This is a genomic window from Fluviirhizobium alvei (genome assembly GCF_030551875.1).
In the GTDB taxonomy this organism is placed as follows: domain Bacteria; phylum Pseudomonadota; class Alphaproteobacteria; order Rhizobiales; family Rhizobiaceae; genus Rhizobium_E; species Rhizobium_E alvei.
This window is the reverse complement of record NZ_JAUOZU010000006.1, coordinates 282,678-398,020: the sequence shown is the minus strand read 5'-3', so window position 1 is coordinate 398,020 and position 115,343 is coordinate 282,678. Positions and strand designations below refer to the sequence as shown.

The 115,343-nt window shown below is 60.0% G+C and carries 104 protein-coding genes and 2 tRNA genes (2 of these 106 cut by a window edge); 50 read left to right on the top strand and 56 right to left on the bottom strand.

Translation table 11 applies throughout. The features are described from left to right. Both Q4481_RS08280 and dksA read right to left on the bottom strand, forming a co-directional pair. Nucleotides 1-653, bottom strand: the 5' portion of a protein-coding gene (locus Q4481_RS08280; protein WP_304375866.1) for an O-acetylhomoserine aminocarboxypropyltransferase. The gene continues 631 nt to the left of window position 1, outside the view; 653 of the gene's 1,284 nt are visible here — the first part of the coding sequence; it begins with the start codon at nt 651-653; its stop codon lies beyond the left edge, outside the window. Nucleotides 654-913: 260 nt separating this feature from the next. Beyond that, a complete protein-coding gene (gene dksA / locus Q4481_RS08275) occupies nt 914-1,333 on the bottom strand; it encodes an RNA polymerase-binding protein DksA (protein ID WP_304375865.1) in 420 nt (139 codons plus the stop codon). Between the two features lie 345 nt (nt 1,334-1,678). Between dksA and Q4481_RS08270 the strand changes: the two genes are divergently transcribed. The 5 genes from Q4481_RS08270 (at nt 1,679) to Q4481_RS08250 (ending at nt 6,456) form a co-directional block, all read left to right on the top strand. Next, complete coding sequence (locus Q4481_RS08270) at nt 1,679-2,203, top strand: SixA phosphatase family protein (protein WP_304375864.1); 525 nt, start codon at nt 1,679-1,681, stop codon at nt 2,201-2,203. A 51-nt stretch (nt 2,204-2,254) separates the two neighbouring features. Then, nucleotides 2,255-3,724: a YcjX family GTP-binding protein gene (locus Q4481_RS08265; protein WP_304375863.1), complete on the top strand. Its 1,470-nt coding sequence runs from the start codon at nt 2,255-2,257 to the stop codon at nt 3,722-3,724. Beyond that, nucleotides 3,721-4,767, top strand: a complete 1,047-nt coding sequence (locus tag Q4481_RS08260; protein ID WP_304375862.1) for a YcjF family protein — start codon at nt 3,721-3,723, stop codon at nt 4,765-4,767. Before Q4481_RS08265 ends, Q4481_RS08260 begins: the two co-directional genes overlap by 4 nt. Before the next feature lie 163 nt (nt 4,768-4,930). After that, on the top strand, nt 4,931-5,473 hold the full coding sequence (locus tag Q4481_RS08255) for a hypothetical protein (protein WP_304375861.1): 543 nt from the start codon (nt 4,931-4,933) through the stop codon (nt 5,471-5,473). 104 nt (nt 5,474-5,577) lie between these two features. Then, nucleotides 5,578-6,456: a sulfotransferase domain-containing protein gene (locus Q4481_RS08250; protein WP_304375860.1), complete on the top strand. Its 879-nt coding sequence runs from the start codon at nt 5,578-5,580 to the stop codon at nt 6,454-6,456. A 25-nt stretch (nt 6,457-6,481) separates the two neighbouring features. Here Q4481_RS08250 and folK read toward each other — a convergent pair whose 3' ends face one another. From folK to folP, 3 genes are read right to left on the bottom strand one after another with little or no spacing between them, the layout of a single operon-like run. Continuing rightward, nucleotides 6,482-6,997: a 2-amino-4-hydroxy-6-hydroxymethyldihydropteridine diphosphokinase gene (gene folK, locus Q4481_RS08245; protein ID WP_377353527.1), complete on the bottom strand. Its 516-nt coding sequence runs from the start codon at nt 6,995-6,997 to the stop codon at nt 6,482-6,484. Beyond that, entirely contained in the window at nt 6,990-7,358 is a 369-nt protein-coding gene (folB, locus tag Q4481_RS08240) for a dihydroneopterin aldolase (RefSeq protein ID WP_304375859.1), read from the bottom strand. Before folB ends, folK begins: the two co-directional genes overlap by 8 nt. Beyond that, nucleotides 7,355-8,227 (bottom strand): dihydropteroate synthase, encoded by an 873-nt coding sequence (folP, locus tag Q4481_RS08235; RefSeq protein WP_304375858.1) that lies wholly within the window; start codon nt 8,225-8,227, stop codon nt 7,355-7,357. Before folP ends, folB begins: the two co-directional genes overlap by 4 nt. Before the next feature lie 91 nt (nt 8,228-8,318). Between folP and Q4481_RS08230 the strand changes: the two genes are divergently transcribed. After that, nucleotides 8,319-8,945, top strand: coding sequence for a DUF922 domain-containing Zn-dependent protease (locus Q4481_RS08230; RefSeq protein ID WP_304375856.1), 627 nt, complete (start codon nt 8,319-8,321; stop codon nt 8,943-8,945). Between the two features lie 395 nt (nt 8,946-9,340). Here Q4481_RS08230 and Q4481_RS08225 read toward each other — a convergent pair whose 3' ends face one another. Both Q4481_RS08225 and Q4481_RS08220 read right to left on the bottom strand, forming a co-directional pair. Beyond that, entirely contained in the window at nt 9,341-9,661 is a 321-nt protein-coding gene (locus Q4481_RS08225) for a 2Fe-2S iron-sulfur cluster-binding protein (RefSeq protein WP_304375855.1), read from the bottom strand. Between the two features lie 84 nt (nt 9,662-9,745). Beyond that, nucleotides 9,746-10,111 (bottom strand): Hpt domain-containing protein, encoded by a 366-nt coding sequence (locus tag Q4481_RS08220; RefSeq protein WP_304375854.1) that lies wholly within the window; start codon nt 10,109-10,111, stop codon nt 9,746-9,748. Between the two features lie 438 nt (nt 10,112-10,549). On the opposite strand from Q4481_RS08220, the gene Q4481_RS08215 reads away from it, so the two are divergent. After that, entirely contained in the window at nt 10,550-17,641 is a 7,092-nt protein-coding gene (locus tag Q4481_RS08215) for an apolipoprotein A-IV repeat region-like domain-containing protein (RefSeq protein WP_304375853.1), read from the top strand. Between the two features lie 96 nt (nt 17,642-17,737). Here the strand turns inward: Q4481_RS08215 and Q4481_RS08210 are convergent, their stop codons facing one another. The 4 genes from Q4481_RS08210 to Q4481_RS08195 are packed head-to-tail and all read right to left on the bottom strand — an operon-like array spanning nt 17,738 to nt 21,699. Continuing rightward, the gene (locus tag Q4481_RS08210; protein ID WP_304376079.1) at nt 17,738-18,328 is read right to left on the bottom strand and encodes an ABC-type transport auxiliary lipoprotein family protein; all 591 of its coding nucleotides are present in this window, start codon (nt 18,326-18,328) and stop codon (nt 17,738-17,740) included. A gap of 13 nt (nt 18,329-18,341) precedes the next feature. Next, entirely contained in the window at nt 18,342-19,712 is a 1,371-nt protein-coding gene (locus Q4481_RS08205) for an MlaD family protein (RefSeq protein WP_304375852.1), read from the bottom strand. A gap of 13 nt (nt 19,713-19,725) precedes the next feature. Beyond that, nucleotides 19,726-20,547, bottom strand: coding sequence for an ABC transporter ATP-binding protein (locus Q4481_RS08200; RefSeq protein WP_304375851.1), 822 nt, complete (start codon nt 20,545-20,547; stop codon nt 19,726-19,728). 9 nt (nt 20,548-20,556) lie between these two features. Next, entirely contained in the window at nt 20,557-21,699 is a 1,143-nt protein-coding gene (locus Q4481_RS08195; RefSeq protein ID WP_304375850.1) for an ABC transporter permease, read from the bottom strand. 146 nt (nt 21,700-21,845) lie between these two features. On the opposite strand from Q4481_RS08195, the gene dgcA reads away from it, so the two are divergent. Beyond that, nucleotides 21,846-22,829 (top strand): N-acetyl-D-Glu racemase DgcA, encoded by a 984-nt coding sequence (gene dgcA / locus Q4481_RS08190; RefSeq protein WP_304375849.1) that lies wholly within the window; start codon nt 21,846-21,848, stop codon nt 22,827-22,829. Here dgcA and Q4481_RS08185 read toward each other — a convergent pair. Continuing rightward, nucleotides 22,781-24,001, bottom strand: a complete 1,221-nt coding sequence (locus Q4481_RS08185; RefSeq protein ID WP_304375848.1) for an MFS transporter — start codon at nt 23,999-24,001, stop codon at nt 22,781-22,783. The genes dgcA and Q4481_RS08185 overlap by 49 nt on opposite strands. 450 nt (nt 24,002-24,451) lie before the next feature. On the opposite strand from Q4481_RS08185, the gene Q4481_RS08180 reads away from it, so the two are divergent. Further along, nucleotides 24,452-25,714 (top strand): Glu/Leu/Phe/Val family dehydrogenase, encoded by a 1,263-nt coding sequence (locus Q4481_RS08180; RefSeq protein WP_304375846.1) that lies wholly within the window; start codon nt 24,452-24,454, stop codon nt 25,712-25,714. Between the two features lie 42 nt (nt 25,715-25,756). Here the strand turns inward: Q4481_RS08180 and Q4481_RS08175 are convergent, their stop codons facing one another. Next, nucleotides 25,757-26,596, bottom strand: coding sequence for a UDP-2,3-diacylglucosamine diphosphatase (locus Q4481_RS08175; RefSeq protein ID WP_304375845.1), 840 nt, complete (start codon nt 26,594-26,596; stop codon nt 25,757-25,759). Nucleotides 26,597-26,760: 164 nt separating this feature from the next. On the opposite strand from Q4481_RS08175, the gene Q4481_RS08170 reads away from it, so the two are divergent. Together Q4481_RS08170 and Q4481_RS08165 are read left to right on the top strand one after the other, a co-directional pair. Then, on the top strand, nt 26,761-27,840 hold the full coding sequence (locus Q4481_RS08170; protein WP_304375844.1) for a DUF2865 domain-containing protein: 1,080 nt from the start codon (nt 26,761-26,763) through the stop codon (nt 27,838-27,840). Nucleotides 27,841-27,939: 99 nt separating this feature from the next. After that, nucleotides 27,940-29,133 carry a glycosyltransferase family 4 protein gene (locus Q4481_RS08165; protein WP_304375843.1) on the top strand — a complete coding sequence of 398 codons (1,194 nt, stop codon included), beginning with the start codon at nt 27,940-27,942 and terminating at the stop codon, nt 29,131-29,133. On the opposite strand, the gene Q4481_RS08160 is transcribed toward Q4481_RS08165, so the two are convergent. The 4 genes from Q4481_RS08160 to Q4481_RS08145 form a co-directional block, all read right to left on the bottom strand. Next, nucleotides 29,114-30,634 (bottom strand): tetratricopeptide repeat protein, encoded by a 1,521-nt coding sequence (locus tag Q4481_RS08160; protein ID WP_304375842.1) that lies wholly within the window; start codon nt 30,632-30,634, stop codon nt 29,114-29,116. The genes Q4481_RS08165 and Q4481_RS08160 overlap by 20 nt on opposite strands. Further along, a complete protein-coding gene (locus Q4481_RS08155; protein WP_304375841.1) occupies nt 30,631-35,649 on the bottom strand; it encodes a tetratricopeptide repeat protein in 5,019 nt (1,672 codons plus the stop codon). Before Q4481_RS08155 ends, Q4481_RS08160 begins: the two co-directional genes overlap by 4 nt. A gap of 43 nt (nt 35,650-35,692) precedes the next feature. Then, a complete protein-coding gene (locus Q4481_RS08150; RefSeq protein ID WP_304375840.1) occupies nt 35,693-36,082 on the bottom strand; it encodes a DUF6165 family protein in 390 nt (129 codons plus the stop codon). A 120-nt stretch (nt 36,083-36,202) separates the two neighbouring features. After that, nucleotides 36,203-37,852, bottom strand: a complete 1,650-nt coding sequence (locus tag Q4481_RS08145; RefSeq protein ID WP_304375839.1) for a caspase family protein — start codon at nt 37,850-37,852, stop codon at nt 36,203-36,205. 247 nt (nt 37,853-38,099) lie between these two features. Here Q4481_RS08145 and Q4481_RS08140 point away from each other — a divergent pair, with 247 nt between their 5' ends. Next, complete coding sequence (locus Q4481_RS08140; RefSeq protein WP_304375838.1) at nt 38,100-39,524, top strand: M10 family metallopeptidase; 1,425 nt, start codon at nt 38,100-38,102, stop codon at nt 39,522-39,524. A gap of 100 nt (nt 39,525-39,624) precedes the next feature. Here the strand turns inward: Q4481_RS08140 and tig are convergent, their stop codons facing one another. Both tig and Q4481_RS08130 read right to left on the bottom strand, forming a co-directional pair. After that, nucleotides 39,625-41,103 (bottom strand): trigger factor, encoded by a 1,479-nt coding sequence (gene tig, locus Q4481_RS08135; protein WP_304375837.1) that lies wholly within the window; start codon nt 41,101-41,103, stop codon nt 39,625-39,627. 168 nt (nt 41,104-41,271) lie between these two features. Further along, a tRNA-Leu gene (locus Q4481_RS08130) sits at nt 41,272-41,355 on the bottom strand. A 677-nt stretch (nt 41,356-42,032) separates the two neighbouring features. On the opposite strand from Q4481_RS08130, the gene Q4481_RS08125 reads away from it, so the two are divergent. The 3 genes from Q4481_RS08125 (at nt 42,033) to trmFO (ending at nt 44,167) form a co-directional block, all read left to right on the top strand. Continuing rightward, a complete protein-coding gene (locus Q4481_RS08125) occupies nt 42,033-42,176 on the top strand; it encodes a DUF1127 domain-containing protein (RefSeq protein ID WP_304375836.1) in 144 nt (47 codons plus the stop codon). A gap of 300 nt (nt 42,177-42,476) precedes the next feature. After that, nucleotides 42,477-42,620, top strand: coding sequence for a DUF1127 domain-containing protein (locus Q4481_RS24595; protein ID WP_354542184.1), 144 nt, complete (start codon nt 42,477-42,479; stop codon nt 42,618-42,620). A 125-nt stretch (nt 42,621-42,745) separates the two neighbouring features. After that, a complete protein-coding gene (gene trmFO / locus Q4481_RS08115; RefSeq protein ID WP_304375834.1) occupies nt 42,746-44,167 on the top strand; it encodes a methylenetetrahydrofolate--tRNA-(uracil(54)-C(5))-methyltransferase (FADH(2)-oxidizing) TrmFO in 1,422 nt (473 codons plus the stop codon). Between the two features lie 101 nt (nt 44,168-44,268). Here the strand turns inward: trmFO and Q4481_RS08110 are convergent, their stop codons facing one another. Further along, nucleotides 44,269-44,718, bottom strand: coding sequence for a hypothetical protein (locus Q4481_RS08110; RefSeq protein ID WP_304375833.1), 450 nt, complete (start codon nt 44,716-44,718; stop codon nt 44,269-44,271). A gap of 135 nt (nt 44,719-44,853) precedes the next feature. Beyond that, the gene (locus Q4481_RS08105; protein ID WP_304375832.1) at nt 44,854-46,710 is read right to left on the bottom strand and encodes an OmpA family protein; all 1,857 of its coding nucleotides are present in this window, start codon (nt 46,708-46,710) and stop codon (nt 44,854-44,856) included. Nucleotides 46,711-47,067: 357 nt separating this feature from the next. Between Q4481_RS08105 and Q4481_RS08100 the strand changes: the two genes are divergently transcribed. From Q4481_RS08100 to Q4481_RS08065, 8 genes are all read left to right on the top strand, one after another. After that, a complete protein-coding gene (locus Q4481_RS08100) occupies nt 47,068-47,796 on the top strand; it encodes an ABC transporter substrate-binding protein (protein WP_377353597.1) in 729 nt (242 codons plus the stop codon). 106 nt (nt 47,797-47,902) lie between these two features. Next, complete coding sequence (locus Q4481_RS08095; RefSeq protein ID WP_304375829.1) at nt 47,903-48,781, top strand: ABC transporter permease; 879 nt, start codon at nt 47,903-47,905, stop codon at nt 48,779-48,781. After that, nucleotides 48,778-49,608 (top strand): ABC transporter permease, encoded by an 831-nt coding sequence (locus tag Q4481_RS08090; RefSeq protein WP_304375828.1) that lies wholly within the window; start codon nt 48,778-48,780, stop codon nt 49,606-49,608. Before Q4481_RS08095 ends, Q4481_RS08090 begins: the two co-directional genes overlap by 4 nt. Nucleotides 49,609-49,847: 239 nt before the next feature. Then, complete coding sequence (locus Q4481_RS08085; RefSeq protein ID WP_304375827.1) at nt 49,848-50,114, top strand: usg protein; 267 nt, start codon at nt 49,848-49,850, stop codon at nt 50,112-50,114. 65 nt (nt 50,115-50,179) lie between these two features. After that, nucleotides 50,180-50,995 (top strand): class I SAM-dependent methyltransferase, encoded by an 816-nt coding sequence (locus Q4481_RS08080; RefSeq protein ID WP_304375826.1) that lies wholly within the window; start codon nt 50,180-50,182, stop codon nt 50,993-50,995. Nucleotides 50,996-51,098: 103 nt separating this feature from the next. Next, on the top strand, nt 51,099-53,207 hold the full coding sequence (locus Q4481_RS08075; protein WP_304375825.1) for a hypothetical protein: 2,109 nt from the start codon (nt 51,099-51,101) through the stop codon (nt 53,205-53,207). Nucleotides 53,208-53,263: 56 nt separating this feature from the next. After that, nucleotides 53,264-54,154 (top strand): NAD(P)-dependent oxidoreductase, encoded by an 891-nt coding sequence (locus tag Q4481_RS08070; RefSeq protein ID WP_354542190.1) that lies wholly within the window; start codon nt 53,264-53,266, stop codon nt 54,152-54,154. After that, on the top strand, nt 54,151-54,846 hold the full coding sequence (locus Q4481_RS08065; protein WP_304375823.1) for a DNA alkylation repair protein: 696 nt from the start codon (nt 54,151-54,153) through the stop codon (nt 54,844-54,846). The genes Q4481_RS08070 and Q4481_RS08065 overlap by 4 nt, the downstream gene beginning before the upstream one ends. Before the next feature lie 30 nt (nt 54,847-54,876). Here the strand turns inward: Q4481_RS08065 and Q4481_RS08060 are convergent, their stop codons facing one another. The 4 genes from Q4481_RS08060 to Q4481_RS08045 form a co-directional block, all read right to left on the bottom strand. After that, nucleotides 54,877-55,365: an Lrp/AsnC family transcriptional regulator gene (locus Q4481_RS08060; protein ID WP_304375822.1), complete on the bottom strand. Its 489-nt coding sequence runs from the start codon at nt 55,363-55,365 to the stop codon at nt 54,877-54,879. A 66-nt stretch (nt 55,366-55,431) separates the two neighbouring features. Further along, nucleotides 55,432-56,052, bottom strand: coding sequence for a uracil-DNA glycosylase family protein (locus tag Q4481_RS08055; RefSeq protein WP_304375821.1), 621 nt, complete (start codon nt 56,050-56,052; stop codon nt 55,432-55,434). Further along, nucleotides 56,049-56,663, bottom strand: a complete 615-nt coding sequence (locus Q4481_RS08050; protein ID WP_304375820.1) for a glutathione S-transferase family protein — start codon at nt 56,661-56,663, stop codon at nt 56,049-56,051. The genes Q4481_RS08055 and Q4481_RS08050 overlap by 4 nt, the downstream gene beginning before the upstream one ends. A gap of 23 nt (nt 56,664-56,686) precedes the next feature. Next, nucleotides 56,687-57,223 carry a thermonuclease family protein gene (locus Q4481_RS08045; RefSeq protein WP_304375818.1) on the bottom strand — a complete coding sequence of 179 codons (537 nt, stop codon included), beginning with the start codon at nt 57,221-57,223 and terminating at the stop codon, nt 56,687-56,689. 130 nt (nt 57,224-57,353) lie between these two features. Between Q4481_RS08045 and Q4481_RS08040 the strand changes: the two genes are divergently transcribed. Then, on the top strand, nt 57,354-58,886 hold the full coding sequence (locus Q4481_RS08040; RefSeq protein ID WP_304375817.1) for a sensor histidine kinase: 1,533 nt from the start codon (nt 57,354-57,356) through the stop codon (nt 58,884-58,886). Between the two features lie 15 nt (nt 58,887-58,901). Here Q4481_RS08040 and Q4481_RS08035 read toward each other — a convergent pair whose 3' ends face one another. From Q4481_RS08035 to cobT, 3 genes are all read right to left on the bottom strand, one after another. After that, nucleotides 58,902-59,267, bottom strand: a complete 366-nt coding sequence (locus Q4481_RS08035; RefSeq protein WP_304375816.1) for a diacylglycerol kinase — start codon at nt 59,265-59,267, stop codon at nt 58,902-58,904. Nucleotides 59,268-59,280: 13 nt separating this feature from the next. Continuing rightward, on the bottom strand, nt 59,281-60,903 hold the full coding sequence (locus Q4481_RS08030; RefSeq protein WP_304375814.1) for a phosphoethanolamine transferase: 1,623 nt from the start codon (nt 60,901-60,903) through the stop codon (nt 59,281-59,283). A 78-nt stretch (nt 60,904-60,981) separates the two neighbouring features. After that, nucleotides 60,982-61,998, bottom strand: coding sequence for a nicotinate-nucleotide--dimethylbenzimidazole phosphoribosyltransferase (gene cobT, locus Q4481_RS08025; protein ID WP_304375813.1), 1,017 nt, complete (start codon nt 61,996-61,998; stop codon nt 60,982-60,984). Between the two features lie 113 nt (nt 61,999-62,111). On the opposite strand from cobT, the gene Q4481_RS08020 reads away from it, so the two are divergent. Genes Q4481_RS08020 through Q4481_RS08010 form a run of 3 tightly spaced genes read left to right on the top strand, consistent with a single transcriptional unit; the run spans nt 62,112 to nt 63,849 of the window. Continuing rightward, the gene (locus Q4481_RS08020) at nt 62,112-62,906 is read left to right on the top strand and encodes an adenosylcobinamide-GDP ribazoletransferase (RefSeq protein WP_304375812.1); all 795 of its coding nucleotides are present in this window, start codon (nt 62,112-62,114) and stop codon (nt 62,904-62,906) included. 23 nt (nt 62,907-62,929) lie between these two features. Beyond that, nucleotides 62,930-63,151, top strand: a complete 222-nt coding sequence (locus Q4481_RS08015; RefSeq protein ID WP_304375810.1) for a DUF1289 domain-containing protein — start codon at nt 62,930-62,932, stop codon at nt 63,149-63,151. Beyond that, on the top strand, nt 63,148-63,849 hold the full coding sequence (locus tag Q4481_RS08010) for a retropepsin-like aspartic protease family protein (RefSeq protein ID WP_304375808.1): 702 nt from the start codon (nt 63,148-63,150) through the stop codon (nt 63,847-63,849). Before Q4481_RS08015 ends, Q4481_RS08010 begins: the two co-directional genes overlap by 4 nt. A gap of 7 nt (nt 63,850-63,856) precedes the next feature. Here Q4481_RS08010 and Q4481_RS08005 read toward each other — a convergent pair whose 3' ends face one another. The 6 genes from Q4481_RS08005 to yajC all read right to left on the bottom strand — a co-directional run bounded on the left by Q4481_RS08005 (nt 63,857) and on the right by yajC (nt 70,270). Beyond that, nucleotides 63,857-64,675 (bottom strand): sulfite exporter TauE/SafE family protein, encoded by an 819-nt coding sequence (locus Q4481_RS08005; RefSeq protein WP_304375807.1) that lies wholly within the window; start codon nt 64,673-64,675, stop codon nt 63,857-63,859. A 120-nt stretch (nt 64,676-64,795) separates the two neighbouring features. Beyond that, nucleotides 64,796-65,956 (bottom strand): extensin-like domain-containing protein, encoded by a 1,161-nt coding sequence (locus Q4481_RS08000; protein WP_304375806.1) that lies wholly within the window; start codon nt 65,954-65,956, stop codon nt 64,796-64,798. A gap of 93 nt (nt 65,957-66,049) precedes the next feature. Next, the gene (locus tag Q4481_RS07995) at nt 66,050-66,907 is read right to left on the bottom strand and encodes a phytoene/squalene synthase family protein (protein ID WP_304375805.1); all 858 of its coding nucleotides are present in this window, start codon (nt 66,905-66,907) and stop codon (nt 66,050-66,052) included. Between the two features lie 3 nt (nt 66,908-66,910). Further along, nucleotides 66,911-67,300: an Mth938-like domain-containing protein gene (locus Q4481_RS07990; RefSeq protein WP_304375804.1), complete on the bottom strand. Its 390-nt coding sequence runs from the start codon at nt 67,298-67,300 to the stop codon at nt 66,911-66,913. 3 nt (nt 67,301-67,303) lie between these two features. Next, nucleotides 67,304-69,856, bottom strand: a complete 2,553-nt coding sequence (gene secDF, locus Q4481_RS07985) for a protein translocase subunit SecDF (protein ID WP_304375803.1) — start codon at nt 69,854-69,856, stop codon at nt 67,304-67,306. A 60-nt stretch (nt 69,857-69,916) separates the two neighbouring features. Then, the gene (yajC, locus tag Q4481_RS07980; protein ID WP_304375802.1) at nt 69,917-70,270 is read right to left on the bottom strand and encodes a preprotein translocase subunit YajC; all 354 of its coding nucleotides are present in this window, start codon (nt 70,268-70,270) and stop codon (nt 69,917-69,919) included. A 199-nt stretch (nt 70,271-70,469) separates the two neighbouring features. Here yajC and Q4481_RS07975 point away from each other — a divergent pair, with 199 nt between their 5' ends. Beyond that, nucleotides 70,470-71,333: an ATP-binding protein gene (locus tag Q4481_RS07975; RefSeq protein WP_304375800.1), complete on the top strand. Its 864-nt coding sequence runs from the start codon at nt 70,470-70,472 to the stop codon at nt 71,331-71,333. A gap of 50 nt (nt 71,334-71,383) precedes the next feature. On the opposite strand, the gene Q4481_RS07970 is transcribed toward Q4481_RS07975, so the two are convergent. From Q4481_RS07970 to Q4481_RS07905, 14 genes are all read right to left on the bottom strand, one after another. Beyond that, nucleotides 71,384-72,925: a peptidoglycan DD-metalloendopeptidase family protein gene (locus Q4481_RS07970; RefSeq protein WP_304375799.1), complete on the bottom strand. Its 1,542-nt coding sequence runs from the start codon at nt 72,923-72,925 to the stop codon at nt 71,384-71,386. A 234-nt stretch (nt 72,926-73,159) separates the two neighbouring features. Then, a complete protein-coding gene (locus Q4481_RS07965) occupies nt 73,160-73,810 on the bottom strand; it encodes a protein-L-isoaspartate(D-aspartate) O-methyltransferase (protein ID WP_304375798.1) in 651 nt (216 codons plus the stop codon). Between the two features lies 1 nt (nt 73,811). Continuing rightward, a complete protein-coding gene (gene surE / locus Q4481_RS07960; protein ID WP_304375797.1) occupies nt 73,812-74,582 on the bottom strand; it encodes a 5'/3'-nucleotidase SurE in 771 nt (256 codons plus the stop codon). 3 nt (nt 74,583-74,585) lie between these two features. Continuing rightward, nucleotides 74,586-75,869, bottom strand: coding sequence for a serine--tRNA ligase (gene serS / locus Q4481_RS07955; protein WP_304375795.1), 1,284 nt, complete (start codon nt 75,867-75,869; stop codon nt 74,586-74,588). A 115-nt stretch (nt 75,870-75,984) separates the two neighbouring features. Next, a complete protein-coding gene (gene tatC / locus Q4481_RS07950) occupies nt 75,985-76,791 on the bottom strand; it encodes a twin-arginine translocase subunit TatC (RefSeq protein WP_304375794.1) in 807 nt (268 codons plus the stop codon). Next, entirely contained in the window at nt 76,788-77,486 is a 699-nt protein-coding gene (gene tatB / locus Q4481_RS07945) for a Sec-independent protein translocase protein TatB (RefSeq protein ID WP_304375793.1), read from the bottom strand. Before tatB ends, tatC begins: the two co-directional genes overlap by 4 nt. Before the next feature lie 38 nt (nt 77,487-77,524). Further along, nucleotides 77,525-77,716, bottom strand: a complete 192-nt coding sequence (locus Q4481_RS07940; RefSeq protein ID WP_304375792.1) for a twin-arginine translocase TatA/TatE family subunit — start codon at nt 77,714-77,716, stop codon at nt 77,525-77,527. Nucleotides 77,717-77,748: 32 nt separating this feature from the next. After that, entirely contained in the window at nt 77,749-78,807 is a 1,059-nt protein-coding gene (locus tag Q4481_RS07935) for an ABC transporter ATP-binding protein (RefSeq protein ID WP_304375791.1), read from the bottom strand. Between the two features lie 125 nt (nt 78,808-78,932). After that, nucleotides 78,933-79,622, bottom strand: a complete 690-nt coding sequence (scpB, locus tag Q4481_RS07930) for an SMC-Scp complex subunit ScpB (protein ID WP_304375790.1) — start codon at nt 79,620-79,622, stop codon at nt 78,933-78,935. Continuing rightward, nucleotides 79,615-80,466, bottom strand: coding sequence for a segregation and condensation protein A (locus Q4481_RS07925; RefSeq protein ID WP_304375789.1), 852 nt, complete (start codon nt 80,464-80,466; stop codon nt 79,615-79,617). Before Q4481_RS07925 ends, scpB begins: the two co-directional genes overlap by 8 nt. 8 nt (nt 80,467-80,474) lie before the next feature. Continuing rightward, nucleotides 80,475-81,491: a beta-N-acetylhexosaminidase gene (gene nagZ / locus Q4481_RS07920; RefSeq protein ID WP_304375788.1), complete on the bottom strand. Its 1,017-nt coding sequence runs from the start codon at nt 81,489-81,491 to the stop codon at nt 80,475-80,477. A 69-nt stretch (nt 81,492-81,560) separates the two neighbouring features. Continuing rightward, complete coding sequence (locus Q4481_RS07915) at nt 81,561-84,872, bottom strand: SPOR domain-containing protein (protein ID WP_304375787.1); 3,312 nt, start codon at nt 84,870-84,872, stop codon at nt 81,561-81,563. A gap of 66 nt (nt 84,873-84,938) precedes the next feature. Further along, nucleotides 84,939-86,696: an arginine--tRNA ligase gene (argS, locus tag Q4481_RS07910; RefSeq protein ID WP_304375786.1), complete on the bottom strand. Its 1,758-nt coding sequence runs from the start codon at nt 86,694-86,696 to the stop codon at nt 84,939-84,941. A 66-nt stretch (nt 86,697-86,762) separates the two neighbouring features. After that, nucleotides 86,763-87,980 (bottom strand): deoxyguanosinetriphosphate triphosphohydrolase, encoded by a 1,218-nt coding sequence (locus tag Q4481_RS07905; RefSeq protein WP_304375785.1) that lies wholly within the window; start codon nt 87,978-87,980, stop codon nt 86,763-86,765. A gap of 147 nt (nt 87,981-88,127) precedes the next feature. On the opposite strand from Q4481_RS07905, the gene erpA reads away from it, so the two are divergent. Beyond that, the gene (erpA, locus tag Q4481_RS07900; protein WP_304376077.1) at nt 88,128-88,457 is read left to right on the top strand and encodes an iron-sulfur cluster insertion protein ErpA; all 330 of its coding nucleotides are present in this window, start codon (nt 88,128-88,130) and stop codon (nt 88,455-88,457) included. Nucleotides 88,458-88,515: 58 nt separating this feature from the next. Here erpA and Q4481_RS07895 read toward each other — a convergent pair whose 3' ends face one another. Next, nucleotides 88,516-90,000, bottom strand: coding sequence for a nucleobase:cation symporter-2 family protein (locus Q4481_RS07895; RefSeq protein WP_304375784.1), 1,485 nt, complete (start codon nt 89,998-90,000; stop codon nt 88,516-88,518). A 210-nt stretch (nt 90,001-90,210) separates the two neighbouring features. Here Q4481_RS07895 and xth point away from each other — a divergent pair, with 210 nt between their 5' ends. After that, nucleotides 90,211-90,996, top strand: coding sequence for an exodeoxyribonuclease III (xth, locus tag Q4481_RS07890; protein ID WP_304375783.1), 786 nt, complete (start codon nt 90,211-90,213; stop codon nt 90,994-90,996). Between the two features lie 9 nt (nt 90,997-91,005). Here the strand turns inward: xth and Q4481_RS07885 are convergent, their stop codons facing one another. Both Q4481_RS07885 and Q4481_RS07880 read right to left on the bottom strand, forming a co-directional pair. Then, the gene (locus Q4481_RS07885; protein ID WP_304375782.1) at nt 91,006-92,265 is read right to left on the bottom strand and encodes a zinc metalloprotease; all 1,260 of its coding nucleotides are present in this window, start codon (nt 92,263-92,265) and stop codon (nt 91,006-91,008) included. 124 nt (nt 92,266-92,389) lie between these two features. Further along, nucleotides 92,390-93,847 (bottom strand): xylulokinase, encoded by a 1,458-nt coding sequence (locus tag Q4481_RS07880; protein WP_304375781.1) that lies wholly within the window; start codon nt 93,845-93,847, stop codon nt 92,390-92,392. A 190-nt stretch (nt 93,848-94,037) separates the two neighbouring features. Between Q4481_RS07880 and Q4481_RS07875 the strand changes: the two genes are divergently transcribed. The 3 genes from Q4481_RS07875 to Q4481_RS07865 all read left to right on the top strand — a co-directional run bounded on the left by Q4481_RS07875 (nt 94,038) and on the right by Q4481_RS07865 (nt 97,549). After that, nucleotides 94,038-94,976: a substrate-binding domain-containing protein gene (locus tag Q4481_RS07875; RefSeq protein ID WP_304375780.1), complete on the top strand. Its 939-nt coding sequence runs from the start codon at nt 94,038-94,040 to the stop codon at nt 94,974-94,976. Nucleotides 94,977-95,040: 64 nt separating this feature from the next. After that, nucleotides 95,041-96,585: a sugar ABC transporter ATP-binding protein gene (locus tag Q4481_RS07870; RefSeq protein WP_304375779.1), complete on the top strand. Its 1,545-nt coding sequence runs from the start codon at nt 95,041-95,043 to the stop codon at nt 96,583-96,585. 1 nt (nt 96,586) lies between these two features. Then, nucleotides 96,587-97,549, top strand: coding sequence for an ABC transporter permease (locus Q4481_RS07865; protein WP_304375778.1), 963 nt, complete (start codon nt 96,587-96,589; stop codon nt 97,547-97,549). Here Q4481_RS07865 and Q4481_RS07860 read toward each other — a convergent pair. Next, a complete protein-coding gene (locus tag Q4481_RS07860; RefSeq protein WP_304375777.1) occupies nt 97,539-98,189 on the bottom strand; it encodes a hypothetical protein in 651 nt (216 codons plus the stop codon). The genes Q4481_RS07865 and Q4481_RS07860 overlap by 11 nt on opposite strands. Nucleotides 98,190-98,373: 184 nt before the next feature. Here Q4481_RS07860 and Q4481_RS07855 point away from each other — a divergent pair, with 184 nt between their 5' ends. Beyond that, nucleotides 98,374-99,297 (top strand): DMT family transporter, encoded by a 924-nt coding sequence (locus Q4481_RS07855; protein WP_304375776.1) that lies wholly within the window; start codon nt 98,374-98,376, stop codon nt 99,295-99,297. Between the two features lie 36 nt (nt 99,298-99,333). Here the strand turns inward: Q4481_RS07855 and Q4481_RS07850 are convergent, their stop codons facing one another. Then, a complete protein-coding gene (locus tag Q4481_RS07850) occupies nt 99,334-99,555 on the bottom strand; it encodes a hypothetical protein (RefSeq protein WP_304375775.1) in 222 nt (73 codons plus the stop codon). A gap of 392 nt (nt 99,556-99,947) precedes the next feature. Between Q4481_RS07850 and Q4481_RS07845 the strand changes: the two genes are divergently transcribed. From Q4481_RS07845 to Q4481_RS07805, 9 genes are all read left to right on the top strand, one after another. Continuing rightward, nucleotides 99,948-100,032 (top strand) — tRNA-Leu (locus Q4481_RS07845). Between the two features lie 129 nt (nt 100,033-100,161). Further along, entirely contained in the window at nt 100,162-100,881 is a 720-nt protein-coding gene (lipB, locus tag Q4481_RS07840) for a lipoyl(octanoyl) transferase LipB (RefSeq protein ID WP_304375774.1), read from the top strand. Nucleotides 100,882-100,979: 98 nt separating this feature from the next. Then, entirely contained in the window at nt 100,980-101,654 is a 675-nt protein-coding gene (rpe, locus tag Q4481_RS07835) for a ribulose-phosphate 3-epimerase (RefSeq protein WP_304375773.1), read from the top strand. Nucleotides 101,655-101,658: 4 nt separating this feature from the next. Beyond that, nucleotides 101,659-102,444 (top strand): DUF2259 domain-containing protein, encoded by a 786-nt coding sequence (locus Q4481_RS07830; RefSeq protein WP_304375772.1) that lies wholly within the window; start codon nt 101,659-101,661, stop codon nt 102,442-102,444. Then, the gene (locus Q4481_RS07825) at nt 102,441-102,980 is read left to right on the top strand and encodes a hypothetical protein (RefSeq protein WP_304375771.1); all 540 of its coding nucleotides are present in this window, start codon (nt 102,441-102,443) and stop codon (nt 102,978-102,980) included. Before Q4481_RS07830 ends, Q4481_RS07825 begins: the two co-directional genes overlap by 4 nt. Before the next feature lie 59 nt (nt 102,981-103,039). Continuing rightward, complete coding sequence (purB, locus tag Q4481_RS07820) at nt 103,040-104,341, top strand: adenylosuccinate lyase (RefSeq protein WP_304375770.1); 1,302 nt, start codon at nt 103,040-103,042, stop codon at nt 104,339-104,341. Between the two features lie 201 nt (nt 104,342-104,542). Continuing rightward, the gene (locus Q4481_RS07815) at nt 104,543-104,743 is read left to right on the top strand and encodes a YgaP family membrane protein (RefSeq protein ID WP_304375769.1); all 201 of its coding nucleotides are present in this window, start codon (nt 104,543-104,545) and stop codon (nt 104,741-104,743) included. A gap of 11 nt (nt 104,744-104,754) precedes the next feature. Then, nucleotides 104,755-105,717, top strand: a complete 963-nt coding sequence (locus tag Q4481_RS07810) for an efflux RND transporter periplasmic adaptor subunit (RefSeq protein WP_304375768.1) — start codon at nt 104,755-104,757, stop codon at nt 105,715-105,717. 104 nt (nt 105,718-105,821) lie between these two features. Next, nucleotides 105,822-109,019, top strand: a complete 3,198-nt coding sequence (locus tag Q4481_RS07805; protein ID WP_304376076.1) for an efflux RND transporter permease subunit — start codon at nt 105,822-105,824, stop codon at nt 109,017-109,019. Between the two features lie 83 nt (nt 109,020-109,102). Here the strand turns inward: Q4481_RS07805 and Q4481_RS07800 are convergent, their stop codons facing one another. Continuing rightward, entirely contained in the window at nt 109,103-110,731 is a 1,629-nt protein-coding gene (locus Q4481_RS07800; protein ID WP_304375767.1) for a long-chain-fatty-acid--CoA ligase, read from the bottom strand. A gap of 140 nt (nt 110,732-110,871) precedes the next feature. On the opposite strand from Q4481_RS07800, the gene Q4481_RS07795 reads away from it, so the two are divergent. Beyond that, nucleotides 110,872-111,426 (top strand): RBBP9/YdeN family alpha/beta hydrolase, encoded by a 555-nt coding sequence (locus tag Q4481_RS07795; RefSeq protein WP_304375766.1) that lies wholly within the window; start codon nt 110,872-110,874, stop codon nt 111,424-111,426. Between the two features lie 51 nt (nt 111,427-111,477). Here Q4481_RS07795 and Q4481_RS07790 read toward each other — a convergent pair whose 3' ends face one another. After that, nucleotides 111,478-111,792, bottom strand: coding sequence for a DUF1476 domain-containing protein (locus Q4481_RS07790; protein ID WP_304375765.1), 315 nt, complete (start codon nt 111,790-111,792; stop codon nt 111,478-111,480). A 238-nt stretch (nt 111,793-112,030) separates the two neighbouring features. Between Q4481_RS07790 and purC the strand changes: the two genes are divergently transcribed. The 6 genes from purC to arsC all read left to right on the top strand — a co-directional run bounded on the left by purC (nt 112,031) and on the right by arsC (nt 114,903). After that, entirely contained in the window at nt 112,031-112,801 is a 771-nt protein-coding gene (gene purC / locus Q4481_RS07785) for a phosphoribosylaminoimidazolesuccinocarboxamide synthase (RefSeq protein WP_304375764.1), read from the top strand. Between the two features lie 41 nt (nt 112,802-112,842). After that, nucleotides 112,843-113,085: a phosphoribosylformylglycinamidine synthase subunit PurS gene (gene purS, locus Q4481_RS07780; protein ID WP_304375763.1), complete on the top strand. Its 243-nt coding sequence runs from the start codon at nt 112,843-112,845 to the stop codon at nt 113,083-113,085. A gap of 15 nt (nt 113,086-113,100) precedes the next feature. After that, the gene (locus Q4481_RS07775) at nt 113,101-113,361 is read left to right on the top strand and encodes a hypothetical protein (RefSeq protein WP_304375762.1); all 261 of its coding nucleotides are present in this window, start codon (nt 113,101-113,103) and stop codon (nt 113,359-113,361) included. A gap of 96 nt (nt 113,362-113,457) precedes the next feature. Next, nucleotides 113,458-114,129 (top strand): phosphoribosylformylglycinamidine synthase subunit PurQ, encoded by a 672-nt coding sequence (gene purQ, locus Q4481_RS07770; RefSeq protein WP_304375761.1) that lies wholly within the window; start codon nt 113,458-113,460, stop codon nt 114,127-114,129. A 29-nt stretch (nt 114,130-114,158) separates the two neighbouring features. Continuing rightward, nucleotides 114,159-114,551 carry a hypothetical protein gene (locus tag Q4481_RS07765; RefSeq protein WP_304375760.1) on the top strand — a complete coding sequence of 131 codons (393 nt, stop codon included), beginning with the start codon at nt 114,159-114,161 and terminating at the stop codon, nt 114,549-114,551. 7 nt (nt 114,552-114,558) lie between these two features. Next, nucleotides 114,559-114,903: an arsenate reductase (glutaredoxin) gene (gene arsC, locus Q4481_RS07760; protein WP_304375759.1), complete on the top strand. Its 345-nt coding sequence runs from the start codon at nt 114,559-114,561 to the stop codon at nt 114,901-114,903. A 15-nt stretch (nt 114,904-114,918) separates the two neighbouring features. Here arsC and Q4481_RS07755 read toward each other — a convergent pair whose 3' ends face one another. Next, nucleotides 114,919-115,343: the final stretch of a M10 family metallopeptidase C-terminal domain-containing protein gene (locus Q4481_RS07755; RefSeq protein WP_304375758.1), read on the bottom strand. 814 nt of this gene lie beyond the right edge of the window; only the last 425 of its 1,239 coding nucleotides appear in the window; its start codon lies off the right edge, out of view — the gene reads right to left on this strand; its stop codon occupies nt 114,919-114,921.

Below are 115,343 nucleotides of genomic sequence, written 5' to 3'. Positions count from 1 at the left end.
ATCGAATTGCCGTGGCCGCCCATGAATTTCGTCAGCGAATGAACGACGATATCGGCACCGTGATCGAGCGGACGGATGAGATAGGGCGTCGCCATCGTGTTGTCGACGATCAGCGGCAGGCCATGCTTGTGGGCAACTTCGGCGATTGCGGCGATGTCGACAAAGGTGCCGCCCGGATTGGCAAGGCTTTCGATGAACACGGCCTTGGTGCGCTCATCGATCAGCGCTTCCATCGAGGCCGGATCGCTCATGTCGGCCCAGCGGACGTTCCAGTCGAAGCTCTTGAAGGCATTGCCGAACTGGTTGATCGAGCCACCATAGAGGCGCTTGGCGGCAATAAAATTGTCGCCCGCATTCATGATCGTATGGAACACCAAAAGCTGGGCGGCATGGCCCGAGGATGTCGCAAGCGCTGCCGTACCGCCTTCAAGGGCAGCAACCCGCTCTTCCAGAACCGCCTGGGTTGGGTTCATGATGCGGGTATAGATATTGCCGAACTGCTGCAGGCCGAAAAGAGCCGCGGCATGATCGGTATTATCGAACACATAGGCTGTGGTCTGATAGATCGGCGTGATGCGCGCCTTCGTCGTCGGATCCGGCTGGGCGCCGGCGTGAATGGCCAGGGTCGCGAAACCCGGATTGTCCTTGCTCATGAAAGCCTCCCTCGAAATGGGGAGCTGGCTCATGCCGCCCCCTCGTTGCGTTCTAAAATTTCCTGTTTCGGCAGGCAAATCAATCCCGACCGCGACAACACTTTATGCCGGCAGCCGGACCTTGTTCGGGCAACATCATCCAAATCTCTGATCCTGAGAGGAAAATAGTGCCGTTTCGACCCGAATGCCCGGAAAACTCTTCCAAAAAAAATGCGCCACGTTTCGGTAGCGCATCTTCATATCTGCCATATCGTTCGGGCTTACTCGTCGCGATAGACTTTTTCGCGCCGCTCGTGCCGCTCCTGCGCCTCGATCGACAGGGTAGCGATCGGACGGGCATCGAGCCGCTTCAGGCTGATCGGCTCGCCGGTTTCCTCGCAATAGCCGTAGGTTCCGTCATCGATCCGCTGCAGCGCCGCATCGATCTTGGAGATCAGCTTGCGCTGACGGTCACGGGCACGAAGTTCGATCGCCCTGTCTGTTTCTGAGGAGGCCCGGTCAGCGAGATCCGGATGGTTGGCGCTTTCTTCGGCCAGGTGACCGAGCGTTTCGCGCGCCTCCCGAAGGATGTCATTCTTCCATGCGATCAACTTGGATCTGAAATAGGCGCGCTGCCTCGGGTTCATGAACTCTTCGTTTTCGGAGGGAACATAGTTCGTAAGATCGATATTCTCACTCAACGCGATTCTCCTGAAGACCATCCCGCATGGCGGGCTCTATAGACCTGCAAATCCGTGAATTCAAGCGTAATCGGCACTTTTCGATTAAATTAAATCTGTCACAAAAATGCGCTAAGTGGTTATTTTTTTATCATCATTGTTAATTCGGCTGCCGAAGGCGGTTCGGAATACACTCGGCAAGGCATCGCGTAAGCAAAACGACGAATTGACCTTTTCAGCGCTCCCGGATAGGCGATTTGGGGTGGAGGATCTGGTGGGCAGGATGGGGACTTGCTCCGCTTCTCCTTTCGTCGTTTGATTGCAATGCCTGACCTTTGATGAAGCGTACGCCCCTGGACCCATGCCATGACAGCAGACCCCGCCGCCAACGGCCCTTTCTTTCGCCTATCTCTGCTGCGCCATGGACATGCCGCCTGGCCGAAGCCCGGCACGACCGATTTCGATCGCCCGCTCGATCCCGAAGGTGAAGCCGAAGTGATGGATGTGGCCGAGCAGGCGCTGCTTTCGGGGTTGCGCCCGGACCGGATCATCGTTTCGCCCGCGCGGCGTTGCCGGCAGACCGCCGACCAGTTTGCCCGCGCCTTCGGCGGGCTGCCGATCGAGGAAGATCCGGAACTCTACGCCAATGGCGAGGATGCCTATCTCAAGCACATCATCGGGGCAGCAGCCGGTCGGCTGCTGATCGTCGGACACAATCCGATGATCGAAATCATTGCCCAGCAGCTCACAGACACCGGACCGATCACCGACATGCTGTGCGCGGGATATCCGACCGCCGGGCTCCTGACCATCGATTTTGCGATTTCCGAGCAAAGAGCGCCCGCGCTGCGGGGGCATGCGGTTAGTTTCCTGTTGCCGTCTTTTTCCTGAGCGGCATCGACCCTATATTGGCGTGAGAACCGTCACGCCTGGATTGATCGATTGTCCTCTCCCATTTCTTTTGCCGATGAGGCGAAACTTGCGCTTGAAACACTTGCCGAACGCGCCACCGGGCTGGTGAACCCGTCCATCCGTCTTGGCGTCACCGGCCTCTCGCGGGCGGGCAAGACGGTTTTCATCTCGTCGCTGATCCACAATCTTCTCAATGGCGGCCGCCTGCCGCTGCTTGAGGCCTATCGATCCGGACGGGTGAAATCAGCTCGCCTCGAGGAACAGCCCGACGACGCCGTGCCCCGGTTTCAATACGAGGATCATATCCGGGCGCTCGTCGAGGACCGCCAATGGCCGGATTCGACGCGCGCGATCTCGGAAATGCGGCTGACGATCGACTATGAGAGTGCCAGCACCTGGAACCGCCTGATTGGCGTCGGACGGCTGTCGATCGATATCGTCGATTATCCGGGCGAATGGCTGATGGATCTGCCGCTGCTCGATCAGGATTACCGGCAGTTCGGCGCGCATGCTGTGGAGCAGGCCAGCAAGGGCGCGCGTGCTGCGCTTTCGAAAGAATGGCTGAGGCTCGCGGATGCCATCAAGCCGGGCGCACCGGCGGATGAAGCAACGGCACGGTCGCTGGCCCAGTCCTTCACCAACTACCTGCGCGAATGCAAGGAAGACAAGCATTCCTTCTCCTCGCTGGCACCGGGACGTTTCCTGATGCCGGGCGATCTCGAAGGTTCGCCCGCCCTCACCTTCGCGCCGCTCCTCCATTTTCCCGAGGGCCGGTTCGAAAAAGGTTCGTTCCACGCGACGATGGAGCGCCGCTACGAAGCCTACAAGACCCATGTCGTGAAGCCGTTTTTCCGCGATCATTTCGCACGTCTCGACCGGCAGATCGTGCTCTGCGACACGTTGCAGGCGCTCAATCGCGGACCGGAGGCGCTGGCCGACCTCGAAAACGCGCTGTCTGACGTTCTGTCGTCGTTTCGGCCGGGCACGAACTCCTTCCTGTCCTCCTTCTTCACCCGCAAGATCGACCGGGTGCTGGTGGCCGCCACCAAGGCCGACCATCTCCATCACGAAAGCCATGACAGGCTGGAGGCGATTACCCGGCGCCTTGTCGAACGGGCGGTGGAGCGGATCGGCCGCTCCGGCGCCGGCATCGATGTCGTAGCCATGGCCTCCGTGCGGGCGACACGGGAAGCGAGCGTGCGCCGGGATGGCGATGTCCTGCCGGTGATCGTTGGCACACCGATCGCCGGCGAAACGATTGATGGCGAGACATTCGATGGGCTGCGCAAGACGGCAATCTTCCCCGGCGACCTGCCAAAACGCACGGACGGGCTGTTCGCAAAGACGGATGGTGATGACCGGACAGCGTTTCCGGACATCAACTTCGTCCGGTTCCGTCCGCCTGAGCTTGAGGAAACCGGTGGCGGCATCAAACTCTCGCTGCCGCATATCCGCCTCGACCGCGCACTGCAATTCCTGATCGGAGATCGCCTGGCATGACCGAGGACAACGACAAGATCCGCAAACCACGTGCTTTTTCTGTGGAACCACCGGACCGTCCCGCGGCAGCGCCTGAAAAGGCACGCAAGCCAACCGCGATTTCCGACGTCGTCGTGATGACGCCTGATGAAGAGGATCCGTTTATCAGCGAGGGCGTTTCCGACGTCTCGGACGAGACGATCGCACGACCGAAGAAGGGAATACCGCTCTTCGGCATCTTCCTGTCGGCACTCGGTCTGATTTTCGGCATCGCCTTCAGCCTCTGGCTCGACAATCTGATTGCATCGCTGTTCGCCCGAGCCGACTGGCTCGGCTATACGGCAATCGCGATCACGGCGATCGGTGCCCTGGCGCTCGTGGCCATGGTGGCCCGCGAACTGATCGGGCTACGCCGCCTCGCTTCGGTCCAGGCGCTGAAAAGCGAAGCCGAGCTGGCCGCCCAGGACCATCGACCAGCGCATGCGCGCGCTGTCGTTGCAAAACTCTCCCGCCTCTCCGAGAGCATTCCGGGAACCAGCAAGGGGCGCGAGGCGCTTGCTGCTACCGAACATGAGATCATCGATGCCGACGGGCTTTTGAGGCTCGCGGAACTCGAACTTCTCCAACCCGCCGACCGCAAGGCACGGCTGCTCATTCTGTCATCGTCCAAGCGGGTGTCGATCGTAACGGCGGTGTCGCCCCGCGCGCTCGTCGATCTCGGTTTTGTCATCTTCGAATCAGCTCGCCTGATCCGGGCAATCGCCGAGACCTACGGAACCCGCCCGGGGCGGCTGGGCATGCTCGGCCTGTTCCGCGATGTGATCGCCCATCTTGCCGTCACCGGTTCGATTGCGGTTGGCGATGGACTGGCGCAGCAGATCCTCGGGCATGGAATCGCCTCGAAACTATCGGCGCGCTTTGGCGAAGGTGTCATCAACGGACTGATGACGGCCAGAATCGGCATATCGGCGATGGATCTGCTGAGACCCCTGCCCTTTCGCGCGGTTCGCCGGCCCGGCGTCAACGATTTCCTGTCGGATCTGACGAAAGGCACGAATACGTGACGGATCGGCGGGGCCGTGGTATAGTTGCAACACAATCGATCAAGCCTCCAATGTGGAGTTGCCGGAAATCCGCATTCATGGCATGAGGAAACCAACCGTTAACCAATATCGGCGAAGACTGCAGTCTATTGACCTTGCTAGATGCCGGCCGAAAGGAAGCTCCATGTTTTCGCGTCACACCCTGATCGCTGCGGGATTGTCGGCACTTGCCGCAACCACGATCGTTGCTGCCCCGGCTGAAGCCGGCAGCCGCGACAAGGCCTTTTTCAAGGGCGTCGCCGGCGAATGGTCCGGTCCGGGCGAAATCGTTGCCGGCAAGTACAAGGGCACCCGTTTCACCTGCAATCTTTCCGGCATTCCGGCCGAGAAGAATGCCGGCATCACGCTTGACGGATTCTGCCGCGTTGGCGTGTTCAAGCAGCCGATGAAGGCGGTCATCACCGCGACAGGCGGCACTTACAAGGGCACCTTCCTCGACGGCGCAGCCGGCAAGGGTCTCGATATCGTTTCGGGCAACGTCACCAGCCAGAAGATGGTTGTCGGCATCAATCGCCAGAAGCTGAACGGCGCCATGATCGCCCGCCTGCAAGGTAAGAATTCGATGACTGTCACCATTTCCGTGAAGGTCGAGGATCAGATGGTGCCTGTCATCGGCATGTCGCTGAACCGTCAGACCGAGGAAATTGCTGTCGGCTCGATCAAGTAATCGACCGAAACCGTTCCATGTTCAAAGCCGGGCCCAGCCCGGCTTTTTGCATTCTGATGGGCGGGCGAATCTGTCAGACTGCCGGAAATGAGAAATGGACTGGCATGAAGAATATCATCTGGCTGGCAAGCTATCCCAAATCCGGCAACACCTGGCTTCGCGCCTTTACCGGCGCCCTGTTCGGACTTGAGCCGATCAGCGAACAGGGGCGGTTTGCCGCCTTCTCCACCCAGTGCAATGCCAGGGATGCCTTCCAGACTGCTTTTGCCGGCAAGACCGCACCGAAGACCGATGGCACACTCGCATGGCGTCAGCCCTTCCAGAGACAATTGTCGGAAAATGTCGGAAACCGGCGCATCTTCTGCAAGACGCACTGCCGCTACAGTAGCCAGTCCGGGGAGGATCTGTTCGCGGCCGACGTGGCTCTCCACGCCATCCTGATCGTGCGCAATCCGATCGATGTCTGCGCGTCCCTGACCAATCATTTTGGCGTCGGGGTACCGGTTGCCCTCAACATGATCAACAATCCCGATGCCGCGATGGCGCGCAACAGCACGCGCAATTTTGAAGCGCCGCTCGGCGACTGGAGCAGCTTTACCCGCAGCTGGCTCGAACAATCCGACATTCCGCTCTCCGTGATGCGCTACGAGGACATGTTCTTCGAGCCGGAAAAGCGGTTCGGCGCCTTTGCCGCAAAGGTCATGGGAATTCGCGATCCGGAGAAAATCGCGGCGGCGGTCAAGGCATCGGCCTTCGACAACCTGCAGGAGCGCGAAACCCGTTTCGGCTTCGACGAGAAGCCCGGTGGCGCCGAGCGTTTCTTCTGGAAGGGCCGCCCCTATCACGGGCTCGACATGCTCGACAGTGCCGCGCAGAAGGCGGTCTGGCTGAAGCACGGTCAGATGGCGGAAAGAATCGGTTACCGGTTTGAAAACGGCCAGATTTCGCTTGCCGAGCCCGACGCATCGCTGCCAGTGCTCTGACCTATTCCAACCAACCGCCCTGCGATCAGCGCCACCAATCGGAACGGGAGTCCGCGACCTCGATCCCGGCGCGGTCGGCATCCTCGAGCCAGCTCTCCACCGATCTGCCGCCGAAGACGAAACCGGGCGCGACATCCATGAGCGGCATCAACACGAAGGCCCGATCCTGCATGCGCGGATGCGGGACATGAAGCCGGTCGACATTGATCTCGAGCGAGCCATAGGCAAGAATGTCGATATCGAGCGTCCGCGGTCCCCAGCGTTCGAGGCGTTCGCGCTTCATCTGCCGTTCGATCGACAGACAGAGATCGAGAAGATCCTGCGGCGCCAGCGTCGTTCGGATGGCCGCGGCCGAGTTGAAGAACCAGGCCTGGTCGGTCTTGCCCCAGGGCGGCGTTCGGTAGAGCCGGGAAACGGCCTCGACGGAGCAGTCCGCGCGCGCATCCAGCGCCCGCAAGGCTTCCGCCATCGAGGCGACGGGATCGCCGACATTGCCGCCGAGACCGAGATAGGCCGTGACGGCCGGTTCTTGTTCAGACACGATATTCTACACTTACCTGAGCATGGTCGAGCATGCCCGCAATCGGCGCGCTGGGTTTGCGCAAGGTAATCCTGGCGCGGACGATCTGCGGGTACTGCGCGCAGAGAGATTTGGCGACATCAAGCGCGAGCGCCTCGATGAGAAAAAAGCGGCGCCCGGTTACGATCTTCTCGATCAGCTTGAAAGCGGCGCCGTAATCGACGGTCGAATCGATCGCATCCTCTTCCAGCGGCTTGGTCGGACGTACTTCCATTTCGGCATCGACGAAGAAGCGCTGGCCGAGCCGTTCTTCCTCATCCATCACCCCATGGCGGGCAAAGAATGCACAATTGGCAAGCGTGATCACATAGGTCTCGTTCACGGGTTCCCCTCCTCGCCAATAGTGCGATCGGCCTTTACGATAGCATCTGCGACCATAAGTGCGTCCCTGTTGATTGCGACATGGTGGACCCGGAAAACCGCCGCCCCCGCACGACGCAGAAGAGCGGTTGTCGCGGCGGTCGCCACGTCACGCCCGGCTGCATCGCGCCCGGTCAGCGCTCCCAGAAACCGTTTCCGCGAAGTGCCGACCAGCAACGGATAGCCCAGTTCATGCAATTCCGCGAACCGTGCCAGAAGTTCGGTGTTTTCCTCGACCGTCTCCTTGTTGAAGCCGAAACCGGGATCGAACACGATCTGCCCCGCCTGGTTGCCCGCCGTCTGCGCAATCGCAAGCGATTTCTCGAAAAAGATCCGCTGGTCCTCGATCACATCGGCAGCCTTCAAACGACCACGACCGGTATGCATGATACAGAGACCGGCCCGGTGCCTGGCCGCCACATCGGCAATTGCAGGCTCTCGCTGCAGGCCATGCACATCATTGATGATATGGGCGCCCGTCGCAACAGCGAGATCAGCAGTTTCGGCGCGATAGGTATCGATCGAAAGGACCGTCGGCAGGCGTGCTGCAAGTGCCTCGATCACAGGCAGGACGCGGTCCTGCTCTTCCGCAGCGGTAACTTCGGCCGCACCGGGACGCGTCGATTCCCCGCCGATATCGAGAATGTCCGCGCCCGCATCAATCGCGGCCTGGCAGGCGGCCAGCACGTCGTCGAGACCGGCAAAGCGCCCGCCATCCGAAAAGGAATCAGGCGTGACATTGATGATCGCCATCAGCCGCCCGGCTGGACCGAGTTCAAGGCTGCGGCCGTGCGCAAGCTGCCACAGGCGCGATGCAAAGGGTGAATTCATTGTTACTCCGGTCTTGTTTTTTGTGCTGATTGCATATTGTCTGGGACCAAACAATGTCTCAAACCTTGTTTGGCACAGGAGGAGGTCGAAAATGCAGCACGCAAAACGAACCAAGACAGCGGTTGCTCTCTGCCTGTTACTGGCGCTCGTTCCGTATTCGACGCAGGGCGAGACGATCATTAGCAAAACCACCACCTATTTCAGCATCGGCGGCAGCACCGCCGCCGATCTCGATCGCGAAATGAAGAAGCGCGGTCCGATGTCGAGCGTCACAGGCCGTCGGCATCCAGGAGCAACGAAGATCAAGTTCGATGGGGCCGCGACCTTTGTGAGCGGCAAGGGAAATTGTCGGATCGGCGGCGCCAAGGTGTCGCTCAATACGAAACTGCTTCTGCCGCGCTGGACCAACCGCAAGAAGGCCAATGCCAAGATGGCGCTCGTATGGGATACGCTGTCATCCGATATCAAGCGCCATGAAGAGCGGCATGCGGAAATCGCCCGCTCCTATGCGCGCGATCTCGAAAAGGCCATTCTGGCATTGCGACCGGCAAAGTCCTGCGATGTTCTGAAGGCGAAAGTAAGCAAACTGTCGAACGAGCTGCTCGCCTCTCATGACAAGGCCCAGCAGCAATTTGACCGGATCGAAGCTGCAAATTTCGAAAGCCGGATGGCAAGGCTTCTTAAATACCGCCAACAATCGCGCAAAGTCACGAACTGAGATTTGCCACCCGTCCAGATCTGCCGAATCGGGGTTCATTGCGCCACGAGTCGTTACCTTGTGGCCACCGGACCGGGTTGATGCAACTTTTGACGGTCAGATCTCGCCAAAAGAACCTGTATCTTGCGTGGAGCTTAACAAGACACTTGTGAATTACGGGTGAAATCTACGAATTGCGCTTGTCGTCAGTCTGAACTAGCGTTCAACTATCAGTTAGAGGCAGTTGTTACTGTCATTCGGAGTTGGTTATGTGGCGTTTTCGGTTTCCCAAGGCGCATGGAGTTGGCGCCAGGTGTCTCCTCCCTCGCCTGGCATCAGATGCGTCAAACTAGCCTCGCTCACAAAAACTGAGCGAGGCAATTTTTTGCCCGCGATTTTTCAACGACAGAGCACGTTCAGGCCTGCTTCTCGGGAACATGGACCGTCAGTCCATCGAGGTCCTGCGTCATCTTGATCTGACAGGAAAGACGCGAGGTGGGACGGACATCGTAGGCAAAGTCGAGCATGTCCTCTTCCATCGGGTCAGGCTGACCAGCCTTTTCCGCAAAGGCTTCGTCGACATAGACGTGACAGGTGGCACAGGCGCACGCACCGCCGCATTCGGCGACAATTCCCGGAATGGAGTTGCGGACGGCATTTTCCATGACTGTGGAACCGACGGCCACCTCAAGTTCGTGACGGTTGCCGTCGGATTCGATAATGACTAGTTTAGGCATATGTTGAAAGACCCGCTCATCTGTGGAGGTAGCGCGTTTTCCAACAAAAAGCCGAAAGCGTCAACACAGCCTTTTGTCGCGCGATCAGCGCGACAGCTTGAGAATATAGTTTTCGGCTTCGACGACAGCCTGGCCGAGACGCGCCATCGAGGCCGCATCGTCATTGGCCGCTTCGAGCTGTTCGGCCGCATCCGACACCTTGAAGGCACCGACGGCCTGGGCCGCGCCGCGGAGCTTGTGGGCGATCGCCACCACCTGCTCGCGCTGGCCCGAAGAGAGTTCCTGCATGCAGATCCTTGCCTGGCGGGCAAAGGTGTGCAGAACTTCCAGCTCGAGCCGCTGATCGCCGGAGGTCTGGCGTGCAAGATGAACAAGATCGATGGGGCTGTGGTTGAAGGCGTTGCCGCGATAATTGTCCGGGGCTTCGAATGCGATACTCAACGCTGCCATGGTACTTCCCTGTCTGTTTGTTTGTGGGACAAGCCCGTTTTTTGACCGGACCAGTTTCCCAGATCGCACCGGATGAATTCTTAATTACGGCAATTTGGCGGTTGAATTTCTATTCGAATGGTTAATGCGCTCTAAACCGATATTTTCGTTCAGGAATTTTTCCCGGAGGATCGAAGTGACCCTTAACAAACTGTTAACCACTATCGATCCAACCACCCCAAGTGATTGTATCAAAAAGACTTCTGTGCCACTACGTAACGTGGCATCGTGGCGTTCTGTCCGACCGGAGGCAATTTTCTTGTCCTTGGGCGGTTTCAGAAATGCCACACCGACGGATCTGAAAATATGTTAAGATCCCAAGGAATTGCCGGTTAGCAGGCTGGCGGGCCGGAATGATTTCGGCGTCGCAAGCCGCGTAAAAGAGTAAGGCGTAGGCGGATGACGAGCAGGAAGGAAGACGATGCAGCGGCAAACAATGCCTACAAGGCATTGGAAGATGCACTGGCCATTGACTTCCACGATGATCGACCGCGCGGCAAGAGCGACCCTCTGGAGGCCAATTTGTCTGATGTTGCCAATCAGGGCGCCCCGAATGCCGGCGCAAAGAACGATCCGAAATCCCGGAGCCGCTCCGAGGATATCGCGCGTGAACTTGCGCCTGAACCGGGCCCGAAATCGCCAGCCCATCGACCGGCAAACGACCAGCGCATGGCCGCCACGACGGCCTATCTGAGAGACGCCGATCCGGCATCGGGCATGTCGCCAGTGCGGATCGCCGCGATCATTTCGGTTCTCTGGGTGCTGCTTGGTCTTGGGACCGCACATCTGCTCTATTCGCCGGCAATCTGGCAGGTCGGTTCGCTTCAGGAACTGTTTGCCATTCCGGGGGCCGCGGGAATCCTGGTCGGAACCACCTTCCCCATTCTCATCTTCTTCGCCTTTGCGACCATGATCGCCCGGGCCCGCGAACTCAGGCACGCCGCCCGCTCGATGGCGGAAATGGCGCTCCGGTTGAGCGAACCCGACAAGATCGCCGCCGAACGGATCATGACTGTCGGTCAGGCCGTGCGTCGTGAAGTCAACGCGATGAACGAAGGCATCGAGCGGACGATCGCCCGTGCGACCGAGCTCGAATCCCTCGTCCATTCGGAAGTGAATGCGCTTGAGCGCAGCTATACCGACAATGAAATGCGCGTCCGCAGCCTGGTTCAGGAACTCGGTTCCGAGCGCGAAGCCATCGTCAATCACGCCGAACGTGTGCGCTCGTCCATTTCGGGTGCGCATGATCAGCTGAAGGACGAACTTGCCGGCGCCAGCGTTGCCATCTCCCGGCAGATTTCGACGTCAGGGGCGGCCATCGCCCAGATGCTCGACACCCAGGCCGCCATGGTCATGGAAAAGACCGGGCTTGCCGCAGGTTCGGTCGGCTCGCTCCTGGCGGCCAAGGCGGACAGCCTCGTTGCCGCGATCACGAATTCCACAGTCTCGATGGCGGGCGAATTCGATTCCCGCATCGAGTTGCTCGGCTCCACCCTGTCCGAACGTGGCCGTGCACTTCTGTCCGAATTCGAGACACGGGCATCCATGCTCGACGCCAATACCGAGAAGCTCAATGCCGCGCTGCAGGAACGCACCCGCCAGCTCAATGAAACGCTGATTGCCCGTACCCGGCAGATCAACGAGTCGCTCAGTGTCGGCGAACAGGCCATCACAGGCGGCCTCGACGACATTCTTCACAGCCTCAACTCGTCGCTCGATGAAAAGGGCGCCCAGTTCCGCCAGACGCTCAAGTCGACCGTCGACGATACGATCATCGATCTCGATCTGCGCTCCGGTCTGTTCGAGGAAAAGTTCCGCTCCTCGATCGATATGGTCTCAAGCGCGTTCGACGGTCGCATCAACGAGTTCGCCGATGCGTTCGACCGTCGTGCCGGCACGCTCGATAGCAAGCTTTCAGAAAGCCTCACCCGCATCAACAGTTCGGCGGGTGGTGCAGCGGCGGCGATCGAGGAGGTTCTGACCTCGACGATCGAGCGCCTCACGTCAACACTCACGGGCCAGTCGCTCAGCATCGAAACCGCGCTGGGCACCGGTCAGGAACTGATCGAATCCTCGCTCGACAGCCGTGTCAGTGCCATCACGTCGGCAATTTCGCAGGCGCAGACCAATCTCGACGCCAATTTTGGCGCCAAGGCCGATGCGCTCGTGGCCAAGATCGATGATCGCGCCAGCGCCATCACCTCGGCCATCAGCGGTGGACATGAGAAAATGTCCGCCCTGCTCGACGGCAAAGCCGTGGAGATCGAAAATGCCTTTGCCGCCAACAACGCGCGGCTTGAGACAGCGATCAGCCGTGGAACGGAGCTGATTACCGGCAATGTGGATGATGCGCGTTCGCGCCTCTCCCGCACGCTCGGCGAACAGGCCATCACGGTCGCGGCCACTTTCAGCGAACACCAGCAGGCGCTCGAAAACAGCCTGCAGGCACGTTCCGCAGAAGTCGCCTCGGTTCTTGCGGCTGGCACGGAGCGTATGGCCGAGCTCACGGACGCCGCCGCCCGCCAGCTGGACGAAAAACTGCTGGAACGGACCGGCGCTGTCGAACAGGTTCTCGAACAGGGATTGAACCGCCTGGACGCGGCCACCGTCAATGCAGCCGACCGGATTGGCGGCACACTGCAGGAACGGGCAGCCGCGATGGAAAACGCCATCGAACGTGGCGCGAACCAGATCGAAACGGTAACAGCCGCTGCAGCCGAGCGCATCGAAGGCAGCTTGCTGGAACGCAGCTCCGCGTTCGAACTTTCGCTCGACCTCAGCACGGCCCGTATGCAGGAAATTACCGATGGCGCGACCCAGCGCATCGAGGAAACCCTGCAGCAGCACGGAACCACCGTTGCAAATACGATCGTGAGTGGCGCAGACCGGATCGAGGAAACAACACGCAACGCGACCCAGCGGATCGAAGGCAGCCTGCTTGAGCGCTCTTCTGCGTTCGAGCTTTCTCTCGACCTCAGCACTGCCCGCATGCAGGACATTACCGATGGTGCCGCACAGCGGATCGAGGAAAGCCTGCAGCAGCATGGAAACACCGTCGCCAGCTCGCTTGAGAACGGCGCCGGCCGGATCGAGGAAGCGACACGGAACGCCACCCAGCGGATCGAAGGCAGCCTGCAAGAACGTTCTGCCGCGCTCGAATCCGCTCTCGAGCATGGCACCGCTCGCATGCAGGACATTACCGACGGCGCGGCACAGCGGCTGGAGGCAACCCTTCAGGACCGTGGCAATGCCGTCGCCTCCATGCTCGATCAGGGCGCGGGCCGCATCGAGGAAGCCACATCCGGCGCAGCCAGACGGATCGAGGAAGGGCTTGCAAATTCGGCGATGGAAATTGCGCTCTCGCTGGAAATGGGCAGCTCGAATATCGAGGAAAAGCTCAACGATACGCATGAGCGCATTCGCGCAACGCTTGAGGACCGCGCCAACGCGATCACGATCGCGCTGACCGAGGGCCGCCAACAGATCGACGAGACTTTCAACGAGCAGACCACCGCGATCGGGACGACGCTTGCGATGGGTTCCAGCATGCTCGAACTCTCGTTCGAAAACAATGAAGCCAAGCTACGCGAAACGCTGGACCGCAGCGTTTCGTCCATCGGCGAGACGGTCGGTGTCAATGTGGCGACGATTACCGATACGGTCGAGAATGCGACGAACAGTCTCGCATCGCGCGTGAGCGAGCATTCGTCCCGCCTCGCAGAAGCGATGAACCAGGGTGCGAATGCGCTCGATGAAAGTGCATCGCGCTTTGCCGAAGCCATCGACAGCCGGGAAAAGAACCTCCGCCAGGTGCTCGATGTTACGGCCGATGCGGTGGATGAACGCATGCAGGCGAGCGTTATGGCTCTGACCAGCCAATCGAAGAAACTGGAAACGAGCCTCGCCGAGCGGGAAGCGTCTCTCGCCGCCGCCATCGACCAGGCTACCCAGACGCTCGACGAGAGGCTTCTGGACACCGCAATCTCGATCAACCTCAAGCTTTCCGAGAATTACGATTCGCTGCGCGGCCGCCTCGATGAGGGCGTCGACACGCTGAGCCAGCAGGCGGAAAATCTGATCGCACAGATCGCCAGCCATCGCGAAGCGCTTCGCTCGACGATCGAGGCCGGCGGACATGAGCTCGATGAACGGCTGCAATCGGGTGCCGCCAACATGCTGTCCAACATCATGATGCTGGACATGAAGCTCGAAGAGCGCGAAGCCGCACTCAGGGCCGCCATTGCCGAAAGCGCCGACCGTATCGACCTGTCTGTGCAGGAAACCACGAGCGCGATTGCCGGTCAGTTCGGCGAAAAAGCCCACGAAATGGCGCGGATTGCCGAGAATTTCGGCTCACGCATGGAATCGACGCTCGATATGATGACGCAGCGTTTCGACGAGACCGGCGGCAAGATTGCATCGAGCCTTGCCAGCATCGAAGCCGGCCTCAGCAACGATGCCGGCCACTTCGCCCAGCGTATCGATGAAGCCGGCCAGCAGCTTTCCGAGCGCTTTGCCGTTCATGTCGAACTGTTCGACAGCCGTTCGGCGGAAGCTGCCGATCGTATCGCCGAAACGCTTGGCCAGCATGGCGCCACGATCGCGGAATCGCTTGAAAACAGCTCCGCGCGCATTGCCGACACGCTGGAAAGCGGCACCAACCGTCTGCAGGGGACGCTGGAATTCAACGCCAACCGGATTTCCGAGACGCTCGAAGGCAATGCCAATCGGCTCACGGAAACGCTGGAAACCAACCGCGACCGGATCGCCGAAACGCTGGACAGCAAGACGAACCGTATCATCGAAACGCTGGATGGCAGCACGAGCCAGCTTTCCAACGCCCTTGATGACCGCACGGCGCGGATCGCCGAAACGCTGGAAAGCCGTGCAGCCCGTCTGACCGATCATGTCGATGGCAGTGCCTCGACCATCCAGTCTGTGCTCGATACCCGTATCCAGACGATCGAACAGTCGCTCGAAACGCGGACGGCGCAGATTGCCGAGACCTTCGACAGCAAGACCGCGCGTGTCGAAGAACGGCTCTCCACCATGGACAAGGCCCTGTCAGTCGGTCTCGAAGCCGTGTCGCGCACGATCGACGGCAAGGCATCCGGTCTTGCTTCGACGCTGCGTTCGGCTGTCGTCGATGCCGCCCAGTCGATGGACGCGGATGCCGCACGGATCGTCGAATCGATCTCGGCCCGCAGCGTCGAGTTTACCGACGAGATCGCTGCCAAATCCTCCGGCATTACTGAATCGCTCAGCGAGCGTGCCGATGCGTTCGCGCGGTCGCTGTCCGATAGCGCCAGCAAGTTCGCCAGCGATATCGAAACGGCACGCAGCCGCGTCGAACAAGAATCGGCTACGGTTCGCGCCAGCCTCGATCAGGCTGAAAAGGCACTGGCGACCCGCAACGAAACGATCCGCGCCACGCTCGACGACAGAAGCCGCGAGCTGAACTCGATGCTCGCTGCGCGCTCGATGGAGCTCAGCAAGCTTATCGACGAAAAGGCGAGACCCGCAGCCGACTCGCTTGCCGAAATCGGTCGCGACGCTGCCGGTCGAATTGCTGCTGCCGTTCAGGAAGGAGCCGCAGCGCTCAAGACCGAAAATGCAGCGCTCGTCGATGCGATTGCCTCGCGGACGGCTGAAGCCGCACGCGCGGTGGCCGGCACAGAACAGACGCTGCGCGATACGGTTACCAGCCTGATCAGCGCCCTCGACGAAAGCAATGCCGGCCTGCAGAGACTGGTCAACGATGCCAGCACCAACCTGACAACGATCGACCGGACGCTCAACGCGACGGCGGAACGTTTCGAGGGAACCGCCTCGCGCGCCTCGGAATCGGTCAGCGCTTCGGCCCGCCTGCTCGAAGGCAAGGCTGACCGCCTGACGACCGTCTCCGGCGAGACGCTGGGCCAGATCGTCGGCATCGTCGGTCGCTTCGATGATCATTCCAAGGTGCTTGGACAGGCTTCGGAACTTTTGGCCGCCGCCCAGTCCAACCTCGTCTCGACGCTTGGCGAGCGCGAGGAAGCGCTTCAGACGCTGGCCGTGGGTCTCCTGCGCCGCTCCGAAGATATCGAGAACACCATGCGTTCGCTTGCCAACCTGGTCGATGCGGCCTTCGACCGCGCCGAACAGCGTTCGGGCCAGGTTTCGGCCAATCTCAAGGCGGGCGTACAGACATCCTTCTCCGAGATCGGCCAGATCCTCTCCGATACCGAACGGCGCGCCAGCGAGATGGCTTCGACCGTCAAGGCATCGGTCGGCTCGGCGGCGCAAGAAGCGTCGAACTCGATGGAATCCGCCCTCGCCCAGGCCCATCGACGGGCCGAGGAAATTGCCAACCGTCTGCGTGGCAGCATTGCCAGCTCCGCTTCCGAAGTCGAACGCGTGCTTGGCGAAAGCGGCCAGCGCTCGATGGCAACGGCGGAACAGATGCGCAATTCGATCAAGGACGCGGTCGAGGATGCCGTCGGTCGCTTCACCGGCGCCACCGAGGAAATCCGCCGCACCGCCGGCGAGATCCGCAAGGAACTCAACGATACGCGCAGCGAATTGAAGCGCGGTGCTTTCGACCTGCCGGAAGAGGCCAAGGAAAGCGCAGCGCAAATGCGTCGTGCGGTGGCCGAACAGGTTCGTGCGCTGCAGGAACTCTCCTCGATCATCGGCGCTTCCGCATCGCATCTCGACGCACCCCGGATCGAGCCCAAACGTGAACCGGCACCGCGTGCCGAGGTCGCCCAACCGGTCGTCGAACAGCGTCCGGTTCCGCAGCAGCCGGTTGCGGCAGCACAGCCGGCACAGCCGCAGCCCGTCCGCCGCGCGGAAGCGCCCGCCGCATCGCGTCCAGTGGAAAGCCAGCCGGTGACCCAGCGCACCGAGACTGTTCGTCCGGCTGCGCCGGTGCAGGACACGCGACAGCGCGCCCCTGAATTGCGCGGCAGCCTCGGTATCGAGCGCACCATGGTCGAACAGCAGCGCCAGCAGCCGTCCGAGCCCGTCGTCACCCGTCGCGAAGATGGACAGGGCTGGATTTCGGACCTGCTCCGCAACGCCTCGCGGGACGAACCGCTGGTGACGCCGGTCGCACCGACCGAAAACCAGCAGCAGGCGGCGCGGCCGGACAACCGCAACCCGCGCCACATGGTGGAATCGCTCAACTCCCTGTCGGTGGATATCGCACGTGCGATCGACCATGACGCGTTCGTCGATCTCTGGCGCCGCTACCAGCGCGGCGAGAAGGATGTCTTCACCCGGCGGCTTTATACGCTCAAGGGACAGCAGACCTTCGACGACATCAAGCGCAAGTACGAGCGCGAAGTCGAGTTCCGCTCGGCGGTCGATCGTTACATCAACGATTTCGAGAAGCTGCTGGCCGATGTGGCTCGCAACGACCGCGACCGCGCACTGACCCAGAGCTACCTGACCTCGGATACCGGCAAGGTCTATACGATGCTTGCCCATGCTGCTGGTCGCTTCAGCTAAGTAACGGACAACCGAATATGAAAAAGGCCGCTCCATCGGGGCGGCTTTTTGATTTTCAGCGACTTGTTCCGTGTTGAGGAAAGCAGCGGCTCAAGATCAGATCGATTGCAGCGTCCAGCCGACGATCTCACTGCTGACCTTCGAAAAGGCGCGGTCGAGTGCTGCGACATAGGCGCGGTTGCCGGTTCCGGAAACGGGCGCCTCGAAACTGAAGACCCGCTGTGCCTTCACCGAACCATTGCGGTCGTTGAGGATCTTGACCGAAATCGCCACCCGGGCCCGGTCCGATCCGTCCGAGAGAATTTCAAACGCACGGATATCGGAGACGATCTGGTAATCGATCGCCAACCCCTCGCCCGGCTTGCCGACGCCTCCGAGCTTGCCGGTATTCTCGAACGCCTCGACCAGCTTCGACTGAACCATGCGCGGCAGGCGATCGCTCCAGCGGGACTTGTCGAGATATTGCAATTCGGCGCCCGACAGACGGATCACGACCTGCTCGGAATCGAGCGCCTTCAGGGCGGTGGGTTCGGGCACGAGAATCTGGCGGTTCCGCGCAGCCGGCCCCTCGACCGCGCCGACACTCGTCAGGGCAAAAGTGTCATTGCTGGCGCCACCGCCGATACAGCCGCTCAAAAGCGCTGACGCGGACAGGAGAACAACAAGCGAAGCATACGAACGGACCATTGTCTTCACACCATCAACGCCTTGTACGTCCGTCATAACGCTTTACTTCCTCACCGCCGAAAATCAGTCTGCGCGGATCCTGATCCAGCCGGGTAACAGCCGAATCCAACGTCCGCATGGTGCGACGGGTATCCTGCACCAAAGCTTCGATATCCTTCAACCCGGAACCCGAGAAACGGGCGAGATTGTCGGCAATCGGCCCGATTTTCGCATTGAGATTGTCGGCCACCGCCTTGAACGATTTCATCGTCTCGCGCGCGTCGGCAAAAAGCGATGAGGAATCACCCGAGCCCAGGAAACTGTCGACCTTGGCGAGCACGCCATCGACACGGGTCGAGGCCTTGTTGAGCTTGTCCGACATATCGGTGAAGTTGGCGATCAGCCGGTCGATATCCGGGCGACGCTTGGAGATATCTTCCGAAACGCCCTTGAAGGCTGCGATGGCGCTGCGCGCATCGGCGGCGCTCGCCTGGATATCGTCCATCGACTGGCCAAGCTTTGCCGGATCGACGGCTGCGATCAGGCGATCGACATTGTCGAGTGTCTTGGACGCCTTCTCGCCGATATCGCGATAGGTATCCGCGGTCTTGCGGAAGGATTCGATGGTCTTGCTGACCTCGCCCGACGCGTCGGCAAGATCGCCGCTGATCTTGTCTGCATTGGCGAGAATGCTGTCGATCTTCTTGGCATCAACCGCCTTGACGAGCGAATCCACCGAAGCGAGCGTCGAATCGAGCCGGCCGGAGAGTTTGTTGAATGTATCGGAAAGGCCGCTGACGCTGCCGAGAAAGCGGTCGATCCCGTCGGAATTGTCCTTGAGCGCCTTGGAGAAGGTCTCGACATTGCGGATGGTCGCGCTCAGCGGTTCGCGGTTCTGCTCGGTGAATCCCTTGATCACGTCGAGCGTCGCATCCGTCTTCTTCATGATTTCGGAAGCCGTGGCGAGCAGGTTCGTGACACCCGATTGCTCGGCGAGAATGACGGCGACCTTGCCCTCGCGGTGCGCCGTGACCAGCACCGGCTCATCCTTCGGGTTGCCACCCGACATTTCGATATAGGAAGCCCCCGTCAGGCCCTGGATTTCCAGCACGGCGCGGGTGGTGGGATAGACCGGGGAATCGGAGCGGATTTCCGTGAGCGCCAGCGAAAATGCCGGATCCTCGCGATCGAAATCGAGCTGACGGACCGAACCGATCGGAATGCCGTTGAAACGCACGGGCGAGCCGACGCTCAGGCCGTTGGCAGAGCCCGGAATGCGCAGAATCAGCTGTTCCATCTTGCCTTCGCGGCCATAGACGGACATCCAGTAGACGAACACAAATGCGGCCAACACCACCATAAGGGTGAAGAAGCCGACAATTGCGTAATTTGCCTTTGTTTCCATTCGTCCTACCGCCTCACGCCAATTCCGAACCCTTGCCGAACTGCCTGGAGGCAGGCATCTGGCGCGCTCGTTTTCCCCGGAAATAGGATTGCACCCACTCATCCGGGCAGTTCATCATGTCCTGCAACGTGCCGTCTACCAATACACGCTTCTTCCCGAGAACCGCAATCCGATCACAGACCGAAAACAGACTATCGAGGTCATGTGTCACCATATAGACAGTCAGGCCAAGCGTATCACGAAGCCGCGCGATCAATTCATCGAATTCGGCAGCGCCGATCGGATCCAGTCCGGAAGTCGGCTCATCGAGAAAGACGAGCTGTGGATCGAGCGCGAGCGCACGCGCAAGCGCCGCTCGCTTGATCATGCCGCCCGAAAGTTCGGATGGATAACGGTCGGCCGCCTCGGGGGCCAGGCCGACCAGTTCGATCTTCAGCCGCGCCAATTCATCCATCAGCGCCGGCGACAGATCGAGATATTCGCGCATCGGATATTGGATGTTTTCCTTTACGGTCAGTGCCGAGAAAAGCGCCCCATGCTGGAACATGACACCGAGCTTCATATCCAGCATGTAGCGATCGTTGTCCGGCAGCGCCCCGTAATCGGAGCCCAGCAGTTCGATCTTGCCCGCGCGGCGCGGTATCAGCCGGAGGATCGTCCGCATCAGAACCGATTTCCCTGTGCCCGATGCCCCAACGAAACCGAGGATCTCGCCACGATAGACGTCGAGATCGAGATTATCGAGAACCAGATTGTCCCCGAAACCAACGCTGACGCCGCGCACCGAAAGCAGACTTTCCCGAGCCGGATTTGCTGACGAAACCTGATCCTGCACAGCCGCTCCTCAAAAATCGATTGCAGCGTAGAACATCGCGAACAAGCCATCGACAAGGATGACGACGAAGATCGACCGCACCACCGATGCCGTGACATGGCGGCCGAGCGATTCCGCGCTGCCGCCGACTTTCATCCCTTCTACGGATGCAACGATGCCGATGATCAGTGCCATGAACGGTGCCTTGAGCATTCCGGAAATGACAGTCGACAGGTCGATGGCCGTTTGCAGGCGTCCGAGGAACACTTCATAGGTGATGCCGGAATAGACATTGGCAACCACCGCCGCTCCACCAAGGGCGGCAAAGTTGGCGATGATCGTCAGAAGCGGCAGAACGAAAACCAGGGCGAGCAGACGCGGGAAGATCAGGACGCCGACCGGATTGAGCCCCATCACATTCAGGGCATCGATTTCCTCATGCATCTTCATCGAGCCGATTTCGGCCGTGATGGCGCTGCCGGAACGGCCCGCGACCATGATCGCCGTCAAGAGCACGCCGATTTCCCGCAATTGCAGGATGCCGACAAGATCGACCACGAACACTTCGGCCCCGAAATAGCGCAGCTGGAACGCCCCCTGCTGGGCAATGATGGCGCCGATCAGAAACGACATGAGCGCGATGATCGGGACCGCATTGACACCCATCTGCTCGATCTGGGTAAAGACTGCGGCAGGCGATATGGCACTGCCGCGCCCCAGCTTGAGCTGTGCCCCTCTTACCGCCGATCCAAGGATCGAGAGCGACCGCAACACATCGCGCCAGAGCTCATAGGTCAGTTCGCCGATCGGCGCGAAAACCTGCTGGAAGAGCGGCTGACGCTGTTTGCTGAACGACGGTTCCGGAATCCGCTCTGGCAAGGCGAGGATGAGTTCACGGACGCCCGGTCTGGATTCACCCAGATCCACCTGGGCGCCGGTGCTCTTTAGGGCAACCTCAAGGCGACGGATCAGCCAGGCGCCGCCGGTATCGATTTCGCTGACATTCGAGAGATCGATCGCAATCGGCCCGGCAGAGAGCGAAGCGGGCAAGGCGCGCAGTTGTGCGTCAACGACGGCGATCGTGGTATTGATCCAACGGCCGTGAAGAACGATCCGGTGTCCGCCCCCATGGGTCTCGACGTCCAGTCGTACTGTTTGCTCCGTCTCGGGCATCCGGGCTTCCTCAACCGACGATGACGGCGATCATCGCAGCTTTGTGCTACAAACAAACGATTCGATCAGTGTCGTTCTTGTCCATCGTTTCGGACCCCGGTTCAAGTAAACTTGTCCGAGAGCAACCCCACTCTGGAGTATTCGGCGTGCCGCGTCACCTTGAAACCACAACCCAATCCTACAAGATCGCCGGCAGTTTCACGATTTCGCGCGGAGCCAAAACGCAGGCCGACGTGGTGGTCTGCACGATCCGTGACGGCATGTTCGCCGGTCGCGGCGAATGCGTGCCATACAAACGTTACGGCGAAACACTGGAAAGCGTTCGGGCGGAGATAGAGAAAATCGCTGCCGCAGTTGCAAGCGGTGTCGATCGCCATCGGTTAATGGAGATCATGCCGGCCGGCGCGGCACGCAATGCAGTGGATTGTGCGCTCTGGGACCTTGAAGCAAAGGCAAGCGGCGTCGCGGTCGCTCAGACCTTGCGGATTGTAGAACCGCATTCGCTCGTTACCGCCTACACAATTTCTCTCGGTGAACCGGAGATCATGGCCGAGCAGACCCGCAAGAATGCGGACCGCGCGCTTCTCAAGGTCAAGGTCGGCACACCGGATGATGCGTCCCGCATTCGCGCTGTCCGATCAGCGGCACCCGATGCCCGGATCATTCTCGATGCCAATGAAGGTTGGGATGAGACCAATCTCGACTATCATCTGAAAGTGGCTGCGGAATGCGCAGTCGCTCTCATCGAGCAGCCCCTGCCCGCCGGCCGCGACGCCATCCTGGCCAATATCGACCATCCGATGCTGATCTGCGCCGATGAAAGCGTTCACAAGACATCTGATCTCAACGCATTGAGGGATCGCTATGATGCGGTGAACATCAAGCTCGACAAGACCGGCGGCCTGACCGAAGCGCTCGCCATGAAGGCGCTTGCGCAGGAGCTTGATTACAGGATCATGGTCGGCTGCATGGTGGGATCGTCGCTCGCCATGGCGCCAGCGATCCTGCTCGCGCAGGATGTCGATTTCGTCGATCTCGATGGACCGCTTCTGCTCGCAGAAGATTGCGAGCCGCCGCTTCGTTACGAGGGTTCGATGGTCTTCCCGCCGGATCGCGCGCTCTGGGGCTGAAGGAAGAGTGCGATCAGGATCGAGACAATGCCGACGGCGGCGACGATGACCATGAAATGGAAGCCTTCGACGCCGTAACTCTGGAATATGTAGCCGGAAGCGAATGACAATACCGCATTGAAGAGCGCGATGAAGGTCGTGTAGATGCCTTGCGCCGAGGATTCCTGCCGCTCGGCCACCCGTTGCATCAGAAACTTCTGCACGCCGATATGGATGATGCCGAAGGTAAAGGCATGTGTCGCCTGCAGTGCAAAATGGACTGCAATTCCGGTTGATAGGGGAAACAGCACCCAGCGCAGAACCGTGATCAGCGAACCGGTCAGGATCAGGGTCCAGACGCTGAAGCGACCCATCAGGCGGCTCGCGAAAACGAACATCACGATTTCAGCCAAAACACCGGTGGTCCAGAGCGCACCAATTTCGCCACCCCCGAAGCCAAGTCCGGTCCAGTAGATCGAGGCGAAGCCGAACAGCATAGCGTGCGACCCTTGCGTCAGCGCCGCCCCAATGACGACGAGCAGGAAATCCGGACGCCAGAACGGATTGCCGACGGGGCTTTTTGCCGATGCCTCTGGAGACGGCTGCACGGGTCGGCCAAGTTTCGGGGCGGCAAAACTCATGATCACGGTCAGGATGAAGAAGGTCGCCATGGCCGGTGGAACCATGGCGCCTCCGAACCATTGCAAAAGCCAACCACCCGCGAATGTCGCGCCGATGAAGGCAACGGATCCCCAAAGCCGAAGGAAGCCATAGTCGAAGCCCCAGCGCCGGACACCAGTGATCATGATCGCTTCGGCGATCGGCGCGAAGGGGGCGTAGAATATCCCCTGCAGCGAATAGACGAACAGAACCGCCCAGAAGGAATGGGTAAAATGCAGGATAACCGCCGTCACCAGCGAGATCGCGGCAGACCAGATGAGCACGATTGATCGGTCGTTCGCACGATCGGCGATTGCCGCCCCGAGTGGTGTACCGACAATTCGCACCAGATGCGGCATGGCGAGAATGATGCCGATCTCGGCGCCGGTCAGCCCCAGATATTCGAGGAACACCGGGAAATAAGGCAGACCGATTCCATTGACCATCATGGGGGCGCAGAACAGCAATGCCGCCCGTAGCGCGAAATGAGAGGGCACGCCGGAACGCGCGGAGACATTGCGATGATCGTGCATAAGCCTGTCCAGAAACCGGGCCATACCGGCAGACGCCGTTAAGAGGATGGTTGCGGACGGGAATCCGCGCTCGGTCACGATCAGCTAACATGATGTCGCGACACTGCCAAGTGCGAGATCTTGACCGCCCTCCTCGACCAGCAGGCGTCCAGGGATTCCGTGTACCGGAATTTGGCGATCCGACACGCAGCTTAAGCAATATCATGACTTTCTAATTTTATAGATTTTTGACGACTTTCGATAGATTTCGCGCCCATCGACCTCATTTTTGGAGAAAAATCGTCGAAGAGCGCACATTTCTTATGAAATCAGAGCTCAAAATGCAGATTTTCGACATTTTTTGATGAAGGCATGGCAGAGTGAATTTGCCGCTGCCGAGTCCAGATAAATGGCCCCACGCCGGCAGTCGGCAGACCCAGGGAGTGGGGCTTGACGGGATCGAGGGAAGGAATGTCCAACATCTATACGGGGCCGGTTTTCGAAATGGCCCGCAACCAGTTTGTGTCGGTGGCGAACTATCTGGAAATACCGGAAGGCCACAGGGACCGGCTGCTTTATCCGAAGCGTGCAATTACGATTTCATGCCCGATCCATCTCGACAATGGCGAAACGGCCGTCTTCCAGGGCTACCGCGTCCAACATCACCTGACGCTCGGACCGACGAAAGGCGGTACGCGTTTCGCGCCCTCTGTCGATATCGGCGAGGTTTCGGCGCTCGCGATCTGGATGAGCTGGAAATGCGCACTCGCCGGCCTGCCCTATGGCGGCGCCAAGGGTGGCGTCACAGTCGATCCCTACAAGCTGAGCCGACGCGAGTTGGAAGGCCTGTCACGCCGCTACATGCAGGAAATGATCCCGTTCGTCGGACCCCATATCGATGTCATGGCACCGGACATGGGTACCAACGAGCAGGTGATGGCCTGGTTCATGGATACCTATTCGATGTATCAGGGCCGCACCGTCAACGAGATCGTCACCGGCAAGCCGGTCTCCTCGGGCGGCACCGAAGGGCGGCGCGAGGCAACCGGTCTCGGGGTCGCGCATCTGATCGCCCGCGCGCTCGAACGGCTCAATATGCCGGCCGCCGGATCGACGGCGATCATTCAGGGTTTCGGCAATGTCGGCTCTTTCGCGGCCATCGAACTTGCCCGCCAGGGCGTTTCGATCATCGGTGTCTCGGACCATACCGCCTGCTATTTCGACCGCAAGGGTCTGGATGTCGACAAGCTCGTTGCGCATATGGCCGCCCACGGGTCGCTTGCCGGCTTCTCGACGGAAGCGCTGTTCGATGCCAATGAGCTGCTCGTGCAGCCGTGCGACATTCTCGTTCCGGCGGCAATCGAGCGCGTGATCGATGAAAAGGTGGCGCCGCGGCTGCAATGCCGTATTCTGGCCGAGGCCGCCAACGGACCGACAACGCCGGAGGCCGATGCGGTTCTCCTGTCGCGCCGCAAGGAAATCTTCGTCATTCCGGACATTCTGTGCAACTCCGGCGGCGTCATCGTGTCCTACTTCGAATGGGTGCAGGACCTGCAGCAGCTGTTCTGGGGTCGCAACGAGGTCATCACCCGCCTGCGCGGCCTACTCGATGATGCGTTCGAACGCGTGATGGCGCGTGTCGACAAGGACGATGTCCCGCACCGTGTTGCCGCCATGGCGATCGGTGTCGACAAGGTTGCCAAGGCCAAGGCCATGCGCGGCCTGTTCCCCTGAGATGCTGTCCGGCGCGGGCCGGACCGAAAGGTCTGGCCCGGCTCAGGCAGCCTGAAAGCTGCCGCCCTCTTCCGTCACCAGCCGGATCGGAACCAGAGGGCCGAGGATCGGCTTCACATCGGCCGTGTTCTGCCAGCGCACGAGTTCCATATGGCCATCGAAATGCTCGACGATCGCCGTGCAGCTTTCAACCCAGTCGCCGGTGTTGATGTAAGTGACACCATCGATATCGGCGATGATCGCATGATGGATGTGGCCGCAGATCACGCCATCGACATTGTGCCGGCGCGCCTCTTCGGCCACGACATTCTGGAACTCGCCGATGAAATTGACCGCCCGCTTGACCTGCAGCTTGGCCCAGGCCGAGAAGGACCAGTAAGGCAGGCCAAGCATGCGGCGAACCTTGGCGATGACGACATTCAGCGCAATCGCCGTGTCATAGGCCCAGTCGCCGAGATGGGCGATGAACTTGGCATTGCGCACGACGACGTCGAATTCATCGCCATGAAGCACGAGATAGCGCTTTCCGTCGGCTGCCTGGTGGATCATGTTCATCTCCACCTCGATGCCGCCGAAATGGATGCCGGGATATTCGCGCATGAAGGCATCATGGTTGCCCGGAATATAGATGATGCGGGCACCCTTGCGGCCCTTGCGCAAGAGTTTCTGCACCACGTCATTGCAGTTCTGCGGCCAGTGCCAGGAACGCTTCAGACGCCAGCCATCGACAATGTCTCCGACAAGGACAATCGTTTCGGCTTCGTAGACCCTGAGGAAATCCAGAAGAAAATCGGCCTTGGCCGCCTTTGAACCCAGATGGATATCCGAAAGGAACAGAGTTCTGACCTTGCGATTGTCTTTGTTTTCGCTTTCTTCCGACATGAGGCGCCTCGCGTTTTTCATGTCTGGAAAACCAGACTCCTGTATCAGCTTTATGACAGACGCCATTAACCCAAGCCATTAAGCGCGTTTTCATGCTTTTGTTGCATTGCTGACGCATGGGCGCTAACGCAGGCCCATCGTTCCATCAACTCATGGCGATGCCGATGCTGAAAGCCCTCACAGCGCTCGCACTCCTGATTGCAGCCACCCCCGCGGCGGCCGAGCTCAGCGAATGCGACATGCTCAATCGCGAACTGGCCAGTCTGACATCGACCACCGGCTCGACCGCCAAGGCGCGCAAATATGCCCAGGCGATCACGGCGCAGAAGTTCAATATTCGCGCGCTCCGTCGCCAGATGCGTCAGGCCCATTGCTCCTCCGACAGCGTGATCGTCATCGAAACCGATGCCGGCCAGTGCAGCGACCTTGAGGAAAAGATGAGCCGGATGGAGCGCAATCTCGAAATCCTCGAACAGACGCGGCAATCCCTGATGCTGGATGAGGCAACCGGCCTCGAGCGCCAGCGCCTGTTCGCCGAAATCGAGGCGAAAGGCTGCAACGAAGAGCCCGTCGTGGCGCAGCCGGTGTCCGCGCCGATCGTCAATGATGGAACCGAGACGATCCGGGTGCCGGACGAGCGTCTGCAATATCAGCAGAGCCAGTTCGTCGATCTCGGCGGCGCTTCCAATAATGGCAGTTTCCGCACCATGTGCGTGCGGACCTGTGATGGCGGCTATTTCCCGATTTCGTCGCATGCCTCCTCGACCGGCTTCCGCCGTGACGCCCAGGTCTGTTCGATGATGTGCCCCGGTACAGAAACCGAGCTCTACTATCACCCGATCAATGGCGAGAGCAACGACATGCGTTCGACCGAAACAGGTCGCCGTTATGATGCCTTGCCGAATGCCTATCGGTTTCGGACGCAGTCCAAGGCCAGCAACCCGCAATGCGGCTGCAATTTCAGCCTCTATTACGGCGAGATGCTGAAGCGCGAAGCCTTCATCCGCAACAAGGATGTGCCCGAAAGCAAGTCGACGGCCATTACCTGGTCGAAGCCGGAACTGCGCGGTGGCCTCAAGGCCGAAGAGATCAAGGTCCTGCCGGCATCGAGCAAGGCCGAACGCGACTACGATCCCGCCAAACCGATCCGCATCATCGGCCCACGCTTCCTGCCGGATGATCGCAATCTCGATTTCTCGGCGGTAACGCCGGACAAGACGCCGACCGGGGCCGTGTCCCGCTAAACAGGCGCGATTTCCTGTTGGCTTTGCCGACCTGCAATTGTCCTTTCACATTGGCCACCGATAAGGTCGACCAAAGCGGAATCAGGCAGGGAGTCGGCCATGCGTCGTCCGGTGGTCATTCATTGGGGTATTTCAAGCTTCTTCGGCTGGGGCGTCTATGGCCTGAACCTCGCGCTCAACTGGGCCCGTGCCGATAGCGGCATCGAGGCGCGAGCCGCCTTCCCCATTCCGCCAGACCAGATCGTCATAGACCCGTTGCGCCGCGCAACGCTGAGACCCTTCGAACTGCAATCGCGCCGGCTTGCGGAACAGCTGAAGGAGCGGCAAGGCCAGCAGGTCAATGTCGAAGCCGCCGTGCTGATGGCGCTGGGCAACGATTTCGGTGCCTCTCGCGGACCATACGAAACCGAAATCCGCGGCAAGCCGGGCATCGGCGTCGTGTTCTTCGAACTGCCGCAACTGGATGAGGCCAGCCTCGAGCGGGCGCGCGCCTTTCCACTGATCGTATGCGGCTCGACCTGGAATGCCGAAATCCTCAAGGCCCATGGTGTGACGCAGGTCGAAACCGTCATCCAGGGCATCGATCCGTCGCTCTTCCATCCGGCCAGCCGCCAGGGCATCCTGTCGGACCGTTTCATGGTGTTTTCCGGCGGCAAGCTGGAACTGCGCAAGGGGCAGGATCTCGTCATGGCCGGGTTTGCCCGCTTTGCGCGCCGGCATCCGGAAGCACTGCTCGTCACAGCCTGGCACAGCCCCTGGCCGCAACTGGCCCGCAGCCTCGACCGGTCGGGCAAGGCAGCGCCGCTGGTGTTTGGCGAGAATGGCAAGCTCGATGGCGCCGCCTGGGCGCGCGAGAATGGATTGCAGGACAATCAGTATATCGATCTCGGCGCCATTCCCAATGCGCTGATGCCGCCGATCCTGCGCGAAATGGATGTGGCGCTGTTCCCCAACCGGTCGGAAGGTGGCACCAATCTGGTGGCGATGGAGGCGATGGCCTGCGGCGTGCCGACGATCCTTTCCGCCAACACCGGCCATCTCGATCTTATCGATGGCGACAATTGCTATGCGCTGACAGACCAGGCTGCCGTGGCCGGCGAAGGTGCCGGCGTCGGCGATGTCGCCGGCTGGGGCGAGAGCAGCGTCGATGAGATTGAGGACAATTTGGAACGCGCCTGGCGGGATCGCAACGAGGCACGTCGGCGCGGCGAGCGCGGGGCCGCCAAGCTCGCAGGCTATAGCTGGGCCCGCACCGCCGACCATATGAAACGCATCATTCAGAAGATGAGCTAACGAGGGACCGGCAGAGCAAAGCCGCGCGTTCGATGGCGGGCGCAAAATCCTCGCCCGGCTTTTGCCTGACCAGTTGCATGGTCGGATACCAGGGCGTCGTCTGTTTTTCCATCATCCAGCGCCAGTCCGGCACCGATTTCAGCAACCCGATTGCCGGGCGACCGAGAGCGCCAGCCAGATGCAGCGGCGCGGTGCAGACCGAGATCACGATGGCGCAGAGTGCCATGGTGGCGGCAGTATCGATGAAGGCATCCTCGCCGGCATCAAAATCCGGGCCCGGATATTCGAGCGTGAACGGCAGGCCTTTCACGCGCCAGCCACTCGCAACATCAGCAGGTTCGATGTCGTGGTCGGAGAGTTTTTGCAGCGCGATCAATCGAATGCCATCAATGGCAGCCAGCGGCGCAAAATCGGCAGCCGATGACAGGCTGCGTCCCTTCTCGACCGGTGAAGAGGGATTGCCGCGCCACACGAGCCCGACCAGCGGTTTCTCGCGTGCCGGATCGCCGAACAGCCTCTGACGCCAGTCCGCCACCCGTTCCGGTTCGGCCTTCAGATAAGACATCTGTCCGGGTATGGAGCCGGGTGTCAGCTTGAGCCGCTGCGGCAGGCTCATCAGCGGGACCTGAAAGTCCCCCTCGCTGGCGCGATGGGCCGATGTGACCTTCACATCGAACGGCATCGTCTTCATCAGTCGCTCGAGTTTGGCCGGCACATGGAAGACGACGTCGCCACCCAGGGACTTCGCAACACCCAGAAGCTTCGCAAACTGGATCGTATCGCCAAGCCCCTGCTCCGCATGCACGATCAGTTCCCGACCGGGAAAGGTTCCACCACGCCATTCCTTCAGATTGCGATAGGCGGGCCGATCAAGATGCTGGGCGGTTTTCCAACGCCATTCATATTCGGCAAAACCGTTCGTCCATTCGCCCAGCCGCAACAGAGCGAGTGCGAGATTGTAGTGCCCCTCGGCGAGATTGGGTGTCAGCGCGATGACTTTGCGCAGCAGCGCCACCGCATTTCGGGTCTCGCCCCGATCGGCAAGAAGGTTGGCGAGATTGAGATTGGCGATCGTGTGCTGCGGATCGATATCGAGCGCAGACCGATAGTGATCCATCGCTTCAGTCTCATCGCCACGGCGCGCCAGAACGATCGCGAGATTGGCGTGGAAGCCGACATTGTGCGGCGAGAGTGCCAAAGCCTTGCGATAACTCTCCTCCGCCTCGTTCAATTCGTTGCGATCGGCATGGAGATTGCCGCGATTGTACCAGACATCCGGTCGATCCGGATCGAGTTCGACAAGCTTGCGATAAAGGTCGAGCGCTTCGCCGTACCGGGCTTGCGATCGCCGCACCGATGCCAGAAGCAACAGCGCATCGAGATTGTCAGGCGAAATGTCGAGAATATCGCGGCAAAGGTTGGCAGCCGCATCATGGTCGCCAGCCTTCTGCAGCGCGATTCCCTGCTCGAGCACCACGTGGATTTCCTGTTGCGAATTCACTCGGACAGCCAGCCTTCCAGAACGACGCGGATCTCGGACGCCACTGTCCCCCAATCGCCGGGGGCTGGTTGGCGGAACAGCCGCAGCGAGGGATACCAGGGACTGTCAGGCCGTTCGTTCAGCCAGCGCCAGTCCGCATGGTACTTCAGCATGCCGAAAACCGGCACACCAAGCGAAGCCGCAAGATGAAGGGTGGCGGTGCAAGAGGAAATCACGAGATCGAGGGCGGCAATTGCCGCAGCCGTTTCTTCGAAGTCACCGAGCGATGACCCGGGCACGATCATCGGCTTCGGCAAGGAGAGTGCCGCCACCTGATCCAGCCCATCGGTTTTCTGCAGGCTGACAAATTGCAGGCCAGCCATTTTGAGGATCGGCATCAGGCTTGCAAGCGGTGGCGATCGACCGGCATCGGCGCGCGCATTGGGATTGCCCTGCCAGATGAGCCCGACCTTGCGTTCGCTGCCGGCAAACCGGTCCCGCCAGTCCTGCACGCGTGTGGGGTCGAGGTCGAACACAGGCGGTGGCGGAATGGTGTCGAGCGTCGTTTTGAAGACGAGCGGCAGGCTCAGCATCGGCACTTCGAGATCGTAGGTTGCGGAATGGCGTCCCTGCTCGACGATCTCGATCGGGCGGCTGAGGCGCATGCGGCGAAAGAGACCGATCAGGGGTTCGCGCACTTCGAGAACCAGGCGATCGACACGCTTTGCAGCCTCTTCGACGAAACGCACGAACTGGATATTGTCGCCAAAACCCTGCTCGCCATGAACCAGCAGCGTCTTTCCCGTCACCGGCTGGCCATCCCAGCGTGGCACTGGAAACTTGCGGGGCCGCATTTCCCTGCTCAGCCAGCGCGCCTCGTAATCGAGAAAGCCGCCCGGCAGATCGCCGGCGAATAGTTTGGCATGCGCATGATCGAGGATGAGATCGGCATCCTCCGGCGTGAGGGCCCGGGCACGCTCGAAAGCCGCCAGCGATTCTTCCGGACGATGGATATCGCGCATCAGATTGCCGATACCGCGATGAGCCTTTGCCATGTCGGGCTTCATGGCAGCCGCGCGGCGATAATGGACTTCTGCCTCCACAAAACGAAAAAGATCACGGTAGATATTGCCAAGCGACAGATGCGCTTCGGCGGTTTCCTTGATCGCAATTGCGGATTTGAGCCGTTCGACGGCGGCATCCATCTTCCCCAGCCGGCGCAAGGCGATGGCGAAATTGTTGGAGAACTCGACCTTCTTCAGGCCCATCTTCTCGGCAGCAGCAAAGAGGTGATAGGCGCGCGCATTGCGCTCGTTTTGAAGCGCGATCGCACCCAGCATGTTCAGCGCATTGGGCGCGACTGCCGGATATTGAAGGCATTCGGCATAAAGCGCTGCTGCCGCATCCTTGTCCGGCCCCTTTTGCAGGTCGAGCGCCCGGTTGAAGAGTTTTGCCGGATCGGGTTTTGCAATCCGCACTCCGCTCGCGGGCGCACGCACATGGCGCTCGGAAAGATCGCCGGAGACGAGCCTAGCCAAGGCCGACGCGAGGCGGTCGACAACGCCTTCGAACGGATGTTGTTCGACTTCATTCTCCACCCGCCGGAAGAGACGCATGGTCGGGTACCAGGGACTATCGGACCGATCCCGCAACCAGCGCCATTCGGGTCTCGCGCGCAAAATGACCCAGCAGGGCCGCCCCAGCGCACCGGCAAGGTGGGCCACAGCCGTATCGGATGTCACGATCAGGTCGAGATTCATCATCAGCGCTGCGGTATCGGCAAAGGCGTCAGGCCCGCCATCGAAGTCACCGCCCGGAGACTCGACATCGAAACGCCCGGCGAGCGCTGCCACCTGCTCTTCGCCGGCGCCCTTCTGCAGCGAAATCAGCCGAACGCCCTCTATCCGGGCAAGCGGCTCCAGCCGTTCGAGCGGGAAAGAGCGGCCGCGATCGACCTTGGGATCCGGATTGCCCTGCCAGACGATGCCGACCCGAAACCCGGGTCTTTCGGCTAGCCATTCCGCCCAGCGCATGACGCGATCCGGGTCCGGCGTCAGATAATGCGGATAGGCCGGAATCGTATCGATCTGCATACCGGTCAGCGCCGGCATGCTCATCATATAGACCATGGCATCGACCGCTGGCGGACGTTCGCCTTCGCTGACGATACCATCGACGCCAGGCACGGTCCTGAGCAGATGCGCGAGCCGCGAGCGGCAGCCGATATAGACCGCGCGAGCCCCGCGCTCCTTCAGCCAGCTGGCATATCGGCTGAACTGAAAGGCATCGCCAAAGCCCTGCTCGGCCATCAGCAAAAACGCCATCCCGCGCGGATCTCCGCCGCGCCAGAGCGGGATGTTGGGACGACCGGCGGTGATGCCAAGCTTGTCCGAACCGAGCCGCCCTTCATAATGCTTGAAGCCGTTGGTCATGTCGCCGGTGTTCAACAGCGCCATTCCGAGCGCCAGATGAGCATCGGCATAATCTGGTCGCACGGTCACCGCCTGGCGAAAAGCGGCAATCGCATTGCTTTCGCGCCCGGCTTCCAGTTCGGAAATGCCGAGATTGTTCCAGGCTTCGGCATGGGTCGGATCCTTTTCGACCGCCGTTCTCTGGAAGAAACAGGCAAGCTCGACAGAGCCGTTGTTGCGCTCCCAGACACCCAGATTGCTCAAGGCATCGGCATTGTCGAGATCGAAGGTCAGGGCCTTCTCCCAGGCCGTCTGCGCATCGCTCTTCTTGCCCATCAGATCGAGGAGCGCACCATACTGGACGAACAGCTTCGGGCTCTGGGGTTCAAGCCCGATCGCCTTGCGGAGCAGAACCAGCGCATCCTGTTTGCGATCGGCATCGGAAAGAATGCTTGCCAGATTCGAAAGGAAGGATGCGGAAAAGGCGCTGGAGGCATTGAGCTGCAGCAGACGGTCGAGTGCCGGGCTTGGCTTGCCGTCGGAAACATCCCGACGCGCGACGGAAAGAAGCGAGGGCACATGATCGGGGTTGGCAGCAAGCGCGAAACCGAGCGCGCGCCTGGCATCGGCCTGGGCGCCCATTGCAGCAAATAGAACGGCGCAATTGCTCCAGTGATCGGAAATCCGCGCCCTCAGCGCCACCGAATGAAGCGCGAATGGCAAGGCCGCCCGCGCCGCATCCGGCCGCCGGCGCCCATCCTCCAGAATGGCCATGGCGAGATAATTATAGACCTGCGCATCCCGGCTGCGGTTCGGCAGTGCCGTACGATAGATTTTTGCGGCCTCGGCATGGCGTCCGCCACTCTGCAGCGCAATGGCATCGGAGATCCGTCCGGAAGCATCCGCGGCATAGGGCGAAGGGTCTCCGATCAGGCTAGCCAGTTCGCTTGCCGCCTGATCGAACAGGCCCGCCCAGTCGCCGGATTTCGTCTGTCGGAACAGGCGCATCGTCGGATACCAGGGCGTCAAATGCCCTTCCCCGCCCCAGCGCCAGTCCGGCACCTGTTTCAGGAACAGCCAGACCGGGCGTCCAAGCAGGCCGGCAAGATGCGCGACCGCCGTGTCCGACGTGATGATCAGATCCAGCGAAATCATCATCGCGGCGGTGTCGACGAAAGCGTCGGTTCCCGCGTCGAAGTCACCACCCGGAGACAGGATCTCCAAACCGCTCGGAGCCGCCTGTTCGAGGCCGAAATGGCGCTGCAGCGAAATGAAATCGGCCTTTCGCGCCAGCCGTCCCAGAGAGGCCATCGCGGCCAGATTGATCGAACGGCCCTTGTCGATGCTGGCCGTGGGATTGCCCTGCCATGACAGGCCGATGCGCCAGCGACCCGGCCTGGGATTTCCGAACGCGCTCCATTTGCGGACGCGCTCTTCTTCGAGAGCAATGCGCGGCACCACGACCGGAACCGTATCGGGACGCAAGCCCGAATATCCCGCCAGAGACAGAAGCGGCACATGCAGGTCATGGGCCGGAATCGGACGATCATCCGGCACCAATCCGATCTGGCCATCGCGAAACAGCGTGAGACGCGACAATATGGCGTGGAGCCGTGAAGGGCACAGGAAAACGACCCGTCCGGCCTTGTGCGAGGCCCAGAGAAGAAAGCGGATGAACTGAAACGTATCCCCGAACCCCTGTTCGTGGATCACGAGCAGGGTGCGCCCCGCGATATCCTCACCCAGCCAGCGCGGGCTTTCCGGGACCGGTGTCTTTTCCAACGCAGGCGTTATCAGAAAGCGCAGTTCGAAATCCGGCCAGGCATTGGTCCAATCCCCGGCATAGAGGTTGCTCACCGCCAAATTGTATCGAAGGACGGGCCAGTCTGGCCGTTGCGCGAGCCCGCTCGCGAAATGGCGTCGTGCGGCTTCCGCCCGCCCGGAATCTCTCAGGGCCACGCCCTTGTTGATGAAGGCGGCCTCATGTCCGGGGCTGATCTCAAGCACACGATCATAGACAGCAACCGCCTCCTCGAACCGGTCGCGCGCCTGCAAGACGACGGCACGAACGAACAGGGCATCGAGATTGTTCGGCTGTTCGGAGAGAACCGGCGCAATGAAAGCCTCGGCCTCGTCGAACCGGCGCGTCTCGGCCATCACATGGGCGGCCTGGGTCATCAGGCTGAGATTGCCGGGTTCGATTTGCAGACCGGCAAGAATATGCTCTTCGGCTTCGGTGAAATTGCGGGCACGAATGAGCGCAAGCGCAAGATTGATCCGGCCACCGATATTGTCCGGTCGCATGCCGACGGCACGGCGCGCCATGGCGATGGCAGCTTCGGTTTCACCGCAGGCCAACAGCGCCATCGAATGGTTCTGATAGATCGATGGCTGGTCAGGATCGAGAAACTGGGCACGCTCGAATTGTGGCAGCGAGTCCCGCGCCCGGCCCGTGAGGTAAAGCGCGATCCCATGCAACTGCCTGAGCGCCGCATTTTCCTTGCCGGCCGCAATCAGGGTCTCGACCGCGAGCAGCGCCTCCCGGACCTGTCCGCCGGCAATGAGGCGACGGCACTGGTTGAGATCCGCTGCATCCGGCTCCACCGGTTTTTCGCCGATCGTCAAACCCGATCACCCCCAGCTCGCGCCAATCGAAAGATCGTCCCGATCATTTGGCCTTGTAATCCCGATAGGATTTTTCCTCGACAAGTGCCGAGCCGAGAGCGGCGTTGATCTCGCGCTTGATTTCCGCCCTTTTGTCGTTGCGGATATAGACCGACCGAGCGAGCTCGATGAAGCGGGCTCCGAAATCGCCGGCATGTTCGCAGTCGCGGATATCATCCTCGATCTGCCAGAGATCCGAGTTGACGGAACGAAGCGCATCGGTCAGCGACAGAAGCTCGGGTTTCGAGGCAAGATCGCCCAGGCGCTCTTTGAGCAGCCCCAGTTCCTTGTTGATATTGACGAGCTTGCCTTCATCCGCGATGCGCTCGGACTTGATCTCAAGAATGGTGATCTTGTCGACCAGTTCACCCCACGACACCGGAATTTCGATCATCTTTTCGCTCCACGCCACGCTGCGACAGAATCATTCTTTCTGACTCTAGCGGAAAACCGCAAGGATGGCGGCGGTGGCTTGGCTTTTTCACAACCAAGCGCTGGGTCCGTCACGAACCTGTCATTGCTGGCGGGTGTAGATCGGCGCGATCGCTACGGCTGCCTTGGAGAAATCGACCTTCTTCATCAAAATCTCGAGTAGCGCCTTCGCACCAAGCCCCTGCCGCATCTGATTGCCGATGAAATCGAGCGGCTGGTCGGTTGATATTGCCACCAGATGATCGGCACCAAAAGGAGCGACCACCTGCATTTCCTTGAGCGGTGTCCGGTCGACCGGCATTCCGTCTGCAACCCGGTCGATATACTGAACCTCGCCATTGTTGGCGAGGTTGAACACCAGCATGTTGCGCATCGTGCCCATGACCGGCTCGAACTTGATGCGATCGCGCTCCAGATAGACTTCCCGTACCGGCTTAAGCGTAATCTTGCCGGCATGGCGAGCGGAGACAGATTTCAAAAAGTTGAGCAGAAGCTGCTTTTCCACCACGGTATCGACGGTCTTTTGGTCGATATCTTCGGCCGCAAGGTCACCGTTCGGCGTCGTGAAGGTGCCTGCGCTCGCATCCCAGACGAAGGAATTGCTGCCGACAAGCCGGCTGAGCGGAGGTTGCGGCATGCCGCGCGTATCGAGATTGACCGCTGGTTGGAACCCCAGGGCACGGGCGATGGCGAGATTCGACCCGGTATAGCCGCCGCCCTGAAAGACAGGATCAAGCGTCGCTACTGACAATTCACCGCCGCCGACACCGCCCCCTTCCGGCACAGGTGCGCTTTCTTCGGCAAGATTTTCGTTTTCGCGCGGTGGCTGTTCGGCGAGCAGCGCAAGCAGCGTGGCGTCGCCCCCATCAAGTTTCTCCGGTGTGATGACCGGTGTCTGCAGCGCTTCGGATTGCGAACGCACGGTGGAATAGACATAGTCTTCGAGTTCCGAGCGGGTCAGCACCCCATTGGCATCGGCATCCGCCATACCTTCGAGCGCGCGGGCGACACTCCAGCTCAATGCTCCGCGCGCTTCGCCATTGATGATGACTTCCGGAACCGGCAAATCCTCCGAGGTCGCGGCGAGCATCGTCACATCCTGCGGCAGGGGCGTCTCCGGCTGAACCTTCTCCGGTTCGGATCCGAGCAGGCTGGTGAAAAAATCGCCGAGAACACGTTCTTTGCCGAAATCGACAAAACGCAGCTTTCCGCTCACGGCACGTTGCATGCCGCCGGCATGGCAGGAATCGGAAACGAAAACGACGCGGATGCCGCGCGCGGCCGCATTGGCGAACCAGCCATTCAGCTCATTGTCGAAGACGGTTTCGCCCCGTGTCGATGCAACATCCTTCGGATCGAAGGCCGGCAAGACCCAGAATTCATCGAGCCCATCCTTCTCTTCGCCCTTGATCCTCTCGGGAACCTGCGCGCCATGGCCGGCATAGCTCAAGAACAACGTATCGCCCGGTTCGGCTTCGTTAACGAGACGATCCCAGGCTTCGACGATCGTTTGCTTGTCCGCGTCCCGATCCAGAAGCCGGATGATGCGGCTAGCCCCGGCACGCTCCAAGGCCGCGGCAATATCGACAGCATCGGCACGCGCCCCATCGAGCCGTGTGACATGTTGATAGTCGTTGATACCGATGACGAGGCCGTAGGTTTTCGCAGCATGCGAAATGCCCGGAACGGCCAAGAGGCCCGAAAGCAGTATAAGGCGAACAGAAAGCCGCATGACCATTTTTCCAACTGGGGTTCGGCAGCAGAAAAGCTGTGCCGGAACGGCGCACGATTATCTCAACAAGACGCGCATACTGAATGAATTATTCTCTACATTCAGCCGTCATTGTCACGATGTTTTCATTCGGAGGTATTTATTGCGTGTCTCTCACTTAAAAATGGTGCACCATCTTCAACACACCGTCGAATCCAAGTTTTAAATGTCGCCCTGTATGACATCCAACGAGAAAGAGGAGCTCACAATGACCGGCATTCTTTACGATGCGACACATGAAGACGACCGCTATTCGGGTTTCGCTGAAGCGACTGGCGCGCACGGAATCAAGTATGTCGATTCGGGAAGCAACAGGCTTGCGAATTCCGTTCTTACAGGCCTTGCCTGGAGCGGTAATGCGATAACCTATTCCTTCCCGGACAGCCGCAAGGACTATACCTACTCGACGTCCTACGGCGAAAAAAGCGATGGCTTTGCCCCCGTCAATCAGAACATCAAAACAGCGGCGCGATTTGCGCTCGACCAATCCTACGGTAATGCCGCAAACGACGGCTTCTCCCTTGAAGGCTTCACCAACATGAACGTCTCGCAGGGCAGCGACGCCGGCGCGACGCTGAAATACGCCCAGTCCAACGTGCCATCAACGGCATGGGGCTACTACCCGCAGTCCGGCGCAACCGGTGGCGATGTCTGGTTCGGCAAGACCGAACAGTATCTCAACGCCGAAGCCGGCAATTTCGCCTGGGCTACAGTTATCCACGAAACCGGCCATGCGCTTGGTCTGAAGCACGGCCACGAGACTTTCTACAATTCCACGGTGGGCGAAACATTTCCGACCCTGCCGTCGAACAAGAATTCACTCGAATATTCAATCATGACCTATCACAGCTATGTCGGCTGGAGTGCGGGTTACGACACGACCGAAACCTGGGGCGCGCCCCAGACCTTCATGATGGCGGACATTGCGGCGCTGCAACGGATGTATGGCGCCGATTACAACACGAATGACGGCAACACCGTCTATTCCTGGAAACCCACCACGGGCAACACCTATGTCAACGGCAAGATCGCGATCGATCCGGGCGGCAATCGTATCTTCGCCACCATCTGGGACGGCGGCGGCAAGGATACCTACGACCTGTCGGCCTACGCGAGCAACCTGAAAATCGACCTGTCGCCCGGCGGTTATTCGAAGTTCAGCAGCCATCAGCTGTCGGATCTCGGTTATGACATCAATCCCGGCGCACATATGGCACGCGGCAATATCTTCAATGCCATGCTCTACAAGGGCAATCTCGAATCCATCATCGAGAACGCGATTGGCGGTAGTGGTAATGACAACCTCAAGGGCAACGAAGTCGGTAACCGCTTGAAGGGCAATGGCGGCGAAGATGTGTTTATCGGCCTGGGAGGCTTCGATACCTATTCGGGTGGCGGCGGCGCCGACAAGTTCGTGTTCAAGAAGGCCTGGGATCACGATACCATCACCGATTTTGGAAATGGTAACGACCGCATCGACCTGCAGAGCTACAACTTCAAGAGCTTCAATGCGCTGATGTCGCATGCGACAAAGGACGGGCAGGATGTGCGTTTTGCCTTTGGCAATGGCGACAGCCTCGTGCTTGAAGACACGACGCTCAACTCTCTGCACAATTCGGACTTCATTCTCTGACCGAACGATCCGTGCGGGCGCCCCCGGCGCCCGTTCAAACGGACAAAAGAAAACGCCCGGACTCTCATCCGGGCGTTTTCAGTTTCTATCGGCCAAAGCCTTATTCGGCGCTGTCGTCAGCGGCCTTCTTCTTGGCCGGAGCCTTCTTCTTGGCCGGAGCTTCTTCGCCTTCAGCGGCGTCAGCCTTGGCTGCAGCCTTCTTCTTCGGCTTGGCAGACTTGCCTTCGGACTTTTCGCCCTCGGCTTCGTCGTCGGCCATCAGCTCTTCCTTGGTCACGGTCTTGTCGGTGACCTTGATCTGGGTCAGCAGCAGATCGACGACCTTTTCTTCAAAGATCGGCGCGCGCAGGCCAGCGATCGCACCCGGGGTCTTGCGGAAATATTCGATGATTTCCTTTTCCTGACCCGGGAACTGCTGAAGCTGAGCGTAGACTGCCTTGTTCATTTCGTCTTCGGTGACTTCGACACCGGCCTTTTCGCCGATTTCGGAGAGAACCAGGCCGAGCTTCACGCGACGTTCCGCCAGCTTGCGATATTCCTCGCGGGCCTTTTCTTCCGTCGTGTCTTCATCTTCGAAGGTCTTGCCCGACTGGGCGAGATCCATCGAGATCTGACGCCAGATCTGTTCGAACTCGGCATCGACGAGACGCGAAGGCGTTTCGAGCGAATAGAGCGAATCCATCTGGTCGAGAAGCTGGCGCTTCAGCTTCTGGCGGGTCATCGTGCCGTACTGGCCTTCGATCTGGCCACGGACGATTTCGCGCAGGCGCTCAATCGATTCGATTCCAAGCTTGGAGGCAAATTCGTCGTTCAGTTCGACTTCGCCGGGAGCTGCGACTTCCTTGACGGAAATATCGAAGGTCGCATCCTTGCCGGCGAGGTTTGCGGCCGGGTAATCGGCCGGGAACGACACCGTGATGGTCTTCTCTTCACCGGCCTTGACGCCAACGAGCTGCTCTTCGAAGCCCGGGATGAAGCGGCCCGAACCGAGAACCAGCTCGGCGTTGGAATCCTTGCCACCTTCGAACGGCACGCCATCAAGCTTGCCTTCGTAATCCATGGTCACGCGGTCGCCGTTTTCAGCCTTGCCCTTCTTTTCGGTATAGGTGCGGGCGCTGTCTGCGATCTTGAGGATCTGTTCATCGACTTCGGCGTCGGAAACTTCAACCACTTCGCGGATCACGGAAATGCCGCTGGCATCCTGGATCTCGATCGGCGGGATGACTTCGTAGGCGAGCGTGAATTCGAAATCGACCTCGGCGTTGAGGATCTTCTCAGCCTGAGCCTCGTCCTCGGTCATGGCGATTTCCGGCTGCGTGGCCGACTTTTCGCCGCGGCCCGACAGGATTTCGCTGGGGCGATCGCGCAGGATCTCGTTGACGAGTTCGGCCATGACCGACTTGCCGTACATCTTCTTCATATGGGCGAACGGCACCTTGCCCGGGCGGAAGCCATTGATCTTGGCGCGGCCCTTGACATCTTCCAGCCGTTCGTTCCTGCGTGCTTCCATGTCGGATGCCGGGATCACGACCTTCAGTTCACGCTTCAGCCCTTCAGCGAGCGTTTCGATAACTTGCATGTTCTTACCTTCATTTCTCGCGGCGGCATCGGAACGCCAACCTGTCGTTAAGATGAACTCTCGTGCTCATCCGCCGGGAACGGCTTTATGCAAATTCACAAAAGTTTTGCAAGTAAAATGGGCTTAGCGCAGCGCTTGCGCACCATTTTCCCGCATTTCGGACATAAATGGTGCGGGTGGAGGGACTCGAACCCCCACGCTTTTGGCGCCAGAACCTAAATCTGGTGCGTCTACCAGTTCCGCCACACCCGCACGCACGCCCCCTCCGACCACCAAGATGACACCCGAAGGAACCGATGTGGCGCGTGCTTAGCATTGCATTCCCAAAGTGAAAAGCAAAAAGACATTTGCTGCGGCGCGAATTCCACAAGGCACGGTTCGACCGCCCCGGACGGCATCTCATCGATCAGAAGCCAGCCATGCACCCAGCTCATAGCGGCCATGTTCATATTGCGCTGCAAAAACGAACCCAAACGATCTATAAAACGAACATCAACGAAGCAAATTTGTTGAACGAAATTCAGGTGGATCTGGCAACCCACGCCGCTTGCGGTCAGGCCCTTCACGGAAGTGAAGACATAAATTCGGAGTTGCGCACTCCTCCTCCCAGCGCGCTCCGATATGACTGACGACACTCCTCCTCCCAGTCGCCAGTCAAACCCAACGACGCCCACCGGATCCTCCTCCCCCGGTGGGCGTTTCGTTTTCCATCGCACTGCAACACAGCTCCGCGACCTACCTCCCGCGCCGCATTTCTGCCGCAAAAACTAATTTTTCTTAACAAATCTCACTGGTTAATGGATTGCCTTGCGTTTGACGCATAGGTGCCCTTCCAGATCCGCTCTGGTATTTGATGCGATGCAGCATTAGATTGTGATTATGAAATTCGAAGGGTTCCAGACCGGAACTCCCCATGAAAGGACATCACTATGAACATCGCTCGCGCCTACAACAACTGGGTCAAGTATCGTCAGACCGTTATCGAACTCGGCCGCATGAGCAACCGCGAACTGTCCGATCTCGGCATCGCTCGTGACGACATCCGCACCGTTGCCCGCCAGGCAGTTCGTTAATCAAACGAACGTCTCGGACGACCAAAACACCGCCGGCTTGTCCGGCGGTTTTTTTATGCCCTGCGATTGCCTCAGCCGTCTGAAAAGAGGGTGTCGGCAGGCGCTCCGACGAATGCCGCGAAAGGCGGTTAACCTCTGGCGCTTTTTTGCTCTTAGCCTCTAAATTGTGCATCGTATGCTTATTTGCATAGCAGATGCACATAGAACGCACTACACAAATGTATAATAAGGGCCTATATCAGCGTCATCAAACAGCAACCAACATCGTTGGCGCAAAACAAGTCTAAAGAGGAAACAGCCATGAACCCGCTCCGTCTTGCCCTGAACTGGGTCAACTATCGCCGCACCATCTCCGAACTGTCGAACCTTTCGAACGACACCCTTTCGGATATCGGCGTCAATCGCTACCAGATCCGCAACATTGCGGCCCGCTCGTTCCGCTAAGAACTGAGCACCGAGGACATTTCAAACGGCGCCCCTGTGGCGCCGTTTCGCGTTTTGGCGGCGTGCATGATTCGAAACATGCGCCACGCTTTGTTTTTCTAGCCAGACCATGGTAATGGCCCGGCATGACAAACACTGAATCTCCCTCCCCCATTCACGTTGTCGGCGGTGGCCTTGCCGGTTCCGAAGCCGCCTGGCAGATCGCCCGTCGCGGCATTCCGGTCATTCTTCACGAAATGCGCGGCAAGCGCATGACCGATGCCCACAAGACCGACCATCTTTCCGAACTGGTCTGCTCGAACTCCTTCCGCTCGGACGATGCGGAAAACAATGCCGTCGGCGTGCTTCATGCAGAAATGCGGCTGGCATCCTCGCTGATCATGGCTTCGGCAGATGCGCATCAGGTTCCGGCAGGCGGTGCGCTTGCCGTCGATCGCGACGGTTTTTCGGCCGCAGTGACCGCCGCAATCGAAAGCCATCCGCTGATCACCGTCGTGCGCGAGGAACTGACCGGCCTTCCGCCCGAAGAGTGGGACAATGCCATTATCGCGACCGGCCCGCTGACCGCACCTTCGCTGGCGGAATCGATCCGCGCTGCCACGGGGGCAGAATCGCTTTCCTTCTTCGATGCCATTGCGCCGATCGTCCATCGCGACAGCATCAACATGGACATTGCCTGGTACCAGTCGCGTTATGACAAGGTCGGCCCCGGCGGCACCGGCAAGGACTATATCAACTGCCCGATGGACAAGACGCAGTACGAGGCCTTCGTGCAGGCGCTGATTGCCGGCGACAAGACGCTCTTCAAGGAGTGGGAGCATGTGCCCTATTTCGACGGCTGCCTGCCGATCGAGATCATGGCCGAACGCGGGCCCGAAACGCTTCGCCACGGACCGATGAAGCCGATGGGCCTGACCAATGCCCACAACCCGACCGTCAAGCCCTATGCCGTGGTTCAGCTGCGCCAGGACAATGCGCTCGGCACGCTTTACAATATGGTGGGTTTCCAGACGAAACTCAAATACGGCGCCCAGACCGAAATTTTGCGGATGATCCCGGGTCTCGAGCAGGCCGAGTTTGCCCGTCTCGGTGGCCTGCACCGCAATACCTACATCAATTCCCCGGTTCTGCTCGACGGCAGCCTGCAGCTCAAGTCGCGGCCCGGCCTGCGCTTCGCCGGCCAGATCACCGGATGCGAGGGCTATGTGGAAAGCGCCAGCATCGGCCTTCTCGCAGGACGGTTCGCAGCCGCCCAGCGATTGGGCGAAGAGATTGTGCCGCCACCGCAGACCACGGCCTTCGGCGCTCTTCTCGCCCACATCACCGGCGGCCACATCGTCAGCGACGAAGAACGGGGCAAGCGGTCTTTCCAGCCGATGAACATCAATTTCGGCCTGTTTCCGGAGCCCGAACCGGGTTCGGTTCAGATCGAGCGCGTGCCGGGAAAACGAGTGCGGGGCAAGGAAAAGACGGTCGCCAAGAAACAGGCGATGGCCAGGCGCGCCCTTGCCGACTGCGCCGCATGGCTCAACCGCACAGCGGATTGATCTCTGTGTCGACGATGGTCGCGTTTACGCCGGAGCGATCACGGTTTCCGGCGCAAGTTGATCATGTCCAGAGAGTATAAGCGACAGGTCCGGGCGGGCACCTATTCTTCCGCCTGCTGGGCCGCAACTCCATCGACCGTGAAGCTGCCGAGGATCCAGAGCGATACCTCGGCTGCCTGCTTGTCCGAGTTGAAGCGGTAGTCGCCATCGAGCGCCGGGAGCCCCGCAAACTGCAGGTTCAGGCCGCGACCGTCATCGGTCGGCACCATCATGACTTTCTTCGGATCGATCAGGTGGCAGAGATAACGGCCACCACTGCGCTTCATGCAGCCGCATCGGCCAGTCCACAGGCGGAGAAAGACCATGAAGCCGTCATCTGTCATTGCGACCTGGCGAATGGCCTCATCCGGATAGGCGCGTCCGAATTCCAGAATCGCCAATCCTGTATCGACTTCATCCTCGCCGCTTCTCTGACGGATCGTGTAGGCAAACCACAAAAACAGGCCGGTTGCCACAATCATCAGAACCGCCCAGATGGCCATCGGCAACATGCTTGCTCCATTCATCAGGCAGGACCGGGTCCCTTCCACCGGTCGCCTTTCTGACACCGGTATAGCGCGCAAAACCGCGATATGCAAAAGCGCGCGGAACAGTGTCCCGCGCGCTCGTTTGATGTACTTGCAACCTTATTCGACAGCGGCGACCGGACGAACCAGCGGCGTGATACGGCGAATGGTGACGCGACGGTTGAGACGCTCCGGTTCGTCGGTATCGACCTTGAGGTAACGTTCGCCGTAGCCCTGGGTCACCAGATTTTCCGCCGGAATGTCGAACATATCCGAAAGAACATTGGCGACAGATTCGGCACGTTCATCCGACAGAACGAGGTTGGATTCGTCCGATCCGACCGCATCGGTATGACCCTCGATCAGGAAGGTTTCGCCCGGATCCTGGTCGAGAATGTCCTTGATGGCCTCGGCAACACGACGCATCGAGGAGGCCTGATCCATCGAGATTTCGGCGCTTCCGGTCTCAAACGTGATCGTATCGAGGTCGATACGGCGCACCTTGTCGCGGATACGGGCCGAGTATTTCACCTCATCGACCGAATAGACACGCTCGACGCGCTCGACCGGCGGCTGCGCAAGGAAGGCGCGGTAATCGCGCTTGGGCTCGCTCGACACATCAATGATGTAGTCGCGCACCGGAATGGTCAGGCGCATCGGCGGCAGGGAGAGGCCCGGATCGCGCAGATACAGACGATCGCGGCCACGCTCAAGCACCGGCATATAGAAGATCACATATTCGCGATCCCGTGCATCGACGCGCGAACGGCGGATGATTTCGCCCCAGCGATTGCGGACCGTGACGATCCGATCGCCATTCGGCCGCACCACGACCTCACGAATGCGTCCATCCGGCAGGCGCTCGTAACGCATGTCGCCGCGACGGGCCAGACGGTTGCGGTCGTCATCGCGGATCACCACGCGGCCGTTGAGATTGAAGACGATGCGGAGATCATCCTTCTTGCCGACGACGCGGCCATCCGGACCTTCGTAACCGCGGAAACCGGTGATGCGCTCACCCTTTTCCTCCATCACAGGTTTGATCTTGTCCTTGTCTTCGGGGCGGAAGCCGACCTGGGCATCGCGGTCGGATTTCGGAACCTTTACCGGTTCTGCACTTTCACGCGCCTTTCGGCGCTTCTCGCGCGATGCCTTGTCGCCGGAATTGTCGGCATCCTTGTCGCTGTCGAGAACGGCATTGCCATTCTTGACCGGCAGTTCAATCGTCTCGGCGGACTTGGCAGGATCCTCGGCGAGATTCTTGCGCTTCTTCAGCGTCTCGGCATTTTCAGGCTTGTCGCGATTCTTGCCCTTGGTTTCGATCGTTTCGATCGAAGGCGAGTCATTGTTGCCCTGCTCGGCCGCCTGCGCGTCCTTCTTCTTGTCCTTGCGCTTCACGGGCTCTTCAGCCTGGCCCTGATCCTGCTGCTGGGTTTCTTCAACCTGCTGCCTGCGCTTCTTGCGTTCCTGCTGAGCGTTGTCGCCAGCGTCCTGCTGGATTTCCTCGACCTGCTGCTTGCGCTTCTTGCGTTCCTGCTGACCGTTGTCGCCGGAATCCTGCTGGATCTCCTCGACCTGCTGCTTGCGCTTCTTGCGCTCCTGCTGGCCGTTGTCGCCCGAATCCTGCTGGATCTCCTCAACCTGCTGCTTGCGCTTCTTGCGCTCCTGCTGAGTGTTATCGCCAGAATTCTGCTGCGTTTCCTCAGCCTGCTGCTTACGCTTCTTGCGCTCCTGCTGGCCTTCGTTCTGGCCTTCTTCAGCCTGCTTGTGCTTCTTGCGCTTGATCTGCTCTTCGTCCTCAGCCTGGGCGAGAATGACGAAACCGTTACGGACCGATTTCGAAGCAAACTCCGATGCCGGTACCGACACCGCATTGAGATTCGGCTGCGCATTGGCGATCTTGCCCGATGCACCGAAGCTCACCAGAGCCATCAGCGGTATTGCGGCCGTGGCCATAAGGCTCTTCTTGAAATCCATTGTGACTTGCTCCTCTCGGATTCGCTTCAGAATATGATCTGGCTGGGACTATCAGCACCTTGGTGGCATTTCTGTGTTTCCCAATCCAATGGTGGCTTTTTACCCACCCAAGCCTTTACCGGGCTTGAACCAGACGTTCATGAACGGTTCACATCGGCAAATGTTCCAAACACAACATTTTTGTAACAACCTGTTCTTTTCGGTTGCATATGACACATAAAAAATATGAATATCTTTGCACGCCTCGGCAGAAGGCGAGGCACAATAGATCTCCGCGCGCATCAAACGCGGTAACCTAGGGGAAATCAGAAAATGACCAAGCGCTGGGCTTTTGCCGCGACAGTTTCCGTCCTGACAATGATTGCAGGATCCGCGCTGTCCGCCGACAAGATCATCATTGGCACCGAAGGCGCCTACCCGCCCTTCAACAATCTGGAAGCCGACGGTTCGCTGGTCGGTTTCGACATCGATATCGCCAAGGCTCTTTGCGAAGAGATGAAGGCCGAATGCACCTTCGTCACCCAGGATTGGGATGGCATCATTCCCGCTCTGCAGGCCAAGAAGTTCGATGCAATCATCGCTTCGATGTCGATTACGGCGGAACGCAAGGAAAAGGTGGATTTCACCAACAAGTACTATAACACGCCGCCGGCAATTGCCGTGCCGAAGGATTCGACGCTGACCGAAGCCAGCGAAGCGGCTCTCGAAGGCAAGGTTCTCGGCGCCCAGTCCTCGACCACCCATTCGAACTATGCCGAAGCGCATATGAAGAAGAGCGAACTGAAGCTCTATCCGACTCCGGATGAATACAAGCTCGATCTCGCCAACGGCCGTATCGACGCCGCAATCGACGACGTCGTCGTTCTGTCGGAATGGCTGAAGACTGCCGATGGCGCCTGCTGCAAGCTGCTCGGCACCCTGCCCGTCGATCCGGTGATCAATGGCGAAGGCGCCGGCATTGCCGTTCGCAAGGGCGATGACGCGCTGCGCGAGAAGCTCAATGCCGCGATCGCCGCGATCCGCGCCAATGGCAAGTACAAGGAAATCAACGACAAGTACTTCACCTACGACGTTTACGGCAACTGACCTTCGGAAAATCCGAGAAAATCATGGCGGAGGGCTTGCCCTTCCGCCATTTTTGTTTGACTGAATAGGAAAATCAAAGAACCCGAAATCGGGACAGGGGAAATGAATGCAGGGTGAAACCGCCGTTACGGCTGTCACCGCCGAAGAATCGAGTGGTTTTCTCGATCCGCTCTGGGCTGTCTTCGACACGATCTTTGGCGCGATATGGTCCCTTTTGCATCCGGTCTTGACGACGATCGATCCATTTTGCGGGCCGGTTGGTATCTTCTCGCTCTTCTTCGGTGAGGGCGAACTTGGCTGCGGCGCAACGGGCTGGGGCGACGAGATTGCAAGCGGCTTTTACGTCACGGCAAGTCTTGCCGTCTGCACCCTGCCCATTGGCCTGACCATCGGCTTTTTCCTCGCGCTCGCCAAACAATCGAGCGAACCCTACCTCAGAACGGCGACCGACATTTATGCGACGCTGTTTCGCGGCCTGCCGGAGCTGTTGACGCTCTTCATCATCTACTACGGTATGCAGATCGGCCTGCAGCAGGTGGCGTCCTTCTTCGGCTATGAGGGACAGATCGAGATCAATACCTTCTTTGCCGGCATGCTGGCGATTGGGCTGGTGTTTTCCGCCTATTGTTCGGAAGTGCTGCAATCGGCTTTCAAGGCCATTCCATCCGGGCAATATGAGGGTGGCTTTGCCGTGGGTCTCACGCGCGGCCAGACCATGCGGCTCGTCATCGTGCCGCAACTGATCCGCATTGCCCTGCCCGGCCTCGGCAATCTCTGGATGACGCTGCTCAAGGATACGGCCCTGGTTTCGATCATAGGCTTGCCGGATATTCTCAGGCAGGCAGGCATTGCCGCCAAAGTCACGAAACACGCCTTCTATTTCTATTCCGTTGCTTGCAGCCTGTTTCTGGTGCTCGCCATCCTCTCCTCGTTCATCTTCTCGTGGATCGAGACCAATGCCAAACGGGCGGAGGTGCGTCGATGAGCGTCACGGAAAGCATGATCGCGCCGCAGCTTCCGCCACCGGCGCCGCCGCGTCCGTTCACCGCTGCCCGGTTTGCCGGCATTCTGTTCATGGCCTTCTGGCTGGTCGTGTTCGGGCTCGCAGCATCCTCGATCATCGAGGGATTCGATGCCGAGAAATTCTACAAGTACGGGCCGAAGTTCCTCAGCGGGCTCAGCGTCACCATCGTGCTGGTGCTGACGTCAATCATCCTCGGCGCGCTCCTGTCGCTGCCGGTGGCATTTGCCCGCATGAGCGGATCGCGCATTCTTTCGGCGATCGCCTATGGCTATGTGTATTTCTTCCGCGGCACGCCGCTGATCGCGCAGCTTTATCTCATCTATTATGGTTTCGGCAGTTTCAAGCCGCAGCTCGAAGCGGTGGGCCTCTGGTGGTTTTTCCGCGAAGCCTATAACTGCGCCCTGCTTTCCTTCACGCTGAACACCGCTGCCTACCAGGCGGAAATCCTGCGCGGGGCCATCGAATCCGTGCCGCGTGGACAGAGAGAGGCGGCACACGCCCTCGGCCTCGGCGGCTATGTAACCTATCTCAGGATCATCATGCCGCAGGCGCTGATTGTTGCGCTGCGCCCCTATGGCAACGAAATCATCCTGATGATCAAGGGATCGGCCATTGTGGCGATCGTGACCGTGTTCGACCTGATGGGCGAAACCAGGCGCGCCTATTCACGCACCTTCGACATGCAGATGTATCTCTGGGCTGGTCTGCTCTATCTGACGATCGTCGAGGCGTTGCGAAATTTCTGGAACGTCATCGAGCGCCGCCTCACCCGTCATCTCAAGCGCTGAAGCGCTGTTCCGCGAACGGATTGAGCTCGGGCGCAACGGCGCCCGCACCGGTCAAATACCGGGCAGACGTGCCAAAGCCCGAAATACGCACCTTGGCAGCACTCACAGTCACTCGCTGCTAACACGCTGTTTTTCAACAGTAAAATAGGCTTTCTTCAGCCAGATTAACGTTGCGTTAACCAAATGGGGCGCTAAATTCATAGGGCAAACTCCGGGAACCAAACAAAGAGAGATTGCCAATGAACCGAGAATTCGACATGCGCATGAAGGGCTACGGCCTGACGACAGCGGAAATTCTTTACCGTCTGCCGGATCATAAGAGTCTGCTGCAGAAATTCATCTGGCAGCATTATGATCTCGATCCACACTTCCCCGAAATGAAGGCCTTTCTGAAATTCTGGCAGGAAAAGCTCGAGGGACCGTTGCACTCCGTGCGCTACGTTCACTGGAAGCTGATCTCGCCAACCGAATGGCGCGCCATCAAGGGTGATTTCATCCTCCACTGACATCGCTTGCCATCTCGGCGCGCGGGGCTTAATACCGGCCAAACGCTGAACGGGATTGCAGGTGCATGGCAAAGAAGATCGACGAGAAGGCTTTGGCCAAGGCCTATAACGATGCGCTTGCTGCCGAGAAGGCGGGCGAACTCGAAAAGGCTGCCAAGGGTTATCGCAAGGTGCTGGAACTCGACCCTGAGGACCATGGCGGTGCCGCCGTGCGGCTCGCATCGCTTGGTCTCGGAGAGACGCCGCCCAAGGCGCCGGATGCCTATGTCGAAACGCTGTTCGACCAGCATGCCGAAGCTTTCGAGGAGATCCTCGTCGAGCAACTGCAATATTGCGTACCGGTGATGGTGCGCCAGCGCCTGCAGGAACTCGGGCTCGGGCCGTTCAAGAAGCTGCTCGATCTCGGCTGCGGCACCGGACTGACCGGCGGGACCCTGCGCGACATGGTCGATGAAATGGTCGGCCTCGATCTTTCGGAAAACATGGTCGAGATCGCCCATGAGAAGGATCTCTACGAGACCCTCTATGTCGCCGAAGTCGTCGATTATCTCGAAGACAACGAGGACGGCCCCTTCGATATCGTGACCGCCACCGACGTTCTGCCCTATCTGGGCTTCCTGGAGGAAATGTTCTTCGGCGTGGCCGAGAACAGCCAGTCCGGCACCTATTTCATCTTCTCCTCCGAAACCCTGCCCGATGAGGCCTTCGGCGACCAGGATTTCAAGGTCGGCGGCCATCAGCGCTTCGCCCACAAGGGCGACTACGTCAAGCGCGTCCTTACCGCAGCCGGGTTCGAACTCGTCGAAATGCAGGACATTACTGTCCGGCTCGAAGAGGGCGAACCAACCCCGGGCCATCTTGTGATCGCAAAAATGAAGTGAACTGAAATTCAGAGTTGCATATGCAACTTTTGCGGATACTCGGTCGCTAGAACTAAAACAAAGTTGCGTCTCTAATCCTGAAAACAGGGGAGACGCAAATATCATGGACCAGCTCTATAATTTCGGTAACGCGACCTGGCATTATGTCAGTGTGGCTTTCTCGGCTTTCCACCAAACCGTCAATATTTATGTGCTGCTGCTTGCGGCTCTGGCGCCGTTCTTGCTGATCTATTCTCGCAATGAATTGTTGATCAAGCGCCTCCGCACCATTCTCGACTTCATGCAATCCTTCAAACTCTATTCGAACGAGAAGCAAGGTGAGGCCGAAAGAAGGGGACCGACGCAAAATCCCAGTTTCGAGTTCGTGAAGTCGAAATACGTGTCCGATATCCGGGTGTCCGTGACAGACCAACAAGAACTCGACAAAATCGACGGGGAGCAGCAAAGCTCCGAAGAGGAAAAACTCAAAAAATACATCGAGATCGCCACCCGGGCTGGGTCTCGCTCCAGCAACCGCGTCTTCGTTGCCTCCCTCGGCCTTGTCATCGTCAGCTATTTCGGCTTCCAGGCCCTGTTGGGTGCCTTTCATTGTGATTTTCGAGCCGTCTTGAACTGTCAGGCGCCGGCCACCACAAGCGAGCACATGCTGGTCATTGGCGCTCTCGCCTTCTGCGGCGCCTTCATCGGCGCATTGCGCATGCTGCTGCGCTGCCTGGCCGTCTATGATCTGTCCAGTTTTGCCATCCTTCGTCATACCGGGGAGATCGTCTTTTCCGTCCTCCTGATCATGATCATCTACCGGGCTTTTCCCGACCCGATGGCGAATGTCGGGCGCTTGCTGCTTCCGACCGATGTCGTGGCGAAGCTTGACCAAATGGCGAATGCCGAAGCGTCCAAGCCGGCAACGCCCGAGACTCCCACTCCCGTTACCGAAAACGGCACGGAGAGCACACCCGATGCAACCGATCCAACCACCACACAGGCCACGGCGTCGGCCGAAACACCTAAAGGCGATCCGGTTCCGGAGATTCCCTGGATCTGGTTTGCGTTTGCGCCTGCCCTCGGGTTACTCCCCACCAGTGCGTCCAGGTTTCTGCTGATCAAGATGCAATCGCTGATATCGTTCATCAAGACCACCGATGATCGTTTCACGGAGATATCACGGGTCACATCACTCGACATCATCGACGGCATCGACTTCGAGACGCGGTTCCGCCTCGAGGAATGCGGCATCTGTGATGTGCAAAACTTGGCAACCTATAACCCCGTGATGCTGCATATCGAAACGCCCTACGGGATTTACCAGGCGATCGACTGGATCGCCCAGGCACAGCTCTGCCATATCGTCGGGCAGGAAAAATTCCTGATGTTCCGGGAGATCAATATCCGGACCATCTTCGATCTCGAGCGGGCAATCGACAGTATCCACTCACCGGCGGCCTATGACGACATCTATGCGGCAATTCTGTTTGCGCCGTCCGACAATCTCAAGAAGGCGGCAGCGATCAGCCAGTTCCGCTTCCTCATTCGCGATACCAACAACGTTACCCGACAGGTCAATGTCGAGGAATATTGTGCCTGGGCACGCGATCAGGTTCAGCCGGGCAACAAGGCTGATGATGTGGCTCAGCAGAAGAAAAACCTCGACACCTTTTCCGAGGCTATCGAACATATGATGGCCTGGATCAGCGATGATCTGCATATCCGCCGCCTGCGGCGCCTCTGGCTCGATATCAGCGACAGTCTCGGCGAAGATGCCGACTGCTTTCGGGACTCCAAGCGCCACCTTGCCAATCAGCAACCGGCGAAGTCAGACTGCCCACACTATCCGAACTGCCCACCTTGCCCGCCTCCCGACCCGGCTCCGGAGCCCGCGCCCGTTGACCCGCCAATTGTTGACGGCGGAGATACTCCTGTCGCTCCCGGCCAAAGCGAGATCGTGGATGAAAACGGTCAGAAAAATGCTGGGCAGGATGGCAAGCAGGATGGCGCGACTGGCGAAGACGAGGTTGACCAAACTGACGCGGCAGGCTCACTCGCACCTGACCCGAATGCGGCGCTACAGGAAGTGGCGGATCCTGTAGCCCTGTCCGTCGAGCCAAGCGAGGGGCCGGTATCCATCTCGCAAGAACCCGCGACGGAAGTAACGGATGTTTCCGCGGATGAAGGAAAACCGGAAGCCAAATCCTCCCCCTCCGACAAACAGAGCTGACAACTCCGCCCTCGCCTTTCCCTTGGCCGGCGCATGATGTACATCTCCCGCAATCAATCAGATTGCGGGAGTTTTTCATGGCAAAGGTCACTTTCATCGGTTTGGGCGTCATGGGGTATCCGATGGCGGGCCACCTCAAGGTCAAGGGCGGACATGACGTTACCGTCTATAACCGCACGACCGAAAAAGCCGAAAAGTGGGTGGCACAGTTCGGTGGCCGTTTCGCGCTCACCCCGGCGGACGCAGCAAAGGATGCCGACTATGTCTTCACCTGCGTCGGCAATGACGACGATCTCCGTTCGGTGACGATCGGCGCCGATGGCTGCCTTTCTGCGATGAAGCCGGGCGCCGTGCTGATCGACAATACGACAGCAAGTGCGGAAGTCGCGCGCGAACTCGAAACAGCCGCCGAAGCCCGCGGATGCCACTTCATCGATGCGCCGGTCTCCGGTGGCCAGGCCGGCGCTGAAAACGGCGTACTGACCGTGATGTGCGGCGGCAAGCAGGAGATCTTCGAACGCAGCCGCCCGGTTATCGATGCCTATGCGCGGATGGTCGGCCTGATGGGCCCGGCCGGCTCCGGCCAGCTCGCCAAGATGGTCAACCAGATCTGCATCGCCGGCCTCGTACAGGGCCTCGCCGAAGGCATCCACTTCGGCAAGAAGGCCGGGCTTGATATCGAAGCGCTGATCGCGGTGATTTCCAAGGGTGCCGCCGGTTCCTGGCAGATGGAAAACCGCCACAAGACGATGAATGAAGGCAAGTTCGATTTCGGCTTTGCCGTCGACTGGATGCGCAAGGATCTTGCGATCTGCCTGTCGGAAGCCCGCCGCAACGGCGCCAAGCTTCCGGTAACAGCCCTCGTCGACCAGTTCTATGGCGATGTCCAGGCCATGGGTGGCAAGCGGTGGGATACGTCTTCGCTCTTGGCAAGGCTCGAAAAATGAACGAACTTGGCCCATACTCCGACGTCGAAACGATCCTGGCGCATCTTCGTGGCCTCAGGAACGCGACAAACATCGAAGGCATGGGCCGTTTCGGCATCCGGACAGAGACGGCACTCGGCATCTCGAACCCGGTGATGCAGGCGATCGCGCGCAAGATAAAGAAGGATCATGCGCGTGCCTTCCTGCTGTGGGCGACGGATATCCGCGAGGCGCGCATGCTCGCTCTCTATACGTTCGATCCGAAGAAACTGACGCAGCAGGACGCGATCCGCCTCGCCGAAGATTTCAACTCCTGGGAAATCGTCGATACCGCAGCCGATCTTTTCGTGGAAGCGCGGCTCGAGGCGGAACTTGTGCCGCTTTTTGCCGGCGACGAGCGCGAATTTGTCCGTCGCACCGCCTTTGCGATGATCGCCGGTGCAGCCGTTCACCTCAAGAAGGAGCCGGATGCGACGCTGCTCGCCTGGATACCGCTGATCGACCGGCATGCGCGCGACCCGCGCAATTTCGTGCGCAAGGCGGTGAACTGGGCGCTGCGCAATATCGGCAAGCGCAACCGCGGCTGTCATGGTCCGGCGCTGGCGCTAGCAGAGAGACTGGCATCCGATGATGACAAGACAGCGCGCTGGATCGGCAAGGATGCCGTACGCGAACTCACCTCGCCCAAGATCATCGCCCGCCTGAAGCCGTGATCCGGTTTCAGGCGCGACCGGGAACCAACGTTACTCCTCGACGTTCTTGGCGGTTTCCAGCACCATATAGTCGAGCGGCAGTTCGGTCGTGTATTTGATCTGCTCCATCGCAAAGGCCGAAGAGACGTCGCGGATCTCGATCTTGGCGATCAGGCGCTTGTAGAAAGCGTCATAGGCACCGATATCCGGCACGACCACGCGCAAGAGATAGTCCACATCGCCACTCATGCGATAGAACTCGACCACTTCGGGAAACTCCACCACCACTTCGGAGAAGCGCTTCAGCCATTCGATCGAATGACTGCTGGTGCGGACGGAAACGAACACCGTGACCTTGGTATTGACCTTGATGGGGTCCAGAATGGCCACGCGACGGCGGATGACACCGTCCTCTTCCATCTTCTGGATGCGCCGCCAGCAGGGTGTCGTCGACAGGCCAACCTTCTTGGCGAGGTCGGCCACTGCAAGCGTCGAATCTTCCTGCAACAGCCTCAGGATCTTTCTGTCGAGCCGGTCCATAAACGCCTCCGGGCAAAATAATTTTCTCACACATACATGAAATGGGGCCCGTGGCGGAATCCTGTTTCAAATAATCCACTGCAAAACAAGACGCCGCAATTCCGGCAGCACCTCGCCTTCGAACCAGGGATTTTTCCGGAGCCAGCCGGTGTTGCGCCAGCTCGGATGCGGTAGCGGCAGAACGCCATGGTCGAGATGCCGCCGCCATTCCCTGACCGTTTCCGTCATCGAGCGGGAGGCGGCCGCTCCCAGATGCCAGGCCTGGGCATAATGGCCGATCGCAAGCACCAGCCGAATCTGCGGCATGGTGGCGATCACCTTCCTCCGCCAGGCCGGAGCACATTCCCGACGCGGCGGCAGGTCGGATCCCTTGTCGTCATAACCGGGGAAACAGAAGCCCATCGGTACGATCGCGAACTTCGCCGCATCGTAGAAAACCGACCGGTCGACGCCGAGCCAGGTCCGCAGCCGGTCGCCGGACGGATCGTTGAACGGAATGCCGGTGTCATGCACGCGTTTACCGGGCGCCTGACCCGCGATCAGAATGCGCGCCGTCGTCGACAGAACCGCAACCGGCCGCGGCTCATGCGGCAGCCGGAAACGGTCGCCGCCGATCGGTTCATCGCGACAGATCCTGCAGGCCGAGATCTCGGCTGCGACTTGGCCTACCGCTTCCGTCCCCGTCATTGCACGCCGGCGCTTGGGCGCTGGCTGACCGCATCATACCAGCGGCGGATGTTTTCCAGCTCGTCCGGACATTTCAGGCGGGCCGGCTTCATGAAATCATAGGCGACCAGCAGCGTGATATCGGCAATCGAAAAGGCGTCACCAGTGAGGAAAGGTCGATCGGCGAGAGCCTGATCGAGGAAGGCAAGCGCCTCCATGGCCTTAATCTTGTTCGCTTCGCCCCAATCCTTTACCTGCGGCACCTCTGCGGCGGCCATGGCCGGATGCAGATGCCGAAACGCTGCGGCGACGGAGGCGAAGAAATTCAGCTCCACCCGCCGGTTCCACATTTCGACGAGCGCCTTTTCGCGTGCATCGCGGCCAAAGAGCGGCGGATCCGGCTGGATCTCCTCGAGATAGCGGCAGATCGCAACCGATTCGGAAATCCGGGTACCATCATCGAGTTCCAGCACTGGCACCCGCTGCAGAGCATTGATCTCGGAGAATTCCGGCGTCTTGTGCTTCAGGGTCTTGAGATCGACATCGACGCGATCGACATGCATGTTCTTTTCGGCCAGAAATAGGCGCACGCGCCGCGGATTGGGTGCCCAGTCACTGTCATAAAGTTTCATTCCATCCTCCTCTTCCAGTCTCATCAGAAATCAAATCCGCTCCTATGGACATCACGGGCATCGTCCCGTCCACCATGGCGTCGCCGCCATTCCGATGGAAGCGCGAAATCGCCAGCCCAGAGCCCAAGCTTCTGTGTCCGTGCGTCTTCCTCCTCGCGCTCATAGGCACCATAGGCAACCGCCAATCCCGACCGCACCATCGCGGCATTGATATCTTCTTCCCCGCGATGGCAACGCACCAGGAGACGGCCAAATTTATCCAGTTCGGCGCCGCGACAAAGCACATCAGTATCCGATACGAGCGCCGAAAGTGCCGCGCGCGCCTCTTTCCCGCAAGGCCATTCCTTTCCGTCCCGACGACAGGTCTGGGCAAGTTCCGGCGCATCGATGCCGAGAAGCCGCAAACGGCGTCCATCCTGTGCGAGGCTGTCCCCATCGGCCGCTACGAAGCGACCGGTCAGTCGCACGGCATTATCCTCACCGACTTTCGCTGCGATAAGCGCCAGGAGAAGGATGAAACAGACCGCGACAAGAACGTCGTATAACCTGTTGGAAAACATCGATTCAATTCCGAATCCCGGCCATTGCCACGACCTCTTTCATGGCAAACAAATCCTTAGCACGGAAGCATCTTCTTAAGATTTCGGCGATAGTCTCGTTCCTGCTTGCTGCGAGTATCCGTTAGTCGTCATGAGTCAAAACGCCAGTTCGTCGCCCGATAAGATCATTGTCGACCGATCGCGCCCGTCCAGAAACACGGATGTCGCGAAAGCGGTCAAGCATACCCGCGAGCGCCTGCAGACCCATGGCGGCATCTCCACCAATTTCGATCGCGAAATGCTGGAAGTCTATCTCTCCACTGCAAAGCAGAGCGCGGCATTGCAGCCATTGTTCGTCATTCTGGTCGGTCTGTTCAGCAACTACTTCTTCACGACGATCAATCTGTTCCCGTGGATGCTCGCCTCGCTTTTCGTGCATTCCATAAACATCCTGATCGCGAACCGGGCCCGCGCCAGCACCATCACGACCGACAATGCCTCAACCTGGCAGCGCCGGCTATTGCTGTCGCAATTCCTCACCGGCTGCTGCTGGGCCTGGTTCTCCTTCATCGGCTGCGACGGCTGCGAAAGCGGCTATTTCTATTTCAAGGGTTCCGCACTGCTGATCGTGCTGTCGGCGACCTCCTTCCTCGTTTTCATGCTGCGGTCGTCAACGCTCGTCACCTTCATGCCGGTGGTGATTGCCCTCGCCTTCATTTCGGCGCTGTCGCGCGATCCGATGGATATGGCGCTGACGGCAATGTTCACGACCTCGGTTGCCTTTTTCGCCTTCCTGACCGCGCGCCTTTACAGCGCCAATCTGCAGCTTCTTTCCTTCCAGTCGGAAAAGGACGATCTGATCGCGGAACTGGAAATGGCCAAGTCGCTTTCCGACGAGGCGCGACGCCGCGCTGAGGAAGCCAATCTGGCCAAGTCACGTTTCCTTGCATCGATGTCCCATGAGCTCAGAACGCCGCTTAACGCCATTCTCGGCTTCTCTGAAGTCATGGCAACGGAAGTCATGGGACCGCTCAACAATCAGATCTACAAGGAATATGTCGGCGACATCCATGCGTCGGGCAAACATCTGCTCGATCTCATCAATGAAATCCTCGATCTGTCGCGCATCGAAGCCGGTCGTTACGAACTGAACGAGGAAACCGTTCAGCTGGTCGACATGACGGAGGATTGCATCGGCATGGTGCAACTGCGCGCCAAGGCAAAGAACATCCAGATTCATGACCAGTTTGAACCGTCAATGCCTGCCATCTGGGCCGATGAGAAAGCCATTCGGCAGGTGATTCTTAACCTCCTGTCCAACGCCGTGAAATTCACGCCCAAGGGCGGAGAAATTCAGGTCAAGGTGGGTTGGACCGCTTCGGGCGGCCAATATGTGTCGATCAAGGACAATGGTCCCGGAATTCCGGAGGAGGAAATCCCCGTCGTTCTCTCCGCCTTTGGTCAGGGCTCGATCGCCATCAAGAGCGCAGAACAGGGCACGGGTCTTGGTTTGCCGATCGTCCAGGCAATCCTCCACAAGCACGATGGCCAGTTCCTTCTGAAGTCGAAATTGCGCGAAGGAACCGAGGTCATCGCCATCCTGCCGGCAAAGCGTGTGCTGCAGACAGTGGCGGCAGTCGAGGAGACCCACGCGGTCGATCGTCGCAGGAAAAGCTTTGCCTGAGGGGACTGCCCTCAATCAGAGAAAAACGACATAGGCGATATAGATCGCTGCTGCCAACAACATGCAAAAGACGGCAAAGGACCCCAGATCCTTGGCATGTTTGCCCATCTCCGATCGTTCCGGCGACACGCGGTCGACCAGTTCCTCAATGGCTGTATTCAGCGCTTCGAAGCCGAACATGATCAGGAAAATCAGGGTCAGCAGAAGATATTCGCCGATCGTTGCATCGACCAGCCAGAAAGCGATCAGACCGGCAAGAAAATACAAGATCTCATGGCGGAAAGCAGATTCCTTGAGAACACGCCAGAAGCCATGCCAGGAATAGCTGGCGGCTGCGAAAAGATGCGCCAGGCCGGTTTTCTTGCCTTCAGTTTCCAACATTCAAACACCACCGCTATTTCTTGCGGCAGTCTTTGAACATATCCAGTCCCGGGTTGTAAACCGATGTTTGAATATCGAGAAGACCAAGGATCGAGTGGAAGAAGTTGTCGTGCGAATAGGCCTCGTCCGTCCGCTTCAACAGACAGTCGCGATCGAGCCCCGACCGGCTCCGGTAGCTCTCTGAAAACCAGGCAATCATCGGAACATGCGTCTGGACCTCCGGCGCGATCGAATAGGGTGTTCCATGCAGGAAAAGCCCGTTCTCGCCAAGGGATTCGCCATGGTCTGACGCATAGTAGATCGCGCCATCAACCGAGGCCTGATGGTTCTTCAGGATTGCGATGACATCGGCCAGGAAACGATCCGTGGCGAGGATGGAGTTATCGTAGGCATTGACCACTTCCTCATGGCTGCAGGAGGTGATCTGCGGCGTGCGACAGTCCGGTACGAAACGGCGCAGATCGTCCGGATAGCGCATGTAATAGGCCGGTCCGTGCGAGCCGATCTGGTGCAGCACCACCAGCGTATCCTTGTTGGCTGTCGAAACGAGTTTTTCCAGCCGTGACAGGAAGACGCTGTCCCGACATTCATTGTCCTTACAATGTTCGGGCTCCTTCGCATGCGTCAGGCTTTCATACGAAATGCCGCGCGCAATGCCCTTGTCGCCGGTGTTGTTGTCCCACCAGATCGCCTCGATGCCAGCATGTGTTGCGACATTCATCAGGGATTCGCTCGCCCAGGCCTTGCTCTTGGAATAGTTTTCGCGCCCGAAGTTGGAAAACATGCATGGCAAGGATTCCGCCGTGTCGGTGCCGCAACTCGATACATTCGGATAGTTGACGATGTCGAGGCGCGAGAGTTCGGGATTGGTTTCCCGATCGTAGCCGTTGAGCGAGAAATTCGCAGCACGCGCCGTCTCTCCGGCCACCACCACGAGAACGACAGGCTTGCGGGATGCCGAAATCCAGGCGCCTCGCTTGGCATCGCGTCCGAGCGGAGCCATCTCAACTTTTGCATCGGCTGCAGCACGGGCAGCATATTTGATGGCCGAACTGACCGGGCCGGTCGGGTTGAGCGTTTCGACGATTACACGGTCCTGCCTGAGCGAGACGATGATCACACCCAGCTCACTGTAGATCAGTCCGGCAGACAGGATGAGGAACAGAGCCGCAACAGCAATATTCCGTATTAGCCTGCGCAGGAACGAGACCGGGCTGATCCGCACCCAGAGCACAAGACAGATCGGCACCAGCGCAAAGAGGACGAGATGCCGGAGGAGATCGAACGTTACGAGATAGCGCGCTTCCGTGACCGTCGTCGTCGCCGCATTCTCGATCATCGAGGAGTTGATGATGGTGCCGAATGTGTCCGTGTAATAGGCAGCCGGCGCAGACACAGCGAAAGCGAGAATCGCAATGGTCTTCAGAAGGTAAGGATAGGCGACGAGGACGAGGGCCGCCGCAAAGAGCAGAAATACAGCGCCACCAAAGGCAAACAGGCTGTAGTTGCCACCGAAGGCCTGGACGGAATGGCGCCAGAACGTGTCATTGGCGGTTGCCAGAACGCCGATGGCAACGAGAACAGCCAGCAGAACCGCAGGAACCTGCGGTCTGCGCCCAACGAATGACAAAGCCATGCACCTCTCCCCACCCGACCAGGTCGCGTCAACGACCGTGTCGGGACCATTCTAACATGCGCATGGCTCATTCCTTAATTAGGACTTATTTGAGACACCAGCGGTTTCAAAGGTTGCCATGCCGGTGTGACAAGCCGCCGCAGACCGAACAATGGTCGCGGCCAGAGCGGCACCTGTCCCCTCGCCCAACCGCATGCCAAGCGCCAGGATCGGCGTCTTGCCGAGTTTCTCGATGGCGCGCAGATGGCCAGGCTCAGCGGAAACATGTCCGATCAGGCAATGATCGAGCGCCGAGGGATTTGCCGCCTTGAGAATTGCCGCCGCCGCAGTCGCGACATAACCGTCGATGATCACCGGAATCCGCTCGACGCGTGCGGCGAGAATGGCGCCCGCCATGGCCGCGATTTCGCGCCCGCCCAGACGGCGGAGGATTTCGAGCGGATCGGAGAGATGATCCTTGTGGAATTCAACCGCCTTTTCGACGGCGCGGATCTTGCGCTCAAGAACATCGCCCTCCGAACCCGTGCCGGGCCCCACCCAGTCCTCGGCGGTGCCGCCATAGAGCGCCAGGTTGATGGCGGCCGCAATGGTCGTGTTGCCAATCCCCATTTCACCGATGCAGAGAAGATCGGTGCCGCCGGCAATCGATTCCATGCCGAACGCCATGGTGGCGGCGCAATCGCGTTCCGAGAGCGCTGCCTCCTCGGTGATGTCGCCGGTCGGATAGTCCAGCGCCAGGTCGAAAACCTTCAGTCCGAGATCGTTGGTGGCACAGATCTGGTTGATCGCCGCACCGCCATTGGAAAAATTCGCGACCATCTGCTTGGTCACTTCGGGCGGATAGGGCGTGATTTTCTGGCGCGTCACACCGTGATTGCCGGCAAAGATCGCCACGAGCGGCCGGTTGACAGCCGGCTTGCGCCCGGTCCAGGCCGCCAGCCAGAAGGCGATTTCCTCGAGCCGTCCGAGCGAACCCGGCGGCTTGGTCAGTTGTTTGTCGCGATCGCGCGCATCCACCAGCGCCTGCGTCATCGGTCCGGGAAGGTTATCGATGAGAGTGCGGAAATCGTCGAAAGGCAGGCCGGTGATGCTCATGCTGTGAATGCTCCGGAAATTCGTTTCCAAGGTCGTGCGCGCTCTCTATTATCGGCACAGACACCGGGGAGCAACAGCCAAACACGCCTCCGGTGGACGTAAGGAGTACAGACGTGCCGGCCAATGACTTCATCACCGATATCGCCAGGGCGACCGGATTTCTGAGCCGGATCCCGGTTGCGGATCGCTATTTTCGCGATTTCGACGGCTCGTTGAGCCGGGCCGTCCGTGCCTTTCCGGTTGCGGGCTTTCTCATCTGCCTGCCGCCGGCCGCCGTCTTTGCCCTTGCTCTCGCTCTCGGCCAGCAACCGCTCATCGCCGCTTTCCTCGCTCTTGCCGCGCATACGCTGATCACGGGTGCGCTGCACGAGGATGGCCTTGCCGACAGCGCCGACGGTCTTGGCGGCGCCCGTGACCGGGAAAAGGCGCTGCTGATCATGCGCGACAGCCGGATCGGCAGCTATGGCGCCGTTGCACTCATCCTCTCCTTCGGCATCCGGGCAAGCGCACTTTCGGCCATCGGTTCGCTGATGTTGCCGGGACCTGCCGGCTTTGCCTATGCGGCGCTCGGCGCGCTCAGCCGCGCAGCGCTTGTGTGGCACTGGTCGCAATTGCCACCCGCCCGCACCGACGGCGTTGCCGTTGCTTCAGGCGCACCCGCGGCCGAACAGGTTCCCGTGAGCCTGGCGCTGGGCGCTATAATCGCCGGCGCCATCCTCTGGTATTGCGGTTCGTTCCTGCTCGCCCTCCTCACGCTGGGCGCAACCGCTGTCGCGACGATTGCCTTTACCAGTCGCACCCGCACCCGCCTCGGCGGCCACACTGGCGATACGATCGGCGCGACACAGCAGATTTCGGAGATGGCTGCCCTCGCGACGCTTGCCGTTTTCCTTCGCATAACCACATAAGCGGCATAACCAAAGAGGTCGCCATGGAATCGCCCTGCATTCTCGTCTGTTCGATCGACGATAAAACCGGATTTTGTTTCGGCTGCGGTCGCACGAAAGCGGAGATCGGCGCCTGGACGAGCTATACGAGCAGCGAGCGCCGGGCGATCATGGACAGTCTCCCGGCCCGGCTGGAAACGGTCGAGCGCAAGCCGCGACGTGAAACCCGCCGGACCCGCATGGCGCGGGAGGGGCAGGCAACGTGACGCGACTTCTGATCATCATCGCTGTCATTCTCGGCGCCCTTCTTCTGCTCAAACTGGCTCTGGGTTCCGGCGGCGTCGGCTCGATCGACACCGAGCAATCCATGTCCTTCGTCTATTACGCCATGCTTCTGGCGCTCGTCAGTGGCGGCGTCATCGCCTCCCAGCGCAACTGGGGCGAAGCGGCCCGCAATTTTATTCTCTGGACGGTGATCGGGCTCGGGCTCGTGGCCGGCTATCTCTATCGTTACGACGCGCAGGATTTCGCCTCGCGGATGTCGGCTGGCCTGATCCCGGGCCGCGCCGCCACCATCACAGACGAGAACGGCTTCAACACGGTGATCCTCTATCGCGGCGACAATGGCCATTTTCATGCCGATACGGTGATCGATGGCGTTGGCGTGAGCATGATGGTCGATACCGGCGCAAGCTCGATCGCCCTGACCTATGAGGATGCCGAGCGCATCGGCCTCAACCCGGCCACGCTCGATTTCGACGCGACGGTGATGACGGCCAATGGACCGGCCAGGACCGCCTATGTCACGCTGTCGACGGTTTCGATCGGCGGCATCGAACGGACCAATGTCCGTGCCGGCATTGCCGAACGCGGACGGTTGGATCAGAGCCTGCTTGGGATGACCTTTCTCGAAACCCTCTCTTCCTTCGCCTTCACCGGCGAACAGCTGAAGCTCAAGAACTGAGCGGCCTTCAGAGCAGGCTGTAGAAGAAGCGGGCGGAGACCGCGACCAGGAAGAGGCCGAACCCGACCTCGAGCTGGCGGCGCGACATGGCATGTGCGAGCCGCACGCCCACCGGCGCTGTCATCAGTGTCACGGGAATGACGAGCAGAACGGTGATCCAGTTGATGAAGCCGGTGGAAAAGGGCGGCAGGCCCGCCTCGCCCCAACCGGCCCAGGCGTAGCCGATCAATCCGGGGATCGAGATCAACACCCCAACGCCGGATGACGTCGCGACAGACTGGTGCACGGTGCGGCCCCAGAGCGTCATCCAGAGATTGGACAACACGCCGCCACCCACACCCATCAGGCCGGAAAAGAGGCCGATGCCGGCACCGGCGACCGCATTGAGAAAACCGCCCGGCATCTGGTCACCGAACCGCCAGCTTTCGCGGTTGAGGAACATTCTGAGGGCAATGAGGAGCGAGAGGACAGCGAAGATGGTGCGCAGCGCTGCACCCGATATGTAGGCGGCAATGGCCGAGGCCAGGATGGTGCCGAGCGGCAGCCAGATCGCCCAGTCTTTCAGGATCTTCATATCGACCGCGCCGCGTTTGCGATGCGCATTGAAAGAACGGATCGAGGTTGGAACGATGATGGCGAGCGACGTTCCGACCGCCACATGGGTGCGCACGGCGTCATCGACACCCACGAGCCCATAGACCTGGTAAAAAACCGGCACGAGGATGGCCCCGCCTCCGACGCCGAACAGACCGGCAAGAATGCCGGCAACGGCGCCGGCGGCAATCAACAGCGATGCAAACAGGATGATTTCAGACACTGGCGGCATGGGAACGTCCTTTTTGACGTTCTTTGCGCCCGAGGTCTGGCGACAGCAAGCGCAGTTTTTCGTCCGCCGGTACGCTTCTGTTAAAAAGCTGTAGCAGGAATCGTCAGGCTCGATGGCATTCTAGTCGCAGTGCCGATAGCCGGACTTGCGGGTCCTGAGGTCGAAGTGGAAATGATCCTTGTGATGCGGATCGCTTCCCGGCCCGAGCACCGTATTGAAATACTTGCACGAATCCGAGCGTACCGCTTTCAGCAATCCTTTTTCGCGGAAGGCGAAGATACTCTTCTTGCGGACATCGATTTCCTTGCCGGATTTCAGGACGAACTTTCCGATATCGATCGCATTGCCCTTGGCATGTTCCGACCAGGGATTGGAGGATTTCGAATTCATCTTGCGGCAGGAGTAGGACGACATCTGATAGATCGTGTCGATGCCGGAAAAATATCGATAGCGGGACGATGGCACCAACTCGTACTTCACCCACTTCGCGAAACTGCGGGTGATGTTGCAGTTGAGTTTCGCGGCCGGCTTGAGCGTGATGCCGCCGGAAAAGCCGCTGACCTCGATCGGGTGCGGAATGCCGCAATTGGCACCGTCGGCAATCGGATCGATCTCGCGGAACTTCACTCCGAGTTTCTTGAGCTCGGCGCGGCAGGATCGATCGGCAGCCGTCAGCCCGCCATAGGATTCGGGAATCTGTTCGGGGTTCGAAAAGCGCGGAATGAAGGCAACTTCGGTTTCCTTCGAACGGTCGACACGGCGGGATGGCGGCGTGATTTCGCTTGCGATGGTACCGAACTCGCCTGGAGTGGACTTCGACGCTGGTTCTGCCGCCGGATTGAGCGCCACCGGCGTGTCGGTTCCGATCCCGTCAACCACAGGCTGGCTGGTGTTCTTCTCGGCTATGTCGTTGGCCTGCTCTTCTGCGAGGCCCACCGGCTCGGGCTCAACGCCCAGGGCGGAATCGATATTGACGCCATCCTCTGCGGGAGACGGATCGGCAAGCGATGGTGCGGCCTCGGTTGCTTCCGGCTTCGGATCGACAGCAGCAAGATTGGGCGTGTTGAGATAATCGATCTGATCATCGGCCACCTGCGCCGGTTCCGGCTGGGCGGCATAGTTCACATCTTCACGGATTTTGGCCGGCGGAATGGAGGAGACCCGCGTCTCTCCATCGATATCTTCCGGCGGCACCATGGGGCCCGAACATCCGGCCACCACAAGCACCACAAGAGCCGGCAGCAGGGCCCGACTGCCCTTCATTCCCAACGCAAAACTCATGGCAACGCTCGCCGGTTCACCGGTACACTTCAGAAGAGGATACGGGCGAATGGTTAGCGAAGGGTGAAGCTGTCGCGAATCGCGTCAGGCGCTTCAGAAAGCCTTGCGGCGCGAGGCGCGCCAGAGCCGCCATTGACGGCCAAGCGGCGACAGATGCAAGGGTCGATCCAGCAGATCTGCCCCTGCCCGCTCGGCTTTCGCAAACACGCTTTCGGCCAGCGACACGGGCAGGAAGGCCGCCTTGACGCCGCCTTTGACGGACGAAGATTCCGCTCTTGCCTTGCGCAGGTGATCGCGACCGAAACCGGAGAAAGCAGCAATAGCCGCCGCGATCCTGTTACGCTCCTCGCCGGCCAGAAACGTCTCTGCTGTCAGGCCGGTGGCCGCCAGAATATCGCCGGGGATATAGATCTGGTGACGGCTGCGGTGGTAAGGCAGAAGCAGCAGACAACCCGCCACGAGTTGGGCAATGCCGGCATGTCCGGCTGCACTGGCCACTGAGGGCGCCGCTTCGGCATCCAGCACCAAAGCCGTCAATTGGATGAGCGCAGATGCGGTCTCGCCGGCATAGAGTTCGAAAGCCTGGCGGTCCGGCATCGGATCGTCATAGAGATCGAAGATGCGCGCCTCGGTCATGGTGGCAAGCGGCGTCCGTGGCAGGCGAAATGTGTCGATCGTCCGCATCAGGCCGGCAGCGATCGGGTTGGCGCTTGCATCGCCCGCCGCCGAACCTTCGAGAAGATCGCGCCACCATTGCAGCCGGATCTCGCCCGGCAGCGGATCGCGGACCAGTTCCCGCACACGCGCCAGTTCGGCATTGAAGGCATAGAGCGCGGCGACCGGGCCGCGTTTGTCTTCTGGCAACAGCAGGCAGGCGAGATAGCGATCGAAATCGGTCTGCCTCAGTGTCGTCAGGCAATGGTGGAACGGATCTTCGGAGGCGGCTGCCATTGGCTATTCCACGGCAATCAGGGCGGCCGCGACTGCGCGCTCTTCTGCAAGCAGGATATTGTAGGTCCGCACCGCTGCACCGGTCGACATCGGGTCCGCCGAGATGTTGCGGGCCTTCAGCGCCTCCCGCAACGGTTTCGGCAGCGGCAGAAGCTGCTTGCCGGTTCCGATCAGCAGGATCTCGATATCGTCGGCATCGCCGAAGACTTTCTCGAACAGATCATCGGTGAGAGGATTGCCCTCCTCCACACCCCAACCGTGAATACCGGACGGCAGGCAGAGGATCGATCCGCGATGGCTCATATCCGCAAAACGGAAGCCGTGATTGCCATAGGCATCGATCGGCGCCCGCCCGGGGAAATGCTGTTCGCGAATGATGATCCCCTTTGCCAAGGTTTACACCGCCGGCGCTGTGGAGGCTTTGCCCTCATCCTGTTCGTCGCCGCCCTGGAAGTTTTCCGGGCGCAGCTTGAACAGGATCAGGATCGGCGCCGCAATGTAGATCGACGAGAAGGTGCCAACGACCACACCGAACAGCATCGAGATGGTAAAGCCGCGGATGACCTCGCCGCCGAACAGCACGAGGGCTGCAATCGCGATCAAGGTCGTGACCGAGGTCAGGATGGTGCGCGACAGCGTCGAGTTGATCGAGGTATCGATCAGCAGCGGCAACGGCATCTTCTTGTAGCGGCGCAGGTTTTCACGCATGCGGTCATAGACGACGACGGTATCGTTCAGCGAATAGCCGACGATGGTCAGGACCGCCGCAATACTCGTGATATCGAATTCCAGTCCCGTCACAACGAAGAGCCCGATCGTCAGCAACAGGTCGTGCAGGGTCGCCACGATGGCGCCGATAGCGAATTGCCATTCGAACCGGATCCAGATGTAGCCCATGATCGCCAGCAGCGACAGGCCAACCCCGATCAGACCGGTGAGCGCGAGCTCACCCGAAACGGACGGACCGACCACTTCGACACGGCGGAAATCGAAATCGTCGCCGAGTTCGCCACGAATCTTGGCAACGGCAGACTGTTCGGCATTCTCGCCGGCATCCTGGCTCTGGACCCGGATCAGCACCACGCTCGGATCACCGAACTGCTGAACCTGCACGCCGCTGAGATTGAGATCGTTAAGCCGCGCGCGAATGTCGGCCAGATCGGCGGCACCACGCTTGTCCTGCACTTCGATGACGGAGCCGCCGGTGAAATCGATGCCGAGGTTGAGCCCCAGCGTCGCGAACCCGGCGATCGATGCGATCGTCAGTGCTGCGGAAACCGTGAACGTATAGTTCCGGATCGCCATGAAGCGGATGGCCGCAAAATCGAAGAAGCCGGTGCGGATCCCCTTCGGCAGGGTCTTCGGACGGGTCCGGCGCATCCAGATCGCAATCATCAGGCGCGAGACAGTGTAAGCGGTGAAGACGGTGGTGACGATACCGATCGAAAGCGTGACGGCAAAGCCGCGCACCGGACCTGACCCCATATAGAAGAGGATGACAGCTGCGATCAGCGTCGTCAGGTTGGCGTCGATGATGGTGCCGAAGGCTTTCGAGAAGCCGGCTTCCATTGCCTGCGGGATCGAACGTCCGGCCTTCACTTCCTCGCGGAAGCGTTCATAGAACAGAACGTTGGAGTCGACCGCCTGACCGATCGTCAGAACGATACCCGCGATACCCGGCAAGGTCAGCGTCGCCCCGAGCAGCGACAGGATCGCAATCATCATCACGACGTTGATGATCATCGCGATGTTGGCGATGATGCCGAGCGTTCCGTAGAAGAAGGTCATGAAGGCGATCACGGCAACGAGGCCGATGATGCCTGCAATCACGCCGGCGCGGATCGAGTCGGCACCGAGGCCGGGCCCAACGGTGCGTTCTTCAACCACAGTCAATGTCGCCGGAAGTGCACCGGCACGCAGGAGAACAGCAAGATCGTTGGCTGCCTGGGGATCAAAACGGCCAGATATCTGGCCAGCGCCACCGATGATCGGTTCCTTGATTAGCGGTGCGGTAATCACCTGATTGTCCAGAACGATGGCAAAGGGCTCGCCGACATGCTGCTGCGTTACATTGGCAAATGTCTTTGCGCCCTTGGAATCAAAACGGAAAGAAACGATCGGCTCGTTGTTCTGCTGGTTGAAGCCCGGCTGCGCATCCACGAGGTTTTCACCCGAAAGGATCGCCCGTTTTTCAAGCAGATAGGGTACCGGCGGATCGTCGTTCGAATAGACGACTTCCGATGTTGCTGGCGGGCGACCGTTGATAGCTTCAGCGACCGGCATCGATGTATCGACCAGATGGAAGGTGAGTTTGGCGGTCTGGTTGAGGAGCGCCTTCAGGCGCTGCGGATCCTGAAGGCCCGGAACCTGAACCACGATACGATCGGAGCCCTGGCGCAGGATCAGCGGTTCGGTGGTGCCCAGTTCGTCGACACGGCGGCGGACAACTTCGATCGACTGCGACAAAGCAGAACTGACGCGGTAATTGATGCCCTCATCGGTGAGCAGCAGCTGGAAAGCGCCATCAGTTCCCGCGTTAATTGTCACTTCGATGATCGACGCGCTGGTCAGGCCGGTCGAAACGGGGGCTGTGAGATCCTTCAGCGCCTCTTTGGCAGCGTCGATCTGGCTGACATCACGAAGACGGAAACGTACGGTCTGGCCGTCCGCCGCCAGGCCGGTATAGCCGATAGACGCCTGGCGAAGGTTGCCGCGTACCTCGTCCAGGACAGTGTCCACTCGCTCCTTGACGATATCGCCGCGCTCGAGGCGCAGCATGATATAAGACCCACCCTGCAGATCGAGACCGAGCGTCATCGGTCGCTTGGGCATCCAGTCCGGAAGCGCATCGAGCGTGGATTGCGACAGGACATTCGGCAAGGCGATCAGAATGCTGATCAATGTCGTGAGCCAGATAAGGATCGATTTCCAGCGCGAATAATGGAGCATGTGACACTCGATGCAGTTCGGAGGTAAAACAAAGGCGGGATGATCCCGCCTCGCCTTCTATCAGGGCTTGTTGGCTGCCTGCGGTTCCTTGACCGGCTCGCCCTTGACGCGCACTTCGGCGATCAGCGAACGCAGAACCCGGACCTTCACGCCATCGGCGATTTCGGCTTCGAGTTCGGAATCATCGACGACTTTGGTCACCTTGCCGATCAGACCACCGCCCATGACGACCTGGTCGCCACGACGGATGTTCTTGAGGATTTCCTCGCGCTTCTTCATCTGCTGGCGCTGCGGGCGGAAGATGAGGAAGTAGAACACCACCAGCATCGGCACGAACAGAATGAGGATATCCATGGCGCCGCCCATGGACGACGACGGCGTTGCCGTTTGGGCGAAGGCTTCGGTGAACAACATCAATGACTCCCGGACATGATTGACTGTGCGGCACGCGAGGGCCGCCCTGTGAGCCGCCGGAATATAGGAAGATGCCGGATCAATGCAACAGCCGAATAGCAAATCCCGCTGCGAAACCACCGTTTTGGGCCACCGGTGACCTTTTCGGCCTCCTCATCCCATGGTACCGGCGACTGGAAAAACCAGTTGGAGGCAGGCAATGACCACGGAACTGCTCACATCGATCCTTACCGAAATCCGCCGCCTCGCCGACGCGGCCGAGCGGCTTGCCGGCCCCTCGCCTCTCCCGATCGATTGGGAGAGCGCGGACTGCTTCGTCTGGAACCCGGACGGGCAAACGCTCGATCCGGTCAACCGCCCGAACCGGGTCGATCTCAGTCTCATCCGTGGCGTCGATCACGTCAAGACGATCCTGTTTGAAAACACGGAACGGTTTGCGACGGGCTACCCGGCCAACAATGTGTTGCTGTGGGGTGCGCGCGGCATGGGCAAATCCTCGCTGGTCAAGGCGATCCATGCGGCGATCAATCAAAGCCGTGGCGAGCATATGAAGCTTGTCGAGGTCCATCGCGAGGATATCCAGTCGCTGCCGGCTCTGATGGACATTCTCAAGAAATCCGCCTTCCGCGTCATTCTCTTCTGTGACGACCTGTCGTTCGATCATGACGACACGTCCTACAAATCGCTGAAGGCCGCCCTCGATGGTGGCGTCGAAGGCCGACCGGAGAATGTGCTTTTCTATGCGACCTCCAATCGTCGCCACCTCCTGCCCCGCAACATGATCGAAAACGAACAGTCAACAGCAATCAATCCATCGGAAGCGGTGGAGGAAAAGGTCTCGCTGTCGGACCGTTTCGGCCTCTGGCTCGGTTTCCACAAATGCAGCCAGGACGACTATCTCGCAATGATCGATGGCTATGCCACCCATTTCAAGCTGTCGGTGGAGCCCGAAACGCTGCATGCCGAGGCGCTTGAATGGGCCACAACACGCGGCTCCCGCTCGGGCCGCGTCGCCTGGCAGTTCATCCAGGATCTGGCAGGACGGTTGCACACGAAGATATAACAGAAAAGCCCGGCTGAGCCGGGCTTTTCAACTCCTTCCTGGACGCAAAACTATTGCAGGAAGGTCATCGGGTTGACTGGCGTGGATTTCTGCCGGACTTCGAAATGCAGCTTCGGACGTTTCGCGCCGCCGGACATGCCGGAGTTTGCGATCACCTGGCCGCGGGTCACCTTGTCGCCACGCTTGACGTTGAGTGCCGAAGCGTTGCCGTAGACCGTCACAGTGCCGTCGTCGTGACGAACCAGCACGGTGTTGCCGAGATCCTTAAGGCCAGCACCGGAATAGATGACGACACCGTTTTCGGCGGCCTTGACCGGGGTCCCTTCCGGTACCGAGATATCGATGCCCGGGTTGCGGATCCCATCGATATTCTGACCGTAGCCGGCGATGACGGCACCGCGAACCGGCCAGCGATATTTGCTGATCCCTGTGTCATCGGGAGCCTTTTCGCCATTGTCGGCCGATTTCTGCACTTCCTCGACGCTCTTTTCAGCGACCGGCGGCGTGTAGGTCTTTGGCTTGCTGTCGATAGCGTCCTTGATCTTGCCCGTGGTCGGAACCGAGGCAGTCTTGATATCGTCGGCCTTCTTGCGGGCTGCGGCCATATCGGCACCCGGGATGACCAGTTTCTGGCCGATCCGGATCGAAGCCGTTTCGAGCTTGTTGGCTTCCTTCAGCTGATCGACGCCGATGCCATGGGCCTTGGCGATCCGGGCGAGGGAATCGCCCTGTTTGACCTCATAGACCTTGCCGGACTTGTCAGCGGCGGCATCCGAATTGTCGGCAACCTTGTCGGCATCGCCGCTCTTGTTCTTGTCGCGGAGAGCTGCCGCGTTCGGCAGGATCGCCTTTTCCTGTTCCGGCAGCTTGGCGGGGACCGGGATCTTCTTGTCATTCAGTTTGGCGGTTTCGACCGGCTTCGCCTTCGACTTCGCATCTACCTTGACGGCGACGGGAATGATGATCGACCGGCCGAACTTGAGGTCGGAGGCCGACTTCATGTTGTTCGCCTTGAGGATCTCGGACTGCGGAACGCCATAGCGATCGGCAAAGCCCGACAGGGTATCGCCGCTGCGCACCATCACACGCGGAGAGGAATCGCTGACCTTCCAGGTCGATTTGATCGTGCCCGTCTTGATATCGTCGGCATCGGTTGGCGGCACCAGCACATTCTTGCGCGCCGGCATTGGCTGGGTGAGCGCCTGCCGCTCCTCGTCGACCGCAACCGGCGACGACAGTTCCTGACGCTCGACCCGGACCGGTGTCACCGCAGCGCGGGTCGGCGAATAGGTGGTGGTCGAGGTGCTGATCTGATCGGGATAGGGCTGGTTCAGCGCCGCATCGCCGGTCACATCCTGGCTGATACGATTGTCAGCACCCGCAACATCCTCGCGGGGCACCGGCAACTTGCCATTGATGGCATTCACTTTGTGCGGAACCGACGCGGTCGTCAGAGGATCCGTCTTTCGGGAAAAGAGCCCGTCGAACCGGCTGACGTCGGAACTGCACCCTGACGCTACACCCGCAAGCAGGAATGCCACGGCGAGACGTACGGACTTTACATTGCACTTCACTGCTTGTTGGCTACGCATGACAGGAACCCACGCTTACGCTTTATGTGATTTCATTAAAGCGCGTTAGTATTACTGGGCGGTTAATGACCTTGCCAAAAGTGAAATTATTGTGAGAAACGATAACCTTAACAGCTGGTTACCGGACTGGAAGGACTGAACACGCAAGGAGCGTTCCTGCGTCAGGTTGATTGAAGCGCAAAGGTCGATCGAAGCAATCCGGTCGCGGTGGCGGATCGCGCCAGCGCAGGGCGTTCAAAGGGCAAGGGCGATTTGCGGGATAATCGGCTGGTAGGCGACTTCGAACATGTCGACCCGTTCGAAACGGCTGCCGGTCTTGGTGAGCTTGACCATGCGGCAGGTGCCGCCCTCACCGAGGATGGGGGCGATCATCACACCACCCGAGACCAGCTGCTCGGCATAGATGCGCGGCATCGACGGAAAAGAAGCGGTGACGAAAATGCGGTCGAAGGTCCCCTCACCCTGCAGGCCGCTGCTGCCATCGGCTTGGCGGATCACCACATTGCGGATGGCAAGCTTGTCCATCCGTTCGGTGGCATTCTGCACCAGCGTCTTGTAGCGATCGATGGTGAGGACACGCTCGGTCATGCGGGCCATGACGGCGGCGGTGAAACCGGAACCGGTGCCGATCTCCAGCACCCGGTGATTGTTCTTGAGCTTGAGCGCATCGATCAGTTCGGCGGCAAGATCGACACCTTCCATGAAACTGCCGCATTCGATCGGGATCGACCGCGACGACCATGCGTGCCCCATGAATTCCGGGGGCGTGAAGAGATGTCTGGGTGTCTGTTCGATCGCGTTGAGAAGGTCTGCATCGGAAACACCCTTGGCACGCAGCCGCAGGCACATTGCCGCAAAACCTTCCTTCGCGCTGATCTGGGGCATCTTAGTCGTCTTCCGCAACCGCCTGCTGGAGCTTGTTCAGGGATGCATAATCCGTCAGATCCAGTTTCAATGGGGTTACCGAAATCTTCTTTTCCTTGAGAGCGTGAATATCGGTGCCCTCGCGGAAATCGCCGCGACGCTCATCGAACTTCAGCCAGTAGTAAGGATAGTTGCGGCCATCGTGGCGCTTTTCGACATTGATGCCGAAATCGAGCTTGCCCTGCGAGGTCACCGAAACGCCCTGCACCTCCTCGGGACGGCAGTTCGGGAAGTTGAGATTGAGGAACGACCAGGCTGGCAGTTCGACATTCACGAGCTTCTTCAGGAGCTTCGGCGCATAGAGTTCCACGACCTCCCAGGGAATCATCCGTTCGCCGAGCTTGTAGTTGGCGGCCTGGCTGATCGCGAACGACTTGATGCCCTGCAGCGTCCCCTCGATTGCGCCGGCAATGGTTCCGGAATAGGTGACGTCATCGGCCATATTGGCGCCGTTGTTGACGCCCGACAGCACGATATCGGGCTTCTTGTCGCGAAGGATCTCACGCACACCCATGATCACGCAATCGGTCGGCGTTCCGCGCAGGGCGAAATGCTTGTCGGACACTTTGCGAAGGCGCAGCGGCTCCGAGAGCGTCAGCGAATGTGCAAGACCGCTCTGGTCGGTTTCCGGCGCTACGATCCAGACATCATCCGACAGCGTGCGGGCGATGCGTTCCAATACGGCCAGACCTTCGGCGTGAATGCCATCATCGTTGGTCAGAAGAATGCGCATCACTCAGGCCGCCTTTTCGATTTTCTTGAGCCCGCCCATGTAGGGCAGCAGAACGTCCGGAATGGCAATCGAGCCATCTTCATTCTGGTAGTTTTCCATCACGGCGATCAGCGCACGACCAACGGCGGTACCCGAGCCGTTGAGTGTATGGACGAACCGGACCGAGCGATCGTTCCGGTCGCGATAGCGCGCATTCATGCGACGGCCCTGGAAATCGCCGCAGACCGAGCAGGACGAAATCTCGCGATAGGTGTTCTGGCCGGGCAGCCAGACCTCGATGTCATAGGTCTTCTGCGAACCGAAGCCCATGTCGCCGGTGCAGAGGGTGACGGTGCGGAAATGCAGGCCGAGCTTCTTCAGGATCGCTTCGGCGCATTCGGTCATCCGCTCATGTTCGGCGATCGAGGAGTCGGCGTCGGTGATGGAAACCAGTTCGACCTTGTTGAACTGGTGCTGGCGCAGCATGCCGCGGGTATCGCGGCCAGCCGAACCGGCTTCCGAGCGGAAACAGGGCGTCAGCGCCGTCAGTCGCAGCGGCAGCTGGTCATGCTCGAGGATTTGCTCGCGGACCAGGTTGGTCAGCGGCACTTCGGCGGTCGGGATCAACCAGCGCTGGTCGGTGGTCTGGAACAGGTCTTCGGCAAATTTCGGCAGCTGGCCGGTGCCGAACATCGCATCGTCCCGCACCATCAGGGGCGGCTGCACTTCGAGATAGCCATGCTCGGTCGTGTGCGTATCGAGCATGAACTGGCCGATCGCGCGCTCAAGACGAGCCAGTTGTCCCTTGAGAATGGTGAAGCGGGCGCCGGCAATCTTGGCAGCCCCTTCGAAATCCATATAACCGAGCGCTTCGCCGAGATCGAAATGTTCCTTTGCCGCATGGTTCCAGCCCGGCTTCTGACCGATCAGATGGCGCACGACATTGTCATGCTCATCCTTGCCCTGCGGAACATCGGCAAGCGGAATGTTGGGGATGCGCGACAGCGCGTCATTGAGCTCGGCGGTCAACCGCCGCTCTTCCTCTTCAGCGGCCGGCAGATCGACCTTGATCGCAGCCACTTCCGCCTTCAGCCTTTCGGCGAGTTCGGCGTTTTTCTGCGCCATTGCCACGCCGATTTCCTTTGAGGCGGCGTTGCGACGCGACTGCATCTCCTGCGCCTTCTGGACGACGGCGCGCCGATTTTCATCGAGTGCGATCAGTTTCGAGGACAGGGCATCGGCCCCGCGCCGCGCCAGAGCGGCATCCAGAGCCTCGGCATTGTCACGGATCCATTTCATATCGAGCATCGGAGCACCATGCTATTTGTCGTGATGGTCTTGGCATCGGCCGGGCCGATTCCGTCATGGGAGGGTTTTGGCGCGAGCGGCGATCAAACACAAGCCGCAATGCGCGAGATCCGCGTCAGGACGACGCGGATTCGCTTTCTGCGACAGCAGTCGATGCCCGTCCGCGCTCGATCATGCGCCCGATCAGGATCGCGACCTCGTAGAGCAGGACGGTCGGAAGTGCGAGGCCAATCTGAGAGATCGGATCGGGCGGCGTCAGAACCGCTGCGACGACGAAAGCAACGACCCAGGCATATTTGCGCTTGTCAGCCAGGGACTTGGAGCTGATCAGCTCGACCCTCACAAGAAGCGAAGTGATCACAGGCAGCTGGAACACGAGGCCGAACGACAGGATGAGTGTCATGATCAGGCTGAGATATTCCGACACTTTCGGCAGGAGTTCGATCGAAACCTGACCATCGACGGCTTCCTGCTGCATGTTGAGGAAGAACCACATGACCATGGGAGTGAAGAAGAAATAGACGAGCGCGGCCCCGATCAGGAACAGGATCGGCGAAGCGACGAGAAACGGCAGGAACGCAGCCCGTTCGTTCTTGTACAAACCGGGGGCAACGAACTTGTAGATCTGCGTTGCGATCACCGGGAAAGCGATCATGACGGCGCCAAACATGGCAACCTTGATCTGGGTAAAGAAGAATTCCTGCGGCGCGGTATAGATAAGCTTGGCGTGCTTGACGTCGAGACCAGCCCAGATCACCGCCGTGCGATAGGGAATCACGAGCATGTTGTAGAGCTGCTCGGCGAAATAGAAGCAGACGAGAAAGGCAGCAAAAAACGCGACAACGGCCCAGATCAGGCGCTGACGCAATTCGATCAGATGCTCGATCAGCGGCTGCGGCTTGTCTTCGATTTCGTCGCTCATGCGTCCTTGGCCTCTTTGGTCTTCTTGGCGGCGGGCGCCTTGCGCGTCTTCGGCTTGGTATCGGCCACAACGGAACTCGCCGGCTCGGCCTTTGTCGCCCGTTTGCGCGGCGCAGCCTTGGGCGCAGCCTCGGACTTGACAGCAACTTCGGCCGAAGGCGCCGCCTCGGCCTTCTTGCGCGGTGCTTTGGGCTTGGCTTGCTTTTCCGCCACCGGTTCTGCGACTGCGGGGGCAACTGGCGTTTCAGCGACCGCAGTCGGAACAACGGAACTCGTAGCGACCGGCGCAGGCTCCGAGACGGCCGGCGTTGCATTCGTCGCAGACGGCGTAGCCGGCTCGATTACCGGCTCCACTTTCGGCTCGACGAAGGGCTTGTGCTCGGCGGCCGGAACCGTGGTCGCTTTCTGCAGATCGGATTTAATATCCTGTCCGAGCTGGCGGATCGGATTGATCGCATCGCGCAGCGAGTTGGTCGGGTTGAGCTTGGAAACCTCGTTCAAACCCTTGCGGACATCATCCAGTTCAGCCTCACGAATCGCTTCGTCAAACTGACCCTTGAATTCATTGGCCATGGAGCGAACCCGGCTTGCCATGCGACCGAAGGTCCGCAGCATTCCGGGCAGATCCTTCGGACCCACGACGATGATCAGAATGAGCGCGATGACGAGGATCTCGCTCCAGCCGACTTCAAGCATCTCGATGTATCCCGCGCGCCCTCAGGCTCGCCTAGAGGTCACTTCACTTCGTCGGCTTTGTGTTCGACGGGCTTGCTGGCGTCAGCGGTTTCATCTTCCGCCATGCCCTTCTTGAAGTTCTTGATGCCCTTGGCGACATCACCCATCAGTTCGGGGATCTTGCCACGACCGAAGAAAATCAGAACGACGGCCAGCACGATCAGCCAGTGCCATACGCTAAAAGAACCCATTCCCCTACTCCTGTTGAAAGCCTTTTGGTGATTTAGTCACTGTCGCCGGCTTTTTCAAATAGCAATATGTCTCGTTCGTTAACTGAAAGCGTCACGTCCCGCAATCCCGGAGGCACCAGGTCGGCACGGATCCGGGCGCGAACAGGCTGATCCGAGCCGGGCACAGCGAGCATGAAAAACTCGACAACCCCCAGAAAACGCCGGGAAATGACACGGGCGGGAACCGCTCCGCCTTCCTCGAGCACATTGACGCTCGAAAGCCGCACGGCCACATCCAGTCGCTGGCCGTCGGCATAGGTCGAGGCATCGAATTCTCCGAGCGGTGTCTTGACCCTGCCCCGCTCGACGCGACCTTCGAACAGATTGATTTCGGAAAAGAACGACGCGGTGAAAATATCGACCGGCTTGCGGTAGAGGTCATCGGAGGTTCCGACCTGTACCAGTTTTCCGTCGCGCAGAAGCGCAATCCGGTCCGCCATGCGCATCGCTTCCTCGGCATCGTGGGTCACGACGATTGCCGTCGCACGTGCCTCGCGCAGGATGGCCAGCGTATCGGCACGGATCGAATCCTTGAGCCGGGAATCGAGGCCGGAGAAAGGCTCGTCCATCAAAAGAACGCCCGGACGCGGTGCCAGCGCACGTGCCAGAGCAACACGCTGCTGTTCGCCACCGGAAAGCGCATGCGGATATTTTTCTGCATAGTGGGCAAGCCCGACCCGATCGAGCGCATTGAGCGCTTCGGCGCGCGCCTCCGCCTTCGGCAAGGCTGTGAGACCGTAACGCACATTGTCCAGAATCGTCATATGCGGAAAGAGCGCAAAATCCTGAAACATCAGGCCGATGCCGCGCCGTTCGGGCGGCAGGAAGGCGGAAGGACCCGCAATTTCGCGATCGTTGAGCAACAAGCGTCCGGCACTCTGCGCCTCGATGCCGGCGGCAATGCGCAGCAAGGTGGTCTTACCGGACCCGGAAGGCCCGAGCAGGCAAAGCACCTCGCCCGGCTCGACAGACAGCGAGAGATTGCGGATCGTTTCACGATGGTGATAGCGGTGCTGGATATTATCGAAGGTCAGTCGGGCAGCAAAGGTCACGCCCGCCGTACGGCGGGGACCTGGTCTCGCGCGATCACCCTCGGTAGCTGAACCTGTTTTTGGTAAATCTGCTCGCAATTGCTCTTGCCTTGGCCCGATGCTGCGTCCGCCATCAAAAGATGACGCTATTCATCCGCTTCACCACCCGGAGTCAAGAGGCCCAGTTCTTCGAGGTCGAGCTGGGTGATCGGATCCTCGTCGGAATCGGCGTCATCGTCGCCGCGCGGAACCGGTACCGTCAGACCTTGCGGAATGCGTCCCGTCAGCAATCCGGCCGCCTTCAGTTCCTCGATCCCAGGCAGGTCGCGAACATCCTCCAGCCCGAAATGGTCGAGAAAATCCCGCGTCGTGCCGAAGGTGACCGGTCGGCCAGGCGACCGACGCCGGCCGCGAAACCGCACCCAGCCGGCTTCGAGCAAAACGTCGAGGGTCCCCTTCGATGTCTGCACGCCGCGAATATCCTCGATCTCCGCCCGCGTCACCGGCTGGTGATAGGCGATGATCGCCAGCACCTCGAGTGCGGCCCGCGACAATTTGCGCGTTTCGTTCTGGTCCCTCCGCAGCACGAAGGAGAGATCGGACGCCGTGCGGAACGCCCAATGGCCGTCGAGATTGACGAGCACGACACCACGCGTGGCATAGGATTGTTTCAGAGCGCTGAGAATGGCGCGGAGATCGGTGCCAGACGGGAGACGATCGGCGAGATAGCTTTCCGACACCGGTGCGGCAGACGCAAAGATCAGCGCCTCGACGATCCGAGCAGCCTCCATATCGAGAAGCGGACCGGGCTCTTCGATCCTGTCGATATCAGTCATCGCCCGCCTCCATCGCCTCGATTTCCTTGTCGGTTAACGGTCGCGGGCCGCTGCGCATGTAAATAGCTGAAAACGCGCCTTCCTGACGGATTTCGAGCCGGCCTTCGCGCACGAGTTCGAGTGTCGCGGCAAAAGAGCTGGCAATCGCCGTCGGGCGTTCGTTCGGATCGGACAAATAGCGGAGCAGGAACTGGTCGAGCGTGGTCCATTGGTCGACCGAACCGACGAGACGCGCCAGGATCACCCGTGCTTCGGAAAGCGACCAGACCCGCCGGCGCGCAATCGTGACATTGGAGACGGCCTGGCGCTGTCTAAGCGACGCATAGGCGCCCAAGAGATCATAGAGCGAAGCCTCGAACTTCGAGCGCGTGGTTTCGGGGATGATCTCCGGCGCACCGCGCGCGAAAAAATCGCGTCCGAGCCGGTCGCGATTGACGAGTCGTCCGGCCGCATCTCGGATCGCTTCCAGCCTGCGCAGCCGGAACGCCAGTTGCGCGGCCATTTCTTCACCGCTCGGCCCCTCGTCCTTGGCCGCCTGCGGAATGAGCAGGCGCGATTTGAGATAGGCGAGCCAGGCTGCCATGACGAGATAATCGGCGGCAAGTTCGAGCCGGACACGCCGCGCCTGCTCGATGAAGCCGATATACTGTTCTGCAAGCGCCAGAACGGAAATGCGCGACAGATCGACCTTCTGGGTGCGGGCAAGATGCAGCAGAAGATCGAGCGGACCTTCAAACCCGTCGACATCGATCAGCAGCGCAGGCTCGTCGACGCTGCGATCTGCGGCGTCCGACCAGAGCGCCTCAAGCGATGCGGGCGGTGGATTTGTGCTGCCTTGCGCCACCAGCCCTCCTAGACCATCGGCAGAAGCGAGGCGAATTCGGCCCGAACCGCAGCCTCGTCGGATGTGTCGGGGACGCCGAAGGCCGCCTCCACGCGCTGGGCGCGGATCAGGCTTTCTCCCGCCAGAACTGGAGCCTGTCCGGCAACCGCGATCATTTCCTCCATGAGGCCGTTGCAATGGAGAATGACATCGCAGCCGTTAGCTGCAATCGCCTTTGCCCGTTCCGAAATGGTTCCTGCCAGCGCATTCATCGACACGTCGTCCGACATCAGAAGCCCCTTGAAGCCGATCTGGCCGCGGATGATGTCGGAAATCACTTTTGCCGACGTCGTCGCAGGCCGATCAGGATCGATGGCAGTGTAGACCACATGGGCGCTCATCGCCATCAATTCGTTGGCAAGCGCCTTGAACGGCGGAAAATCATGGGCCTCGAGTTCGGCGAGCGGTGTTTCGACGACCGGCAGCGCGAGATGCGAGTCGGCCATGCCGCGACCGTGCCCCGGAATATGCTTCATCACCAGCAATACGCCGCCAGCCTTCAACCCTTCGGCGGCCGCGCGGCCCATTTCGCTGACGATCACGGGTTCCTTACCGTAAGCGCGATTGCCGATCACGTCATTGGCGCCTTCAACCGGGACATCGAGCACCGGCAAGCAATCGACATTGATGCCGAACTTCAACAGATCGAAAGCATGCAGGCGGCTCATCAGCCAGGCGGCGCGCTTTCCCTTTTCTCGGTCAGCCTTCCAGATGGCACCCAGATCGGCACCGGAAGGATAACGCGGGCAAAGCGGCTCGCGGATACGCTGAACACGACCACCTTCCTGATCGATCAGCACCGGCACGCTGTCACCGCCGGAGATATCCTTCAATGTCGCAACGAGATCGGAAATCTGCTCCGCTTCCTTCAGGTTGCGGGCAAAGAGGATGTAACCCCATGGGCGCTGGTCGCGAAAGAAAGCGATCTCCTCGCGCGTGGGAACCAGGCCACCAAGGCCGAAGATGACTGCTTTTGATTCACGCATGGAAGACCTGTCCTGCAGGCAAGAGAGTGAAAGGGCAGCTTTCGCTGCCCTTTGATGAGAGTTTTTCGGTTACCGGGAAACCAGGCAACTGCCGCCGGCGGATTTATAGCGACTGCAAAGCGCCTGAGCCTCTTCCTTGCTGCCGGCAGGAATGCGCACGCGGTAATAGGTGCCCTTCCCTTCGATCTGCGCCTTCTTGATGTCGACGCCGCGTCCACCGATGACGCTGCCAAAACGCGACGACAACTTGGCGTAGGACTTCTGCGCTTCGGCTTCAGACGGAAGCGAGGCGATCTGGATCACATAGGTTCCTGGCTTCAACGGCGTTGCCGCTGGCTGGTTTTCCTGGGCAACCGCAGCCTGCTGGTCCACTGCTGCCGGCTGTTCGACATTGCCGTTCTCGGTCACCTTGGCGACGACATTGACCGGCTGTTCCACCGGACGGGCCTCCGGCAACGGCGCGGCCTCTTCAACCTTGACGGTCTTGACCGACTTGACGGCGGGCGCCTCGTCAACCGTCGCATCGGCGGCCTTTTCGAGAGCGGCGACATCGGCATCGGCGGGAACGGCAGGCTGCTCGGCAACCGGCTGTTCGGCGGCAGTCTCCTCAGGCTTGGCTTCGGGCTGCGCAGCAGCCGTCGCGTCGGCGGCAGGCAGACGGTCCGTCACCTCTTCCGCCGGGTCGACCTTAAGGGCACGGTCGCCCTTCTCGGCAGCTGCGGCATCCGCTTCATTCGTCTTGAGCGGGGCGGTCTCCTCGATCTCCTCGCGCGGAACCAGCGTGCCATCGGCTTTCACCACCATGGTGCGGACCTTGCGCGGCGAAACGCCGGTCAGCGCCTTGTTGGCGGTCGAGACATTGTCTGCCGTCTCCTCGGGCAACAGCCGCGGATCGGATGTATCCTGCGTTTCGGTGCCGGGCACATCCTCATCCATCGGCATGTTTTCCGGCATCAGCGTCTTCTGGACAACGTCAACCGGCTCTTCCTTGGAGGTGACGAGATTCTGCTGTTGCGGTTCGTTGGTCGTGGCGCCGGACACGCGATCATAGACCGCCTTGTCCTGGTTCGGCACGGTCTTGCCACCCTTGTTGTCGGGAACGACCTTCACCGGTTCCTTGTCGGCGAGAATGACGCGCGGCTCGCCGGACGTGGTCGAAAGCGACGTGCTGCCCGAAAGCCAGGCGTAACCGCCTGCCGCGCCGAGCAACAGAACGACGCCGGCGGCAGTCGCCATCAGCCAGGGCTTGCGGCTGGAACTCGGCCGGCTTTCCGGCTCGTAGCTCGGCGGCAGAACACCGATATCGTCCCCTTCCGGCAACCGATTCTCGGAGAGCGAACGGCGGAAATCTTCTTCAAGTGCCTTTTCGAATTCGTCGAATTCAAGCGTTGCGGCTTCGCGGGGTGCGCCTTTGGCGTTGGCGCTATCCCAGGCCTCACCCGAGCGCAGCGGTGCCTTGGCATTGCGGGCGGCAGCAACCGAGCCGGTGGCATTGGAAGTCGCGGCAAAGAGTTGCGCCATTTCCGCATCGACATCGAGGTCATAATCGTTGGTGTCCGGTTCGAACGGCGTTTCCACCTCGACATGCACATCCGGAACGTCGATGTCGGCCAGCACTTCCAGTTCGTCTTCTTCGCCGACGATCTGGGTCGAATCGAACGGAAGCGCCGAATAATCCGCCACGCCCTCGTCGCCACGACGAATGGCTTCCTGCGCGACAGCATGGACGGGCTCGCGCACGGGTTCAGGAACCACAACAGCACTTTCCAACGCCTGCAGCGAATCCCTGGACGCGGTTACCGGGCTTGGCGCGCTGCGGCTGGAAGCATTGGAATTCACCTCCGCGACAGCACCGGAGAGTTCCAGTTCGAAATCTTCGAAATCAAGATCGCCAAAATCGAAATCGAGATTGGCATCATCAAAGATATCGTTGTCTTCGATATGCTCGACGGGCTGCGCCTGGCTGACCGGCGACTGAACGTCTGGCACCTTCTGCACGGGCATTGGCGCAACCGGCACCGCTGCCGCGACTACCGGCGGCTCAAAAGATCGGGGCGCCGGAGCTTCAAACGCAGCCTTCATCTCGGGTTCAGGCATCCGGGCCGGCGTCTCTACCGCTGCGGCAGCAATGGCGGCGGGAGCTGCCAGCGGAGCAACCTTGTCGAACGACAGGACAGGCTCGGCCTTTTGAGCGCCGGGCGCGACAGGCGTCGCAAGACTACGGCGACCCTTCGGCGGCATCTCGCGGAGCGGGCTTTCGGAAACCGGGAAGCGCGCAACATCGGCAAGCAGATCATCGAGATCGGCATCAATGCTGGGCTTTGCGACGGGCGTACGGATTTCCGGCGACGGCTCGGGTACAGTCGCGGCCTCGACAGCAGGCGCGACGTCCGTTGCGCTCGCGGCAACGGGTTCGACCGACGGAAACAAGGGAACTTCCGGAGCTTGCGGGGCTACATCGACAGCAGACGGGGCCGCAGGCTGGCTCACCGGCTCGGGATCGGCGAGCAGCAGATCCAGTTCGCGTTCGGCATCCAGAAGCGCATCAACAGGCTCGGCGACAAGGCTTTCGCTGGACGGTACTTCTTGCGCCACTTCGACGGCAGGCGCAGCGATAAGATCTGCCGCCGGAGCAGTCTCGATCTCGACTGCAGGCACGTCCTCGACAATCACCGGAGCAGCCTCGGCTGCATGCGGCTCAAGATCTTCGAGATGCACGTTAGCAAGATCATCGGCGATCAGATCGGCCCAATAATCGTCATCCACCGCAAGCGGTTCTTCGCGCTCAACGGCTACCGGCTCTTCGTCTTCCGATACAGGCGTCGCATCTTCCGAATACCAGGAAGCCGAAATCTCAGAGTCGACCGGCGCGTCCACAGCCTGTTCGTAGAGCGGCTCTTCCTGCGGCGCATGCACGGAAGGCGCGAGCTCGACCGCCGCCACCGGCTCTACCGGCGAGGGATCGAGAAGGACCGGCTCTGCTTTTGGCGCAGGCGAACCGCGCCGGGCATCGAAAATTGCAAATTCGCGCATGATCTCGTCTTCGAGATCAAAGACCGGATGCGAGGCGGGACGACGCGGCGGTTCGGCAACGATTGCCGTCGCCTCTTCCTTGATGGCAACCGGCTGAGGAGCGGGTGCGGCAGCAACGGGCTCGTTCACAGGCTCCAGTGCAGCAACCGCATCCGGAGCCTCGTAAAGCTCGAACTCCTTCAACAGCTCGTTTTCAAGATCGAACTCAGGCTCACGCCTTGCCGCGGCGGCCGCCTTGGGCGCATCCCGCTGCGGATCATATCCGACAATGCGCGCAAGCTCCGCCAGCGGATCATCATCCGACAGGAAAAGATCTTCGTCTTTAAGCAAAAGCTGCTTATCTGCCATACTCACCACTCACCTACGCCCGTAAGGCTCACCTGCCAGAGCATTGTGGGCAAATGGTGACAGCGCTTACATTTCGTCAGGCGCCGACGTTCCGGTTATTGACAATCCGGATTTCAGCACCGTAGCGACCGCGCGCACCAAACCAAGCCTGGCCACCGTTAATTCTCTATTTTTATCATTAACAAATCGTAAGTCGGGAATATCCCGACCTTTGTTGTAGTGTGCGTTGTAGGCGCTCGCCAATTCGTGGAGATAATACGCGATTCGGTGCGGTTCCATAGACTGGGCCGCGGATTCGACGACTCTCGGATATTCAGCCAGTTTCGCGACCAGCTGCCATTCGCTCGGATCGACGATTCCGGCCTCGGCGCCAGCAGCCAGCGTTTCGTTGTCGATGTCGAGATCCGGGAAGGCCTCCCTTGCCTGCCGGAACACCGACATGCAGCGCGCATGGGCATATTGCACGTAGAAGACCGGATTATCCTTGGACTGTTCGGTCACCTTGGCGAAATCGAAATCGAGCGGTTCTGAATTCTTGCGATAGATCATCATGAAGCGGACCGGATCCGATCCGACCTCATCGACCACGTCGCGCAGGGTAACGAAGTTGCCGGACCGCTTCGACATCTTCACCGGTTCGCCGTTGCGGTAGAGCTTGACGAGCTGGCACAGAAGCACGGTCAGCTTGGCCGAGCCGCCGGAAATGGCCTTGGCTACCGCCTCCAGCCGTTTGACATAGCCGCCATGGTCGGCACCCAGCACATAGATCATCTGGTTGAAGCCACGATCGAACTTGTCCTTGAAATAGGCGACGTCGGCGGCAAAATAGGTGTAGCTGCCGTCCGACTTGACGAGCGGACGGTCGATATCATCGCCGACATCGGTGGAGCGGAACAGGATCTGTTCGCGATCTTCCCAATCTTCCGGCAACTGGCCCTTCGGCGGCGGCAGCGTGCCGCGATAGACATGACCCTTGTAGGTCAGATCGTTGATGGCATTCAGGATCTTGCCGGCATTGGCATCATGAAGCGTGCGCTCTGAATAGAAGACGTCATGGTGCACGTTCAGCGCCGCCAGATCCTGGCGGATCATCACCATCATCGCATCGATCGCCCGATCGCGGATGATCGGCATCCATTCCGCTTCGGTCATGCCGCGCAGCTTGCTGCCGAATTCGGTCTTCAGCGCCTCACCGACCGGGATCAGGTAATCGCCCGGATAGAGGCCTTCCGGAATGTCGCCGATCGTTTCGCCGAGCGCCTGGCGATAGCGCAGGAAGACGGAGCGCGCGAGTACGTCGATCTGCGATCCGGCATCGTTGATGTAATACTCCTTGATGACATCATAGCCGGCAAAGGCGAGCAGATTGGCAAGCGTATCGCCGACAACGGCCCCGCGGCAATGGCCGACATGCATCGGGCCGGTCGGGTTGGCCGAGACATATTCGACATTGATCTTGCGGTTTTCGCCGAGCTGAGAACGGCCAAAACCTTCGCCGGCACGAATGGCGGCAGCCAGCAGTCGGCGCCAATAGGGACCGGCAAGCCGGATATTGATGAAGCCCGGACCGGCGACGGACACATCGGCAATGTCGGGATCGGATTTCAACGCTTCGATGATCTGGTCGGCGAGCGCACGCGGCGCCAGCCCCATATGCTTGGAGAGAACCATGGCGGCATTGGTGGCGATATCGCCATGGGCGGCATCGCGCGGCGGTTCGACGACAACGCGGCCGAGATCCGCGCCGTCCCGCTTGTCAGCCGGGATGACCTGCTCGAGGAGGATATGCTTCAGCCGGTTCTCGAAATCCGTAAAGAGATTCATCTGCCATTCCTTTCGCCGCACGGAATGCCGTTCCTTGCGGTGTCGGTTCTCGTTTCGGGCCGTGCCCTAACGCAAATCGGGTGTATCGTCAAACAAACGCCTGTGGGCGGCGATCGCATAGGTGTCGGTCATGCCAGCCAGGTAATCGGCCACATGCCGAGCCTTGACCTGCTCGGGCATGGATTCGATCTGCCCATACCAATAGTGGCTCTGCATCTCGCGCGGCCGGTCCATGAAGGCCTGGTAGAGATCGGTGACGATCCTGGCGGCCCCTGCCCGGATACGCATGATTTCCGGATGGCGGTAGATGCGGCTGAACAGCAGTTTCTTGATCGCCTTGTCGGTTGCCTGCATTTCATCGGAAAATCCTGCGATCGTCTTGCCGGCATGGCGGACAGCATCCGCACTGTCGGGCTTGAGATCGCGGAGATTGGCTTGTGCCACGGAGATCACATCCTCCACCATGCGGGTGATCTGGCGGCGCATGATCTCGTGGGTGAAACGGCTGTCCTCAAGGTTCGGATAGCGGTCGCGCACCTCTCGCATTAGTCCCGCGAGAAACGGCACCTCTTCCAGTATCTCGAAGTTGAGGTAGCCCGAGCGAAGACCATCATCGATATCGTGGGTGTTGTAGGCAATATCATCGGCGATTGCGGCCACCTGCGCCTCGAGGCTGGCATGGGTCGCCAGTTCGAGATCATGGAGCGCGCAATAGTCGAGAATGGGCTGCGGCACCGGTCCACGGGTGCCCTCGCCGTTCGGCCCGATCAGAGGGCCATTGTGCTTGACCAGCCCCTCGAGGCTTTCCCAGGTCAGGTTGAGCCCGTCGAATTCGGCATAGCGGCGCTCGAGCTTGGTGACGATCCGAAGCGACTGCGCATTGTGATCGAAGCCGCCATAGGGTTCGAGCACGGCATGGAGCGCATCCTCGCCCGTATGGCCAAAGGGCGTATGGCCGAAATCATGCACGAGCGCCACGCCCTCGGCGAGATCCTCGTCCAGCCTGAGCGCGCGTGCCAGGGCGCGTGCCACCTGTGCCACCTCAATCGTGTGGGTCAGTCGGGTGCGGTAATGATCGCCATCCTGGGCGATGAAGACCTGCGTCTTGTGCTTGAGACGGCGGAAGGCGGTGGTGTGGACGATACGGTCGCGATCGCGCTGGAAATCGGATCGGGTCGGGCTCAAGGATTCCGGATAAAGCCGCCCGCGCGAGTTCCACGGATCGGCAGCATAAACTGCTCTTGCACTATCGCCGAAACCCAATGCCTGCCTGTCGATTGCCATTCCCGGACGCTTCCACCCCATTGACGAAGATTGACTGCCTTCATACCTATAGGCTTCCGGCAATGAAAGCGTGACAACGCCAGCGCCGGTGCAAAGCAATGATTTTTACCGCTCAACGGCCCTTGAAACCGGATGGAGAGGATGAACATGACCGAAACGGTGACCATGACCGCTGCCGCGGCCAAGCGAATCGCCAAGATTCTCGCAAAAGACCCGAGCAAAGACGCCTTGCGCGTCTCCGTCGAAGGCGGCGGCTGTTCGGGCTTCTCCTACAAATTCGATCTCGTGGCCGGCAACGAGGCCGACGACATCGTGCTCGAACGGGATGATGCCCGCATCGTGATCGATTCCATGTCGCTGGTTTACATGGAAGGATCCGAGATCGATTTCGTCGACAATCTCCTCGGCCAGTCCTTTCAGATCAAGAATCCGAATGCGGTCGCAAGTTGCGGATGCGGCACGAGTTTTGCCATCTGAGCGAAGTTGAGAAACTGATTCAGGAAACCCGCCCATCCTGCGATGGGCGGGTTTTGTTTCAGTGACCGCCATCCGCAGCCATCGCGGCATCCTTGACGCCTGCTTCATCGGCTGCACCGGCACCATTGAAGAACAGGTTGAGGGCGACCGCACCGATCGAGGCGAGCAGGATACCGGAATCGATCAGCGGATGAATTCCGTGCGGCATCCATTGTTTGAAGTTCGGCGCCACCAACGGGATCATGCCGAGACCCAGTGAAATCGCGACAATGAAGAGATTATTGCGACTGGCCTTGAAATCCACGCCCGACAGGATGCGGATGCCGGTGGCGGCGACCATGCCGAACATGACAAGGCCGGCACCGCCGAGCACAAAGGTCGGCAGCGACTCGATCAGCGCCGACATTTTCGGCAACAGCCCGAGAATGACGAGGATCACGCCGCCGGCCGCGCAGACGAAGCGCGAACGCACCCCCGTGACACCGACAAGACCGACATTCTGCGAGAAGCTCGTATAAGGGAACGTGTTGAAGATGCCGCCGATGAGTGTCCCGAGACCGTCGGTGCGCAGGCCTGCGGAGAGCGCCTCGCGGCTGACCTTGCGTCCCGTCATCTCGCCGAGCGCCAGGAACATGCCGGTCGATTCGATCATGACGACGATCATGACGATCGACATGGTGAGGATCAGCACCGGATCGAAAATCGGCAGGCCGAAATGGAACGGTGTGATCAGGGCAAACCACGGGGCATTTGCAACCTTGTCGAACGACATCATGCCAAAGGTCGCCGCGACGATGCCGCCGAAGACGATGCCGAGCAGGACCGAGACATTAGCAATAAAGCCCTTCGCGAACCGCGCGATCAGCAGGATGACGACGAGAACCGAAGCCGCCACGGCAATGCCCGAGACCGGCGCATAAAGCGGGTTCGGCATGCCGGGGTTGAGGCCGAGCTTTTCGGGCATGACGGGCACGGCGCTTCCAAGTGCCTTGACATCCTCAAGCCATTTCAAATGGGTCGGATCGACCACCATCGGTGCTGTCGGACCGACAGGATTGCCGAAAATCCAGTTGATGCCGATGCGCATGAGCGTCACACCGATCACCAGAATGATCGTGCCGGTGACGACGGGCGGAAAGAACCGCAACAGGCGTGAGACGATCGGCGCAATCAACATCGCGACGATACCCGCACCGATGATCGAGCCGAAGATCAGGCGTGCCCCATCGGCACCTGGTGCCGAACCGGCCATCGAGAGCATCGGCCCGACCGAGGCAAAGGTAACGCCCATCATGACGGGCAGACGGACGCCGAACCATTGCGTGACACCCAGCGACTGGATGATGCTGACGATGCCGCAGGCAAAAAGATCGGCGGAGATGAGGAAGGCAACATCCTCGGGAGGAAGTTTCAGAGCGCGGCCGATGATCAGCGGAACGGCGATGGCGCCGGCATACATCACGAGAACATGCTGCAGCCCCAGGGCGGCGAGGCGTGGAACCGGAAGAACTTCATCGACCGGATGGACGGTTGTTTCTGTCATTTTGTCCCCTCTCTGGCGCAGCGTCATGCAGCGCCTTTTCTGGCAGCACACCTTCCTCCCCTATACCCAGGTACACCACGAGGTCCAAGATCACGGCACAAGCGCCAATTGTCAAACGGGATTCGGTTCGCCTGACGCCGAATGGAATAAGGGTGGCCTTTGCCGCAGCCCTTCGTTAGAACGATGCGACAAAGCCAAATCGGACAAGCCATGAAAATCGCGACCTGGAACATCAACGGCGTCAGGGCCCGCATCGAAAATCTCGTTGCGTGGCTCAAGCAATCGTCGCCGGATATCGTCTGCCTGCAGGAAATCAAATGCCAGGACGATGCCTTTCCGCGGCTTGAGATCGAAGCTCTCGGCTACCATGTCGAAACCCATGGCCAGAAGAGCTTCAACGGCGTCGCCATCCTGTCGAAATTGAAGCCGGATGCGGTCAATCGCGGTCTGCCGGGCGACGAGGCCGACGAACAGGCCCGCTTTATGGAGGCAGTCTTTTCGGTGGAACCGGGCAAGATCCGCGTCTGCTCGATCTATCTGCCGAACGGCAATCCGGCCGATGACCCGGTCAAATATCCCTACAAACTTGCCTGGATGGCGCGTCTCGAGGCCTTCGCCCGCGACCGGCTGGCGCTCGAAGAGCCGCTCGTGCTTGCCGGCGATTACAACGTGATCCCGGAACCGCATGATTGCTGGGACCCGACCGTCTGGGCCAAGGATGCACTGTTTCTGCCCCAGACCCGGCAGGCTTTCCGCCGGCTGGAAAATCTCGGCCTTACCGATGCCGTGCGGGCAACGGCGGATGATGTGCCGCTCTACACGTTCTGGGATTACCAAGCCGGTTCCTGGCAGAAGAACTGGGGCATCCGGATCGATCATCTGCTCCTGTCACCCGAAGCGGCCGACCGTCTCACCGGAACGGCGGTCGAGAAGGATGTACGCGGCTGGGAAAAGCCCTCCGACCATGTGCCGGTGGCAGGCTACTTCAATTTCTGACGTTAAGGCTCAGAACAGGTGATCTGCGGCATAGATCAGCCCATAGGCGTGGATGACGAGCGCAGCATAATAACCGAACAGCACAAAAAGCCGCTCGCCGCCGCCGATCGGCAACAGTTCCCGTCGCGGCTTGACGCCAACCTGGTTGGTCATGCTCAGAAGAACCATCACCGCCAAGCCACCGCATAGCGCCTGATAGGGAATGCCGATCCGCCAGCCGGTGAGCATGATGGCGCCTGCGACCACGAACGTGCCGAACAACAGCGCATTTCTGGACACGAAGACCTGGCGCAGAACCTGGCCGCCATCGAAACGCGACATTGGAAGCATGTTGAGAATGTTGAAACCACCCATGATGAGCAGGAAGGTCAGAACGATCTCATTATAGGCACCTGACGCGCCGGCGTCTGTTCCGATCACATGGGCTTCCACCAGAACCGGCACGAAGAAGGCCGAAAGTCCGGGGCCCATCAGGGCGCAGGTCGCAACTTCGAGACGGCTCGAATAGGGCTTGCCGCCGATCGCAACGCCACCCAGGAGCGGAATGAAGATCATCCGGACCGTCTCGTGCCCGAAGGCACGGTATGCCACCAGATGGCCGAGCTCATGCAGGGCGATGACCAGCGTCAGCATCGTGGACATTGCCAGTCCCGACAGAGACAGGCCAAAGAAGGGCCAGAGGATCAGGGTCGAAAGGACCGCCATCATGATCTGGATCGCCGGCCGCTCGAAACCGGTAACCCGGCTCGCCTTGCCGGTCGTCAGCCAGGCTTCGAACGTATCGAACTGCCGCCTGAGCTGAAAGAAGCGGAAGATCAGCATGGCGAGGCCGCGATACTGGTCTGTCTGCTCGATGATCAGTTCCGTGCCTCCGGGAACGGGGCGCACCTTGCGGCATTCGCGATAATTCTTCCAGAAAGCGGGATCGAGCGCACTATCCTCCAGCACCCTCGCCTCATAGGCCATGGTCCAGGCGCCGTCGACCGGATCGAGCGCCAATCGTCGTTCGATCGGCTGCCCATCACGATCGGACTGGGCGAAGGTCTGCACGATGCCGTTGCGCTCCTTCAGCGGTTGGCTCGACAGAATCTGCGGGTCCCACAGCGCGTCCCGGCCGAGCGGATGCATGGCCTCGCCGATGCGCTCCGGCTTTTCACGGAAAAGGCGGCGGACGCGAATGGTCCGCTTGCCGATCGGTGCGGCCAGCAGGAGCCAGATCAGACCGAGATTGGTGACAAGCAGAATGAGCGCCGGGGTAGAGAGAGACATGACGCAGCTCGCTTTCAGCCAGGAACGTCATGATCCTACATTCACCTGATTAACGCGCCGCAGCCAGGAAGCCTAAAATTCTAACCATGGCTACATTCGGGACGTTTCCAGGGTCAAAACTCAATCAGGCGAGCGTCGCGTTGAACTCCTCGAGGCTGCGATAAAGTTCGAGATACTTGCCAAACCGGTATTGATAGAGATCCGAATAGCCGGGATCGGGCTCAAAGACGCAATCGGTACGGACCAATGATTGGGCCGCCTCGGCAATCGAGCCGAACTGGCCGGCGCCTGTACCGGCCAGGATGGCCGCTCCCAGCACACCGGCATCCAGATTGGTCAGCCGTCGCACCGGTTTGCCGAGAATATCGGCGCGGATCTGACACCAGATATCAGACGCCATGCCACCGCCGGCAGCATTGAACAACAGCACCTCCCGGTCTGCGGATCCTTCCAGGCTTTCGACCAGCAAACGCACGGAATAGGCCACCCCCTCCATCGCCGCGATCGTGAATTCAGCCGGTCCCATGCTGGAATCGATACCGGAGAAGGAGGCACGGGCATGGATGTTCCACAGCGGTGCCCGCTCTCCCTGCAGATGCGGCAGGAAAATCGGCATGCGGCGGGTTCGGTCAGTGGTTTCGGCAAGGGCGGACAGTTCCGCCGGCGACCGACCGAGCAGATGGCCGAGCCAGGCAATCGAGGCCCCACCCGCCTGGGTCGGACCGGCATGCATGGTGATCCCCTCGATGGTCGGAAAGGCGATCACGCCGGGAACCGGATTGCGCTCGGGCGACACGATGCCGATAATTTCGCTGGTTCCGCTCAGATACATCGCCTCGCCATCGGCAAGCGTGCCGGTTCCGAACAGGCCCGACCAGGCATCCATGGTTCCAACCACCATCGGAACGCCGGCGCAAGGCAGGCCGGCTCGGATCTCACCGACGACAGTCGACACTGGCATCACGGGCGCCAGCCGTTCGCGCGCTCCGGGAATCAGATCGAGCAGGCGTCCGATTGGCTGCAGATCTTGATCGAGAATGCCGAAGCTCGTCATCGGATCGGCAACAATTTCTCCAGTCAGGTGGTAGATGCAATAATCCTTTGGAGCCAGAACCCAGCGGGTCGCCGACCAGATCTCCGGATGATGGCGCTTGACCCAGGCCATGCGGGAGAGGACGTGGCTCGCATCGATCGGCAAGGGCGCACCCCACCAGCCGATCTTTTCTTCGGCAGCGATTTCCGCATCGAGTTCGCGCGCTTCGGGAGCGGCGCGGCCATCCTGCCAGATGATCGCCGGAACGAGCGGTCTGCCGTCGGAATCGACAAAAACGTGGCTGTTGGCATGCGAACAGAGTCCGACTGCCCGGACCTGGCCGGGTGCCAACCCATCCGAAAGCAGGGCCAGCGCATCACGCACCAGCCGCATCCAGTCTTCCGGGTGCTGCTCGACGCGATTGGGCGGCAGATGCGCTGTTGCATAGCTCTCGGCAAACTGGCGGACCGCATGCCCCTTGCTGTCGAAAAGGGCCGCCTTGACGGCTGTGGTTCCGACATCGATACCGATCAACATGGGTTCGATCATCCTGTTTCCCCCTCTTACACCATGCCTGAGCTTGCCGCCGCGCCGCGGGCCCGCTGATTCCATCTGATCGCGTTTCAATCACGCTTATAGCTGAATAAAAAGCACGCTTTACGCTCTATTGAAATGGGTCTGAAGCTCGGCTAGGGTCCCGTCCCCATAGAGATATATCAAACAGACGGGAACGACATCCATGGCCAAGGGCATCCTTGCAAAATCTCTGATCCGCGCGCTTTCGATCGCGACCCCTCTCATGCTGATGGCTTCGGCAGCCGCAGCTGCCGGCAAGATTGCGGTGATCACGCCCTATCTTTCCCAGCCCGGCACCCAGTTCTATGTCGAATCCTTCCAGGCCGAAGCCAAGACCAACGGCTGGGACGTCAACGTCATCGACACGAAGGGCGACGTAGCCGCAGCCATCAGCCGCATCGAGGATGTCGCCAACCAGAAGGTCGATGCCATCGTCATCAATGTTGATCCGGCGCAGGTCGCAGCCGGTCTCGAAACCGCCAAGGCTGCCAAGATCCCGGTTTTCGGCATGGATGCCGGCGCTAGCCCGCTTCTCGTGACCAACGTCACCTCCAACGGCTATTCGATGGCCGCCGATACGGCCGCCTATGTTGCCAACCGCATCAATGGCAAGGGCAATGTCGTGATGTTCGTCTTCGATCCCTTCCCGCCGGTGCAGATCCGCGGCGTGATCGCCGATGCCGTCTTCAAGAACAATCCCGACATCAAGGTGCTCGAGCGCGTGACGCCGGACGTGCAGGATGGCGGCATTGCCGATTCCCGCGCCAAGATGGAAGCAATTCTGGCCGCCCATCCGGAAAAGGGTTCGATCGCCGCCGTGTGGGCTGCTTGGGACCAGCCGGCGCTCGGCGCGCTTCAGGCCATCGAAGCCGCCGGCCGTCAGAATGAAGGCATCGTGATCACCGGCATCGACGCCAACCCGCAGGCCCGCGAAGCCATCGCCAAGGGCACCAATTTCGAAGCCTCGATGGCGCAGGATTTCAAGGGCATCGGCAAGGCCACCGCAGATGCCGTCAAGCGCCATCTCGCCGGCGAAACGATCAAGCAGAGCGTCATCTATGTGCCGACGAAGCTGATCACCGCCGCCAACGCCAACGATTGACCGACACGATAATCGCTGGGGCATCGCAGGCAACTGCGATGCCTTTTGTTTGATTGGATGCGAGATGACGACGCCTGCCCTGTCGATTGCTGGTCTCTGCAAAAGCTATGCGGGCGTTCCGGCTTTGCGTGGCGCACGCCTTGAGCTCTTCTCGAGCGAAGTCCATGCGCTGATGGGCGAAAACGGTGCCGGCAAATCGACACTGATCAAGACCCTCGCCGGCGCTGTCGCGGCCGATGCCGGCGAAATCGCGGTCGATGGCCAAGCCTTGGCGTTGCAGACGCCCTCGCAATCCCACCATGCCGGCTTCCGCTTCATCCACCAGGAACTCAGCGTCATTCCGCATCTGTCGGTGGCCGAAAACCTGTTCCTCGGCCGCCCCTATCCGCAGCGGTTCGGCCTGCTTGCGCATTGGCCCGAACTCAACCGCCGCGCCCGGGCAGCGCTTTCAGCACTCTCGATCGATCATATCGACCCGTCTCTCAAGATGGCGCGGCTTGCGACCGGCGACCAGATGCTGGTGAAGATCGCTGCCGCCTTTCTCGGCGATGACGGTGCCCCTGCCCGCATCTATGTGATGGATGAACCGACGGCAGCGCTGACCGACAGCGAATCCGAACGGCTGTTTGCCATCATCGCCCGGCTCAAGGCACGCGGCTGCGCCGTTCTCTATGTCTCGCACCGGATGGACGAGGTCATGCGAATTGCCGACCGTGTGACGGTGATGCGCGATGGCGAAACAGTATCGACCGCAGCGATCGCGGATGTGACGAAGGCCGATATCATCGAATGGATGACCGGCCGGACCTTGGCCGAAGCCTTTCCGCAACGGCTCGCATCGCCGCTGCCCGAGACTTTACTCGATATCCATGGCCTGAGCGGTGCCGGGGTTGACACGGTCGATCTCAGCATAAGGCGCGGCGAGATCCTCGGCATTGCCGGCCTGTCCGGTGCCGGCCAGAACGAACTCCTGAAGCTTCTCATCGGCGCCGAGCCGATCACCGCCGGCGAAATTCGCCTTGATGGCCGCAAACTCGGTCGTGGCGATCCCGCCCGTCGCTGGCAGGAGGGCTTTGCCTATGTGCCGCGCGAGCGCCGGCGCGAAGGGCTCGTGGCCGGTGCCTCGATCGGGCAGAATACCATCCTGCCGCATCTGAAGGCACTTGCCCGTGCCGGCATTTTCCGCAAGCGGAAGCTGGAGCAGAGCCGTGCGGCCGAACTCGGCAAACGCGTTCGCCTGAAGGCCGCCGGTATCGACCAGCCGGTGCGCCAGCTTTCAGGCGGCAACCAGCAGAAGGTCGTGTTTGCCCGCGCGATGCTGGCCTCTCCGAAAATGCTTCTCCTGGACGAGCCAAGCCGCGGTGTCGATGTGGGAGCCAAATTCGATATCCACACCCTGCTGCGCGAGCTTTCCGCCGCCGGCGCCGGCATTCTTCTCGCATCGACCGATCTGCCGGAACTGATCGGCATGACGGACCGGATCGCGATCATGCGCGCCGGACGGATCGCCGAGATCGTCGAGACCGCGGGTCTCGATCAGGCGCAATTGCTGGCGCTGATCTTTGGCGACGGCAACCTCGACGCCCAACCCCGAACCGTTGGAGCCTGACTTGGCCAGAACCATCCGAAAATACGGCACCCTGATCGGTATCGTCGCCGTGATCCTGTTTTTCTGGATCAACATTCCCGACACATTCATGACGGTCAGGAACTGGCTCAATATTTCCCAGCAGGTCAGCATGCTGGCCGTTGTCGCCTTCACGATGACGATCGTGATGGCAATGGGCGATTTCGATCTGTCGGTCGGTTCGATGGCTAGCCTTGCCGGCATCGCCGCAGCCCTTGCCTTCCAGGCCGACATGCCGCTTGTCGCCGGCATTCTCCTGGCGCTTGCGGTCGGGCTCGCCGGTGGCCTCATCAACGGCGCGCTCGTCTCCTATCTCGGCATTCTTCCCTTCGTCGCCACGCTCGGCACGCTCACGGTCTATCGCGGCCTGGCCTTGTTTGCTTCGGAAGGAAAAACCATTTTCGGTCAGGATATTCCGTCCGAATTCTCCGGCTTTGCACGCGGCGGGGTCACGCTCTTTACCTTGGGTGAGGACGCGGTCGTTCTCCCGTCTCTAACCATCGTGGCATTGATCGTTCTCTTCATCGTCTGGGTGATGATGGAACATACGGTCTATGGACGCCGGCTCTATGCGATCGGCGGCAACATGGAAGCGGCCCGTCTGGCCGGCGTGAAGGTGAAGCTGGTGCGCTTTACCGCCTTCGGGCTGACAGGTCTCGGCGCCGCGCTCGCCGGGCTCATGTATGCGAGCCGCGTAGCCTCGGCCAATCCGACGCAGGGATCGGGCCTGATGCTGGATGCGATCGCGGCCGTCTTCCTCGGCATGACGATGAGCGAGGAAGGCGAACCACATGTGACGGCGACCTTCTTCGGCGTGCTCATCCTGGGCGTGCTCGACAATGGCCTGACCCAGATGAGCGTCGATTCCTATGTGCGGGAAATTCTCATCGGCTCGATTATCGTGGCGGCGGTCGCCTCCTCGTCGATCAGCAAGCTCAGGTCCTGACGTTTTCCGCCGATGGATGCAGCACCGGACGGTAGCCTGCCGAAAGCACCTTGAGCATCGATGGCGGCGTGATTGTCCGCACAAGATGCGCCTCGTCAAATGGCCTTCGGGATGCATAACCGGACGGGGACCAGAGCAAGCCGCCCTGCCCGAGCTTGAGCATCGCACGATCAACGCCTTCGTCTTCGGAGAAGAAGGCGCCATCCGGCAAGTCACCGAACAGTGATGCAGCCCGAAGATGTCGCCGCGCTCCCGGCTGTCGCTCGGCATGCAGGGCGCAATCGATATCGTCTGCCTTCAGATCTCGATCCTGGGGCATCGACATCGCCAGACGCCATGCCGATTTGAACCTGAGCCAGTCAAGCCGGCGGCAGAGGGCGCAAGGCCGATGGCCGGCGCTCAACGCCGTCGCCTCATCGAGAAAGAACAGCGGATAATAATGGCCCGGCTGGTCGAATTTGACCGGCCCGAACGATCGCAGGTCAAGGCTGCAGCAGATCCAGGCCCGGGTTGTACACCGTCGACGCCCCAGCCGCCCATCTGCATCATGGAGATCGCCACGATTGCCGAGGAAGAGCCCCTTGTCCGGTGCGGCGAAGAGTTCACCGAACGGATCCACGCGGTTCTTTCGCGGTCTCATAGCATGATCACTCCGTCGCAGGCTCCAGCCCAGCAATTGCTTCCGACCCGATTATGGTTTTCCTGATGGTCGGCATCCACCCGAAAATATTGACTGGCGTCGGCGGACATTCTCCATGTCGCGGCCAGCCTATCCAGAGGTCTGGCGATCGCCTAGTCTCAGCTTCCATCATCGGGGATTCGGCATGCAGAACAAGACCGCACTGGGCGTCCTCTCGCTTTGCCTCGGCGTTCTGGTCTTTTCGCTGCAGGATGCGATCATCAAGGGCATTTCCGGCGCCTATCCGCTGACGCAGGTCGTTTCCACACGCTGCCTGGTGGCAACCCCGATCCTGCTTCTTGCCGTTCATCTCGAATCGGGCGTCCGGTCGATCGCCACAAGAAACTTCTGGCCGCTGGTGTTGCGATCGCTGATCATGCTGGTGGCTTATACGACCTACTACATGGCCTTTCCGGCGCTGCCGCTGGCTGATGCCGTGGCCCTGTATTTTACGGTGCCGCTCTTCACACTGGCGCTCGGCGCCACCCTGTTTGGCGAAACGATCGGCTGGCGGCGCATCGGCGCGGTGCTTGTCGGGTTTCTCGGCGTCATCGTCATGCTCCGGCCGGGCGCCGGGCTTTTCGAACCGGCGGCCCTTTTGACGCTCTTCTCTGCCGCCACCTACGCCACGTCGATGCTGATGGCGCGCAAACTTGGAAACGAGGAGAGCGCCTCAGTCATGGCCTTCTACCAGAACTGGGTCTATCTCGTCGGCGCCTTGGCGATGGCGCTTTGCTTTCATCTCGCCGGGTTTGAAAACGCCACCCACCCGTCGATCAACTTTCTTGTCCGGTCCTGGACCTGGCCGACTCTTAGCGATTTCCTGCTGACGGCCTCCTGCGGCGTGATTGCGGCGATCGGCATGATGCTGCTGACCCAGGCCTACCGGATCGCCAAACCCTCGATCGTCACCTCATTCGAATATACAGGCCTGATCTGGGCGCCGCTCTGGGGCTTCCTGTTCTTTGCCGAAGTGCCGCATGTGACGACAGTTTTCGGTGCCGTCCTCATCATCGCCGGCGGCTTGATAGCGCTCTCCTCTCCCGCAGCAAAGAGCGAGATCGAATAGGTATCTGGGGAAGGACTGACCAGGTCCCGAAGGCAATCAGTTTGCGATAGCGATACGATCGAGGTGCTGCTCACCGAAATGATCGGGAATCACCATGATCCTTGCCTCGTCTTCGAGCTGGAGGAGTGCCGTTTCCAGGGCCACAAGGACACCGCCCACCAACTGCTCGCGCGTCAGATGACCTGCCGTTTGCAACGCTGCAACAATCGCTTCCTTCAAGGCGAGAGATTCGTTGAAAAACTCTCCGACACTTTCCATTCACGCATCCTCGGGGCAGCCGGGCTGCCGATATTCCTTTTGCAGGCTCACCTGCCTATCGCATCAATCGATATGAGCGGAGATTAGACCGAAACTCTTGAACCGTCGATGAATAAGACAATCCAAATGATAAATTTTTCAACAGTCAGTGATGATCAGACCTAAACCTCAACATCACCGTTCCGGAGATTCTTCCCTTTCGGCGCGATCCTCACGCAAGTTGGCAGCCATGATCCGGTCACAAGGCGCCTCCGCTGGATTATCCCAAGCATTTTGCAAACAAAAACAATAACTTGAAAAAACAATCGAAAAAATTCGAATACGCCCTTGTGCGGTGGGAATCCATTTGCTACATGCTGCGCCGCCGGACAAGTTCGGCTCTACCACGGTAAGCGGTCGTGGCGGAATTGGTAGACGCGCAGCGTTGAGGTCGCTGTGGGGCAACCCGTGGAAGTTCGAGTCTTCTCGACCGCACCAACCAAACAACCCGGCTTCGGCCGGGTTTTTTGTTGCGCGGTTTTCTCGCCAAACCGGCACCCTGCCCTTGCGGGAAAGCGTCAGCCGGTCCACATAGTCGGAACCTTCAGGCAGAACCGGTAGCCCATCATGCAACGTGACCAGGTCTCGACATCCATGTTCCCGAACGAGGGTTCGCCGCCAGTGCGCTGGCGGGTGACCGACGGACTGACGGCCTATGAAGACGCCCTGGCAACCATGGAACGCGAAGTCGCACTGATTGCCGAAGGTGCCGCCGACGAACTTGTCTGGCTCCTCGAACATCCGCCGCTCTACACCGCCGGCACCAGCGCCGATGCAAAGGATCTTCTGGCGCCCGGCCGGTTTCCGGTTCACCAGACCGGGCGTGGCGGCGAATATACCTATCATGGCCCCGGCCAGCGGGTCGGCTATGTGATGCTCGACCTCAAGCGCCGCCGGCAGGATGTACGCGCCTTCGTGGCCGCCCTCGAACAGGTGGTGATCGGCACGCTCGCCGACATGAACATCCGCGGCGAACGGCGCGAGGACCGCGTCGGCGTCTGGGTTGCGCGTCCGGAACGGCCCCGTCTGCCGGATGGCTCGATGGCGGAAGACAAGATCGCGGCGCTCGGCATCCGCTTGCGCAAGTGGGTGAGCTTCCACGGATTTTCGCTCAATGTCGATCCGGAACTCGAGCATTTTTCCGGCATCGTGCCCTGCGGCATTTCCCTCTATGGCGTGACCAGCCTCTACGATCTCGGGCTTCTGGTGCAGATGAGCGAAGTCGACAGCCTGATCCGGACCAATTTCGAACGCGTTTTCGGCCCGACGGTTCGCGATCCGGCCTGAAACCCGTCGAAAGCATGAGGGGAAGATCGTTCCGGGCCGTTGCCGAACCGGGCGAGCGGTGATAATCGGGCCGCAAACGCCAAACGAACGGTATCGCCATGACCAGACCCATCCGTATCGCCCCCTCCATTCTCGCCGCCGATTTCGCGCGGCTCGGAGACGAAGTCCGCGACGTCACGACCGCCGGCGCCGACTGGATCCATCTCGATGTCATGGATGGCCATTTCGTGCCGAACATTTCCTACGGTTCGGATGTCATCAAGGCCTTGCGCAAGCATTCCGACGCCGTTTTCGACTGCCACCTGATGATCACGCCGGCGGATCCCTTCCTCGAAGCCTTCGCCAAGGCCGGCTGCGACATCATCACCGTGCATGCCGAAGCCGGTCCGCACCTGCACCGTTCGCTGCAGGCGATTCGCGGTCTCGGCAAGAAGGCGGGCGTTTCGCTCAACCCCGCGACCCCGGAGAGCGTGCTCGACTATGTGATGGATGATGTCGATCTCATTCTGGTCATGAGCGTCAATCCGGGTTTCGGCGGCCAGAAATTCATTCCCGCCGTGGTGGAAAAGATCCGCCGCATCAAGGCGATGATCGGTGATCGCCCCATCGATCTCGAAGTCGATGGCGGTGTGACGCCTGACAATGCCGGTCTGGTTTCCGCAGCCGGCGCCAATGCGCTTGTCGCCGGATCGGCAATTTACAAGGGCAATGGAATAGACGACTATCGCCGCAACATCGCCGCCATCCGGGACGCGGCCGAAAAGGCAAGGTAAGGGATTGTCGTTGCATCGTTTCGCCACCCGCAGGCTCAAGCCTCTCATCAAGCCGGCTCATAGAGCGAAACGCCTTGCGATGGCGCTCATTGCCACCGTTGCCCTGGTCCCCCTCCAGGCGGTGGCAGGCGATGTGGCACAGCTGAACGTGCTCGGCTATTCTCCGGACGGACGCATCTTCGCCTTCGAAGAGTTCGGCGTTCAGGACGGTTCCGGCTTCGGCTATTCCAACATCTATTTCATCGACACTGTCACGGACCGCTATCTCAAGGGAACGCCGCTCCGGCATCGGGTCGAGGAGGAGCAGTCGCTCGCAAAGGCGCGGCTGATGGCGCATGCCAATGCAGAAGCACTGGCCAAGACGCACAGGCTCGGCGAGGATCCCGGCTTCATTGTCGCGAGCAATCCGATCACCGAGGTTGATAGCAATGCAAGCGTGGTCCGTTTCCGCACCTATCCGGCATCGCCCGCCTTCGGACCCATTTACAGTCTGACGCTGGTTCAGAAGCCTTTTCCGCCCTCGAAAGCCTGTGCCAACATGGTCGGCGAATATCGCGGCTTCAAACTGCTTTCGGGTGGCGAGGTTCCCGGAACTGGAGACAGGATCGTCCATGACGACGCGCAGGTTCCGGCAAGCCGCGTGTGCCCGAACGACTACCGGATCGGAGCCGTCGTGACGAGCCAGTCCGGCAAGGGTCCCGCCATGGCGCTGATTACCGTCTCCACCTTCGGCTTCGAGGGCAATGACCTTCGCTGGATCGCCGTGCCTGTCAAGGTTGATAGCCCTTGAGCACGGCCGGGCCATCCGCGCAGCAAACCGTTGCTACGCCGCGGCTTGGCCTTTTGGCTCGGTTTTCCGACGCCGTTCCCAGCCCCTTGCAGATCCTGTTCGGCTCGATCCTCTGGGGAGCAGGCTATAGCCTGACCATTCTGGCCGGCTTCTGGCTGCGGAACGGGCTTGCGATTGTCGATCCGCTGCCGATTGCCGCCCTCTATTTTTATGGTGCGGCGGCCGCCTTCGCGCCCGGCCTCTTTCTCTGCAATCTGTTCTTCCGGCGCAAGGCGCCTATACCGGCGGCGATTGCGACGCTGCTGTTCCTGCTCTTCACCCATGCGGTGACAGCCGGGCTCTTTGCGTTGCAATACCGGATCTTCTACGCTGCCTGGCACGCCAACTTCCCGAGCATCACCTGGTTCTTCCAACTGGCCTTCACCTCGGCGGCGGCGGTCTACCAGTTCACCGTCACGACCCTGTTTTCCTATCTTCCGGGGCTGCCGCTGCTGTTTGCTGCCTACTTTTTCTGGTTTCTCCGCCACCGCGATTGAGATTGTCGCCATCCTTTGCTAGAGCGGCGGCAATTCCAGCCAATTGAAGGATGAAGCCGATGATCCCGCGCTATTCCCGCCCAGACATGGTTGCCATCTGGTCGCCGGAAACCAAGTTCCGCATCTGGTTCGAGATCGAGGCCCATGCCTGCGATGCCCTCGCCGAACTTGGCGTAATCCCCAAGGAATCCGCCCGCACCATCTGGGAAAAGGGTTCGGCCGCCGAGTTCAACGTCGCACGCATCGACGAGATCGAAGCCGTCACCAAGCATGACGTGATCGCCTTTCTCACGCATCTCGCCGAATTCATCGGTCCGGATTCGCGTTTCGTCCACCAGGGCATGACTTCGTCGGACGTGCTCGACACGACGCTGAACATCCAGCTGACCCGGGCCGCCGATCTGCTGATCACCGGCATGGACCGGGTGCTGGCCGCCCTCAAGACGCGCGCCTTCGAATACAAGGATGCGGTCCGCATCGGCCGCAGCCACGGCATCCATGCCGAACCGACGACGATGGGCCTGACATTCGCGCGCTTTTATGCCGAGATGAAGCGCAACCGCGAACGTCTCGTCGCCGCGCGCAAGGAAATCGCGACCGGCGCGATCTCGGGTGCCGTCGGTACCTTCGCCAATATCGATCCGCGCGTCGAAGAACATGTCTGCGCCAAGCTCGGGCTCGAGCCGGAGCCGGTGTCGACCCAGGTCATCCCGCGGGATCGCCATGCGATGTTCTTCGCCACGCTCGGCGTCATCGCCTCGTCAATCGAGAATGTCGCGATCGAAATCCGCCACATGCAGCGCACGGAAGTGCTGGAAGCCGAAGAGTTCTTCTCTCCGGGCCAGAAGGGTTCGTCCGCGATGCCACACAAGCGCAATCCGGTTCTGACGGAAAACCTCACCGGTCTCGCCCGGCTGGTCCGCATGTCGGTGGTTCCGGCGATGGAAAATGTTGCCCTCTGGCATGAGCGCGACATCAGCCATTCGAGCGTCGAACGCGCGATCGGCCCCGATACGACGATCACGCTCGATTTCGCGCTGCACCGCCTGGCCGGCGTGGTGGAAAAGCTGGTGGTCTATCCGGAAAACATGCTGAAGAACCTCAACAAGTTCAAGGGCCTGGTGATGAGCCAGCGCGTGCTGCTCGCCCTCACCCAGGCTGGCGTCAGCCGTGAGGATGCCTACCGGCTCGTTCAGCGCAATGCGATGAAGGTCTGGGAACAGGGCGCCGATTTCCTCGAGGAGCTTCTGTCCGATGACGAAGTGCGCAAGGCGCTGACGGAAGAAGAGATCCGCGAGAAGTTCGATCTCGGCTACCACACCAAGCATGTCGACACGATCTTCAAGCGTGTTTTCGGCTGATCACTGCCACTGCTGATTCTCGTTGACGCCCGCCCCTGTGCGGGCGTTTTTCGTTCTGCGCCGTTTTTGTGCAAGCCCATAATCCATTGCCGCCACAAGGCTTCTTCGATACATTGCAAAAATGCGATGAATCGATCGCGGCTGTCTTGCATTATATATGATTTTCACTATGTATGAAGCATCCAACTCAGGGAGCTTCACATGACACTCGATCGTATCGTCCTCGCATTCGCCGGATTCATGACCCTTCTATCGGTGGCGCTCACCGTCTGGGTCTCGCCCTATTTCATCTGGTTCACCGTCTTCATCGGCTTCAACCAGATTCAGTCTGCCTTCACGGGCTTCTGCCCTGCCGCCATCATCTTCAAGAAGCTCGGCATCCAGCCGGGCTGCGCATTCTGAGGAACAATGTCATGCGCGTGCTCGCACTCCTTATCACGGCCCTGTCTGCCACCTCGGCCATGGCAGGTTCCCTCACCCTCGAACCCTCGGTCATCACCGAGCGCAAGGCCGTTTATGGCCGGGTCGAAGCGCGGGACATGGTGCCGGCACGCGCCCGCATCGGCGGCATTGTGGTCGAACTGAACGTATCGGAGGGCGATCTGGTCAAAGCCGGCCAGAAGATCGCCACGGTCCGCGACGACAAGCTCGCCTTCCAGATTGCCGCCGTTGACGCTCAGCTCAAGGCTTTCCGTTCACAGCTCGACACCGCGCAATCCGAACTCGACCGCGCCAATGTTCTCGTTGGCAAGGGTGTGATGACGCCGCAACGGCTCGATCAGTTGAAAACCGCTGTCGATGTCGTGCGCAACCAGATTGTCGCGACCGAGGCGCAGCGCTCGGTCATCGCGCAGATGCAGACGGAAGGCGATGTGCTGGCCCCGGCCGATGGTCGTGTGCTGACCGTACCGGTCACCCGCGGCGCGGTTATCATGGGCGGCGAAATGGTGGCCAATATTGGCGGCGGCGGCTTTTTCCTGCGGCTTGCGATTCCGGAACGGCACGCAGCCGCGCTCAAGGAAAACGCCGAAATCGCCATCAATGCCAATGGCGACAATCTCTCCGGCAAGCTGGTCAAGATCTATCCGCTGATCCAGAACGGCCGGGTTGTTGCCGATGTCGAGGTCAACGGCCTCAACACCGCCTATGTCGATGCCCGTGTGCTGGTGGAAGTGCCCGTGGGCGAGCGCAAGGCGCTCATTGTTCCGAGCGCTGCCGTCACCACGCGATCGGGCATCGATTTTGTCACAGTGATCGAGGACGGCAAGCCCGTCGAACGCGCTGTGGTGCTCGGCGAAACGCTCGAGCGCGACGGCAATCCGCACGTTGAAATCCTGTCCGGCCTGGCTGCCGGTGACACGGTGATGACACCATGAGTGACGACAAGAACAATCATTCCGCACAGGACAAGGTTCCCGGCATGGAGGAAAGCCCATGGCCGATCGAGCATCACCATGACGAGGCGGCAGAGGATGCTGGCATGCGGGACCTCGGCATCGCCGGTCAGCTCACGCGCGCCTTCATCAAATCACCGCTGACGCCGCTTTTCCTGCTCGCCGCCTTCGCTTTCGGCCTCGTGGCGCTGATGACGCTGCCGCGCGAGGAAGAACCGCAGATCTCGGTGCCGATGGTCGATATCATCGTGCCAGCCGCCGGCCTCAAGGCCGAGGATGCCGTCAAGCTGATCACCGAGCCTCTGGAAACCGTCGTCAAGGGCATCGACGGCGTCGAACATGTCTATTCGCAATCCTACGACAACCAGGTGATGGTAACCGCCCGCTTCATGGTCGGTACCTCGTCGGATTCGGCCGTTCTGCGCGTGCATGACAAGGTCCGCGCCAACATGGACCGGATCCCTGTCGGTATTCCCGAGCCGATGATCGTCGGTCGCGGTATTGATGACGTTGCCATCGTTTCGCTGACGCTGTCGCCGGAAAAATCCGCCGCCAGCCATATCAATGCCAACGACCTGACGCGTGTCGCCCGGGAACTGCGCACCGAAATCTCCAAGATCGAAAATGTCGGGCTGACCTATCTGGTCGGCGAAACCGACGAGATCATCCGCATCGCACCCAACCCGGAAAGGCTGGCGCTTTACGGCATTACGCTGCAGCAGCTGGCGGGCAAGGTGCAGGGCGCGAATTCGGCGTTTCCCGCCGGCAAGGTCCGCGACAGCGGCGAGCAGATCGATATCATGGCCGGCGAGACGCTCGCCACGCCAGCCGAAGTCGGCAATCTGCTGTTGACCGCCCGAGACGGTCGCCCGGTCTATGTCCGCGATGTTGCGTCGGTGAATTTTGCCACCGACACGACGGATTCGATCGTCTCAACCGTCCGCCGCAGCGACAAGGAAGGCGGCAAGGCGATCGAACGAGTTCCGTCCGTGACGCTTGCGATTGCCAAGCGCGCCGGCTCGAATGCCGTTGTCGTTGCCGAGGAAGTGCTGCATCGCGTCGAAGCCCTGCATGGAACGCTGATCCCGGGCGACATGCATATCGAGGTGACGCGCGACTATGGCGAGACTGCCAACGAGAAGGCCAATGAGCTTCTCTACCATCTCGGTCTGGCCACCGTCTCGATCATCATTCTCGTCTGGCTGGCGATCGGCCGTCGCGAGGCGCTCGTGGTCGCCATCGTCATTCCGATCACCATTCTTCTGACCCTGTTTGCCTCGCGCCTGATGGGCTATACGCTCAATCGCGTGTCGCTTTTCGCCCTGATCTTCTCGATCGGCATCCTTGTCGATGACGCGATCGTCGTGATCGAGAATACCGCGCGACACTGGGCGATGAAGGATGGGCGGACGCGTCGCCGCTCGGCCATTGAAGCGGTGGCGGAAGTCGGCAATCCGACCATCGTCGCAACACTGACCGTCGTTGCTGCCCTTCTGCCGATGCTGTTCGTATCAGGCATGATGGGCCCCTATATGAGCCCGATCCCCGCCAATGCCTCGGCGGCGATGATCTTCTCCTTCTTCGTCGCCGTGATCGTGACGCCTTATCTGATGCTGAAAATTGCCGGCAACGCCCCGGTTCATGCCCATGAGGAACATCATGGCGGCAGGCTCGGCCAGATGTATGCCGCTGTCGCCGAGCCGATCCTCAAGACGAAGACCAGGAGCTGGATCTTCCTCTTGGTTGTCGGTGCGATGACGCTCGGCTCGCTGACGCTCTTCTATACCAAGCATGTCACGGTCAAATTGCTGCCGTTCGACAACAAGTCGGAACTGTCGGTCACCATCGACCTTCCGGAAGGCGCTTCAACCGAGGAAACCGACCGGGTGGCGCAGGCCGTCTCGCGCATCGTTCTCGAGATGCCCGAAGTGGTGTCGGTGCAGACCCATGCCGGCACGGCGGCTCCCTTCAACTTCAACGGTCTGGTGCGCCATTCCTACATGCGGTCCTCGCCGAACATGGGCGATGTGGCGCTCAACCTCACCCCGAAGGGCGAACGCGAGCGTTCGAGCCATGATGTTGCGCTCGATATCCGCACCCGGATCCAGTCGATCCCGGTTCCGGCCGGCACCAGCCTGAAGGTGGTGGAACCGCCTCCGGGTCCGCCGGTCATGGCAACATTGCTAGCCGAAATCTATGGACCCGATGCGGAGACCCGCCGCAAGGTGGCCGCCAAGGTCGAGGATGCCTTCCGCACCGTGCCCTTCATTGTCGATATCGACAATTCCTATGGCACCGAAGCGCGCCGCAAGCGGTTGACGATTTCCACCGATGACGCGGAATTCTTCCGGGTCGAGGAAGGCGACGTGTTCGACACGATCAACATGCTCAACAACGGCAAGACCGTGGGCTATTCGCATCGTGGCGGCGGCCGCAATCCGATCCCGATCCGCATCGAGCGGCCCAAGAGCGAAAAGACGCTGGACGAGCGTTTCCTCACCACCCCGATTCCGGCCAATGTCTTGCCGGGCGAGCGTGGCGTGGTCGAACTCGGCGATGTCGTGCGTGTCAGCGAAGAGAAAGCGTCCTATTCGATCTTCCGCCACAATGGCTATTCGGCGGAAATGGTGACGGCAGAACTTGCCGGCGCCTTCGAGGCCCCGCTCTATGGCATGCTCGCCGTGCAAGAAGCGATCGACAAGCAGGACTGGGCCGGCCTGCCGAAACCGACGATCTCGCTGCATGGCCAGCCGAACGACACCAACAAGCCGGTGCTCCTGTGGGATGGCGAGTGGGAAGTGACCTGGGTGACGTTCCGGGACATGGGTGCGGCCTTCATGATCGCGCTGCTCGGCATCTATATTCTCGTGGTTGCCCAGTTCGGCTCGTTCAAGCTGCCGCTCGTCATCCTGACGCCGGTGCCCCTGACCTTCATCGGCATTCTGGCCGGCCACTGGATGTTCGGTGCGCCCTTCTCGGCCACCTCGATGATCGGCTTCATTGCGCTCGCAGGCATCATCGTCCGCAACTCGATCCTGCTCGTGGATTTCATCCGCAACTCCCAAGGCTCGGGCCGGCCGCTGACCGAGGTTCTGATCGAGGCGGGTGCCATCCGCTTCAAGCCGATCCTCTTGACCGCACTTGCCGCGATCATCGGTGCGGCGGTGATCCTGACCGACCCGATCTTCCAGGGGCTGGCGATCTCGCTGCTGTTCGGCCTCATCTCCTCGACATTGCTGACCGTGCTCGTCATCCCGGCGATCTACAGGGTGCTTCGCACCTGACGCACGAAAAGAAGCCCCCGGTTCCTGCGAGAACCGGGGGCTTCTTGATTTCGGTCTTCCCGAAGTTGGCGGAAGGATTCTCCTCAGGCTGCCGGCAGCTTGTAATCCTTCATCTGCTGGCGCAGTTCGGTCTTCAGGATCTTGCCCGTCGCCGTATGCGGGATCTGGTCGACGAAGACCACATCGTCCGGCATCCACCATTTGGCGATCTTGCCATCCATGTAGTTCAGAAGATCGGCCTTGGTCGGATTGCGATCGGGTTTGGCGACCACCACCAGAAGCGGCCGCTCGTCCCACTTCGGATGCGCCACCCCGATCACGGCAGCCTCGGCGACATCCGGATGGCCAACGGCCAGGTTTTCGAGTTCGATCGAGGAGATCCACTCGCCACCGGACTTGATCACATCCTTGGAACGGTCGGTGATCTGCATGTAACCGAACGCATCGATATGGGCGACATCGCCGGTATCGAACCAGAGTTCCTCATCGAACTGTTCGGCTCCCCTGCCCTTGTAATAGCCCTTGGCGACCGCCGGCCCACGAACCTTGAGGCGACCGAAGGTCTTGCCGTCGCGCGGCAGTTCCCGGTTCTCGTCGTCGGTGATCTTCATCTCGACGGTGAAGAACGGCTGGCCCTGCTTGGACTGCACATCGAGCCGCTCCTCGTAGGAATGGTTGGCATGGTCCGGGTTGAGAACGCAGACGGTGCCGATCGGCGACATTTCCGTCATGCCCCAGCCGTGGCGGACCTTGACTCCATATTTGTTCTGGAAGGCCTCGATGACCGCCCGCGGGCAGGCAGAACCGCCGATGAAGACGCGATCGAGATCCGGCAGGCTGCCATTTTCGCGCTCGAGGAACTGCAGGAGCATCAGCCAGACCGTCGGAACCGCCGCCGTGACGGTGACACCTTCGGAGACCAGAAGCTCGTAGATGGATTTTCCATCCATGCCCGGTCCCGGCAGCACCATCTTGGCGCCCGACATCGGCGCTGCCAGCGCCGTTCCCCAGCCGTTGGCATGGAAGAAGGGAACGACCGGCATCATGGCGTCGGACGACGACATGCCGATCACATCCGGAAAGATCGATGCCATGGCATGGAGCACGTTGGAGCGATGCGAATAGAGAACGCCCTTCGGATCGCCTGTTGTGCCCGACGTGTAGCACATGCCGGCGGCAGAATTCTCGTCGATTGCTTTCCAGGTGAAATTGCCGTCGGCCTCGGCCAGCCAATCCTCATAGCAGACGACATTCGAAAGTGCTGTGGCCGGCATATGGTCGCGATCCGTCAGAACCACGATCTTTTCCAGCGATGGCACGGAGGCCGCAATCTTTTCGATCAGCGGCATGAAGGTGAGATCGACGAACAGCATCCGGTCTTCGGCATCGTTCATGATCCAGACGATCTGCTGCGGAAAGAGCCGCGGATTGAGCGTGTGATAGACGGCGCCAATACCGGTGATGCCATACCAGGCTTCGAGATGCCGCCAGGTATTCCAGGCCATGGTCGCGATGCGGTCGCCCTCGCGCATACCATCGCGTTCAAGCCGCTGGGCGAACTGACGGGAGCGGTTTCGAATCGCAATGTAATTGGTCCGATGGATCGGGCCTTCCACCGACCGTGACACGACCTCGCGATTGCCGTGATAGGTCGCGGCGTGGTCGATCACCTTGTGGCACAGAAGCGGCCAATCCTGCATTAAGCCAAGCATGTTTTCCTCCCAGTCATGCATTCCTCGTTCAAGAGATTAGCCAATGGCAGGGTTAGCGCAAGAGTAGAATCCATGTCCCGGAAATCGGAGACGCTTGACATGGACTTGACATGGAGAAGCGCCGATCGCATGGAATTTCCATGAAAGCATCCGAAGCAGATATTCTCATAATACCCGGCTGGGGCGGATCAGGCCCGCATCACTGGCAATCGCGCTGGCAATCGAAACTGTCGACGGCGCGCCGCGTCGAGCAGGCAGACTGGGACAATCCCGATCGCGATCTCTGGGTCGAAACGATCGAGCGTGCTGTGGCCACAGCCAGCCGACCCGTCGTTCTCGTCGCCCATTCGCTCGGCGTTGCGGCGGCGCGGCATGCGATCGCCCGCGACAAGGGCAAGATCATCGGCGCGCTCCTGGTCGCCCCGCCCGACTTCGACCATAGCGATCTGGCGGCTCCGCATCTGGCGGCGTTCGGCCCCTACCCGCGTGACCCTCTGCCCTTCCCGGCAATTCTCGTCGCAAGCCAGAACGATCATTACGGCAGTTACGATCATGCCGGCGATCTGGCCAATGCCTGGGGTGCGCTGCTGCTCAATGCCGGTGAGGCCGGTCACATCAATGCTGAGTCCGGCCATGGTCCCTGGCCGGAAGGCACCATGGTGTTCGCGCAATATCTTTCCAGGCTCAAGGCGTGAAAAAGCCGCCCTTGCGGGGCGGCTTCAGAACGTGATCTGACGATCGGCTGTTCAGCCAGCGTCGATCTGCGCCATGGCGACCGGCAGAAGCTCAGCGAGCTTGGCTTCGACATCGGCAGCGCTCACGCCCTTGCCGGCAGCCTCGAGATCGCCTGCCACCTTGCGGATGACATCGGCATCGCCAGCTTCTTCGAAATCGGATGCGACGACTTCCTTGGCGTAAGCCTCGGCATCTGCCTTGCCCATCAGCTCGGCAGCCCAGAGGCCCAGAAGCTTGTTGCGGCGTGCGATGACGCGGAACTTGGTGTCCTGGTCATGCGCATACTTGTTTTCAAACGCTTTTTCGCGATCGGAGAAAGAAGACATGGTGAGATCTCCCGTGAATCTGAAGAATGGAGCCGTTGTTGCCCCCCATAAACCAAAAGCCGACGCAAAGTGCAATCGCCCATTCGACGGATGACGACTTTATGTCACGCCGGCCGAAATGAGGGGAAGGAATGCTTGAATGATTGTGAAATGCAAGCTTTTGGGCTAAGGACCGCAGGAAATGACATCCGCGGCCTTTCCCGTCTGGTTGAGTCGGCCGCCAACAAAAGAGAAAAACATGAACAATCGACGCCGCCGGATTTATGAAGGAAAGGGCAAGATCCTTTACGAAGGTCCGGAACCGGGCACGCTCGTGCAGTTTTTCAAGGACGATGCGACGACGAACAACAAGACCAAACATGCGGTGATCGATGGCAAGGGCGTCATCAACAACCGCATCTCCGAGTTCATCTTCACCCATCTGAACCGGATTGGCATTCCGACCCATTTCATCCGCCGCCTCAACATGCGCGAGCAGCTGATCCGCGAAGTCGAGATGATTCCGCTCGAGATCGTGGTGCGCAACGTCGCTGCCGGCGACATGGCGACCCGGCTCGGCATCGAGGAAGGCCTCGTGCTGCCGCGCTCGATCATCGAATTCTATTTCAAGTCGGATGCGCTCGACGACCCGATGGTGTCGGAAGAACATATCACCGCGTTCGGCTGGGCGAGCCCGCAGGAACTCGATGACGTGATGGCGCTCGCCATCCGCATCAACGATTTCCTGACCGGTCTCTTCCTCGGCGTCGGCATCCAGCTCGTCGATTTCAAGATCGAATGCGGCCGCCTCTATGAAGGCGACATGATGCGCATCATTCTCGCCGACGAGATTTCGCCGGACAGCTGCCGGCTCTGGGATATCGAGACGCGCGAAAAGCTCGACAAGGATCGTTTCCGCCAGGATCTCGGCGGTCTGCTCGATGCCTATCAGGAGGTCGCGCGCCGTCTCGGCATCATCAGCGAGAACGAACCCATCCGCGGCACCGGACCGGTGCTCGTCAAATCGTAATGGCCTAAGGCCGCAGGGACAGTAAGAGTTCAGAGGTAGTCATGATCAAGGCGCGTGTTGTTGTAACGCTGAAGAATGGCGTGCTGGATCCGCAGGGAAAGGCCATCGAGGGCGCGCTCGGTTCGCTCGGTTTTTCCGGCGTCGGCGGTGTTCGCCAAGGCAAGGTGTTCGATCTGGTGATCGAACATGACGACAAGGCCAAGGCCGAAGCCGATCTTAAGGATATGTGCGAGAAGCTTCTCGCCAACACGGTGATCGAGAATTATACTATCGCTCTCTCATGAGAGTGGAGAACCTTGATGGCGGATGCTTCTCAAGATCTGTTGAATGAGCTACTTCGCAAGCTCCACCAACGTTTCGACAAGGTGGATCATGCTATCGGAGAGTTGCGCGCCGACAACCTTTTGATCCGCAACCAGATGCATTCGCTGCAAGGTGACGTCAACAATCTTCGTGGTACGCTTGCACACATCGAAAATCGCCTAGACCGGATCGAAAACCGGCTTGAGCTCAGGGAATTGTCCGAACGCGGGCAGTCGCCATTCAATCCACCGATCTAACTTGCAGTGACAACCTTTCTTTGTCGCCGACAATGGCGTATGGCTCGCCGAAACAGTGCCACCGCGCTTTCTAACCCCTCTCCCGGAGATCGAAACATGAAATCCGCCGTCGTCCAGCTTCCCGGTCTCAATCGTGACCGAGACATGATCGCAGCCCTCACCAAGATTTCCGGTCAGGCTCCGGTGACGATCTGGCAGACCGAAACAGAGATTCCCGATGTCGATCTCATCGTCATTCCGGGCGGCTTCTCCTACGGCGATTATCTGCGTTGCGGCGCCATTGCCGCCCGCATGCCTGTGCTGCAGGCCATCCGCGAAAAGGCGGAAAAGGGCGTGCGCGTCATGGGCGTCTGCAATGGCTTCCAGATCCTCGTCGAAGCCGGCATGCTGCCGGGCGCGCTGATGCGCAACACCTCGCTCAAGTTCGTCTGCCGCGAGATCAAGCTCGAGGTCGTCAACAATCAGACGAGCTTCACCGCCGCTTATGACAAGGGCCAGATCATCCGCTGCCCGGTTGCCCATCATGACGGCAACTATTTTGCCGATGCCGAGACGCTGAAGCAGATCGAAGCCAATGGCCAGGTCGTGTTCCGCTATGCCCAAGGCACCAATCCCAACGGCTCGCTCAACGATATTGCCGGCGTCATCAACGAGAAGGGCAATGTGCTCGGCATGATGCCGCATCCGGAAAACCTCATCGAGGCAGCCCATGGCGGTTCCGACGGTCGCGGGATCTTTGCTTCCGCGCTCGACCTGATCGCCGCCTGATTTTGACCTTGCCGATGCGGAGAGACGCCATGCGCCCTGCCCTTCACCTCGTTGCGGTTGCGGCTCTTTGCGCGCTCGCGGCCTCCTGCTCCACCAGTTCCAAACCGACCGCCGCGCTCGAGATGCGGGCGCTGCCGGTGATGGAACGCGTTGCACTCGGTGCAAACCGCTGCTGGTTCAAGAGCAAGGACCCGATGTTCGCCGCCTACCGGCTGGCGCCGGAACTCAATTCCTTCTCCGGCACCCCGCGGATCCTGATCGTCAAGAAACACTCGCCCGAGGCGCTACCGCTCCTCGTCGTCCAGGCATCGGGCACACCGGCCAAGATGAGCGCCTTCGGCCCCCTCATGGCCGATGCCGGCGTCCATGCGCGCGTCAACAAGGATGTGATGCATTGGGCCAAGGGCGGCCAGGGCTGCTGAGGCACAGATGATCACCATCCTGCACAATCCGCGTTGCTCGACCAGCCGCACCGTGCTCGCGATGATCCGCGACAGCGGTACCGAACCGACCATTGTCGATTACCAGAAATCACCGCTGGATCGCCGCGCCCTCGTCAGCCTTCTGATTGCGCTCGAACTGTCACCGCGTGATATCATCCGCACGAAGGAGCCGCTCTACAAGGAACTGGGGCTGGCGGACGAAACGCTGACGGACCAGCAGCTCCTCGATGCCCTGCTCGACCATCCGATCCTGATCGAACGTCCGATCGTCCTGTCACCGAAAGGTGCGCGTCTCTGCCGCCCGAAGGAACGGGTGCTGGAAATTCTGTAAGCGGCTATCTCTCGCTCAGAGCACAAGGTCGCTGCGGTCGAGATCGGCAAGACTGGCACCGGCGATCGTCAGCTCGTTTCCATTGGCCAGATCGACAACCACGTCATCCTCTTCCTGCTCTGCCCGGCTGAGGACGATGCGCCAGCTCGGCAACCCAAAGCCGGAAAGATCGATCCTGTCGGTTCCGTCCTCGAAATCCTCGATCCGATCCCGACCGAAATTCCTGCCAAACAGGAACAGATCGGCGCCGTCCCCACCCCAGAGCCGGTCATTGCCACCGCCGCCCGACAGGCTGTCGTCACCATCGTTGCCATAAAGATCGTTGGCGATCCGGTTACCGATCAGCCGGTCGTCGCCTGCACCACCTGCGGCATTTTCGATCCATGTCGTCCTGTAGATCCCGATATTGTTGCGGTAGGCGCCGACATCGGACCAGTGGC

Excerpts from the sequence above, each read along its gene's own strand:
- Q4481_RS07800 (WP_304375767.1), bottom strand. The coding sequence starts at position 110,731 with ATGCTTGGCTTAATGCAGGATTGGCCGCTTCTGTGCCACAAGGTGATC.
- Q4481_RS08195 (WP_304375850.1), bottom strand. The coding sequence starts at position 21,699 with ATGCCCGAGACGGAGCAAACAGTACGACTGGACGTCGAGACCCATGGG.
- Q4481_RS08065 (WP_304375823.1), top strand. The coding sequence starts at position 54,151 with ATGAACGAACTTGGCCCATACTCCGACGTCGAAACGATCCTGGCGCAT.
- Q4481_RS07775 (WP_304375762.1), top strand. The coding sequence starts at position 113,101 with ATGGCGGATGCTTCTCAAGATCTGTTGAATGAGCTACTTCGCAAGCTC.
- Q4481_RS08000 (WP_304375806.1), bottom strand. The coding sequence starts at position 65,956 with ATGAGTTTTGCGTTGGGAATGAAGGGCAGTCGGGCCCTGCTGCCGGCT.
- Q4481_RS08185 (WP_304375848.1), bottom strand. The coding sequence starts at position 24,001 with ATGCACGATCATCGCAATGTCTCCGCGCGTTCCGGCGTGCCCTCTCAT.
- Q4481_RS08250 (WP_304375860.1), top strand. The coding sequence starts at position 5,578 with ATGAAGAATATCATCTGGCTGGCAAGCTATCCCAAATCCGGCAACACC.
- purS (WP_304375763.1), top strand. The coding sequence starts at position 112,843 with ATGATCAAGGCGCGTGTTGTTGTAACGCTGAAGAATGGCGTGCTGGAT.
- secDF (WP_304375803.1), bottom strand. The coding sequence starts at position 69,856 with ATGCTCCATTATTCGCGCTGGAAATCGATCCTTATCTGGCTCACGACA.
- Q4481_RS08260 (WP_304375862.1), top strand. The coding sequence starts at position 3,721 with ATGACCGAGGACAACGACAAGATCCGCAAACCACGTGCTTTTTCTGTG.
- Q4481_RS08140 (WP_304375838.1), top strand. The coding sequence starts at position 38,100 with ATGACCGGCATTCTTTACGATGCGACACATGAAGACGACCGCTATTCG.
- Q4481_RS07895 (WP_304375784.1), bottom strand. The coding sequence starts at position 90,000 with ATGACAGAAACAACCGTCCATCCGGTCGATGAAGTTCTTCCGGTTCCA.
- erpA (WP_304376077.1), top strand. The coding sequence starts at position 88,128 with ATGACCGAAACGGTGACCATGACCGCTGCCGCGGCCAAGCGAATCGCC.
- Q4481_RS08110 (WP_304375833.1), bottom strand. The coding sequence starts at position 44,718 with ATGTTGCCGATGGCCATCTGGGCGGTTCTGATGATTGTGGCAACCGGC.
- Q4481_RS08080 (WP_304375826.1), top strand. The coding sequence starts at position 50,180 with ATGGCAAAGAAGATCGACGAGAAGGCTTTGGCCAAGGCCTATAACGAT.
- Q4481_RS07965 (WP_304375798.1), bottom strand. The coding sequence starts at position 73,810 with ATGCCCCAGATCAGCGCGAAGGAAGGTTTTGCGGCAATGTGCCTGCGG.
- Q4481_RS07915 (WP_304375787.1), bottom strand. The coding sequence starts at position 84,872 with ATGGCAGATAAGCAGCTTTTGCTTAAAGACGAAGATCTTTTCCTGTCG.
- Q4481_RS07790 (WP_304375765.1), bottom strand. The coding sequence starts at position 111,792 with ATGTCTTCTTTCTCCGATCGCGAAAAAGCGTTTGAAAACAAGTATGCG.
- Q4481_RS07870 (WP_304375779.1), top strand. The coding sequence starts at position 95,041 with ATGACGACGCCTGCCCTGTCGATTGCTGGTCTCTGCAAAAGCTATGCG.
- xth (WP_304375783.1), top strand. The coding sequence starts at position 90,211 with ATGAAAATCGCGACCTGGAACATCAACGGCGTCAGGGCCCGCATCGAA.
- tatB (WP_304375793.1), bottom strand. The coding sequence starts at position 77,486 with ATGCTTGAAGTCGGCTGGAGCGAGATCCTCGTCATCGCGCTCATTCTG.
- Q4481_RS07815 (WP_304375769.1), top strand. The coding sequence starts at position 104,543 with ATGACACTCGATCGTATCGTCCTCGCATTCGCCGGATTCATGACCCTT.
- scpB (WP_304375790.1), bottom strand. The coding sequence starts at position 79,622 with ATGACTGATATCGACAGGATCGAAGAGCCCGGTCCGCTTCTCGATATG.
- lipB (WP_304375774.1), top strand. The coding sequence starts at position 100,162 with ATGCAACGTGACCAGGTCTCGACATCCATGTTCCCGAACGAGGGTTCG.
- serS (WP_304375795.1), bottom strand. The coding sequence starts at position 75,869 with ATGCTCGATATGAAATGGATCCGTGACAATGCCGAGGCTCTGGATGCC.
- Q4481_RS08205 (WP_304375852.1), bottom strand. The coding sequence starts at position 19,712 with ATGGAAACAAAGGCAAATTACGCAATTGTCGGCTTCTTCACCCTTATG.
- Q4481_RS07995 (WP_304375805.1), bottom strand. The coding sequence starts at position 66,907 with ATGGCAGCCGCCTCCGAAGATCCGTTCCACCATTGCCTGACGACACTG.
- Q4481_RS08090 (WP_304375828.1), top strand. The coding sequence starts at position 48,778 with ATGAGCGTCACGGAAAGCATGATCGCGCCGCAGCTTCCGCCACCGGCG.
- Q4481_RS08210 (WP_304376079.1), bottom strand. The coding sequence starts at position 18,328 with ATGGTCCGTTCGTATGCTTCGCTTGTTGTTCTCCTGTCCGCGTCAGCG.
- Q4481_RS08270 (WP_304375864.1), top strand. The coding sequence starts at position 1,679 with ATGACAGCAGACCCCGCCGCCAACGGCCCTTTCTTTCGCCTATCTCTG.
- folP (WP_304375858.1), bottom strand. The coding sequence starts at position 8,227 with ATGAATTCACCCTTTGCATCGCGCCTGTGGCAGCTTGCGCACGGCCGC.
- Q4481_RS08100 (WP_377353597.1), top strand. The coding sequence starts at position 47,068 with ATGATTGCAGGATCCGCGCTGTCCGCCGACAAGATCATCATTGGCACC.
- Q4481_RS08085 (WP_304375827.1), top strand. The coding sequence starts at position 49,848 with ATGAACCGAGAATTCGACATGCGCATGAAGGGCTACGGCCTGACGACA.
- purC (WP_304375764.1), top strand. The coding sequence starts at position 112,031 with ATGAACAATCGACGCCGCCGGATTTATGAAGGAAAGGGCAAGATCCTT.
- Q4481_RS07850 (WP_304375775.1), bottom strand. The coding sequence starts at position 99,555 with ATGGAAAGTGTCGGAGAGTTTTTCAACGAATCTCTCGCCTTGAAGGAA.
- Q4481_RS08015 (WP_304375810.1), top strand. The coding sequence starts at position 62,930 with ATGGAATCGCCCTGCATTCTCGTCTGTTCGATCGACGATAAAACCGGA.
- Q4481_RS08005 (WP_304375807.1), bottom strand. The coding sequence starts at position 64,675 with ATGCCGCCAGTGTCTGAAATCATCCTGTTTGCATCGCTGTTGATTGCC.
- Q4481_RS08150 (WP_304375840.1), bottom strand. The coding sequence starts at position 36,082 with ATGATCGAAATTCCGGTGTCGTGGGGTGAACTGGTCGACAAGATCACC.
- tig (WP_304375837.1), bottom strand. The coding sequence starts at position 41,103 with ATGCAAGTTATCGAAACGCTCGCTGAAGGGCTGAAGCGTGAACTGAAG.
- Q4481_RS08040 (WP_304375817.1), top strand. The coding sequence starts at position 57,354 with ATGAGTCAAAACGCCAGTTCGTCGCCCGATAAGATCATTGTCGACCGA.
- Q4481_RS07855 (WP_304375776.1), top strand. The coding sequence starts at position 98,374 with ATGCAGAACAAGACCGCACTGGGCGTCCTCTCGCTTTGCCTCGGCGTT.
- Q4481_RS08105 (WP_304375832.1), bottom strand. The coding sequence starts at position 46,710 with ATGGATTTCAAGAAGAGCCTTATGGCCACGGCCGCAATACCGCTGATG.
- Q4481_RS07795 (WP_304375766.1), top strand. The coding sequence starts at position 110,872 with ATGAAAGCATCCGAAGCAGATATTCTCATAATACCCGGCTGGGGCGGA.
- yajC (WP_304375802.1), bottom strand. The coding sequence starts at position 70,270 with ATGTTGTTCACCGAAGCCTTCGCCCAAACGGCAACGCCGTCGTCGTCC.
- surE (WP_304375797.1), bottom strand. The coding sequence starts at position 74,582 with ATGCGCATTCTTCTGACCAACGATGATGGCATTCACGCCGAAGGTCTG.
- Q4481_RS07880 (WP_304375781.1), bottom strand. The coding sequence starts at position 93,847 with ATGATCGAACCCATGTTGATCGGTATCGATGTCGGAACCACAGCCGTC.
- Q4481_RS08055 (WP_304375821.1), bottom strand. The coding sequence starts at position 56,052 with ATGACGGGGACGGAAGCGGTAGGCCAAGTCGCAGCCGAGATCTCGGCC.
- Q4481_RS07875 (WP_304375780.1), top strand. The coding sequence starts at position 94,038 with ATGGCCAAGGGCATCCTTGCAAAATCTCTGATCCGCGCGCTTTCGATC.
- Q4481_RS07810 (WP_304375768.1), top strand. The coding sequence starts at position 104,755 with ATGCGCGTGCTCGCACTCCTTATCACGGCCCTGTCTGCCACCTCGGCC.
- Q4481_RS07765 (WP_304375760.1), top strand. The coding sequence starts at position 114,159 with ATGCGCCCTGCCCTTCACCTCGTTGCGGTTGCGGCTCTTTGCGCGCTC.
- Q4481_RS07885 (WP_304375782.1), bottom strand. The coding sequence starts at position 92,265 with ATGTCTCTCTCTACCCCGGCGCTCATTCTGCTTGTCACCAATCTCGGT.
- Q4481_RS08050 (WP_304375820.1), bottom strand. The coding sequence starts at position 56,663 with ATGAAACTTTATGACAGTGACTGGGCACCCAATCCGCGGCGCGTGCGC.
- Q4481_RS08030 (WP_304375814.1), bottom strand. The coding sequence starts at position 60,903 with ATGGCTTTGTCATTCGTTGGGCGCAGACCGCAGGTTCCTGCGGTTCTG.
- nagZ (WP_304375788.1), bottom strand. The coding sequence starts at position 81,491 with ATGCGTGAATCAAAAGCAGTCATCTTCGGCCTTGGTGGCCTGGTTCCC.
- trmFO (WP_304375834.1), top strand. The coding sequence starts at position 42,746 with ATGACAAACACTGAATCTCCCTCCCCCATTCACGTTGTCGGCGGTGGC.
- argS (WP_304375786.1), bottom strand. The coding sequence starts at position 86,696 with ATGAATCTCTTTACGGATTTCGAGAACCGGCTGAAGCATATCCTCCTC.
- Q4481_RS07905 (WP_304375785.1), bottom strand. The coding sequence starts at position 87,980 with ATGGCAATCGACAGGCAGGCATTGGGTTTCGGCGATAGTGCAAGAGCA.
- Q4481_RS08060 (WP_304375822.1), bottom strand. The coding sequence starts at position 55,365 with ATGGACCGGCTCGACAGAAAGATCCTGAGGCTGTTGCAGGAAGATTCG.
- cobT (WP_304375813.1), bottom strand. The coding sequence starts at position 61,998 with ATGAGCATCACCGGCCTGCCTTTCGACGATTTCCGCACTCTCATCGAT.
- Q4481_RS08175 (WP_304375845.1), bottom strand. The coding sequence starts at position 26,596 with ATGTCGGAAGAAAGCGAAAACAAAGACAATCGCAAGGTCAGAACTCTG.
- Q4481_RS08225 (WP_304375855.1), bottom strand. The coding sequence starts at position 9,661 with ATGCCTAAACTAGTCATTATCGAATCCGACGGCAACCGTCACGAACTT.
- Q4481_RS08035 (WP_304375816.1), bottom strand. The coding sequence starts at position 59,267 with ATGTTGGAAACTGAAGGCAAGAAAACCGGCCTGGCGCATCTTTTCGCA.
- Q4481_RS08220 (WP_304375854.1), bottom strand. The coding sequence starts at position 10,111 with ATGGCAGCGTTGAGTATCGCATTCGAAGCCCCGGACAATTATCGCGGC.
- tatC (WP_304375794.1), bottom strand. The coding sequence starts at position 76,791 with ATGAGCGACGAAATCGAAGACAAGCCGCAGCCGCTGATCGAGCATCTG.
- Q4481_RS08125 (WP_304375836.1), top strand. The coding sequence starts at position 42,033 with ATGAACATCGCTCGCGCCTACAACAACTGGGTCAAGTATCGTCAGACC.
- purQ (WP_304375761.1), top strand. The coding sequence starts at position 113,458 with ATGAAATCCGCCGTCGTCCAGCTTCCCGGTCTCAATCGTGACCGAGAC.
- Q4481_RS08145 (WP_304375839.1), bottom strand. The coding sequence starts at position 37,852 with ATGCGGCTTTCTGTTCGCCTTATACTGCTTTCGGGCCTCTTGGCCGTT.
- Q4481_RS08170 (WP_304375844.1), top strand. The coding sequence starts at position 26,761 with ATGCTGAAAGCCCTCACAGCGCTCGCACTCCTGATTGCAGCCACCCCC.
- Q4481_RS07860 (WP_304375777.1), bottom strand. The coding sequence starts at position 98,189 with ATGAGACCGCGAAAGAACCGCGTGGATCCGTTCGGTGAACTCTTCGCC.
- Q4481_RS08255 (WP_304375861.1), top strand. The coding sequence starts at position 4,931 with ATGTTTTCGCGTCACACCCTGATCGCTGCGGGATTGTCGGCACTTGCC.
- Q4481_RS24595 (WP_354542184.1), top strand. The coding sequence starts at position 42,477 with ATGAACCCGCTCCGTCTTGCCCTGAACTGGGTCAACTATCGCCGCACC.
- Q4481_RS07975 (WP_304375800.1), top strand. The coding sequence starts at position 70,470 with ATGACCACGGAACTGCTCACATCGATCCTTACCGAAATCCGCCGCCTC.
- Q4481_RS07970 (WP_304375799.1), bottom strand. The coding sequence starts at position 72,925 with ATGCGTAGCCAACAAGCAGTGAAGTGCAATGTAAAGTCCGTACGTCTC.
- Q4481_RS08230 (WP_304375856.1), top strand. The coding sequence starts at position 8,319 with ATGCAGCACGCAAAACGAACCAAGACAGCGGTTGCTCTCTGCCTGTTA.
- Q4481_RS08075 (WP_304375825.1), top strand. The coding sequence starts at position 51,099 with ATGGACCAGCTCTATAATTTCGGTAACGCGACCTGGCATTATGTCAGT.
- Q4481_RS08165 (WP_304375843.1), top strand. The coding sequence starts at position 27,940 with ATGCGTCGTCCGGTGGTCATTCATTGGGGTATTTCAAGCTTCTTCGGC.
- rpe (WP_304375773.1), top strand. The coding sequence starts at position 100,980 with ATGACCAGACCCATCCGTATCGCCCCCTCCATTCTCGCCGCCGATTTC.
- Q4481_RS08215 (WP_304375853.1), top strand. The coding sequence starts at position 10,550 with ATGACGAGCAGGAAGGAAGACGATGCAGCGGCAAACAATGCCTACAAG.
- Q4481_RS07805 (WP_304376076.1), top strand. The coding sequence starts at position 105,822 with ATGCGGGACCTCGGCATCGCCGGTCAGCTCACGCGCGCCTTCATCAAA.
- Q4481_RS07940 (WP_304375792.1), bottom strand. The coding sequence starts at position 77,716 with ATGGGTTCTTTTAGCGTATGGCACTGGCTGATCGTGCTGGCCGTCGTT.
- purB (WP_304375770.1), top strand. The coding sequence starts at position 103,040 with ATGATCCCGCGCTATTCCCGCCCAGACATGGTTGCCATCTGGTCGCCG.
- Q4481_RS08095 (WP_304375829.1), top strand. The coding sequence starts at position 47,903 with ATGCAGGGTGAAACCGCCGTTACGGCTGTCACCGCCGAAGAATCGAGT.
- arsC (WP_304375759.1), top strand. The coding sequence starts at position 114,559 with ATGATCACCATCCTGCACAATCCGCGTTGCTCGACCAGCCGCACCGTG.
- Q4481_RS08180 (WP_304375846.1), top strand. The coding sequence starts at position 24,452 with ATGTCCAACATCTATACGGGGCCGGTTTTCGAAATGGCCCGCAACCAG.
- Q4481_RS08045 (WP_304375818.1), bottom strand. The coding sequence starts at position 57,223 with ATGTTTTCCAACAGGTTATACGACGTTCTTGTCGCGGTCTGTTTCATC.